The sequence below is a fragment of the Serratia sp. 14-2641 genome, assembly GCF_001692375.1.
GTDB lineage: Bacteria > Pseudomonadota > Gammaproteobacteria > Enterobacterales > Enterobacteriaceae > Chania > Chania fonticola_C.
Map to the genome: position 1 here is coordinate 1 of NZ_LXKR01000055.1, position 115343 is coordinate 115343.

Consider the following 115343-nt stretch of genomic DNA (forward strand, 5'->3'; position numbering starts at 1 on the left):
GATCGACCTGAGAAATAGGTCGATCATCATGGGTAAAGGATGTTAAAAAGTGTTCACCATGTCCTTGAACACCTGTCTACCATGTCCCCGGTCTGTACAGAGAGAGGGTGAGGGAGTATGCTTCGTCGCCAGAGATTAAGCCAGGTAGCCCAAGTGCTCCAGCAGGATATTAAAGCCAATTCCGATCAGCACCACGCCGCCAAGAATTTCTGCGCGCTTGCCCAGCAGCGGGCCGATAAACCGGCCAACCATCATCCCCAGCGTAGCCATGATCATGGTTGCCATACCTATCGCCATCGCGGTATGCAGGATATTAACCTGCAGGAATGCCAGACCTACGCCGATTGCCATCGCATCCAGACTGGTGGCAATGGCCGTAGCAACCAGCACCCAGAAGCCATGACGATTGACTTTCTCTTCTTCCGGCTTGTTTTTCACCCCTTCAACGATCATGCGCGCGCCAAGGATAAACAGCAGGCTAAAGGCCACCCAGTGGTCCCATTCCATGATGTATTGGCTGGCAAACAGACCGATGCCCCAGCCGATCAGCGGGGTAATGGCTTCAATGATGCCAAAGATCAGACCGGTACGGATAGCTTCGCGAAAACGCGGTTGATGCAGAGTGGCACCTTTGCCGATCGACGCGGCAAACGCGTCCATAGACATGCCAAAAGCCAGGATAAGAGTTGCGGAAAGGTTCATTGAAATAGTCTCGGCCGGGTGGCTCCATATACACGTAACCCACCCCCAACCATACGACGGAGTTACGTGCCTATGGTCTCGCCAACCTACCTGGCTGCCCGCACCACGTTTCGCTGACGAAACGAGTATGTTGATACGGGCGTTTCTGGTTATGACTCCCCAGAAACCGGCTACTCCCCAATGACGGCGCAACCATACCATAATATTTTTGCTGCGGACAACGTTTAATTTCACCGGGGCATTGGGTGAAATTGAGAATTATTTTCATTCACGGGTTTGTTGAGAGTAATAATGGTGATAGTTGCATCAATGGTGTGGAAATAATAAGCAGAAAAAACACCAGCCATGCTGATTAATTACCCGAAAAAAGCACTGTTAATTAATCAGGATGGGGTGGGGATTTTTTTAACTCATTTATTTTCAAGGAAAAAATGGTAAATTTTCTCCAGGTCATCCAGGTGTGTAACCCGGATTAATAACCGGCGCTGTTCTAAGTCGATAACCAGAATGCCGTCTTCGGATAAATTCATGGCTTTGATACGTCGATAGTCAATAAACGCATTTGCATAGAAGAAGCCCGTGGTTTTAAACAACATCTTGGGCCAGCGGATATAGGATATATATATCGCAATCAAGGCCAGGGAAATTAGCAGGTAGGTGGTTATCGGCGCTCCCTGCTCGACCAGATTGCGATAGATCAGAATAGCGATCAGACCGACGAAAATCAGGCAGTCCAGACGGTTACCCCGCTTGAGCTGCACCTTTAACAGCGTTTTTCCTTTCAGCAGGTTCATGCCGAACTCGTCATACAGCGCATACGCCAGCATCAGCACAATAAAAATCAGTATTACGCCATCGGTCAGCGACATCTCACCACTCCATAAATAAAAAAACCGGGGGTTGCCCCCCGGCTATCAATTGCTCTTACAGACCTAACAGACCAATCCAATAACCAAAGATACCGATAGCGAAGAAGCCGATGATGATCCACAGCGCGTTGACCTTCCTGCGCAGCAGCCACATACAACCGAAGGTCAGTAGCAGCGGTACCAAGCCAGGCATCAGTTGGTCGAGGATGGTTTGTACCGTGGTCACGTGGGTTTGCCCGGTCTGGTCGGTAATTTTTGACACCACCAGCGGGATATTGACGTGCGTCCACTTGTTAACCAGGGCCCCCATGACAAACAGGCCGAGGATGGACGCCCCTTCCGTCAGTTTTTGCAGGAAACCACCGCCCATATCGCTGACGATATCGACCCCTTTGCGATAGCCGTAGGCGACACCGTAGTAACGAACCAACAGGCGCACCAGGTTAAACATCACGAAGAACAATAGTGGGCCGAGCAGGCTGCCACTCATGGCAATACCCGCACCCAATGCGGCAAATACCGGGCGAACGGTACCCCAGAATATCGGGTCACCTACGCCGGCCAGTGGCCCCATCAGACCTACTTTGATGCCGTTGATGGCCGCATCGTCGATCGGTGCGCCGTTGGCACGCTGTTCTTCCATCGCCATGGTAACGCCAAGGATTGGCGCTGCGACGAACGGTTGCGTATTGAAGAACTCAAGATGGCGTTTGATTGCCTGCTTGCGTTCGTCGTTGTTGTCCGGGTACAGGCGACGGATCACCGGCACCATGGAGAAGCAAAAACCTAGCGCCTGCATACGTTCGAAGTTCCATGAACCCTGGAACAGGTTGGAGCGTACGAATACGCCTCGAATATCGGCAGGTGTCAGTTTCTTTTGAGTCGTTGTATCAACCATTTCTTTCACCTATTCCTAGTCCAATTCGTTATCGAGGTCGTTGGCACCGGCAGGGTTGGCCTGAACCACCTGAGACTTGTTGTATTTAGGGCTGAGCTGGATGTAGAGCACCGCCATCACCACGCCGATCACACCAAGTGCGACCAGGTTAAAGTTGGTGAAGGCTGCGGTAACAAAGCCCAGGTAGAAGAATGGCATCAGATAACCGGCACGCATCATGTTGATGACCATCGCGTAACCGACTACCACGATCATGCCACCGGCGATGTTCAGACCGCCTGTGACCACTTCCGGAATCGAGTTAAGCAGGGCGTGGACGCCCGCTGTGCCGACAGAGACCGCAACGATCACCGCAGGAATAGCGACACGCATTGCCTGTACCAACAGGGCCGCGATGTGGATCACGGTAATGCCGTTCAGGTTACCCCGTTCTGCCGCTTTGTCCGCCGCATGCTGGAAGGCCACGGTGATGGTACGCACGATAATGGTCAGTACCTGGCCTGCTGCTGCCAGTGGGATCGCCAGGGCAATACCGGCACCGATGTTTTGTCCACCGGCGATAACCAGAATGGTGGAAATAATCGACGCTAACGCCGCATCGGGTGCAACCGCAGCCCCGATGTTCATCCAACCCAGTGCGATCATCTCCAGCGTACCGCCGATGATGATACCGGTTTTGATGTCACCGAGAACGAAGCCAATCAGCGTACAGGCCACTAACGGGCGGTGGAATTGAAACTCATCCAGGACGGAACCCATCCCGGCGATACAGGCAACGATAAATATCAGTACAATCTGAAGAGTGGTGATCTCCATTGCACTTCTCCTATATGACCAAACAGCTCTGAGTAAAAAATTAACGACGTTGCCGTTAATTGAGTTTGTTAATCAGGTCCATCATTTTTAGCTGACTGTCGGAAGAGACCTTACGGACTTCAAGTTCAATCCCGCGTTCGTTTAACTTCTTAAACGCCTCGATGTCTTTCTCATCGACGGACACTGCGTTATTCACCTGAGTTTTACCCTGGCGGAACGCCATACCACCGATATTCACCGATGTGATATTCACCCCTTCCTCAACCAGACGCCAAACGTCGGTTGGGTTGGTGAACAGCAGCATCACGCGCTCACCCGCATATTTCGGGTTGTTCCAGACGCGGATCGCCTTCGCCACGTCAACAACGTGAGCGGTAACGCCTGGAGGAGCAACCTGAGTCAGCAAGGTTTTACGGACGTGGTCGGCGGCCACTTCATCGCTGACTACGATGATGCGGCTGACGTTGGTCTCTTTGGTCCAGCGGGTAGCAACCTGGCCGTGGATCAATCTATCGTCGATACGCGCCAGGCAGATTTTCATATGGTCATTGGGGCCGAGAGGCGCTTGGGGCGCAGCGGCTTTTGGGGCAGGGGCACTTTGTGGCGCGACGGGCTTAACACTCTCTTCCACCGGTTTCTTCAGCGCTTTCACGCCTTCACGGCCGGTTTCCAACGCCAGAGCGACCAGTTCGTCAAAGCTCGGGTTGTCATCACGGGCCATGAATGTTTCCACCAGCATGGGAATGTTAACCCCGGTGATAACCTCATAGTGTGGTTTGTCTACTGCGATGCGGCTGGCCGCGTTAAACGGGCTGCCGCCCCAGGTATCAACCAGAAACAGGACGCCATCGCTGGTATCGAGCTCACTGATTTTCCCATTGTATTTCTCAATTAACGTTTCAGCATTTTCACCGGGAACGAAATCTATGTAGGCGACGTTGGCTTGCTCACCCAATAGCATTTCTGCTGTTTTCAGCAGTTGTTCCGCTGCAGTCCCGTGTGTGCCGATGATAATAGCTATTGCCACTCGCTACCTCCTCGTTGAACTTAAGGCACGGATCGTGTCTTGACTCATCACCATCCTGGCAGTCACTTCCGCGGTTCAGATACGTTGGTGCAAATACATTATGGTAGAAAAAAAGAAACTCACACTTAACATTTATCACGCAGTTTCAAAAACCTGTGGCCGTTAATTCCCGTTAACGCCATTTATTTTAGTGCGTGAAAAAATAAATTTTGTGACATTGCTCTGCTATTAGTGGATCGATTAAGCTGAATAGTTAGTTTGCGGAATTAAACAGCAAAGCTGTTACAAAATGAGACGTAAACTGAACAAAGCCACTTTTCTGGCGAAAAATTTCCTGTTAGAGTGCATTCTTCTTTCATAACCAAGGAGTGAAGGGCCTCAGCCCTCCCTATGGACTGTCACCGAAGTTACTGTTTTACAAGGTTTCATCCGCCACCTGTTGGCGCAACAACGTTCGCTCGGCCTTATGGCTGCTTCCTGTTAGTGTCATCCTGTTTTCTCTCTGTCATCGCCAACGCCACGTCTGCGTTTGCCTCCCTACGTCTGAGCGCCACTCTGCCAACCTGTCTTTCTTCTGGAGTCTGATATGGAAATATTAATGGACCCCTCGATTTGGGCCGGGTTATTGACCCTGGTGGTCTTGGAAATCGTGCTGGGTATCGACAACCTGGTATTCATCGCCATTCTGGCCGACAAACTACCGCCCAAGCAGCGTGATAAAGCGCGCATTATCGGTCTTTCATTAGCCTTGGTGATGCGTCTTGGGTTGCTGTCGGTGATTTCATGGATGGTGACGCTGACCAAACCGCTGTTCAGCGTGGGGGAATTTGCTTTCTCTGGCCGCGATCTGATCCTGCTGTTTGGTGGGGTATTCCTGTTGTTCAAAGCCACGATGGAGTTGCATGAACGGCTGGAGGGCAGTACCCATCAGGAAGGTGCTAACCGAGGCTACGCCAAATTCTGGGCGGTGGTAGTGCAGATTGTCATCCTTGATGCGGTGTTCTCGCTCGACGCGGTGATCACGGCTGTGGGGATGGTCAACGACCTGCCGGTCATGATGGCAGCGGTAGTGATTGCGATGGCGGTGATGTTGCTGGCTTCGAAACCTTTGACCAACTTCGTGAACGCCCATCCGACCATCGTGGTGCTCTGTTTGAGCTTCCTGCTGATGATCGGCCTGAGCCTGATTGCCGAAGGCCTTGGCGTGCACATTCCGAAAGGCTATCTGTATGCGGCGATTGGCTTCTCGATCCTGATCGAGATGTTTAACCAGATTGCACGGCGCAACTTCATCAAGCACGAGTCCCGTCGCCCGATGCGCGAACGCACGGCTGAAGCGATTATGCGCCTGATGGGGCAACAGCGTACCCAGCAGCAGGTGGATGAAGACAGTCTGAGTAAGATGAAAGAAACCTTTGCGCAGGAGGAACGCTACATGATCAGCGGTGTGCTGACGTTGGCTTCCCGTACCTTGCGCAGCGTAATGACGCCTCGCACTGAGATTTCGTGGGTAGATTGCGAACGTTCCCGCGACGAGGTGCGCGAACAGTTGCTGGATACCCCGCATAGCCTGTTCCCGGTTTGCCGCTATGAGTTGGACGAGTTTATCGGCGTGGTGCGTGCCAAGGATTTGCTGGTCGCGTTGGATCAGGGCGTGGATATCGCCGAGTTTGCCGCACGTACTCCACCGATCGTAGTGCCGGAAACCATGGACGTGATCAAGCTGCTGGCGGTATTGCGCCGGGCCAAGGGCCGCCTGGTGATGGTGACCAATGAGTTTGGCGTGGTGCAGGGGCTGGTCACGCCGTTGGACGTGCTGGAAGCAATTGCCGGTGAGTTCCCGGACGAAGATGAAACGCCGGATATTATCGAGGATGGCGACCGCTGGCTGGTGAAAGGCGGTGCGGACCTCCACTCGTTGGAGCAGGCGTTGGACTGTGACGATCTGGTTAGCCCCACCGAGGATTACGCCTCGCTGGCGGGCTTCCTGCTCTCATATTCTGGCCAGATGCCAACGGTGGGAGACGTGGTCGAACTTCACGACCTGCGTTTTGAAATCCTTGAGATCTCGGATTATCGCATCGAGCTGGTCAGTATCACCAAGGTGAAACCGCTGCACGAGCAAGACGAGTAAGTGGTCTTCCCCTCACCCCAACCCTCTCCCACAGGGAGAGGGAGCTGATAGCCCCAGCTCTGTTGGGAGAGAGGAGATAATCTCAGCAACCTCGGCCATTCCTTCATCCAAAGTGAGTCAGCCAAAGCTCATGTTGAATACTGTACTTTCAGGCTAACTCGATCTGTTTCCTCTCTCTGTGGGAGAGGGAGCTGATAGCCCCAGCTCTGTTGGGAGAGAGGAGATAATCTCAGCAACCTCGGCCATTCCTTCATCCAAAGTGAGTCAGCCAAAGCTCATGCTGAATACTGTATTTTCAGGCTAACTCGATCTGTTCCCTCTCTCTGTGGGAGAGGGAGCTGATAGCACCAGCTCTGTTGGGAGAGAGGAGATAATCTCAGCAACCTCGGCCATTCCTTCATCCAAAGTGAGTCAGCCAAAGCTCATGTTGAATACTGTACTTTCAGGCTAACTCGATCTGTTTCCTCTCTCTGTGGGAGAGGGAGCTGATAGCCCCAGCTCTGTTGGGAGAGAGGAGATAATCTCAGCAACCTCGGCCATTCCTTCATCCAAAGTGAGTCAGCCAAAGCTCATGCTGAATACTGTATTTTCAGGCTAACTCGATCTGTTCCCTCTCCCTGTGGGAGAGGGTTGGGTGAGGGGGACTAATTCTCTCGCTTTTCTTTTTTTTGCGGCTGTTGATGCAGCACGCGTTGGCGGGTTTCATACTGTTGCAGCCACAGTGGAAACACGTTGATCGGCATCGGCTTGGCAAAATAATACCCCTGCAAGGCATTTACCCCCTGCGAACGTAGATATTCAGCCTGTTCCTCTGTCTCAACTCCTTCGGCCACCAGTTTTAATTTCAGGCGCTGTGCCAACGTAATAATGGTATCGGTCACGGTGGCATTGACCGCGTCGGTGCCAATGGCGGCGGTAAAGCCACGATCGATTTTCAACACGTCCGGGCTGAGTTTTTTCAAGTAACTGAGCGAGCTGTGGCCGGTACCGAAGTCGTCTATTGCCAGCATGATGCCCATCTCTTTGAGCGTTTTAATCTGCTCATACTGAATTTCTGACAGTGCGGTTCGCTCCGTCAGTTCCAGCATTAATGAAGGCATCGGATGGGCGGGCAGCCAGATCCTGCGGATGTCATCGATAATGCTGACGGTATTGAAATGCTCTGCTGCGACGTTGATGCTGATATAGAAAGAGGGGCGAGGGGGGAACAGGTTGAGGTTTTCTACCACCGTGGTCATCAGATAACGCGTTAGCGGAATGATCAGGGCGTGCTGTTCGGCCAGCGGGATAAACACGTCAGGCGAAATCCAGCCTTGCCGCTTGTTTTTCCAGCGCATCAGGGTTTCAACGCCGACACAGCGCCCATTATCGCTGTTGATAATCGGCTGGCAATAAACGCGAAATTCGCGATGCGCAATGGCGTGGCCAATATGGTAAGACAGGCTCATGCGGTTGGCGGTGATCAGATAGACCACGTAGGCCGCCAGCAGGCTCAACATCAACGCCAGAGGAATATGGCGCGGTAGTGCGGCCAACGCCAGAGTACGGGCATCGGGGCCAAACAGGGAGATGGAAAAAGGATACTTGGCGGACTTGGCGGTGTATTGCAGGCCTTCTGTTTTGCCATCGCTCAGGGTAATTTCCTGTTGACCATATTCCAGTCTATAGGCATCCACGTTCAGGGCTACCCGGTGAGCATAAGGCTCTTGCGGTTCCAGCAGGAAATTGGACAACAGATCGATATTGAAAACGTGCAACACTCCGCTGGTACTTTGATCGGGCAGCGGAGTCCATAGCACCAGCGTTGGCGTTCCTTTTGCTACCGTGATGGAAGGGCGTAGTGCCAGCTGCATGCCGCCTTTGGTCATGGTTGGGAAAAGGGTGGTAAACACATAGTGGCGTTGGCCAAACAGGCTGGAGCAATAAATCGTGCCGTCCTTGACCAGCAGCAACGAGCGCAGCGCCTGATTCTGTGCTGCACGAAAGCGTAACGTCGAAATCACTGAATCGCAGGGTTGTCCGACCAACGACATGGTGCTGAGCGCCTGTTGCTCTGCGGGCAGCAGCAACGCATTGAGTTTGCTGATCACCCGGCTGGCCAGGACGCGCTGGTTCTGCTCGGTATTACGGACTTCCTGATAGTAGCGGGTATACAGCGAAATCAACAAAATAGCCAACCCAACCGCGCCGGCGAGAAGCCAACGGTAATAGCGGTATTTCGATGCGGCAAGTTGGGTCATCAACATCCGGTAAGTCCTTGTTCAGTCAAGCTGCCTGACGCCACTTCCAGGCGTAATTTCAGTAATACTATGCTTGGCTAATTCTAGCCTGTTCGCATGGAAAATTGATGGTAACTCAACAAATTATTTCGGTTCGTGCGATCAAAGGGGAAATTTGGGGGTTAACCGGCGGATGGATGATGTGGTCAGATTAGAATTATTGCTGAGTTTTTACGGGGCAACGAAGTTTTTCCCTAGCTAATCTATTGATTATCTAAGTGGGTGCAGCATGCTGCACCCCTACGTGTTGCGTGGCCAGTTCAGGTTTTTTCAGCCGTTCCCCCTCGCCGGTGATGACGAGGGGGGACAGACCTAATTAGTCACATTGAACCTTGATCGCCAGACCGCCACGGGAGGTCTCGCGATACTTGGCGTTCATGTCTTTACCGGTTTCGTACATGGTTTCGATCACCTTATCCAGCGACACACGTGGCTCGCTGGTGCGGCGCAATGCCATACGCGCCGAGTTGATCGCCTTCACCGAGGCAATGGCGTTGCGCTCGATGCAAGGGACCTGAACCTGGCCAGCAACGGGATCGCAGGTCAAGCCCAGGTTATGCTCCATGCCGATTTCGGCGGCGATGCAAACCTGCTCAGGGCTGCCGCCAAGCAACTCGGCCAGGCCCGCAGCGGCCATCGAACAGGCCACACCAACTTCGCCCTGGCAGCCCACTTCGGCACCGGAAATCGAGGCGTTCATTTTATACAGCGTGCCAATCGCACCGGACGCCATAAAGTAGCGGACATAGGTTTCCGGGCTGACGGACTCGATGAAATGATCGTAGTAAGCCAGCACGGCAGGGACGATCCCGCATGCTCCGTTGGTTGGGGCAGTCACCACGCGGCCACCGGCGGCGTTCTCTTCGTTCACCGCCAGCGCAAACATGTTGACCCAGTCGATCACGTTCATTGGGTCACTGGACAGTTTGTCTGAGGAAACCAGCAAGCGGCGCAGGGCGGAGGCTCGGCGCGGAACCCGCAGCGGGCCAGGCAGTACGCCTTCGGTATTCAGACCGCGATCGATACAGGCGCGCATGGTTTGCCAAACGTTGCCGAAATAGGCCTCGATCTCCTGCTTGCTATGCAATGCCAGTTCGTTTTGCATGACCATCCCTGAGAGGGACAGGCCAGTGGCATGGCAGTGAGCCAACATTTCGCTTGCCGAGTGGAACGGATAGGGAACCGAGATTTCGTTACTTTCGGCTTTGCCAAAATGTTCTTCGTCAACGATAAACCCGCCACCGATGGAGTAATAGGTTTTACTGTAAATCTGCTTGTCGCCAGCGAAGGCATGGATCTGCATGGCGTTTTCGTGCAGCGGCATATTGTCGCTACGGAATACCATGCCGCCGTCGCGGGGGAAATCGACTTCGTGCAGGCCGCTGGCCAGCATCAGGCGTTGACGTTGTTCAACATCGCGAATAAAGCCCGGGATGCCATCGATATCGACGGTATCAGGCATATTGCCCGCCAGGCCGAGAATGATGGCGATATCGGTATGGTGACCTTTACCGGTCAATGAGAGTGAGCCGTAAACATCGACGGCAACACGCGTGACGGAAGGCATCAAGCCTTCGTTTACCAGATCGTCGACAAACTGTTTGCCGGCTTTCATCGGTCCAACCGTATGAGAGCTGGACGGGCCGATGCCGATCTTAAACATGTCGAAAACGCTAATCACGCTAAAACTCCTTAAAGAGGCATATTGTTATGGCTGCTGCGGTTAAAAACCGTGCAGGGAACGGCGATAGTGTAAAAGGGCCGTACGGGTTTTGCGGCCCTTTTCGCATGAAATAAAGTAATCCTTGGTATTGCTGTTAACGCCTTAAAACGCGACCGGGGTAATCCTTATAATATTAGTGGTTTATTCCGGTTGTGGCTATTTTACAGGTATTTCGTAAGGTTGAAGAGAGAGTTTACAGTTTTTTTAAAACATCGATAGCGGTAACGGTAGTTGATAAAACAGACTGCTGGAGTGATAGCGATCGCTTTATACTCAAAACGACAGGTAATCCCGGCTTTAACGTGACGTCTGTCGCAAAAAATGCCAATTCAAATGCTGACTTGCTGCGCCAGGCGGCGAATAATCGCGGCCGTCAGGCCCCAAACGAACTGGCTCTGATACCAGGAAAGATAGACTCGATGTGCGTGACCACCACGATGGATGTCCAGCGGATAATAGCGTGAGAGCCGCAGTGCTTCGTGCAGCGGGATTTCGAACACCTCGGCGACCTCATCTTCGTTGGCATGAAACGCCACATCTGCCGGGATCAGGCCCACCACCGGCGTCACCTGAAAACCGGTGCTGCTGTCGAGCGGGGCCAACTGACCGAGGATATGCACCCGCTGCGGTGGGATCGCTACTTCTTCCTGCGCTTCACGCAGTGCGGTAATGATGGGAGAACCGTCTTCAGCATCGGTTTTACCGCCGGGGAAGGCCACTTGACCCGCATGTTTACGCAATGAATCGGCGCGGCGAGTGAGCAGCAGGGTCGGTTCTGGCCGACAAACGATCGGGATCAGCACGGCGGCTGGGCGCGAATTGTGAGAGATCTGCATCGCCTGCGGCTGTTGCAGCTGAAAGCGGCTGATAAAATCGGCCAATGAGGCCGGATAGTCCTGATGGCTCACGAAACGGTAAACTCCCCCAGCTGTGGCAAGATACGGCCTACTTTATCAAAGGTTTCCTGATACTCCGCCTGTTCCTGACTATCGGCAACGATACCACCACCGGCAGAACAGTTGATGCGCCCGTTTTCGGCAATCAGGGTGCGGATGGTGATATTGGTGTCCATGGTACCGCAAACGCTGAGATAGCCAATGCTACCGCAATAGGCATTACGGCGCTGCGGCTCCAGTTCCTCGATGATTTCCATTGCCCGCACTTTGGGCGCGCCGGTAATCGAACCGCCGGGAAAACAGGCGCGCAACAGCTCGCTAGCCGAGCGGTTAGCGGGCAGGGTGGCAGTAATGGTACTGACCAGATGATGTACCGCCGGGAACGGCTCAACCACGAACAGTTCCGGCACCTTGACGCTGCCAGGCTCTGCCACACGGCCAATGTCATTACGCAGCAGATCGACAATCATCAGATTTTCGGCCCGGTCCTTGGGTGAATTGGCCAACTTTTGCGCCTGTTCTGCATCCAGCGCGGCATCAACAAGGCGGGGTAGCGTACCTTTGATGGGCCTGGTCTGGATCTGCCGATCGGCCAACCACAGGAAACGTTCTGGTGAAACACTCAACACCGCGTTGGCGGGCAGGCGCAGGAACGCAGAGAACGGCGCACGGTTGCTGGCGCTTAACTGCTGGAATGCCTGCCATTCGTCCCCTTGATAAGGGGCGGAAAAACGCTGAGCCAAATTGATCTGATAGCAATCGCCACTGCGCAGATAGCTCTGGATACGCCGGAATTTCTCGCCATATTGCTGGCGCGTCATGTTGGCCTGCCAGTTGCCGGTCAGGGCGAAGGGGGGCTGTGGCACAACCCGCTGTTGGTTAAGCCATTGCCAGCGCTGTTCTACATCCCCATAGCTGAGCAGGGTCAGTTTTTGCTGATGATGATCGGCGATCAGTGCCCAGTCATAAATGCCCACCGCCATATCCGGCAGCTTGATATCGGCCTGTGCCAACTGCGGCAACGCTTCGATACGTCGTCCCAAATCATAGCCAAAAAGCCCTAGCGCTCCCCCTTGAAAGGGAAGTTCGCCGTTCAGTGGCGGATGCAGGTTGAGAGCGTCTAGCTGTTGCTGTAACAGCACAAAGGGATCTTCAGGCGAGTTACTGTGAGTCTCTCCCTGCTGGATCTCGGTGCTGGCACCGCAAGTAGTCAGCGTGGTGCGCGGTTCTGCCACCAGAATGTCAAACCGGTTATGCGGGTGCTCGGCAAAGCCTGAATGCAGCAGCATAGCCCAAGGCCGTTGTGCCAATGGAGCGAACAGCGTTAATACGGCTTCGCGCGTATAGGGTAACGATTTGAGGTTTGGGGCAGTGACATTCATAGGGTTCAATCAACCTGATTCACGTAAACAGCGGTGTTGGCAGCCATTCTGCCACATTACGCCATAGGGTGCTGCTTACAGATTAGCCGGATGAAAAGTAAACCAAGCGTAAATGGAGCATTTTTTGCCACGTCTGCCATAATATAAAATGTAAAATGCCATTATATATTCGCTGAAAGAAATTTCCTCGGTGAATATTTTAATAAGTAAAATAATAATAAAGGTATCTTCTTTTACCCGATAATTATTCTAATTACCCCGCAGGTGAGGGCAGCAATGTCATTAAAATTAAGCGTTATTGTTCCTTTGCATAATGTTGGGGAGCTATTTATTCCTTTCTTGAATTCATTGCTGGCGCAACATGAGCAGCAGTTGGAGGTGATCATCGTTAACGATGGCTCCACCGACGGCTCAGGAGCGATCGCGCACCGCTACGCCGCTCAGCATCCACATATCAAGGTCATCGATCAGCCCAATTCAGGGGTCTCCAATGCTCGCAATGCCGGGCTCGCCGTGGCCCGTGGCAAATATGTCGCCTTCCCCGATGCCGATGATTTATTGGATCCGAAAATGTATTCAACGCTGCTTACATTAGCCGAAGAACATCAATTAGACGTGATGCAATGTAACGGCGAACGCTATTTTGCAAGCAATGGTGATTTGCAACCCATTATTCCTGCTACGCGCCTGAAAGATACGGCGGTTATTTCTGGTGCACAGTGGTTGGAAAATGCGTTGAAATCAAGACGCTTTATTCATGTGGTGTGGTTAGCCGTGTATCGCCTGGATTTTATCAAGCAGCACCAACTCTATTTCGAACCTGGTTTACACCACCAGGATATCCCATGGACCACCGAGGTGATGTTCAATGCTCAACGAGTTAAATACCTGAGCAAACCGCTATATCGCCAACGGGTACACGACCGCTCGATCAGCAACCGTCGCCGTACCGGGAAGGCGAACGTCGAGTATCAACGCCACTATATGAAAATCGTCGAGATGCTGGTGGCACTGAATCAGCGTTACAGCAGCAAGATCTCGATTTGTGCGGCCTTCCATTGGCAGATCGCGCGTGAGGCACTGGGGATTTGCCATAGTATTCGCCGTGAGCCCGAACTGCAGGCGCAACAACAGATCGCTGAAGATTTCTACCGGCGCGGCATTCAGCGGATGATGATCGACAATATGCGGGGGATCAAGCAGATATGGCATGTGATGTTGTGGCTGCATCGCTTAAAACAGTGGCGCATTGATAACGTGACTCCCTTGCGGGCCAGCGAATAACAGGTGTAGGGATCTGCGCCGTTAGCGCGTATAATTCACGCCTATTTTACCGGGGAGAAATACATGCTTGCAGGTATGCCGTCACTGAGTCACCAAGAACAGCAGGAAGCTGCTGAACGTATCCATTTGCTGATGGGGCAGGGCATGAGCAGCGGAGAGGCCATCGCGACGGTGGCACAGGAAATCCGTGAAAAACATCAGGGCGATCAGGTTAGCGTGATGTTCGACGATGAAGAAGAACAAGAACATCAGCAGGAAGAACCGATCGAATATCTGGACGAAGATAGCGAAGACGACGAAAACTACTGACGTTAGCGGGGGTCGGTATCCCGAACCCCCAACCGCTTTACCCTTGCACCGTCACCGCCGCAGCGGCCTGCTTAGCCAGCTCTACCGCTTGCTCTACTTCTGGTGCAACGGCCAGTGCAACGCCCATCCGGCGTTTGCCCTCAATGTTCGGTTTACCGAATAGCCGCACCTGATTATATCCACTTAGTGCCGTCTCCAACCCACTGAAACGCACATTGTCGCTGCTTAGTTCTGGCAGGATCACCGCAGAAGCGGCCGGCCCGAACTGGCGTATCGCGTTAATCGGCAACCCAAGGAAAGCGCGTACGTGCAGCGCAAACTCGGACAGATCCTGCGAAATCAGCGTGACCATGCCAGTGTCGTGCGGGCGTGGGGAGACCTCGCTGAAAATCACCTCATCACCGCAGACGAACAGCTCAACGCCGAACAGGCCAAATCCACCCAGTGCGTTAACCACCTTTGCGGCGATCGCCTGAGCACGGCTTAATGCCAGCTCTGACATCCGCTGCGGTTGCCAGGACTCGCGATAATCCCCATCTTCCTGACGGTGGCCGATCGGCTCACAGAAATGTACGCCATCGACGGCGTTGATGGTCAGCAGGGTGATCTCGAAATCAAACTTGACCAGTCCTTCAACAATGACCCGGCCTCCGCCAGCGCGGCCACCAAGCTGTGCGTAATCCCAGGCGGCACCCAGTTGCTGCTCTTCACGGATCAGGCTTTGCCCTTTGCCGGATGAGCTCATCACTGGCTTGACGATGCACGGGTAACCGATTTCGGCCACCGCTTGGCGGAAGTTTTGCTCGTTATCGGCAAAGCGGTAGCTGGAGGTGGGCAGTTCCAGCGTTTCAGCGGCCAGACGGCGAATACCTTCACGGTTCATGGTCAGACGTGTGGCTTCGGCACAGGGGACGACGTGATGGCCCTGTTGCTCCAACTCAACCAGCATGCTGGTGGCGATAGCCTCTATTTCCGGCACGATAAAATCGGGGCGTTCCTGTTCGATCAACGCTTTGAGCGCCGAACCATCCAGCATATTGATGACGTGGCTACGGTGTGCCACATGCATGGCTGGGGCATCGGCGTAACGGTCGACGGCAATCACTTCCAAGCCTAAACGCTGGCATTCGATGGCCACTTCTTTGCCCAGCTCGCCTGAGCCGAGTAGCATAACGCGGGTGGCGGCAGGACGCAGGGCGGTTCCAATAGTTAACATAGTCTGATACCTGGATCTGAATGAATTCACGAGTCTGACACTGAGCGCGCAGTATATACGAAAACGATTGCGTACGACCAGCGGTGCATATTAACCGCTTTTTTTAACGCTGAAATCCGGAAACCCCACCAACTCTGTTATCATCTGCGCCTGATCCGGTGCCAGCCAAGCGCAGCGCCGCCTTTCCACTTGCTATATAAGAGTTATTGCCGTGAGCACAGTTTCTTTTTCTTCCCTGCCGCTGCCAGCTGAACAGTTGGCCAACCTCAACGAACTGGGGTATGCCGAAATGACGCCGGTACAGGCCGCAGCACTGCCTGCCATCCTGAACGGGCAGGACGTACGTGCCAAAGCGAAAACCGGTAGCGGTAAGACGGCGGCATTTGGTATCGGCCTGCTGGATAAAATCAACGTTGCCAAAGTGGCAACCCAGGCGCTTATTCTGTGCCCGACGCGTGAGCTGGCCGACCAGGTGAGCAAAGAGCTGCGTCGCCTGGCCCGCTTTACCCAGAACATCAAGATACTGACCCTGTGTGGTGGCCAGCCGGTGGGGCCACAACTCGACTCCCTGGTGCATGCGCCGCACATTGTGGTGGGTACACCGGGCCGTGTGCAGGAGCATCTGCGCAAGAAAACCCTGGTGCTGGACGAGATGACCGTGCTGGTGCTGGATGAGGCCGACCGCATGTTGGATATGGGCTTTGCCGATGATATCGATGATGTGATCAGCTACACGCCGCCACAGCGCCAGACCCTGCTGTTTTCTGCCACCTATCCGGCGGGCATTGAGCGTATTAGCGCCCGTGTGCAACGCCAGCCACTGAATGTGGAGGTCGAAGATGGCGATGAGCAAGCCTCTATCGAACAACGTTTCTATGAAACCACTCGCGATCAACGTCCTGCGGTGCTGGTGAGCGCCATCCGCCATTATCAGCCAGCGTCCTGCGTGGTGTTCTGCAACACCAAGCGTGATTGCCAGAGCGTGTATGAAGCGCTGGAAGCCCGTGGTATCAGTTGCATGGCGCTGCATGGCGATCTTGAACAACGCGATCGTGACCAGGTGCTGGTTCGCTTTGCCAACCGCAGCTGCCGTGTACTGGTAGCGACCGACGTGGCCGCGCGTGGTCTGGATATCAAAGAATTGGAGTTGGTGGTCAACTACGAACTGTCGTTTGACCCTGAGGTTCACGTCCACCGCATTGGCCGTACTGGTCGCGCCGGCCTGAGTGGGTTGGCGATCAGCCTGTGTACGCCGCAGGAAATGGTGCGTGTTCATGCTCTCGAAGAGTATCTGTCCATGCGCGCAAAATGGTCACCCGTGTCTGAGCTGAGCGGGGCGCCTAACACGCCGCTGGAAGCGGAAATGGTCACCCTGTGCATTGACGGCGGCCGCAAGGCTAAAATTCGCCCTGGCGATATTCTGGGGGCGTTGACCGGTGACGCCGGGCTAACGGCGGCAGAAGTCGGCAAGATCGACATGTTCCCGGTGCATGCCTATGTGGCTATCCGTAAGGCCAGCGCCCGTAAGGCACTGCAACAGCTTCAGCAAGGTAAGATCAAAGGCAAGAGCTGCAAAGTGCGGCTGTTGAAATAATAAACGGCAGGGCGCTTGCAGCCCTGCCCGAAATCACTCTATACTGTATAAAAATACAGCATCATAACCTTTGAGGAAGATGCTCATGGCTGTTGAAGTGAAATATGTAGTAGTGAGAAACGGTGAGGAAAAAATGACTTTCGCAAATAAGAAAGAAGCCGATGCCTACGACAAAATGTTGGATCTGGCCGATAGTCTCGGTGAATGGTTGCAGCAAGCGCCAGTCACGCTGGAAGAAGAACAGCGTGAAGGGTTGAGCTTCTTCCTGGCGGAACACAAAGATGTGCTGGCGCAGATCCTGCGTGGTGGTGCCCCGCAAGAAGCCGCCAAAAAGCCCGCTAAAACCAAAGGTGAGAAACCTGCCGCCGCCCCGGAAGAAGGCGCTGCGTCAGAAGAGCAGCAGGCCGCCTAAGCAGTGTTACAGCAACATGACCATAACCAAGGATCCAGCATGTCCCGTGAGATAACCTTCTTCAGCCGTTTTGAGCAAGATATTCTGGCCGGGCGCAAAACCATCACCATTCGGGATGCCAGCGAAGCTCACTTCCAGCCGAATGAGGTGCTGCGTGTCAGCCGCAACGAAGACGGCGTATTTTTCTGTTATATCGAGGTAAAGTCGGTAACGCCGGTGCGCCTGGATGAGCTAACGCATGAACATGCGCAGCAGGAGAATATGACGCTCAGCGAACTCAAGCAGGTGATCCAGGATATCTACCCAGGGCTGGATGAGCTGTTTGTCATCGCGTTTACCAAACGTTAGCCTCGGTTCGCCACTTAATCCTCCGCATCGCCCCAGCCACTTTTGTGGGAACTGGCGCGATGTTGTGGAGGAAATCCTCCATCTTGTCTGTTCTGACACCTCCATTGAAAAAATAGCTACGTGGCTTGTTAAGCTGGTGAAATTCGTGTCACTCTTGCCTTAATCAAAGTAAGCGGATGATTTAGCAATGATGACACCTCCCAAGGCAGAAAAACGGCCTTACCCAATTACCATCCATGGTGACACGCGTGTGGATGACTACTACTGGCTGCGCGATGACGAACGTACCGATCCCCAGGTATTAGACTATTTGCGGGCTGAAAATGCCTACACCGACGCGCAGCTAAAGCCACAACAGGCCCTGCGTGAAACTCTGTATCAGGAGATGGTTGCGCGTATTCCACAGCAGGAACATTCCGTGCCTTACGTCAGGCGTGGTTTCCGCTATCAGACCCGGTATGAGCCGGGTAATGAATATGCGCTGTATGTGCGGCAACCCGCAGCGGCTACCGAGCTTTGGGACACCTTGCTCGATGGCAATCAGCGTGCGGAAGGGCACGAGTTCTATACGCTGGGCGGGTTGGACGTCAGCCCGGACAACCAGCGCTTGGCCGTGGCGGAGGACTTCCTGTCACGCCGCCAATACGATATCCGTTTCAAGAACCTAGGCGACGATAGCTGGGCCGACGAGGTGCTGGAAAACACTTCTGGCAACTTCGAGTGGGCGAATGATTCCGCCACCGTCTACTACGTGCGTAAACATGCCAAGACATTGCTGCCGTATCAGGTCTATCGCCACGTGGTGGGCAGCGATCCGCAGCAGGACGTGCTGATCTACGAGGAACAGGATGACACTTTCTACGTCAGCCTGGAAAAAACCACCTCCGAGCGCTTTATCCTGATCCACCTCAGCAGTACCACCACCTCAGAGATCCTGTTGCTGGATGCGAACAGTGCAGACAGTAAACCGCAGATGTTTGCGCCGCGACGCAAAGATCACGAATATGCCATCGATCACTACCGTGAGCATTTCTACATTCGTTCTAACAGAAACGGCAAGAACTTTGGCCTGTACCAGAGCGAGCAGGCTGACGAAAGCCAATGGCAGGAACTGATTGCCCCGCGCACCGATGTCATGCTCGAAGGGTTCAGCCTGTTCCGTGACTGGCTGGTGGTGGAGGAACGCATCGCCGGGCTGACCCAACTGCGCCAAATCCACTGGCAGAACGGTGAAGACAAGAGCATTGCTTTTGACGATCCGACCTATGTCACCTGGCTGGCCTACAACCCAGACCCGGAAACCGAGTTGCTGCGTTACGGCTATTCTTCCATGACCACCCCAACTACGCTGTATGAGTTGAATCTGGACAGTGGCGAGCGGGAGTTGCTCAAGCAGCAGGAAGTGAAAAACTTCACGGCGGAAGATTATCGTAGCGAGCGCGTGTGGGTGAAAGCCCGTGACGGCGTCGAGGTGCCGGTATCTTTGGTTTACCGTGCTGACCGCTTTGCACATGGGGCGAACCCGCTGATGGTGTATGCCTACGGCTCCTATGGCAGCAGCATGGATCCGGCATTCAGTGCCAGCCGCCTAAGCTTACTGGATCGCGGCTTTGTCTTCGCGCTGGCGCATATTCGCGGCGGTGCCGAGCTGGGGCAGCTCTGGTATGAAGACGGTAAGCTGTTCAACAAACAAAACACCTTTAACGACTTTATCGACGTCACTAAGGCATTGGTAGAGCAGGGCTATGGCGATGCTGACCGAGTGTTTGCCATGGGCGGCAGTGCCGGTGGTTTGCTGATGGGCGCGGTAGTCAACCAGGCTCCTGAGCTGTTCAATGGCGTAGTGGCTCAGGTGCCGTTTGTGGACGTGGTAACCACCATGCTGGATGAGTCCATCCCGCTAACTACCGGTGAATATGACGAGTGGGGCAACCCAAACGACAAGGCGTATTACGATTACATCTTGCAGTACAGCCCTTACGACCAGGTGAAAGCGCAGGATTATCCGCATATGCTGGTCACCACCGGGCTGCATGATTCGCAGGTGCAATACTGGGAGCCTGCCAAGTGGGTGGCGAAACTGCGTGAGTTGAAAACCGACGATCGCCAACTGCTGCTATATACCGATATGGATGCTGGCCACGGCGGCAAATCTGGGCGCTTTAAGGCTTACGAGGATATTGCACTGGAATATGCGTTTATTCTGGCGCTGGCGGAATAAATCATCGCGGGCAGGAGACTGCCCGCTTGATTAACCCAACAGGTAGTATTTCAACGTGTGTTTCATATCCGGGCTGAGATCGTCGATTGATTTCAGCATCCAACGCAGATAGCCAGGATCTTCCAGCGCCACCTGCTCAATAGATTGCCCACGATATTTGCCGAACTTGAATTTTTTCAATAATACCGGCTGCTCGGTGATTTCCAGCATCTGTTCTGGCGTCCAACCGGAGTCCTGCACAATGCGTTGTAGCAGTGCGGCGGTGACATAGCAGTCGTACAGTGCGCGGTGTGGATAGAGCGCGGTGTCCTGTGGCAGTTGCACATCCAGATTCAGCGCATAGCGCAGGTATTGATTACCATATTTAATGTCTGGGTACAGCGTACGTGCCAGCTTGAGGGTACAAATCCAGGCACCGTTCATTTCTGGCAGCATGGCCCGATCAAAGGCAGCGTTATGCGCAACATAATATTGGCTGCCCTGGTAACGCCCAATAGCGACGGCGATACGCGGCTTGCCCTCAACCATCTGCTCGGTGATGTGGTGAATGGCCATGGCGTCCAGGCCGATAGGCCGATCTGGGCTGATCAGGTCGCTCATCGGATTAGTGATTTGCCCGTCGATCACGTCAACGGAAGCGACTTCCACTACGCCGCCGTCTAGCCCACAGGTTTCAGTATCGATTACACGTAACATCATGATGTTCCCGGCTAAAGTCTATTCCCTAGCTTAACGATATGGGGTTGCGATGCCAACCTGTCTTTTCGCAGGCAACAAAAAACCCGCCTCGGCGGGTTTAACTACGGTCAGAAACTGATTTACTCACCAGATGTAGACGACTGTCCTTTTTTGGAACGTTTCTCCGCTTTTTTCTCGGCTGGGGTTTTCAACGGCTTCTTCTTCGCATTTTTCTTGCTGTCCATTCCCTTACTCATGATGGCCTCTTGGTTAACCTATGGTTGGGTGGCTTGCCGAACCATTAACCCCCTAGCGGCCACCATATGCAAGCAGCAAAGGGTATGGAAACGTCAACGCCTTGTTTATCCAATGATTATTTATTATTAACCTTTATGTGTTAAAAATGTTATAATGTAACAAACCTATGTACACGGAGTGTGCCATGACAGTCATGACATTATTAAGCGAGCAACAACTGCTGGCGATGCCAGAATCTGATTACATGAATACGGAGCAGCGGGCGTTTTTCCGCCAACGCCTATTGGACGAGCAACAAAAACTCTGGCAGCACATCGACGTGTTGAAACGTGATATCGACAGCGGCGATATTAGCGGTGACGAAGCGGATAAAGCCGCGCGCGAAGAAGATCTGCGCCTGCTGTTCCGCCAATTGGATCGGGAAACCCGCCTGCTGCCCAAGATGGCCGCCGCCCTGCAGCGCCTGGAAACCGGTGATTTCGGTTATTGTCTTGAAACGGGTGAGCCTATCGGCCTGCCACGCCTGTTATTACGCCCCACGGCAGAGCTGAGTATTGAAGCCAAAACCGCACAAGAAATGCGCGAACCTCATATGCGTAAAAGCAAGTCGACTTCATTTTGAGCAAACGCACACTAACATGTTGGTATAGGTGGAGGTTTTAGCGTTTTACCGTTGACCTGATGAGCGGCTTCGGCTTTGATGAGGGTATCACTCACAGAGAGACGTACGCGCCATGGAACAATTACGGGGTTTGTACCCGCCATTATCCGCCTATGACAGCGGTTGGCTGGATACTGGAGATGGGCACCGGATCTACTGGGAGCTGAGCGGCAATCCAAACGGTAAGCCTGCGGTATTTATCCACGGCGGGCCTGGCGGTGGTAGCGCACCTTATCATCGCCAGCTGTTCGACCCGCAGCGCTATAAGGTTTTGCTGTTCGATCAACGTGGCTGTGGCCGTTCCAAACCGCATGCCAGTCTGGACAATAACACTACCTGGCACCTGGTTGATGATCTCGAAAGACTGCGTGTCATGGCCGGAGTGGACCAGTGGCTGGTCTTTGGTGGCTCCTGGGGTTCCACGCTGGCGCTAGCCTATGCACAGACGCATCCGCAACGCGTCAGCGAGATGGTGCTGCGGGGGATCTTCACGCTGCGTAAGCAGGAACTGAGTTGGTATTACCAAGATGGTGCTTCCCGCTTCTTCCCGGATAAATGGGAGCGGGTGCTGTCTATCCTTTCGGAGGAAGAACGCAAGGACGTGATTGCTGCCTACCGTCAACGCCTGACGTCACCGGATCTGCAAGTGCAGCTTGAGGCTGCCAAATTGTGGAGCGTGTGGGAAGGGGAAACGGTAACGCTGTTGCCAAGCGGTGCCTCTGCCTCTTTTGGCGAAGATGATTTCGCGCTGGCCTTTGCCCGTATTGAGAACCACTACTTTAGCCATCAGGGCTTTCTCGACAGCGATGACCAACTGCTGAGCAACGTTCCGTTGATCCGTCATATTCCGGCGGTGATCGTTCATGGCCGTTACGATATGGCCTGTCAGGTACAAAACGCCTGGGATCTGGCCAAAGCCTGGCCAGAGGCTGAACTTCATATTGTCGAAGGGGCAGGGCACTCCACGGATGAACCGGGTATTTTGCACCAGCTGATGCTGGCAACCGACCGTTTTGCCGCCCCTCACGCCAACCCTCTCCCATAGGGAAAGGGAGCTGTTAGCCCCTGCTCATTTGGAGGTAAATCGTTAACTTTAGCAAAATCGATCACCTCCTCATCCAAGGTGAGTCCCGATAAATTTCAAACACACTCGATCGGTTCCCTCTCCCTGTGGGAGAGGGTTAGGGTGAAGGGCCATTACTTCATTTTAGGTTCGTAAGGCAGGCGAGAGAATTTGTGTGATTCGACGCGATAGTGCATCACACGCTCGCGGAAGTAGTCCTGCAGATGCTTTGGCTGCTCACGTTCCACCATCTCAGGGATCACCGGCATATTGTAGCGTTCCTTGAATGCCACTCCAGACGCGGCCAGATCAACGTTCACCTTGTCCATCTCGTCTTTGGAAAGCTCTGCCAGATTGTAACCCATGGGATCCTCCTTCTAGTGTGTAACGGCAACTCAGCGCAGAAGGTAATCTACCGTGCCGCGCTTGGCAAGCTTCTCAAGCCAACATATCCCTATCATCTTCAGACTCTGGACGTAGAGTCATTACAAAAAACAGGGTGATATAATGTTTAAGCCTAATGTCGTTGGTTTATTTTGTTAAATAAGAATGATTCGTCTTACTGTAAATATAAAGATGAAAATGATTATCATAATAATTTAATGTTAAAATAAGTTATTTATAATACTTTGAATTTATAGGTAAATTTCACCTTAAATTAATGAATGTAAATCAAGTGTTTTTATTTTGTGTTAATCAAGGCATAATGTGGTCAATTAAGTTTATGACCTGAGAAAATAATAGGGATCCTCATGCTAACGCAAGCAATGACCACGAAACTGAATGAGCAACTGAATCTGGAATTCTATTCCGCCAATTTGTATTTGCAAATGAGCGCCTGGTGCAGCGATAAAGGCTTCGAAGGGGCTGCCGCATTCCTTAAAGAACATTCACGCGAAGAGATGCAGCACATGCAGCGTTTGTTCGACTACCTCAGTGATACCGGAGCGTTGCCACTGATCGGCAGCATTTCTGCACCGCCGGTAGAGTTTGAATCACTGGCGGACGTTTTCCAGCAGACTTACGAGCATGAGCAACTGATCACTCGTCAAATCAATGAATTGGCGCACGTGGCTATGACCACACAAGACTACTCAACCTTCAACTTCCTGCAATGGTACGTTGCCGAGCAGCACGAAGAAGAGAAGCTGTTCAAATCCGTACTGGACAAGCTGGCGCTGGTAGGCAACAGCGGCAAGGCACTGTTCTTCATTGATAAAGATCTGAAGAGAATGGGTGCCGAGGCAGTAAGCGGTAACGGCCAGGCCTGATAACCCGCTTTTGTCATCAATCTGAAAACCGCGTACTTTTCACCGTACGCGGTTTTTTTTGCCCTGTATTTATCGTGCAGCTATAGCGATACGTGCTGCCAGATCGCAAAATATCAGTGATGTGCTCGACTTGCCGATTCACCGTCGTTATGATTTAACGCGATACGCTACCGGGAGGTAGAGAGTTATAACAGTGAGTTACCCACTCCTTCTGCTGTTTACCCGTGGCGCAATCACAGTGGTGGGTTGAGGCTGCGGAAACATCGCTCCGCGTAACCGGTCTTGGCCCTTATCACCTACATAATTGATAAAGGACTCCTCCGTGATCGCTAAAATTCGTTCATCCTATCGCCTGCTTTCCACCATTTTTGTACTGTTTGTCGGCTTGTCTTCTCAGCAGGCGTTGGCGCATGCCCACCTGAAAGTACAGACTCCGGCGGCAGACGCCACCGTAAGCTCTGCGCCAAAAGTGTTGACGCTGAATTTCTCCGAAGGCATCGAGCCTAACTTCAGCGGTGTCAAAGTGACCGGCCCAGATAACGCCGTGGTTAAAACTGGCAAGCTGGATCTGGATCCAAGCAACAATACCCAGATTAACGTACCGATTGAAGGTGATCTGGCTGCGGGGAAATACCAGGTCAGCTGGCACGTGGTTTCCGTTGACGGTCATAAAACCAAAGGTCAGTACAGCTTTACCGTTAACTAAGCTATGACTCTGGCGACCCTGTTTGTGCTGTGTCGCTTTGTGCACTTTACGGCGGTGATGCTGATGTTTGGCGTCAGCCTGTTCACCGCCGTCCTGTCGCCACAGCGCCTTTCCCCGATAATCACCCGCGATTTGCGCCCGCTGCTGCTCGCCTCGACCTGGATCTCCGCACTAACCGCCTTGCTGATGCTGGCCATTCAGGCCGGATTGATGGGTGATGGCTGGGCGGATACCTGGCAATTGAGCATTTGGTGGGCGGTGTTGGGCACCACCTTTGGTGAGGCCTGGCGCTGGCATCTGGGTTTTTCCCTGCTGGCCTTGTTAGCCTTGCTGCTGCCTGCGGCAAAGCGGGGACAAGCGCTGGCGCTGTGCTCGGCACTGCTACTGATCAACATGGCGTTTATCGGCCATGCGGCGATGCATGCGGGCATATTGGGCATAGCACACCGAGTTAACCACGCCTTGCACCTGTTAGCGGCAGGCTACTGGTTCGGCAGCCTATTACCGTTGTTGCTTTGCCTGCGCTACTTGCCACAGCCGCAGTGGCGTAGCGATGCCATCGCCACCCTGATCCGTTTCTCCCGCTGGGGCCATGTTGCCGTAGTGCTGGTGATCGTCACGGGCATAATCAACAGCCTGATTATCCTTGGCCGCTGGCTAGTCGATCTCGATTCCGCCTATCAACGCTTGTTGTTAGTTAAAGCCGGGCTGGTGGCACTGATGGTAATGGTGGCATTGGCCAACCGTTACGTTATCGTCCCCGCGATGCGCACCACCCCCAATCTGGCACAGCGCGGAGTGGTGATCGCCTGCTGGCTTGAGGTGGCGTTGGGTGCTGCGGTGCTGCTGTTGGTGAGTTTATTTGCAACCTATGCACCGGTATGACATTGCGCCTTGCCGGATGCCCCCAAACTGCGGGAAAATCGATTTAAATCGCAACTTAAGGCCAAAAACATGAAATCTGTAATTCTTGGTATTGCGCTGCTGGCAACGGCGTCGAGCGCGCTGGCGGCAGATAAGCTGGTTAACGTCACTAAGCTGGAGTACGGCAAACAGTGGGCGTTCACCAAAGAGGAAGTCACGCTGCAATGCCGCAAAGGGGCCGCCTTGTTCGTGCTCAACAACAGCACCCTGATGCAGTATCCGCTCAATGAAGCAGCTGAAGCACAGGTGAAAGCGGGGCAGCAGCGTGCCCAATCGCTGGATGTGATCCTGCTGGATGATGCCAACCATCCCGGCCAGAAAATGAGCGTGCAACCTTTCCGCGAAAGAGCAGAAAAATTGTGTGCTGACTAATCAGCTAACCACCCGATACTTATGCAAAAGTTTACGGGTGGTGACGAGATGTACGTAATTAATTTCTGTTTGTAACTATCACTTGTGTGCGCTGGGCTGGCAAAACTTGCACCTTGGACTATTCTTAGAATGCACGGTTGAACAAACCTTGCATAAATGCCAACTTTTAGCGCACGGCTCTCTCCCAAGAGCCCTTTCCCTAGACCGAGTATAGGAATCGTACTCGGTCTTTTTTTATCCCGTTGATTTTAAATACTTATTTAACCCTCTTTGGGAGAAAGCTCCTCTTCTCCCCGAACAAATCGTAGGTATCATGAGTGCCTCTACAGGGATAGGGTGAGAGGAATAGCTTGACCACAAACTCCTTCAAACCCCCACCCAACCCCGCTATACTGTATAAAAAATCAGTATGGAGAGTACGATTGGCCAGACGTTCTACCGCACCAAGGCTTGAGTTTGAAGCAGAAGCCATTTACCAATACCCGGAACACCTACGCCAATGGCTGGAAGGCTTGCCCGCTTTACCTGGGGTATACCTGTTCCACGGTGAGTGCGAAACCATGCCGCTCTACATCGGTAAAAGCGTGAACCTCCGCAGCCGGGTACTTTCACATTTGCGCACTCCAGATGAAGCGGCCATGCTGCGCCAGGCCAGGCGTATCACCTTTATCAGAACGGCGGGGGAAATAGGGGCGTTGTTGCTGGAAGCGCAACTGATTAAACAGCAGCAACCGCTGTTCAATAAACGCCTGCGCCGCAACAGACAGCTCTGCGCATTGCAACTCAATGATGACAAACCCACGGTGGTGTATGCCAAAGAGGTCGATTTTGCCCGGCACGCTGGGTTGTTTGGCCTTTTTGCCAACCGGCGTGCGGCACTACAAGCACTGCAGTCTATCGCCGATCAGCATCAGCTGTGTTATGGGCTGTTGGGGCTTGAGCCATTAAGCAAAGGCCGCCCTTGTTTTCGTTCTGCACTGAAGCGTTGTGCCGGAGCCTGTTGTGGTAAAGAAAGCCTGGCCGATCATCGGCAGCGCTTGGTCTCTGCTCTCGAGCAAAGCCGAGTGGTGTGCTGGCCGTGGCGTGGCCCGATAGCCTTGCGAGAGCAGGGGGCTGATATGGCGCAGTACCATATTATTCACCACTGGTTATGGCTGGGTGCAGTAGATAGTCTGGATGAAGCGAGGGAGTTAATGATTGCTGCGCCGGGCTTTGATAGCGATGGCTATAAAATTTTATGCAACCCCGTGATCGGTGGAGAGTACGAGATTATCGATCTCTACGAAGAAACCTGAGTTAACGGTTTCGTACCAGACAGCGGGCCTGCGCGGGTGTTTGAATCAAAGACGGACGCCAGAACCGATACCAATAGTGGCCGTCGAACGCCCCGAACTACCGCCAGAGCCAGAAACACTGACCGAAGTACACCCGGTCAGCAGGATGACTAAAAGGGTACCTGCAATAATTTTCATAAAGCCCACCTGATTAGCCCTGCAACGCATGAATCAACTTAGCACAAACCAACTATAAGATGAATCCATATTGCCCGCTAGTCAGGGGAGGGCTAGATTGATCGGGTATCCCCTCATTGAGGTTATTTAAAATGCTCAAGCATCGCTGGTCGGCCCTCGCACTTGCGTTGGTCGTGTTCACTTCCTCTGCCTCTGTTATGGCCAATCCAGGGAATGGTAATGGTAACGGAGGTGGGCATGGTAATTCCGCTAACCATGGAGACAATCACGGGAAGGGTAATTCAGATAAAGGCCATTCAGACCAAGGCAAAAAAGCTAAAGCCGGTCATGACGATCTGGTTGCCGTGAATATCACTTATGACCGTGTGCGGCCCCTGGCGGTAAACTATGGATTAACCGGGTATCAATCTTTACCCCCAGGCATCGCCAAGAACCTGGCACGGGGCAAGCCATTACCCCCAGGGATCGCCAAGAAAATGGTGCCTGCTTCAATGCTGGGACAACTGCCATCTTATCCTGGCTATGAATGGCGTATCGCCGGGAATGATTTAGTTCTGGTGGCCTTAAGCACGGCTATTGTTGCCTCTGTCATCAATGGGGTATTTGACTAGCTACTGGCCTGCCCTGGGTAATTATTCAACGATAGTTACCCAATAAATCAATTGGTTACACATCAATGGCCCCTATCCTAGCCGAGGATGGGTACTGGAAAGAGAGGCCAACTTTCTTTCCTTACCGATCATGACCATATCATTCACGGTGAAAATCTCTCTTCCTCCCACCATTCGGTATATCTATACTGTATAAAAACACAGTATAGAGACATACCCCTATGAAACACTTTGTTCCAACACCAACCCCAGAGAAATTGTACTTGCCGCTGTTTTCCGATCGGGTGCCTGCTGGCTTCCCTAGCCCGGCGCAGGACTACGTCCATGCCAGGATCGATCTCAACGAATATTGCATCAGCCACCCGAATGCCACTTACTTTCTCTATGCCTCCGGTGAAAGCATGCTGGAGGCGGGCATTACCGATGGTTCGATGCTGGTTGTCGATCGCAGCATTGGGGCCGAACACGGTGACATCGTGATCGCCAGCGTTGGTGGTGAGTTCACGGTAAAGCGGCTATGTCTGCGGCCAGTCGCGCAACTCGAGCCGATGAACCCCAAATATCAACCCATTCCGCTACGCGATGGCGCTGACGATTTAGACATTGTCGGCGTGGTGGTATCGACCATCACGAGGCTCAAGTAATGTACGCGCTGGCCGATGTGAACAGCTTTTATGCCAGCTGTGAAATCCTCTGGCGACCAGACCTGCGAGGTCGTCCGGTGGTGGTGTTATCAAATAACGATGGCTGCGTAGTGGCCCGTAACCAAGAGGCCAAAAAATTGGGGATGACGATGACCGGGCCGTATTTCAAGGTCAAGCACCAGTTGGAACGGGCGGGGGGCGTCGCTTTTAGTAGCAACTACGAGCTGTATGCCGATATGTCCTCCAGGGTGATGACGATATTGGAAGCGTTGGTGCCGCGCGTTGAGATCTACTCCATCGATGAAAGCTTTCTCGATCTGTCTTCGCTGCCAAACTGCCACAATCTGGAGCAGTTTGGGCAGCAGCTCAGAAAGAAGGTGCTGCGTGAGACAGGGCTGACGGTAGGCGTCGGCATTGCGCAAACCAAAACGCTGACCAAGCTGGCAAACTTTGCCGCCAAAAAGTGGGTAGAACAAACCGACGGCGTGGTCGATCTTTCCAGCCTGGAACGGCAGCGTAAGCTGATGAACAAGGTGCCGGTAGAGGAGGTCTGGGGCATTGGGCGGCGGCTAGCAAAAAAGCTGAACGCGATGGGGATAGAAAGTGCGCTGCAACTGGCTGATGCCAGCACCACCATGATACGTAAACGCTTCAGCGTAGTGATAGAACGGACGGTGCGGGAACTGTGTGGTGAACCTTGCCTGGAACTGGAAGAATTCGCGCCAACCAAGCAGCAGATTATCAGCAGCCGCAGCTTTGGCGAACGCATCACCGAGTATGAACATATGCATCAGGCGATTTGTTTATATGCCACGCGGGCGGCAGAAAAGTTGAGGGTAGAACGGCAGTATTGTCGGCACGTTAGCGCCTGGATCAAAACCAGCCCGTTCGCCACTCACGAGGCCTATTACGGCAATTCGGCCAGCGTCAAATTGAATACACCAACGCAAGATACTCGCGATATTATTGCTGCCGCGATGCGCTGCCTGGATGCCATTTGGCAACCCGGTCATCGTTTTGATAAGGGCGGCGTGATGCTGCAGGATTTTTTCAGCCAGGGCGTTGCACAGCTCGACATGTTCGATGAGTATCAGCCCCGGCATGGCAGTGAAGAGTTAATGAAGGTGATGGACTCCATCAATAACTCGGGCCGGGCCAAGCTATGGTTTGCTGGCCAGGGAACGCAGCAGGTGTGGTCAATGAAGCGTGAACTGCTGTCACCGGCTTATACCACCAGGCTGAGTGATTTGCCCCGTGCTCGGGTATACTGAGCGGCGCTTTTCCCTGACCACAACGCCATAATAATCCACTGGATGGAGATCCACTCACCGTTGGTGGTGGCCGAACGGGCAAATCACAGTTTTGATCCTTTCCCAGACGAAGGGCGGATCTTGCCTTTTGGCTCGGGAGCCGCCATTTTTTACAACTATATCGATCTGGTGCTGCATAACCCGGCTCAGGGTAGTGTTCAGCTCGTGTTCAACGTTGCGGAGCGCCAGTTTCCACCAAAGGGCAGGACTCGGTGGTGTTACATTCTGAACGGCTATACCAGAACGATGTGGTGGTAAAATATGATGTTGAAGAACAACAGGTTGAGTGAATATCGTCAATTACGCTGAGCATCAGCGTCCTGTCATTGACAGCACAACGGTAACAGAAGGAACCCTTATCATTAAGTGGGTAATATTTAGTTAAGCAGAACAAACACTGCGAATTAAATCGGGTGGAACATTAGAACCACTCTGCTCTCTTATTAGAATAAGGATATTTACCATGAATAATACCGTCAATGGAACCATCAATTTTGCTGGACAAATCGTTGCCCAAACCATGGGGATTGAAGAGGGGGGCATTATTGTACAGCGGCCACGCAGTGCTGGCCTCACCGTCAGCGTTAACGGCAGCGAAACCCAAAATGGCTATGTGCAGCTTGGGGCAGTAAGCGAAGTACAGCTGGCAAACTCAGGTGCCCAGGCACAGGCAACCCGCTTCGACATCCGCGTTGCAGGTATCCCGGAGCAATATACTCACGCCTTGGTGTTTTTTGAGGGGGGCGCTACGGTTGATGCTGTCACCGGCGGCCTGATTAATATGGCGGAGGCAGGTAACGTACAAATTCAGTTGCGTGACCAGCAAAACAATATTGTGCAGGCAGGTAGTAATGCTCAGATGGTGAGTTCGGCGTTTTTCCCGGTGATGAATGGTGAGGTTTATGCCTCCTTTGCCGCAAACTTCTGCAGTACCGGCCGCGCAACGCCGGGTAATGTGGCGAGCAAGGTTGATTACACGCTCTATTTGTTTGAGCTGGCGGCCTGATTGATCAATAGCGCTATTTAACCCACCGCTCGGTGGGTTTTAGACTGCTTCCTCCTCACTCCAACCCTCTCTCAAAGGGCGAGGGAGCCACTCGGGCCTAGATTTATTGCCCAACCAAACCATCGGCCTTCACCCAGCCCGTGGTTTTATCGCCGGTTTTGGGGTGAATATAGCTCACAAACAAAAATTCCTTATAAGGCTGCCCGTGCGTGGCGGTAACGCTATCGCCATTGACGACAAACTTCCCGCCTTCATCTTGGCAGAGCTCATCCGGCGAGTCGTAAAAATAGAGTTTTTTGCTCTTCACCAGATACTTCGCCGTAGGCGAGGCCACTTTGCTTATTGCAGCTTCGGCGTCGGCCTGCGCATCGTGGCAAATCTCGTCAAGCGGGGCCAGACGATCAACGTTTATCCAGCCGGAGGCATTGCCATAACCGACTAACAGATAGCCATTTTTCTCACCTTCGACGGGCTCAAGCGCGGCATAACCCACCACTTGCACCTTGTCATCCGGGATCACAAATTGAGATTCATTGACGCACAGCTCGGTGGGGGCGGTGTGAAAATAAGCCCGGCCTTTACCACGCACCACATATTTAGGGGAATCGGCAATGATTGAGCCTAATTTCATCTGGTCCAAAATGGCCGCGCAGCGCTGCTCCTTCTGTAGGCATTGCTGGTATTGTTTGCCGTACTGTGGATTAAAGGTGAGTTGCAGCGGATGCTGTTCGTCGGCACTGTTATCCAGTAGCTGTCCGGTTTGCGGATCGTACATGACCCAACCAAGATGCCCGGCCCCTGGTGAATCAGGTGTGGGGGGCTTTCGGCGATCGAACAGTTGAATGGCCTGTATGCCGTTGGCCCGCGGTTCAATATTAATTTCCAGCTTGTCCGCTGGCACTTTCTCCGCCCGGATCAGAGCCTGATTGCTGCTGGCTAATAGCTTGATCAACGGAGCCTGACAGTCAAACAGCGAAGCAGGCCGGTTGGGGGTAAAACCTGGGCCTACTGGCGTCACGGCCTGTAGCGCTGTCCAGGGCGCAAGCAGCACTATTCCAACTACGGCTAACGTGGCGAGCTTCTCCATTTCTATCCCATCTCCGGTGAGGCAGCATACCTGCCGGCCGCTATCATACCCGGCCAGCGGTGAGTTATGCCACACCGGCTACCCGCAACAGCGCCGTCACTGCCGCTGCAGCAAGCAGCACCACGATTAATGGCGTTTTCCTCCAGGCTAATAATGCTCCCACGGCCACGCCACCCAAGCGAGCATAACCGGCAAAGTGTTGCCCTTCGAACAGCGTCGCGATCACCGCTACGGCCAGTAGCAACGTGGTGGCGGAGTCGGCGAGCAAGGCCTGAACCCGGTCAGAAAAGCTCAGGCTGCGGCCCAGCAGGAAACCGGCAAAGCGAAACGCAAAGGTACCGCTGGCCAGGATCAGAATGCCAATGATGAGTGTTTGGTTATCCATTATTTTTCTCGCTTTCTGATCAGTAAACCCAACAGTGAAAACAGCACCGGCATGCCAATCGGTACCAAGGGTACGCTAGCCAGGGCAATCAGGGTGCCGGAGCAGGCGGAAATACTGGTGCGCAGTTTTTTCAACGAACCAACAATCAAGGCCAGCAAAATGGTGGGGAACACGGCGTCCAGCCCGATGGCATTGATATCGGGAATAAAGCTGCCAATGGTGCCGCCAATCAACACGCCCAACGGCCAGCAGGCGGCGATCCCCAGCCCACAGAGCCAGTAGGCCGCCCGTTTTTTGGTCAACGTTGGTTGCGAAATGCCGAACACCACGCTTTCATCGTTCATAATATGGCAACCCAATAACTTAAAGCGGCTGCGCTCGATCACCTCTTTCACTGCCATACCGAACGGCAGATGGCGTGCATTCACCAGTAGCCCGGCTGCCGCTGCAGCGAAGGGGCTACCACCGCTGGCTACGATGCCGATAAACAGAAATTCAGAGGCACCCGCCAACACCAGCAACGACAGCATCAGCGGGACCCAGAGCTCGAAACCCAGGCCTGTCGCCAGCGAACCATAGGAGATCCCCACGATGCCGTCTGCCAGGCAGACCAGCGCGATCCCTTTGATCACACCCTTATCGAGCGAGGGGAAAAAGTTTTTAGCCATACTATTTTTCTCACTGCCTTTCTCAAAACGAACGGTTGTTCTATTATAATGAACACTTCAATCTCGTTTTACAAGTCGAACGATCGTTCGTTATAAGGTGAGTTACGCAGCCTATGAAACAACCCATCAATATCATTGCGGAAGCCTTGGTGCGCGAACGCCAGCGCACGGGCCTCTCGCTGGCAGAAATTGCCCGCCGGGCAGGAATTGCTAAATCCACGCTGTCACAACTCGAAGCGGGGAATGGCAATCCGAGCCTGGAAACGCTGTGGGCACTCTGCGTCGCGCTGGATATCCCCTTTGCGCGTTTGATGGAGCCGCAGCAGAGTAAAACGCAGGTGATCCGGCGTGGGGAAGGGGCTGCGGTGGTGTCGGAAGTGGCTAACTATACGGCGGTGCTGTTGGCAACCTGCCCGCCTGGCGCACGGCGGGATATCTATCTGCTGACGACACAGCCGGGAGCCGACCGCCTTTCTCATCCGCATCCGTTAGGCTCGGTGGAACACATCGTCATCACCCAAGGGCGCGCCTTGGTCGGGCTGGTGGAAGAGCCTGCCGAACTGAATGCCGGGGATTATATTTGCTACCCAGCCGACCGGCCGCATATCTTCCGCGCCCTGGAGCCGGATACGCTGGCCGTGCTGGTCTCAGAACAAAACTAGCTCCGGCAAAAACTTCCACCGATTCGCTAATTCCTCATGTAGGGCGCCACATGCTGCGCCCGCCCCGCTAACCCCAGCCGTAATCCCTTCGAGCAAACGCTGCCAAACCAGACGGACCGACGGTCACTTTGCGTCCATTTGTTAGATCCCTGTCATGTTTTTGTTATTTGCTCATTCCAAAACGCACGTTTCGCTTGTTTGGGTTAAAAAATTTCATTAGTCTAATTTTTGAAACAAACGTTTGACAAGTGAATGAGGTGTTTAACAATCACATCATGAGTTAATTTTAAGATATTGTTTTAAATGTTATTTTTAATTATTGCCGAGCATCTCATAACCAGTATTAACTGATGTGATACCGCGCGGAACAGGGTTTTAAGGCGATAATAACGAGCGGATTGTTGTTTGAATGTAAAAAATATTTTTCATTAGCCGTCAAATCAACAGGCCTCTTCACTCTAACGATTAAAGGGTACAGAACATGAAGCTGAAGAAATTGATCGTCACCTCGCTACTGATGTGCATGCTGCCAGCCTCGGTGTTAGCCAAAGATATCAAGATCGGCGTGTCGATGGCCTACTTTGATGACAACTTCCTGACCATCCTGCGCCAGTCCATGCAGAACAAAATGAAGCAGGAAGGTAACGTCAGCGGCCAGTTTGAAGATGCCAAAGGCGATATCGCACAGCAGATCCAGCAGATAGAGAACTTCGTCAGCCAAGGGGTCGATGCCATCATCCTTAACCCGGTGGATACCCAGGGCGTCAAGCCAATGATCAAGCTGGCGGAGAACGCCCATATTCCACTGGTGTTCGTCAACCGTCGGCCAGAAGCCACGCTGCCAGCCGGTATGGCCTACGTAGGTTCAGATTCCAAACTGGCGGGCAAGCTGCAGATGGAGGAACTGGCCAAGCTGATGAACGGCAAGGGTAACGTGATGATCCTGCTCGGTGAGCTTTCCAGTGAAGCCACCCGTGACCGGACCCGCGGCGTTGAGGAAGTGGTGGCCCAATATCCGAATATTCATATCATCGATAAGCAAACCGCCAAGTTTTTCCGCAAAGAGGCGGTTGACGTGACGACTGACTGGATCCTCTCCGGTCAGCAGATTGATGCTATCGCTTCCAACAACGATGAGATGGCGATCGGTGCCATTCTGGCGCTGAAACAGGCGAAGAAAACCGGTGTGCTGGTAGCGGGTGTCGACGGTACGCCAGATGCCCTGGAGTTTATCAAGAAGGGGGATTTGAGCCTCAGTATCTTCCAGGATGCCAAAGGCCAGGGGGAAGGCGCAGTACAAACCGCCATTCAACTGGTTAAGGGTGAGAAGGTTGAAAGCAGCGTCATGATCCCTTACCAACTGATCACCAAAGCCAATTACCAAGACTTTGCCGACAAGAATAAAAAGTAATGACCAACCGGCCCCTTGCCTAACGGTGAGGGGCATCGTTCACAGCGTTCGGCAGGATAACGGCGGAGGTTATCAGTATGTATCCTTATGTACTGGAGGCGGAAGGCATCAGCAAGCAGTTCCCGGGCGTTAAGGCGTTGGATAACGTGTCGCTCAAGATCAAACCGGGCAGTGTGCATGCGTTAATGGGGGAAAACGGTGCCGGTAAATCAACGCTGATGAAGTGCTTAATCGGTATTTATCGTCCCGATGCAGGCACTATCAAGGTCAAAGGGCAGCCGGTGACGTTTAACGATACGCTGGCGGCCTTGCACTCGGGCATCTCCATGATCCACCAGGAACTGAACCTGGTGCCGCATATGACGGTGGCAGAAAATATCTGGCTGGGGCGTGAACCCGCCAAGCTGGGTTTTGTAAATCACGAGGAATTAAACCGTAAAACCCGTGAACTGTTGGCGCATCTCAAGATTAAATTAGACCCGGAAACCCAACTAGGCATGCTGAGCATCGCCAACCAACAGATGGTCGAGATCGCCAAGGCGGTGTCTTATAACGCCGACGTATTGATCATGGATGAGCCGACCTCGGCATTAACGGAAGGGGAAGTGGTGCATCTGTTTGCGATCATTCGTGAACTGAAGCAGCAGGGCAAAGGCATTATCTATATCAGCCACAAAATGGATGAGATCTTTGCCATCACCGACGAGGTCAGCATTTTCCGCGATGGCGCCTCGATCGCCAGTGATAAAACCGAGAACCTGACCAAACAGTCGCTGATCACCATGATGGTGGGCCGCGAGCTGACCCAGATGTTCCCCAAGTTCAATAACAACATCGGTGAAGAGGTGTTGCGTGTGGCAGGGTTGCGGCGCAGCGGCTGGTTTCACGATATCTCCTTTGCGGTTAAGCGCGGGGAAATCCTCGGAGTTGCCGGGCTGGTGGGCGCAGGGCGCAGCGAAGTGATGGAGAGCCTGTTTGGTATGCACCCGGCCGAGGGGGGCGAGATTTATATTGAAGGCTTGCCGGTAAAAATAGACTCCCCCTCCAAAGCCATCGAACAGGGGCTGGCATTCCTGACAGAAGACCGTAAAAAGTCTGGACTGTTTCTGGTGCTGTCGGTGGTGGAGAACATGAGTATCGTCAACCTTTCCGCCTATACCAGCAAAAACGGGTTTGTCAGCCAGACGCAAATGGCGAAAGACTGCATGGAGCAAATTAGCAAGCTCAATATTAAAACCCCGACGATGGATCAGATTATCAATAACCTCAGCGGCGGCAATCAGCAGAAGGTCTTGATTGCCCGCTGGCTATTGGCGCAGCCGAAGATCCTGATCCTGGATGAACCCACGCGTGGTATCGACGTGGGTGCCAAGGCGGAAATTTATCGCCTGATCAGCGAATTGGCGCACCGTGGCGTCGCCATTATTTTGGTTTCGTCTGAACTGCCGGAAATACTTGGCATGAGCGATCGCGTCATGGTGATGCACGCCGGACGCATTACGGGGATCCTGGATAAAGATGAAGCAGACCAGGAAAAAATCATGGCGTTGGCCTCGGAATAACGCAAAGGTAAAACACAATGAATAACGTCAAAGTGGAAACTCAGCCGGTCAAAGCCTCGCTGTTTGCCGGTTTCAGCGGCAAGCTGCCGAAAGATACCGGCATCTTTATCGTCATGATCGGTATTGCGCTGATTTTTGAAATGCTGGGCTGGTACGTGCGCGATCAGTCATTCCTGCTTAACCCGAACCGCCTGCTGCTGATCGTCTTGCAGGTGGCAATCATCGGCATCATCGCCGTTGGCGTCACCCAGGTCATCATTACCACCGGTATCGATCTCTCTTCTGGCTCGTTGATTGCCCTGACGGCAGTGGTAGCGGCCAGCCTGGCGCAAACCTCCGAAAGCATTTCGCCCATGTATCCGGGCCTGCTGGATCTGCCCGCCGCGATCCCCATCGGTGCCGGGATTGGGGTGGGTATTATTTGCGGGTTTATCAACGGGTTTTTGATCACCCGCACAGGCATTCCACCGTTTATCGCCACCTTGGGGATGATGGTTTCTGCCCGTGGTTTGGCACAGTATTACACCAAAGGTAACCCGGTCAGTTTCCTGTCGGATGGCTTCACCTCGATTGGCCAAGGTGCCATGCCGGTGATTATCTTCCTGGTGGTGGCGGTGATTTTCCATATCGCCCTGAAACACACCCGTTATGGCAAATACGTGTATGCCATCGGCGGCAACATGACCTCGGCCAGGGTCTCTGGGATCAACGTCAATAAATACCTGGTGATGGTCTACACCATTGCGGGTGGGTTGGCAGGATTAGCGGGCGTGGTGCTGGCGGCACGAGTCAGTAGCGGGCAGTCGAGCATGGGGGTGTCTTATGAGTTGGACGCCATTGCCGCAGCGGTCATCGGTGGCAGTAGCCTGATGGGCGGCGTGGGGCGCATTACCGGCACGCTGATCGGCGCGGTGATCCTCGGCCTGATCAAAAGTGGCTTTACCTTTATTGGTGTGGATTCCTACATTCAGGACATTATCAAAGGCATGATCATCGTGGCCGCCGTGGCTATCGATATGCGCCGTAACCGCAAGAAGCTGTGATCCTCGCCTTGGCCGCCGGTGTGATGACCGGCGGTTTGGCCAGGTGGGCAGGTTTATGCATCGCTACCATTGATACGCCGGGCCAGTTCGTAACGCTCGCCCCAGTACTGGTTATCCAGGCTGGAAACGGTGACGCCCATACTGGTAGAGGCGTGAATAAACTCACCTTCTCCGATATAAACGCCGACGTGGCGCTGACGGGGTGAGGTTTTGAAGAACACCAGATCGCCAGTGTTTAATTCACTTTTAGCTACTCGCGAGCCCAGTTTCATTTGTTCACCGGTGCTGCGTGGCAAACTGACGGCAAACTCATCTTGAAACACGCGCTGCATATAGGCTGAACAGTCGATGCCTTTGCGCGAGTTACCCCCGAATTTGTATCGAACTCCTTCCCATCGGTCATAATGCGACAGGATTTTTTTTAGCTCCTGAGTATTATTGTGGCCGGAACTGGCTGAAGCGGAAAAGCTCATGCAAAAAGCTGAGCAAGTGAGAAATACGGCAAAAAATTTAAGCATAAAAGATTTCTGAAAGAGCAACTGAACGTCTATCCCTGTAATGGAGTGGCCGGATCGCCTGACTCATTCCTTGTGAGTGATGGTAATATACACAGTTGTTGCTCAAAAATAAACCAAAAGAAGGTTAGTTATTAACCGTTACTATGCGGTTATCGGCTTGTTACTTTTGATGGCGTGTCTCTGGTTGGCTGTGGAAACCCAGGAAGGACGGGCAATCAAGGGATTAGCTACCGGTGGCAGATTTTGCCAACCAAAATTACAACATGTTGCTGCTGTCGGTTTATCAGCTGGGGATGGTAGTGGGATCTCAAATTGAGACGAATCATATTGGTAATTTTATCAATTGCGCCATTTTCGCCGGCGGTGAATGTTATTTTTTATCTAATTTAATGTTAATTAAATCGAAATAAATTAAGCCTCATCTGTGATGGTTTTCGCATTTAAAACTATCCCCTGCACAATACCACCCGCGAACGGCCCACTCTGCACACAATATGCATGCCCCGACCTCGTGCCGTACATCCATTATCAGGGGGGTTATCAGGCTGTGCCCTCGAATCGTAGCCATCAGGAGTGACAACCTGATCAAGGCCGTACAGGAGTGAGGTTCCATGACCAATTTGAATACTATTTTGCCCGGCGAAAAGGCGCAGACGACTGAAAAGCCAATTGATAAAGTTGAAGAGATATTACCCATTGCCCATCTTTTTACCCTGGGGCTTCAGCATGTCCTGGTGATGTATGCGGGGGCGGTTGCCGTCCCATTGATGATCGGTGGCAGCCTGGGGCTGGATAAGTTGCAGATTGCCTATCTGATCAGCTCCGATCTGTTTTGCTGTGGCGTGGTGACGCTATTGCAATGCATCGGGATTGGCCGCTTTGCGGGTATTCGGTTGCCTGTCATCATGTCCGTCACCTTTGCAGCCGTCACGCCGATGTTGGCCATCGGAGCCAACCCCGAAATCGGTCTGACCGGCATCTTTGGTGCCACTATTGCGGCTGGAATTATCACCACGTTGCTGGTGCCGTTGGTAGGCCGCTTGATGCCGCTGTTTCCAACCTTGGTGACGGGGATTGTGATCACCTCTATCGGCCTAAGCATTGTGCGGGTCGGGATAGATTGGGCCGCCGGGGGCAGGGGTAATGCCAACTACGGTAACCCGGCCTATATTGGCGTCTCGCTGCTGGTGCTGATTTTTATTTTGCTAATCACCCGGTTTAGCAAAGGCTTTATCTCAAATATTTCCGTGTTGTTGGGGATTGGCTTCGGTTTTGTGGTGGCGCTGCTGATGGGAGAGGTCAGCTTTTCTGGCCTGGATGATGCCGCCTGGTTTGCCATCGTGCGCCCCTTTGCTTTCGGTTGGCCCACCTTTGATCCGGCTTCGATTATCACCCTGACGATCGTCATGCTGATCGTATTTATTGAATCGATGGGCATGTTTATGGCGCTGGGGGAGATTGTCGGCCGCCCAACCACCAAGCAGGATGTGGTACGCGGGCTGCGGGTTGACGGCCTGGGAACCATTATCGGCGGTGTTTTCAATACGTTCCCGCATACCTCGTTCTCCCAGAATATTGGCTTGGTCAGCGTTACTCAGGTGTCCAGCCGCTGGGTGTGCGTGATGGCAGGTTTGATTCTGGTGCTGTTCGGCCTGATCCCCAAAATGTCTATTCTGGTGGCCTCGATCCCGCAGTTTGTCTTGGGGGGCGCAGGTATCGTGATGTTTGGCATGGTGCTGTCTACCGGCATCAAGATCCTGACCAGGGTCAACTTCAATACCAACCGCTATAACGCCTATATTGTCGCCATCAGCCTGGGGCTTGGCATGATCCCGATCGTAGCGGCTGATTTCTTTACTCAAATGCCAGCGAGCCTGCAACCGTTGCTGCACAGTGGCATTTTGCTCTCTTCAGTGGCGGCGGTGCTGCTGAATCTCTACTTCAATGGCTATCATCCGGAGGAGTAATAGTAATGTTGCCGTTTATTGATGATCTCCGTTAACAGTGGCTTGCCAGCCAGTGGCGATAACAGGTAAAAACACTGTTCGACATAAAAGGAGTAATCAATGCGGATAACCTTGGCCCAATTTACCTGCCGTGAAGGGGACATTGCCCATAACCTGGCCGCCGTGCTGGCGCAGATTGAACGTTGCAGCGGCCAAACCGACCTGTTGGTGTTGCCAGAAACGCAGCTTACCGGTTTTACCCATCCTGACGGCAAGACGGACTACGCGCTGCAACTGCAAGGCCCGGAGCTAGCGCAAGTGGTGGCGGTAAGCCAGCGTGCGGGGATTGCTGTTGCCGTGGGTTTTCTTGAGCAGGATGGCGCGCAGTTGTTCAACAGTTCGGTGTTGATCACGCCGGAGCAGGGCATCTATCTGCATTATCGCAAAAGCCATTTATGGACCAACGAACGCGTTGAAGCGCAACCAGGCGATCGCCTGGTCTGCGGGCTGTGGCGTGGGCGGCGTATTGGCTTACTGATCTGCTATGACATCGAATTCCCAGAGGCATCAAGAGCGTTGGCCCTTATGGGGTGTGATTTGTTGCTGGTTACCGATGGCAATATGGATCCCTATGGTCACGTGCATCGTAACGCTTTGCTGGCTCGCGCTCAGGATAATCAGATGTTTGTGGCGATGGCCAACCGCGCCGGGCATGGGTGTGGGATGCAGTTTGCTGGTGAAAGCCTGGTTGTTGACCCCCTGGGGCGTGAGGTGGCCAGCCTGGGACGTGAGCCGGGAATAGTGCAGGCAGAGCTGGATTTTAGCCTGCTGGAAGCGGCCCGCCGTGAGTACCGTTACCTGGAAGATCGGCGTTTGGCACTCAGTGGGGAGACGCAGTGGCAGCAGCGGGATGATGAACAACGCTGGTGGCCGCTAATTCCGCGTTAACACCGCTTGCTGAAAGGCCAATGGCTTAGGTAAAGTCATAGCCAGATTGGTCACTGTAATTGATAGACTTGCAGCACTCTAAGGAGCCGTACCATGCAATTCCCCGCCCTGAGTAAAAGAATCGTGCCATTGGCTGCGCTGCTGGTGCTGTCGTTGCCCACAGCTTGGGCAGCACAAAACGCCCCAGCCCCGATCCCATCGGCGTTAATCGGCAACTGGAGCGTGACCAAGATCATTCCCACCCAGACCGTGGGCTGCTGGGATGAAAAGCAGGCACAGCAGTTGGTCGGTAATAGTATCAACTATAAAGCAGACGGTTTTACCTGGCATGATCAGCAACTGAGCAATCAGGGAGCGACCACCACCACGGTAGAGGCGCAGGAGTTTGTGGAAGACAACTCGGGCGATAATTGGTACGTCGATTTCCCGATTTTGGGCATCAGTACGCCTTCGGTGCAGCGAGTCATCATTCAGCATCAGGATGTCACCGTACCGGGGATCACCGATCAGGGGACTGAAGGCGTTCCCGGTGATAACGTGTTGGTGAAAGATCGTAATACGCTGCTCTTCTCCCAATGCGGCGTGTGGTTTGAGGCGCAACGGCAGAAAAAATAGCTAGATGTCTGACGGTGGGGGCGCCGCTGCGCCCCATGTTGTGAAACTGCTGGGTATCAGTTCGTCGGTTGGCAATCGGCTATTTCGAGTTTGCGTAACAGCGCGGGAATATCGACGGTGTCTATTTTATCGGCTTGCAGATAGCTCAGCGCATAGTCATGCCAAATACCAGACTCCAGGAACAGGATCATCAATTCACGGTCCAGATGATTATCATTCGTCATGCTGACCAGGATATTGAGTGCTTCAGATAACAGCTTGCCCGGTTTATAAGGCCGATCGGCCGCCGTCAGGGCTTCAAACACGTCGGCGATCGCCATCATACGCACCGGAATGCTCATCTGCTGGCGGGTTAACTGGTAAGGATAGCCTTTGCCATCCATGCGTTCATGATGGCCACCGGCAATCACCGCCACGTTGGCCATGGTGCGTGGGAACGGCAGTTTTTCCAGCATGATGATCGTCTGCATAATGTGCTCGTTGATTTTATAGCGCTCCTCCTCACTCAGGGTGCCTCTGCGGATGCCCAGGTTGTAAATCTCCCCGTGGTTATAGAGTAAGGTCGGCTCTCTGAGTTTGAAGTGATAGCTTTCGGGCAGATGGCTTTTCTCGTCGCGGTAGATGATATGTTCTTCTTTATCCGCCAGCAGTGGCTCCTGGGTAGGTAAGGAGGCGGCAGGGCGGCGGTTTTTTCGCGCCAATTCTTCCCGTGCCACGCCTGCGGTGTCATCCAGAGTGCGGGTCCATTGATATTGTGCGATCTGTTGAATGCGTGCGAGCGCGCTGTCAGACAGAAATTCGCCACCGATATTGCACTGGGCAATAAAATAGAAATCCTCATCGAACTGCTGCAACTCATCGCGTAACTGTTGTTCTTCCTGCTCGGTAGCGGGGAGCGTAGCGTGCTTGCGCAGGAAGCTAACCTCTTTTTCCCGTTTCAGCACCTCAAAGCGCATCCGCACCTCGTGAATGCGGTCGTAAATCATCTCCAGCTTGGTGGCCTTATCCACTATGGCTTCCGGCGTGGTGATTTTCCCGCAGTCATGCAGCCAGCAGGCGGTGTGTAGTTCCTCCCACTCATTGGCGGAAAGGGTAAAATCGGCGAACGGCCCTTGTTTGGCCTCAACCGCTGCATTGGCCAACATCTTGGTAATGACAGGTACGCGCTGGCAGTGGCCGCCGGTATAGGCGCTCTTGGCGTCGATCGCTCCGGCGATCAACTGAATAAAGGCTCCCATCAGATGCTTTTGTTCTTGCAGCAGATATTGCGTCTCTATCGCTACCGATAAGCTGCCCACCAGAGCATTAATCAGCTGTATTTTGGCTTGCCCATGTTCTGGGCCAGCTTCGGCAGGATTAAACAGCAGCAAGAACCCCATGAGTTGCTTATCATGAGTTTGCATCGGGACAGCCACGTAGCGCAGCGGCAGATGGGGGCCAAAGACCGTAAGCAGTTGGTCGGGGATATTCTCGTCAGTAAAGACTCCGGCAACGGTTTTACCTGCAAGAATTTGCCAAAATGCGCTGGGTTGCTGTGGATCAAACTGCAACGATGCTACCTCCGAGCTGGCCACCTCTTTTCCAGCCCAGTTGCAGGCTATGGGTGAAAAGCAGCCGGGCGTTTTGTCTGACAGGAAAATAATGCCGCCGCTCATGGTCGCGATTTTGCTGGTTTCATTGAGCAAACCCTGCATCTGCTGCGGGAAATTATCCTTGGCGGATAGCAGGCTGCCCATCGAGATAAACTGCTTGAGCGTCAGCTTCATTTTGGACATGGCTTTGTGCAGGTCGTCCACTTCTTCAATCACCGAACGTTCTTCCGCCCGCTCATCAAAATGCAGATTGCTTATGGCATCGGCATCCTGGCGCAGGCGGATCAGCGGCCGGGAAATACGTAGGGAGAAATACCAGACCAGCGGCAGGCTGAGCAGTAGCAACGCAAAGGCGATCAGGGTCGAGCGGTTGCGGATGGCGTTGGCATCGGCGGTAAGATAGGCCGAGGGTGTGGCAATCACCAACTGGTAGCCTTGGCTTTGCCCCTTAAGATCCACTACGGCCCCAAACCAGCTCTGCCCTTGTGCCGTAAATAGGCTGCTTGCGCCGTAATGGGGATCTAGCAACGTTTGCAGCACCGGGATGTGCGCAATGCTGTTCAGCCCATCCAGGCTTTTGGGGTTTTGCGCAGGCAGGCTGGCGATAGCTTCATTGGCAGAGTTAATGATCGCCGCCTGGCTATCCGGCGGCAGGTTTTGTTGAAGAAACAATGAAAGTGAAGCCAGCGAAACGTCCAAACCGATCACAGCATGGCCATCTGGAGCCTGAATGCTATAGGTGAAACCGGTCTCGCCGGTACCTTTGAAGGTATAGAGCGGGGAGGTAATCAGTTGCTGAGTTTTTACCGCCAACTGATACCAGGTACGCTCCCGGGGATCATAATTGTTATACGGCACGATTTTTATCGCCACAACCTGCTGTTTGCCGTCCAAAAAGATACTCTGAACCTGGGGCGAGCTCTCTAAAAAGCGGTAGCTTTGCGCTAGCCACTCGGCATCTTCCGGCGCATTAAATAAAACTCGGTTGGCAGGGGAGAGGCGGCGCAGTATAAAGAAATCGCCGTTGGGATAAGCGCTGTATACCGCGTTGGCATAATCATTTTGCTTGAGTATTTCGACCAGCGGGCCGATAAACGCCATGCGTTGTTCGAGCGTGGTGGCTTCTATTATTGGCATGCGTGCCAGCATATTCACCGACATTTTCATGCTGCGGGTAACGGAGTCCAGCTCCGCAGCAATGGCTTCGCCAGTTTTTTGATACTGCCGGTTGGTGCTGGCCTCGGTCAGTTTGGTGAGTTGGCTGTGGCTGAAAAACACGATCACGCTGCCGATGGAGACAATCAGCAAGGTAAACAGCGCGGCAATCTGGATATGCAGCGGATAGCGGCTTCTCAAACCTGTTATCTTTCCTGCCATGGTGCCCACCTTGGATGCCAATTTTTAGCTTTTTTAAATTATAGACGAAGCAGGAGGTTATCTGATTGTGTGCACCATAATTTATTGGTTTGATTTTAAAGTGAAATTTTTTGTTTCGTAGCTAAATAAACCAATGCGTTATTAAAAAATAAAGCTTTATGAAACAACGGCGACAAAGATAGCACTTTTGTCGCGCGCACGTTGTTCCTGGAACCGTTGAGGCTGTTACTTAACACCAAGCTTCTCCCTCAGTAGTGGCATGTAGCTATCGATGTTATAAGTTTTATCCCCGGTGATGCTGGCGCAGGCGTTATGGGCGTAAATAAAATAGCTTACGCCAACGCTTAGGCCTAAATCATTAAGATCGGGCGTTTTGGGGGCTGAAAGGCTATAGCTTTCTGGAATCAAGTGAGTAAAAACATCTTCTGAACCGATATTTAAGACTTCTCTAAAAATAATAGACTTGCCCATGGCAAGGTTTAAAGGCGCTCTAGATTTAACAGTGTCATATTGCTCACTCACGCATAGACGGTATTTATCGCACCCAGATAATTTGTTACTCTCACAATAAGATTTTGACATTTCGGCTAGATTGTCAATAGATAAATAAGAGATGTAGTTACTTTTGCACCCAGAGGTGAAAAGTAATAAAAAACATGTGGTTATATTTTTTCAACTTTATTTGACTCCAGCTTAAACATTTCTTCGGCGTTAGCATGTCCGGTATAGGACATGCCCGTCATGCAGTGCGGCGCAATCATCGGAAAATACCAACGTATGTTTGCCATTTTGGTGCTCAAAGAAATAGTAAATCCCTTTTTCTGCCGCCAGGCGATGAATAAAATCGAGATCGCTTTCAGCTTGCCAACACTTAACGTAAACCGCAGTCCACTGGCTTTCTTGCTCATCCCTAGCACGCGCTTTCCTCATTTATTACATGAATATATTCCGTTCAAACACAACAAAAAATCCGTAGATACATAAATAATATTAATGTATATGTGGCGAAATAACAACCAAAGGTGCTGCGTAAATGTGATCCAATACGACAGTGGGTGATTAAAGCGAAGAGTTGTCCTGCCTGGCTTTAGAGCGGATTGGTGCATTACGCCATTTTCATGCGAAATGTCATGGAAACCGATCAAATATAACCACTATATTTACATGGTTATAACCTTACTGACATCTGCCTACGCCAGCCAAGATAAGGAGATAACGTCAACGAAAGCGTGTTTTTTCAGTCAGCCTGTTCGGAAAGGATACCTATGAATCAATTTATCGTTGCGGAATCAGAAGCCTGCATTGGCTGCCGGAGTTGCGAGGTCGCCTGTGTGACTGCGCATCATCAAGGGGCATACCCAAGCAAGCGCGAATATTTTACCCCAAGAGTCAAGGTCATTCAGGGCACCCACGGTAATACTGCCGTGTTCTGCCACCATTGTGAAGATGCACCCTGTGCCAATGTTTGCCCTACCGGGGCCATTGAACAGAGTGATACCAGCATCCAGGTCAGCCAGGAGAAATGCATCGGCTGCAAAGCCTGCGCGGTCGCTTGTCCGTTTGGCATGATGACGGTAGTGACAGAAACGGTGCAGCCCGCCAATCATCGCCTGGCAGACAGCTACCAGAAGGTTGAGGCACAGAAATGCGACCTGTGCAGCGAGCTAAACCATGAACCTGCCTGTGTACGCGCTTGCCCAACCCATGCACTCAGCCTGGTAGACAACCAAACGTTGCTGGAGCAACAGCGAGAAAAGCGGCTACGTGCTGCGGCGCGCGATCACCATAGCCAACTGTTTGGCAGTGCGGCTAATCAGAGTCCGGAAGCGAAAGCCCCGAAGAAATCAACGCCGATCCGTAATCTGCTGCAACAGCCTCGGGCACCTCGTCTGGAGGCCAGCAAAATCCCTCTAGAGCTGCGCAAAACCAGCTTTGCCGAAATCTACCAACCCTTTAATGAGCAGCAGATCCAGCAGCAGGCCGAACGCTGCCTGAGCTGCGGCAAGCAGAGTATCTGCTCCTGGACCTGCCCGCTGCATAACCAGATCCCGCAGTGGATCAAGCTGGCCAGCCAGGGGCGCATCTGGGAAGCGGCGGAGCTATCACACCAAACCAGCAGCCTGCCGGAGGTGTGCGGCCGGGTATGCCCACAGGACCGACTGTGCGAGCAATCCTGTACGCTCAACGAGCACGGGGGAGCGGTCACTATCGGCAACATTGAGCGTTACATCACTGAAACGGCCTTTGAGATGGGCTGGCGGCCCGATATGTCGGCGGTGAAAGACAGCGGCAAGCGCGTTGCCATTATTGGCGCGGGTCCGGCTGGGCTGGGCTGTGCCGATATCCTGGTGCGCCATGGCATCAAACCGGTCGTATTTGATCGCTATCCCGAAATTGGCGGGTTGCTGACCTTCGGCATTCCGGCGTTCAAACTGAAAAAGGACGTGATGGCCAGAAGGCGTGAGATCTTCAGCGATATGGGGGTGGAATTCCGCTTGAATACCGAGATTGGCAAAGATATCTCGATGGAAACCCTGCTCAATGATTACGACGCGCTGTTCCTTGGCGTGGGGACCTATAAATCGATGCGTTCCGGCCTGGAAAATGAAGGTGCGCCGGGAGTGTATGACGCCTTGCCATTCTTGATTGCCAACACCCAACAGCTGATGGGTTATGCCGACAATCCGAAAAGCCCTTACGTCAATATGGCGGGCAAGCGGGTGATCGTACTGGGGGGCGGTGATACCGCTATGGACTGCGTCCGAACCTCATTACGTCACGGTGCTGAGCAGGTGATTTGTGCCTATCGGCGTGATGAAAAGAGTATGCCGGGTTCGAAAAAGGAAGTGAAAAATGCGCGGGAAGAGGGCGCAGAATTCATGTTCAACCTGCAACCGCTAAGCATAGTGATCGATGAGGAGGGTAAGGTCAGCGGCATTCAAATGCGGCGAACCGAAATGGGGGCTCCAGACAGCCAGGGGCGGCGGCAGGCGGTACCCGTTGAGGGTTCGGAACATATCGTACCGGCGGATGCGGTGATCATGGCCTTTGGCTTTAGCCCGCATCGTATGGGCTGGTTGGCAGAACATAACGTCATGCTGGACAGGCAAGGGCGAGTGGTGGCGCCAACGGTGGCGGGTTATCCGTACCAAACCAGTAACCGCAAGATTTTCGCCGGTGGTGACATCGTGCGCGGCGCCGATCTGATCGTGACCGCCATTGCCGAAGGGCGCAAGGCGGCGGAAAGCATCGGCTATTACCTCAATGTGCTATAGCGCAGCTCAAGGAGAGACGGTATGAATCAGTTTGTCATTGCCGATATGAAACAGTGCATTGGCTGCCGCACCTGCGAGATTGCCTGCGTGATGGCGCATCTGGGGGATAATCCGTTACCGATGACAGCGGAAAACTTCAATCCTCGCTTACGGGTGATGAAAACGCTTAGCGTCAGCGTACCGATGCTGTGCCGCCAGTGTGAAAATGCCCCTTGTCTGAACGCCTGCCCAAACGAGGCCATCTATAACCAGGATGGCAGCGTGCAGGTGCTCCAGTCGCGCTGCATTGGCTGCAAGACCTGCATGGTGGCTTGCCCTTATGGCGCGATGGAGGTGGTGGTCAATCAGGGTTATGGCAGCAATGGTGTCGCGTACCAACGGGCCCAGGCGAATAAATGCGATCTGTGTCAGGGGCGCGAAGCGGGGCCAGCCTGTGTTGAGGTGTGCCCAACGGCGGCGTTAACCCTTATCCGGCCAGCAGACCTGCAAGCCATGCAGTTGGAAAAGCAACAGCGCGCGGCCCGTGGTTCTGCGCCGAGCCTGCGGTAAATTATCCATTACCTCACTACAACCCATTCTGCGTGATAATCGCGTGGAATGGGTTTTCTTTAATGATCCCCGCGACGTGGCTAAATGAAACGAATATCGCGGCTTTACCTTTAAACGTGATGATCTTTCAGAAATATTACCACCATGCTGCATGCTATAATTCGTCGATATTCTGCACGGAACCTCTTTGTTAAGGATAAATGACGATGACCCTTTTCCCAGGATTTAAAACCACGCTGTTAGCGGCATCGGTACTGTTAGCCTATTCCGGTGTGGCGCAGGCGCAAGACGTCACGCTCAACGATGTGACGGTCTTTATTCGTGGTGCCGAGCTATTCAACAGCAGCAAAGTGACGCTACCAGCGGGGGAAAGCGAAGTCGTCTTTACCAATATTGCCAGCGGGCTGAACGAACAAAGCCTGATGCTTGATGCCGATAACGGCGTGGTCGTGCAATCTTTCAGCATAAAACGTGATTTTCTTACCGAGCATGTGTCGCCTGAAGTGGAGCAATTAACCAAGCAGATTGATGATGAGGTACGCGAGCAAAGCAAATTGAACGTGCAGCGGGAAGTGATCCAGGCGCAGTTGGCGGTGCTGGAAAGTAACCGGGCTCTGGGTTCGGAGAAAGAGGGCGCTTCCGTTGAGCAGGTTAATCAAATGCTTGAACTGGTCAGCCGTCGCATGAGTGAAGTGCTGCTGGCGGATATCGAGCTTAAAGAGAAGATCGCCGCGATTGACAAGAATATCGAAAAGCTGAAGAGCCAGTTGGACGAGGCTCAGCAGAAGACAGGCCAAACGGTGAATCAGGTGGTGGTGAAGTTTTACACTGGGAAAGCGGTGACCAGTAACGTTAAGCTGTCTTATGTGATCCCGGATGCAGGCTGGGTGCCGACTTACGATGTGCGGGTCAACAGCATTACCCAGCCGGTCAAGCTGAGCTACAAGGCCAATGTGTTTCAGAACAGCGGCATCAATTGGGATAAGGTCAACCTGACGCTTTCTAGCGGCAACCCAAGCGAAGGGGCGCAGGCGCCGAAGTTGCAACCTTGGTATCTCGATTTTTATCAGGACTACTCAAGTTCCAAGATGGCAATGTCGATACCCAGACCGGCACCGGCTCCCGTTGCGGAGATGGCCGCTGGCGCGAATGCTCAAGAGCTTGATGGCGCAATGGCCTCCAGAGCTAAACGCTCCCTCTCTGACTATGTGGTCACCGACGCTGGCGGTGTGAATACCCGCTTTAGCATTTCCCTGCCTTATAACATTGCCTCCGATGGCAAAGGGCATTCGGTCACCATCAAGGATGTGGACGTTCAGGGCGACTACCGCTACGTGGTGGTGCCGAAAATCGAACCTGATGCCTTCTTGCAGGTACAGTTAAAAGACTGGGAGCAGCTTAATTTGTTGCCGGGCAAGTCCAGTATTTTCTTCGAGGGGTCATTTGTCGGCCAGGGGGATATCAATATCGCCGAGGCTAAAGAGACGCTGGATCTTTCATTAGGCCGGGACAAAAAGATTATCGTTAACCGCGAAAACGGCAAGCAGCTGACCTCGAAGGCGGAGTTTTTTGGCAATTCGGTAAGCCAACAGTACTCCTTTGTCACCAGCGTGAAAAATACCCGTAAAGAGCCGATTAAGCTGGTGGTGATGGAACAGATGCCGCTGAGTCGTGATTCGGCAATTACTATCGACGGGCTGAAGTACGACGGTGCCAGCTACGATAAAGACACCGGTAACGTGCAGTGGGCACTGGATTTACCTGCGAATCAGTCCGAGAAGTTCACCCTGTCTTATACGGTGAAATATCCAAAGGATAAGCGCGTTAGCAATTTATAAACATTGCCCTCACCCTCGCCCTTTGGGAGAGGGTTGGAGTGAGGGGAAAATTAGCCACCTAATGCCCTTGGACATCAACTTGCGTTGGGAATTACGCCGGTTTAAGACCCGGTTCAACCAAGCTGTAAACCTGCTGGTTGAGCGTTGCGCTATTCGCCAACTGATAGACGTGTGTAGCAACGTCCGCACGCATCACAAAACCATGAACTTCTCGCCCCTGAAAGCGTTGTGCCTTACCGGTAGCGTTGCCGTTCAGCAGCCCGCCGGGGCGCAAGATGGCGTGATCCAGCGTGCTGGTCTGTAACCAACTTTCTGCCAGCGATTTTTCACGTACCGCCTGGCCAAAGCCCGCTTTGGCACGTGGTGACAGAAACGGCCAGCCGTCACCACAGCCCAGAGAGGTGACGAGGATCATGCGCGATATCCCGCACTTTTCCGCCGTATCTATCACTGTCCGGTGGGCCAGATAATCCTGTGCACCTCCCATTGAGGAGATGATCGTTGCGCTGGTACCAGCAGCTTCGCAAGCGCGAGTGACCGCGATGGCATCACAAGCGTCACCGAGATAAACCTGTACGCCTTTCTCCCGCAGGCGAGCAGCGGCATCAGGATTACGTACCACCGCAACCACCGGATGCTGTTCCGCCAGCGCAAGTTCCAGGGTTAGCGCGCCAACCCCCTTGCCACCAGCGCCAAAAATCAACCATGGTTTCATCGTTCACTCCTGTTAGAGGGTAGCTACCGCAATACGCGGCAGATCCAGTTGTTGGAGCAGCTCATCAAGAGACTGCAGAATATTGCTTGCCCAGAAGCGCCCTTCGTTGGTCAGGCGCAGGCAGGTTGAGGCGTCGCGGGTTAATCCTGCCCGATGCCACTGTGCGAGCAGCGGCTTCAGCTTTTCCGCATGAGGCGTCAGTTCATCAAGCGGAATGCGCGCGTTTTCCACGCCAGCCTGTAACGGTTGACGCCACTGGCTTCGGTTACCTGAGGTACGCATCATCATCATCAGTGGTTTGCGACCCGCGGCGATAGCGTCGTGCCAGCTAGTGAGGTTGCGCTCAATCATCCAGGAATAGCCGTTGACCGAGCCCCCCGCGCCGGAGCCAAAGGCCAGACAGTCTGCACCTTGCTTAATTAGCAGGTTGTACAAATTGCGCTCTCGCGTGGTGCGTGCCCAGTGGCTATTGCTGATACAGCGCCAGCCTGCCTGATCCATGAAATCGCAGCCCTGCAAATAGAGATCGCGCCGCTCGGCAGCTGAGGGAACGGAGGTGCGGCCAGTTTCCACTGCCTTACCCAGAGGCGTATTGGGCAGCAGATTAAGGGCGTAGAGATCGACACCGTCCAGGCCGATATCGCGGGCAATCGCCAGGTCTTCGCCCCAAAGTTTCGCATCCTGACCGGGTAAGCCAAATAGCAAATCGCACACTACGGCAGCGCGGTCGCGACGAACTAGCCCTTCCATAAACGCAATGGCGCTTGCACCGTCGGAGGTTCGGGCCATTTTTTTGCGGATTTTGCTATTAAACGACTGAATACCAATCGAAAAGCGATTGGCTCCGGCATCCAGACAGGCGTCAATCCGTTCATCGTCAAAGTTTAGCACCCGGCCCTCGATGGTGATTTCGCAGTCTGGGGCCAGCGGCAGGCGTTCGCGTAGTGTGGTGATGATGCTAGCCAGATCCTGTGCGGCAAGTGCCGAAGGCGTTCCACCGCCAAAATAGACAGCATGGATTGGCGCAGACTGATGAAGTGGGCTGTCCGCTTCCATCTCGATCTCGCGTAGCAGCGCATTGGTGTAGCGGGTGCACCTGTCCTCCTCGAAACGGTTTTGGTAAAAGCCGCAGAAGGTGCAGTGGGTGGCACAAAACGGAATGTGTAGATACACCAGCCGTTTGCGGCTAGGCGCGGACTGGCTGATGACGTTTTGCCAGGTGGGAGCCAGCAGCGATTTTTCCACGGGGATCGCGCCGCGCAGCGGCATCATGGCACGACGATCTTTAAACGGCTGATTGCCTGCCAGTGCAAAATGCGGGGTTAAATCCAGCTCAGTGTCATGTTTCAACTCAAGGTCCTTCAATAGGGCAGAACTGATGGAGACAGGGCTGCAAGGAAGCGCAGCCACTCAGACCTGCCATAGTTTAACTGAAAATGATTACCATTTGCATTTATATACTGGCAATCGTCAGTAGAGTCTATCCGGCCAGCAGCCAATTAAATGCAACGTTGATTTGGGTCAAACTTTTCGGCCCCCCGAATTAAATTTTTGTGGCCGCTGCGAACAACCATTGCTAACGCTGGAGTTTATATGTACTATCGCCGCGTTTTCCCATTCATTCACTTTGCAAAGGAGGTACATCATGAATTATCAAGCACTGTTTACCCTTTGCGGGTCGTATCCTCAGGCATAATTACCTGCTCTCCAGGTATTGCTAGGGCTACCGCCCGCCAAATCCAAAAAATTAGATAAAATATTAATCAGGATTGGTTATGAGCAATACTATTGGCTCCGTTACGCCGCGAGTTTCATTGATCGCGTCGGAACACACCTGGATTGAAGGAAATGCAATCCAACAATTAGAAATTACCGCCAAGCTGCCGGATATGGTGCGCGTGGTCGGGATGCCAGATTTGCATCCTGGCCGTGGTTACCCGGTCGGTGCCGCTTTCTTTTCACAACATCGCTTCTACCCGGCGTTAATCGGTAATGACATCGGTTGCGGTATGTCGCTATGGCAAACAGATTTGCTGGCGATGAAACAATCGCTGGATAAGCTGGAAAAAAACCTTGGCAATATTGACGGTCCGCTAGAGGAAGAAGCGTTGGGGGATATTCCGCCAGCGCTTCGCGATTATTCTCGTGCATTAGGCACCATTGGCGGCGGTAATCATTTTGCTGAACTATTACGCATCGACGAAATATATCAGCCGCAGGCCGGTCTCGATAAAAAACGTCTGATGCTGTTGGTGCACAGCGGTTCGCGTGGTTTGGGCCAGCTCATACTGGAACAGCATGTGCGCGCTCATGGGCATCATGGCTTGCTGGAAAATACCGAGGCGGCCAACGATTATTTGCAACAGCATCAACAGGCGCTGGATTTTGCGGGCTTAAACCGGCAACTGATAGCCCAGCGGATATTGCAGCGGTTACGCACTGCTGGCGATTGCCTGCTGGATATCCATCATAACCTGCTGGCGGCGGCCACCATCGAGGGCGTGAGTGGTTGGTTGCACCGTAAAGGGGCTACCCCGTCGGATGAAGGTCTGGTGGTGATCCCCGGTTCGCGCGGTGATTACAGCTATATCGTTCAACCGCTGCCTGCCGCCAGCAGTTTGTATTCGCTGGCGCATGGTGCGGGGCGCAAATGGATGCGCTCGGAGTGTAAAGATCGCTTATCAGCGCGTTTCAGCACCGAGCAGTTGGCCAGAACCCGCTTCGGCAGCCGAGTGATTTGCCGCGATCGCCAACTGATTTATCAGGAAGCGCCAGAAGCTTACAAGCCGATTGATAGCGTAGTGGGGGCCTTGCAGCAGGCCGGGTTGGTCACGTTGGTGGCGCGTATGCAGCCGGTGTTGACCTACAAAACCAGCGGGGGGCAGTGATGATCTTATTACAGATCTCTGCCGCCCAGGGGCCGGATGAATGTTGCCTGGCGGTGAGTTTGGCACTGCGTCAGTTCCACAAAGAGGCTCAGGCCATGCAGGTGGAACTGCATGAGGTTGAGCGGGAAGAGGGGCGCCTGCCCGGCACGTTGCGTTCGGTGCTATTGACGCTTAACGGCGAAGCGGCGGAGCTATTGGCCGCCAACTGGTGCGGGACGTTGCAGTGGATTTGCGAAAGCCCGTGGCGCACTGGGCGCTCCAGAAAGAACTGGTTTATTGGTGCTGCGCGTTTTTCTCCGGCAGCGGTGCCAAAAGAGAGCGAGATCCGTTTTGAGACATTGAAGTCCTCCGGGCCAGGTGGGCAGCACGTGAATAAAACGGAATCGGCTATTCGCGCCACCCATATCGCTAGCGGCATTAGCGTCAAAGTGCAGACCGAGCGCAGCCAACATGCCAATAAACGTTTGGCGTATTTGCTGATCGCTCACCGTTTGGAACAGCTTGAGCAACAGCACCTGGACGAACAGCGTGCTGAACGACGGATGTTTCACCATCAAATAGTGCGTGGTTCACCGGTTCGGGTGTTTAAAGGCGAAAGCTTTACGCCGCTCGCTTAATCAATATCGGCCTGATGGGGCAGGCCGGTAACCCTATAAGAAGAAAAGAAATGGAAACACATAAATATGGTCGGACGTACCATTATCCATTCTCACCGGGCACCACCAGTGACGATCGGATCAATAAACATTATTGGCAAGACATACGGTTAATCCCCTCACTGATCCATACGGAAAAGCTCGATGGTGAGAATAACTGCCTGAATCGGTATGGCGTATTTGCACGCTCCCATGCGGCACCGACGGTTTCTGCCTGGACGCGCCAGATCCGCCAGCGTTGGCAACTGATTAAAAATGACCTGGGCGATATCGAGCTGTTTGGGGAGAACCTGTATGCCACGCATTCGATCGAATATCGTGGCCTGCAACAGGACTTTTATCTGTTCGCCGTACGCTGTAAAGACATGTGGCTGAGTTGGCAAGAAGTGCAGTTCTACGCGGGATTATTTGATTTTGCCTGTGTGCCTGAAGTGGTACAGGATATGCCGCGCCAGACGGAACAAGAATACCGTTCGGCAATACTGGAGCAGGTGGGGGGAGTGGGGAGTTTTGCGCCGCACGACGTACATACCGGCTTGCCCTGTACCATGGAAGGGATTGTCACCCGCAATGCGGCTGAATTCCCGGTGGCTCAGTTTTCCCATAACGTATTTAAGTACGTGCGTAAAAACCATGTGAAAACCGATCGCCACTGGAGAGTGAATTGGCAACGAGCGCGTATGGCGTACGAGTATCAGCAGGAGGATAAACCATGTGGTGCTTAAGTGAAGACAAGCAGTGGGGCAGGCTGGCGGAAAAATTCCGTTGGGTGGCCGACATGCATCAAGTGCCGCAGGATCCCCGCCATCATGCAGAAGGGGATGTGGCAATCCATACCCAGTGTGTGCTGGCGGCACTGACCGAGTCGGCGCAGTTTTTGGCCTTGCCAGAACAACAGCAGGAGCTGGTTTGGGCCGCCGCGCTGCTGCACGATGTTGAAAAGCGCAGTACCACGCGGGTTGCCGACGATGGTTCAGTGACATCACCCAACCACGCTAAACGCGGTGAGCTGACCACACGCTCGATCCTGTATCGGGATATCGTTACGCCTTTTCAACTGCGTGAACAGGTAGCAGCCTTGGTCCGTTTTCATGGTTTACCGTTGTGGATCATGGGGCGGCCATCGCCAGAGCGGGCGCTGTTATTAGCGGCCTTAAGGTTGGATACACGGTTGCTGGCGATGTTGGCACGGGCGGACGTGCTGGGCCGCGAGTGTGACGACCAAAACGGCCTGCTGGATAACATCGAGCTGTTCGAACTGTTTTGTCAGGAGCAGCAATGCTGGGGTCAAGCGCGTCCTTTTGCTAGCGATAACCAGCGTTACCACTATTTGACGCATCCGCTGGCTAGCGTGGATTTTGTTCCTTATGAGCAATTTCAGAGCGAAGTGACGTTGCTCTGTGCGCTGCCGGGAATGGGTAAAGATCGCTATATCGCGCAGCATGCGGCTGGGCTTGAGGTTATCAGCCTGGACAACATCCGCCGGCAACACCGGTTGTCTCCTACCGACAAGAACGCGACCGGCTGGGTCGTGCAGCAGGCCAAGTCGCAGGCAAAAACGCTGCTACGGCGGGGCGAGCCTTTTGTCTGGAATGCTACCAATATTACCCGGCAGTTGCGTAGCCAGTTGGTTGAGTTGTTTATCGCCTATGGCGCAAGGGTGAAGATTGTTTACCTGGAAGTACCGTATGCCCAGTGGCAGCGGCAGAATGCCGAGCGGGAATACAGCGTACCTGCTGAGGCGATGGCGCGTATGCTGAGTAAATTGGAGATCCCGCAAGCGGACGAGGCGCACGAGGTGGAGTTGCGGGTGCAGGACGCAAGCTAACCAGGTTTGTGCACCCTCAAAGGGTGAGGGTGCCAGCGCGGCATACAGTCCCCTATCCATGTGGATAGGGGACGTCACCGTAGATTAATTCGCGATCACCGTGACCAACAGCGGTGATTCAAACATCGCCTTCGGCGAAATAACCGATTCGTCCCACGGGATTTGCGTTCCGTAGCGCTCCTTCAGTTTCTTCTGCACGGCAGGAGCACCAAAGTTGAATTCACGCACTTTTTGCAGCTTGCCGATTTGAATCCCTAGTGCGCGATCGTAAATTTTCCACACCAACTCTGAGCAATATAACCTCTCATCTGACCAGGAAAACTGCATGTCGTAGGGCTTCCCGGCAAAGCTTTTGGCCTGCTGGCGTATTTTTAGCTGCGCGGACGGCGTCATCATTTGCTTGGCGTTCTTGAGGCGTTTGACGACAAAATGCTTTTTCTCTCCCCGTTCGATCCAGGTGGCCAGCGGCGTGTATTTCACCGTCGATACCGCTTCAAATACGTAAGGCTTGCCATCACGCAGCAGAATGATACCCATGTGGCTGTAACGCGAGCCGGTGGCCTGCTGTATCGCCAGGCTCTGTGCCGAGCGGGAAGTGTGGAAAATGATGTCACCATCCTGCACCGCAGGTAGCTCGCGAGCTTGGCTGACCAGCACGGTCATCAGGCCGATGGTGAGAAACAGAATTGCCCACAGGCGTTTGGTAAAAATCACGTTCAATCCCTCGAAGTTAGAATTTAGCGACTTTATCGGGGCTGTGTGAAGTGAGGATGAAGTGGTAGAGCAAAGATGGGAAGTCGCATTAGTAGTCCTCATGCTTTAATAAAAATAATGATATTTATCAATGTGGTAATAACAATTCTATCATTGTGGTTAAAGGGTGCTTAAAGCAGGCCGATAGCTGTTCTATTGATGTTGTCACCTAAATAGGACGAAACCGGATGTTAGGGATCTACCGTATATCGATGAGAATGAAGCTTTTCATTGCTCTGTTTCCACTGCTACTGGCTTTATGCTGGTTTGCCGGCTCGGGTATGAAAACCCGTATCCATACCGAACGTCAGATGGATGTCATCGTTCAGTTAACGGCAATTGCGCGTGGTGCAGGGGATGTGGTGCATGAGCTGCAAAAAGAGCGTGGTATGAGCGCAGGTTACCTGGGCTCTGGCGGTGGGCAGTTTCGCACTGAACTAGCAGATCAACGTAAACTGACAGATGCGGCTATGGCGAAATTTAGCCAACTGTTATCCACAACGGATAGCAGTGCATTGGAAGGGATTGATACATCGGCGATTCAGTTATTTAACGACCCAACCCAGTTACTGAGCGAGGTGCGTAATAACGTCAGCAATTTAAAGAGTGCGGCGCCACAAGCTATTGGTTTCTATACCAAGACTATCGCCCAGGTGCTGGATTTTGTTGGCGGTATTGGGCATTTGACGACATCGGGCAAAATTGGCCAGGAATTGTCAGCGTATTACAGCCTGCTTAACCTGAAAGAACAGTCGGGAATAGAGCGAGCATTACTCTCGGGTGTTTTCTCTAGCGATCGTTTTGGTGATGGGCAATTCCGCCAGTTGAGCGATGTGGTGGGAAAACAAGAGGCCTGGCTTTCTGCGACTCGTCGTTTCAGCACCGCGGAGCAGGCGGCGGCGCTTGATGGCGCATTGCGCTCTACATCGGCAACTGATGCCCTAAAGTATCGTGAGATAGCGCTCGATAAAGTGGCAACGGGTGGATTCAAGGTCAATCCTACCGATTGGTTTAAGGCTCAGACTGTGCGCATTGAAGTGCTGCGTCAACAAGAGAATCAAACCGCTGACACGTTACAAAAGCATGCGGCAGAGTTGTCACGTACGTCACGTAGCGAATGGATGACTTTTCTGTGCATCAGCCTTCTTTCTCTGGCCGTGGCCTTGGCGATAGCCATTGTCGTTGCGCGGAGTATCCATCTGCAACTGCAAGGAACGTTGAAAACGATTGGTGAAATGGAGGGTGATTTGACCCAACGCCTCAGCGTGCCGGGTAGTGATGAGTTGTCAGCACTGAATCATGCCTATAATCAATCCATTGAAAATATTCAGCATATTGTTAAAGAGATTAAATCCGGCTCAGTGATCCTTCACCATGCTAGCAGTGATATCGCCGCTGGCAATCAGGATTTGGCGCAACGTACTGATGAACAGGCGGCATCTATCGTTGAAACTGCGGCAAGTATGGAACAAATGTCCACGGCGATCTCCCAGACTGCAGATAACGCCCGCGAAGCGGAACAACTCACGCTGGCAATGGAGCGCGATGTCATGCAGGCGAATCGCGTGGCGAATGAAGCCAGCCAGAGCATGACGGAGATCCGTAATTCTAGCGAGCAGATTGCACGTATCGTGGCCTCTATTGACGACATTTCTTTTCAGACTAATTTATTGGCGCTCAATGCTGCGGTAGAAGCCGCTCGAGCTGGCGAGTCTGGAAGGGGATTTGCGGTGGTAGCGAGTGAGGTGCGTAACTTATCTCAACGTTGTGCTAAAGAGGCGAGCCAGATCCGGGAGCTGATTAATCAAAATATGGAAAAAATTGCGGAAGGCGTCGCCCGGGTTTCGGCTTCTGGGGTGGCACTAAAGGCGGCAGCAGATAACTCAGGACTGATGAAACAATATGTTAGCGATATCGCTCAGGCCGCAAACGAACAATCATTGGGGGTGGGGCAGGTTCATCTGGCTTTGAATCAACTTGAACAAGTCACACAGCAAAATGCGGCTTTGGTTTCCCAAGCGGCCAGTGCCAGTCAGGTACTGGATAACCAAGCGGCAGCGATGACCAAATTAGTGAATCGGTTCATCGTATAATATTCTCGTTGCAAGGGCGATGGGAGTAATCCCGCCTCTTGCTCGATCATTCGTTTCGTAGCGTATTTTTATTATTCTTGATACGTCTCCGCTTTCCTGCATGCCGCTTACCGTATATTCCCAGATGTTTTTTCGTGTAAGCGGTATGTCGTTTTGTGCTGCGAGGGTGCATACTATCGCCCCTCCCAAAGGCGGTGGGCAAGGCTTTGGCGTTATCTGACAATAAAAAGGAACGGTGATGGAAAGGCGTAATTTTCTCAAGGGTGCTGCTGCGTTATCTTCTTTTGGGCTGATAAGCCCGGTCTGGTCTGAGTCGCGTAAAACGGACATCCCGGCGTCGACCTGCGTGGACAACAGAAGACGTTTTGTGATGACACAAACGTATAAACTGAAAGCGCCAGCAGGCTCAGAAGGTAAGGCCAATCTGTGGATCCCGGTCCCCGTGGACACCGCCTTTCAGCAACTGAAGCACATTTCTTTTTCTGGCAACTATCAGCAGGCCTACCTCACGGCAAATAATATCTACGCAGCCAAAACGTTGTTTGCTTCCTGGCCGGACTCCAAAGGCCCGATGGAACTCAAGGTGGAAATGCTGATTGAAACCTTGGACTGGGAACCGCTGAAGAGCAACCAACTGGCCGAATGGCACCTCCCGAAAACCGATCTGGTGTTCCCCGCAGAGATACAACCCTATCTGAATGCCACCCCGCATATCCCGGTAGACGGTGTGGTGAAAGAAACGGCGTTGAAGATCGTCGGCGACGAGAAATCACCTTTACAGCAGGCGCGGCTCATTCATGAATGGGTAAGAACCCATATGCATCGAGACGATGCGGTGATTGGCTGCGGGACCGGTGATGTGGGGCAAATCCTTAAGGCCGGTAAGCTGGGCGGCAAATGTACCGATATCAACTCCGTGTTCGTCGCGTTGTGCCGTGCCAGCGGGATCCCCGCGCGTGAGATGTTTGGTATTCGCCTCGGCGCATCCCGCAAGCTGGGGAACTATTCGAAGAAGGCATTTGGCAGCGCTGATGAACAAGGCGTGGCAAAAGTCAGCGGTGGGCAGCATTGCCGGGCGATGTTCTGGCTGGCAGGTTTCGGCTGGTTGCCAGCCGATCCGGCCGACGTCACTAAAATGCGTCTGGCAGAGAAAAAAGAAAACGGCGATGCCGCCGTTGAAGCCGTCAACGATTACCTGTTCGGCAACTGGGAAATGAACTGGGTTGGTTTTAACTACGCCCGTGATTTCGCACTTTCGCCAGAGGCAGAGCAGGGTGACCTCAATAACTTTGGTTACCCCTATGCTGAAGTGGATGGTGACCCGTTAAACTTCTACGATCCGGCCGAATTTAGCTATGACTATGTCTCTGTCGAACAGCGTTAAGGGCAGCGTAGTGACGCTGCTGGCGGCTTTGCTTGCCGCCGCAGCATCGACACTCTGTTGTCTCGGGCCGTTGTTGTATCTGGTGTTTGGTATCTCGGCTGCCGGGCTGACGGGGATCCCTGCGTTATCCTGGTTACAGTGGCCCATGATTATTGTGGCTATCGGGTTGATGCTGCGAGGATTTTGGCGGCTTTATCTGTCGCCGCGCCCGGTCTGCGTGAACGTCGTCAGCCGTCGGGCACTGATTTGGCTTTACTGGCTGTCGGTGCCGTTGCTGTTGGCGTTGATGACCTACCCCTATGTATTACCTTGGATTTGGGAAATGATGGAATGAAGAAGCGCATTTTTCTGCTGTTGGCTCTGGTGTTGATTGCGCCGCGGTTATGGGCAGAGAACCAGAAAGTCACAATTGATATCAAAGCAATGACCTGCTCACTGTGCGTCATCTCCATCAATAAAGCGTTGCGCTCTACTGAGGGTGTGATTAAGGCCAAAGCCTCACTGAAAACGCACCAGGCGGAAGTGATTGTGCCCGAGGGTTTCGACAATCAGGCATTGTTGACGGCAATTTCCCGTACCGGCTATAGCGGCGAAATCCAGGGCGTGGTGCCAGCTCCGTAGTTTTTACCCCGCATTTAACCATTGTGAAAGCAATGCATGAAGCTGTGAGGGTTCCAGTGGTTTATACAGCACCATATAACCCTCACTTTCCGCCTGCTGCAATATCGCCGAATTAAACTCACCGCTTACCATCGCTCCACTGGCCTGCGGGAGCCGGTGGAATAACTCCTGCAAAATGTCGAAGCCACTCTCACCCGAACGCAGGCGCTGATCGCACAAAATGGCCTGGGGGGAGAATCCGCTCTCAAGCTCGGCAAACGCCTCTTGTGCCGAGGCAACGCAGCGAACCGTTACGCCCCAGGCCTGCATCAAGCTTATCCAGGCAGAGGTGACCAGGGGGTCGTCATCGACCACCAGACAGGTACCGGAAAGTGCCCGATGCGCAACCAGGAAGGGCTTCTTATCCATGACTAACGGAGCCTTGACGGGAACAGTATCGCTGGCTGGCAGGCGTAGCCAAAAACGCGAGCCTTTGCCCTCAATCGAACTCATCGCACACTCGACTTTCATCAGCTTCGCACATCTTGCCACCACGGCCAGGCCCAATCCATGCCCGGCGCTATCTATTCGCCAGGCAAGCTCAGGGCGATAGAAGGGGGAGAATATCTGGGATTTTTCGGCATCGGCTACGCCAATCCCCGTATCCCATACTTCCAACAACCAATCCTTACCGCGTAGACGAACTGCGATCAACACCCCACCTTGTTGGGTATAGCGTAATGCGTTGTGTGTCAGGTTGATTAACGACTGCTTGATCAAAGAGAGATCGCCCAATGCCACGCAGCGTTGCCGAGGAAGCCTTGAGCGCAGGGACAAACCTCGGCTATTTGCCTCCTCACGAAACAGCGTGACGATCGACTCGACTAACGGTGCTAAATCCACTTCGGTCTTGGGAACATTGACGGCTTTATTTTCAATGATGGTCAGGTCCAGCAGTGAGTTGAACATTAAATGCAAAGAACGCACGCTTTGTTGCAAATCATGGAGTTGTGGGTTTAACAGGGTATCGCGATTCTTATGGATGATCGCTTCTATCAAGAATCCCATCGCGTGGATAGGTTGACGAAGGTCGTGGCTGGCGGTCGTCAGGAACAGGTTTTTATCCTGCAATGCCCGTTCCGCTTCCTCTTTGGCTACGCGGAATTGCTCAGCCAGCAGGATGCTGTCCTCTTCCAATCGCACCTGCTGAAGGAAGAACGCATGAGAGGTCAAGGCATGGCGATAAATAGCAAAGCCATATAAGAGGTTAAGCAACACAATGATGGGCCAGGTATCACCGTATCGCCAGGGGATTAATAGCAACAAGATCCCCCAACAACTGATGAAAAACCGCTGGAATGCGCCCAGCAGCGGGGTCAGGTGAGTGGCGTTGGCTGCAACGATAGCGGCGATGCTGATATTGAGCAGCAGAATAAAATCAAAGGAGGGGTTTATGGCCGTCACGGCAATCAGTGAAGACAAGCCGATGCCATGCAGCAATGCCAGCCGATTGACCCAAGGTAGCCACTGGGCCAGCATGGCGGTTTCCGTTGTCGTACTCAGCTTGTGGCGATAGTGGCGATGGCATAACCAGACAATCAGGGAGGCTAGAAAGTACAGCGCAATCCAGCAGACGATCGGGGTTAACGGTAAGTGCAACTGATAGAGCCAGATGGCAAATACGATCCCGACGAAAGGGACCGCATAGATGCTGAATACCAACCGCGCCAACACATGGTTCAGCATTCGAAGCTGCGAGTGCGGGTTGATATCTTGCGTGGTTTTATCACTGATTGGGTTAATCATGGCGTGAAACGGCGCCCCTGTAGCAGCGTAATGGCTTCGATTCGGTTGGTGACGCCCAGCTTGCTGAGGATACTGGTAATATGCTCTTTGATAGTCGGCTCAGACACGGCCAGCGTAAGGGCGATACGTTTATTTGAGAACCCGCGCAGCATCATCGCCAGCACTTCTGTCTGGCGTTGGGTGAGCCCGAATTCCTGCTCATGAGTGGTTGATGGGGGACAACAGGCCAATTCCGAGCTATCTGGAAACCAGAGTTGCCCATTCTGGAGCGCGGTAACGGCAAGATGGAAGGTTTGTGGTGAGTCGTGCTTGTGAACGAAACCGTGCGCCCCAGCCTCCCGAGCTTTATGTTGTACTTGGTTATTTTCATCCCCACTGATGGCCAGCAGGCGAATATTGGCGTCCTGCTGTAGCAACTCTTTAATGAGGTGGAGTGCTGTACCATCAGACAGCCAGAAGTCCAGTACCAACAGGTGAGGGTAGCCGTTCTCTGCGATGCGACTATTGCACTCTTTGCGGCTGGCAGCAACATACACCTGCCTGTAACCACAGTGCGTATTTAAAAAAACGGCAATGCCATTCGCTACCATTGGGTGATCGTCAACGACCAAAGCATAGGGCTTACTCACGTCACTTTCCTTTTGTCGCCAATGTAACGCCTGCATTGATCACGGCATGCCAGATCAGTTGCCTACCCAAACTAGCAATATGGCCACCTTATGTAAACCCTACTTTGGTAGGGTTGTAGTTATATCATGATAAAAATATTCTGATGAAAAGTTAATAAGTGGTTATGGTGATAGGCGGATTCTTAGTTATTATGGCATTGTTAAGAATCATTATCAAATATCATTAATGAAACAGACATGGCGCGCAAGTTTTTCCTGGTTTAGCGCTATTAACAAAGCACTGTTGTTAATAATTGGTGTTGGCGGCACTAATAAATTTCCGAACATCAGGACGAGACACGCGTATATCTATATGGAAGTCGATGGTCATTTTCTGCTTGTCGGATGCAGTAGCATGGGGGGAAGACAAATTCAGTGCATCGTATATGAAGGCCCATATTATACCTAACAAGACCACCAAGGCCGAGGTGCAGGCAATTTATGGTGTGCCGGATGATCAGGACGTGAGTTCAGACGGGAGCGTAGTCTGGAAGTATGAAGCGAGAGGCAACTTGAGCACGGCTTCCTCCATTGTTGGCTACATCCCCGGAGCGGGGGCCGTTTCCAGTGCTCTTGGCATGGCTAACACGGCATCGAATGCTTCAGACAGTGCAGCCAAGGCATCGGCTAAAATGTCAGGCGATACTGAACACCATGGGAAGCGTATTTATATCGATTTCGACAGTAAAGGGATAGTTGACTATTGGTATATGTAACTTGAACTGCGTTAGCTGCGGTTCGGTTTAATAATACTTGGATTGATTTTACCCCGGATAAACCCCCGGGCATTCCTGCTTATCAGCGATGAAGAATAAAAACACCAGGGAACTCTCATCGTAATGATTTTTTAGAATAACTAACAAGATGGTTTTTCTGTTTCCTCTTAAACCTGTCTTACATCATAACCTCAAGACTAATTAAACTCATTGGAGGAGTTTTTTCATATGAATAAAATTTATCGTTTGGTACGCCAACGGCATACCGGTGATCTGATCCCCGTAGCTGAATTTTCCCGCGCTGGCGGCAAATCCGCCCAAAATCGTAAAGTCGGAGTGACTCCCTGCCTACTTCTGGCGATGGCGGGTATGGTTGGCTCCGTCGCAAATGTAGGCGCGGCTGAAATCGTGATTGATGGCGGCACAGAAGAAACCGTACCGGGCACCAAGCCGGATGGCTGGAAAACAGGTAACCGCGTCGATCTGGTGATTGGTGACACCGGTTCAGGCAAGTTAACCGTCAGCGACGGCGCCAAGGCAACTACCGTTGGGGCTAGTTATCTGGGCAGGGAAGCAGGAGCTGTCGGCAGTGCTTTAATAACAGGTATCGACTCGCGCTGGAAGCTCTACAACTACGATCCCCTCTACGGCCAGGATCTGAAAGTGGGGGTGGGTGGCGAGGGTAACGTTTCCGTACTTGACGGTGGAACGCTGGAAGTTTCATTTATTGAACTGGGCGTGAAGGAAGGTGCGAAAGGGGCGTTGGCGATCACGGGAGCGGGCTCGCAATTATTAGGCCATCAGGTGATTGTTGGTAAGGGAGGCGTGGGTGAGCTAACCCTTTCCGACGGCGGAAAATTCCGCCTGGATACCTTCGATAAAGTGATCGTGGGCCATGATGCCACTGGTGAAGGGACCATCAACGTCGACGGGGCCGGGAGCGAACTGTATTACGATATGTACGGTTCTTCAAACATTTACGTGGGCTACGCCGGTAAAGGCGTGATGAACGTGACCAATGGTGCCAAGGCCGGAGCACAGCAACTCAGCATTGGCACAACGGCCGGTGCCTATGGCGAGCTTAATCTTTCAGGAGTCGGTTCGATAGTGACCTCCGGCGGTGTCATTGTGAGAGTTGGTGAAAAAGGCGAAGGAAAGGTCAATATCACCGACGGTGCACGACTCGATGGCCGCGGGTCTGGCAGTTATCTTGGCGATAGTTTCGGCGGGAAAGGGAGCGCGCTGATTTCGGGGAGTGGATCAACCTGGAAGGCTGCAACGCTGTTTATAGGCTACAACGGCGAAGGGCAGATGGACATCATCGATGGCGGCAGCGTAGAGGCTGGCACGATGCGTATCGGTACGCGTGTTAAAAGTCAGGGCAACGTGCTCATCAGCGGGGCGGGTTCCTCTATCAAAGTGACCGGGCTTGATGTGGGTGTGGACGGCGTTGGCAGCCTGACCATCGCCAACGGTGCGCAGGTGACCAGCACGGGTGGCAAATTCGACGGCCTGGCTATCGGTGAACGTGAGCTTTATAGCGGTACCGCACCTGCAAGCGGCACGGTTCTGGTCAAGGATGCAGGCACGCTACTATCGGCCGGGTATATCAACATCAGTGGCGATAACGGCGATGGCACCCTGACGGTCACTGATGGTGCAGTGGTCAAAGTGGGCAGCGAAGGTGCGGTGCGGGTCGGTAACAGTACCTTTTCCGGTAGTAGTTCGGTGAAGCAGGCGGTGCTCAATATCGGTACCGGCGGTAAAGCAGGTATTCTGGATACGCCTGAAGTCTTTGTGCATAGCCGCGGCGTTGTAAACCTCAATTACACTGATAATCAGGATCTCTCTGCCAAGCTGAGTGGTGCCGGGACCATCAATCATCTGGGGACAGGGATTACCCGCCTGATGTCTAAAGATAATATCTTCGGCGGTACGGTAAACGTTGTCGCCGGTACGCTGCAGGCAGGGGTAGCCAATGGATTTGGGGCTAACTTTTTAAGCCCTGCCGTGTTTAACGTGGGTAACGCAGGAACGCTGGATCTGGCGGGTTTCAGTTCTATCTTTAGTGGGTTAAGTAACGCGGGCACAGTAAGTCTAGGCAGCAATGGCCAGGCAGGAACGACATTGTCACTGGCTAACACCAGCTTCTTTGGCGGCGGCGACGGCAGCTATAAAGGCGAAGGTGGCACCCTGCGGCTGAATACGGTACTTGGGGGGGATGACTCGGTGACCGATCGTCTGGTGATCACCGGCAGCAGCAGTGGCCAGTCGTGGTTACAGGTCAACAACGTTGGTGGTCAGGGTGCCGCAACGATCGAGGGTATTGAGGTGATCAGCGTTGCCAACGCATCTGACGGCGTGTTTAACCTGCAAAAACCGGTTGTCGCGGGTGCATACGAATATCTGCTGCATAAGGGGGGTAAACAGGAGCCTGCCGACGGCAACTGGTACTTACGTTCGGAGGCGGTTAGCGTGCCCGAAATCCCTGTGCCAGAAACACCTGAGCCTGAAAAACCGACTCCAGAGACGCCGAAGCCAGAGACACCTGAACCTGAAACACCGACTCCAGAAACCCCTAAGCCAGAGATCCCTGAGCCTGAAAAACCAGGGCCGGTCACACCGCCGATCAGCGGTAAACCTTCTCTGCTACGTGTTGATGCTGCCGCCTATCTGAATAATCAGAATGCCGCCGTGCATATGTTCGACCATAGCCGCACCGATCGTCTTGGGGAGCCTGGGTTTGGCGCCAGAGGCAAGGAGGGCCAGGGCGCGGTCTGGATACGTGCCCAGCGAAATAATCTTGATGCTGGCGTGGTTGGCGAGCAGTTATCGGTCAAGACGGATCTAGACGTCATGCAGATTGGTGGGGAATTACAACATGCCGTTGGTGAAGGCCGATTGCATACCGGCTTGATGTTGGGCTATGGCAGCGCTGACACCAGAGCGATGTCCGATCTCAGCGGGCGTGATGCCAAAGGCAAAGTCACAGGAACCAGCGTTGGCGTTTACGGTACCTGGTATCAGAATGCTGTAGCACCAAGCGGGTTCTATCTGGACAGCTGGCTACAATATGGCCGCTACGATAACGAGGTCAACGGCAGTGGATTGGCACAGGAAAAGTACAAGTCTAATACCTGGAGTGGATCGCTGGAGCTGGGTTATGCGTTAGCGCTGTATGAAGGGACAAGCCGTGGCCTGTATCTGGAGCCTCAGGGGCAGGTGATCTTTACCCGTTATAGTGGCGATGCCCACACTGAAGATAACGGTACCCAAATTGCGGCGCAGCGTAAAAATCAGACCACGACCCGTCTCGGAGCCCGGCTGTTTAGCAATTCCCTGGACCCTGCGGCCAATCAGATCCAGCCGTTCCTGCAACTGAACTGGTGGTCTGGTGGTAATGATGCGGCGATCGAGATGAACGGAACCAGGGTGAACCATAAACTGGCCGATAACGTGTATGAGGCTAAAGCGGGCGTTCAGGTTGAACTGGGCAAGGGGTGGAGTACTTCTGGTAACATTGGGGTGCAGGGGGGGAAAGATGATTTCCGCGACGTTAATGGCCAATTGGGGTTGAGGTACAACTTCTGATCCGATAACTCTGTAAATTGAAACCCACGCAGCCGCGTGGGTTTTAACGTTTTCAGCGCGGGTATTACACTCCGCAATCCAATGGCTACCTTCAGGTATTAAAATCAATCTCTTCAAGCCATTCGGCTATAAACAACGACAGGGTGTCACACATGTGAGTTCTCATATCCGCAGAGTCATTGCGTAGGCGTTTGAATTATTTCAACTTGATGCTTGGTAATTTCAGCTCAAATATTCGAAAACCGTCTACACTTGGCAGAGCAACGCTGATCGCTATTCATTTTCTCGTCTCTGAGTTAACCATTCAGACGCCGACTTTCATAGGGATTAACATGAAGACCATACAAAAGCGTGTTGAAATGCCTGGAGTTGAAGAGATAAAAAACAGCTTAATCAATAAGCTGAGATACGATTTATGTTTGGAGCTCAAGGATGCTACCCCTGTGGACATCTTTAATGCGTTGGCTCTGGCCCTGCGGGATTATCAGCTGGATAGTTTCTTCAATACCAAACGTTGTCAGCAACAGGCAAAGCCTAAGCGACTTTACTATTTGTCGATGGAATTTTTACTTGGTCAGTCGCTGCGTAATAACTTGATGAATCTGGGATTGTTGCCCTGTGCTAAACAGGCAGTGAATGAATTAGGCTTTGATTTTGAAGATATTACCAGCCAGGAACCCGATGCCGCACTGGGTAATGGAGGACTAGGTCGACTAGCCGCCTGTTTTATCGATTCGATGGCCACGTTGGATATTGCCGCTTCAGGTCACGGTATCAAATATGAGTATGGTTTGTTTAAACAATCCATACAGAATGGCAAGCAGGTTGAACAGCCTGATGACTGGCACAGCACCCACTCTCCCTGGTTGATCGATCACCCTTCACAGCTGATGCTGATCCCTATCGGTGGTCACATCGAAGAGAGTGAAGATATTGATGGTAACTACAATCCTATGTGGATGGACTGGAAGGTCATTGTTGGCGTGCCGCACGACTACTTCGTCACCGGCTACGGCGGCAATACGGTAAATAAACTGCGCTTATACAGCGCGAGCGCTTCAGATTCATTTGACGTTCATATATTTAACCGCGGTGACTATCTGCGTGCAGTTAGCCAGAAAATAGCGTCAGAGAATATATCGAAAATACTTTACCCGGCCGATGAAATCCAGTCAGGTAAGGAATTGCGTCTGACGCAAGAGTACTTTCTGGTTGCCTGTACCTTACGCGATATTTTGCACGACTATGCTCAGCGCTCGGAAGACATCACCGCATTGCCCGATGCGGTTGCCATCCAGTTAAATGATACCCATCCGGCTCTGACCATCGTCGAGATGATGCGTACGCTGGTGGATGAATACCGTCTGGATTGGGAAATTGCCTGGGGCATCACGCAAAAAACCTGTGCGTTTACCAACCATACGTTGATGCCAGAAGCGTTAGAAACCTGGCCTGTGGCATTATTTGAGAAATTGTTACCTCGGCACCTGCAGATTATCTACGAAATTAACCATCGGTTCCTTACTGAGATAGCTCATAAATGGCCAGACAAACCGGAGTTACTGGCTTCACTCTCGTTGTTTGAAGAGGGGCCTGAGAAAAAGATCCGCATGGCCAACTTGGCCATTGTGGGTAGCCATAAGGTGAATGGGGTGGCTAAATTGCACTCCGAACTGATTAAACAGCAATTGGTTCCCCACTTTTATTTTATCACTCCGGAAAAATTCACTAACCAAACCAACGGCGTCACGCCAAGGCGCTGGATCCAGCAAGCCAACCCGAAATTGGCCGAATTCTTGTCCCGTCAGTTAACTCCAGGTTGGGTTACCGATCTTGATAAATTGCAGCAATTGAAAAAATTAGCCAAGGACAGCGGAGCTTTGGAAGAGATTCAGGGCATTAAGCGGTATAACAAAGAGGCGCTTTGCCGGCTTATCACTGCTCAGCAGGGGATAAAAGTCGATCCGCTATCCCTGTTTGACAGCCAGGTGAAGCGTATCCATGAATATAAAAGGCAATTGCTGAATATTCTGCACGTTATACACCTTTATTTGGGAATTGTTGAGTCTGGCAATGTTCTGATACAGCCAAAGGTTCACCTGTTCTCTGGCAAAGCCGCGCCAGGCTACGCCATGGCCAAACTGATTATTCAGTTGATTAATGAAGTGGCAAGGACGGTTAATAACGATCCGCGTGCCAAAGGGCAGCTTAATGTGCTGTTCCTGGAGGATTATAAGGTCTCACTGGCCGAACATATCATTCCCGCCACCGATCTTTCAGAACAGATCTCAACGGCGGGCACCGAAGCTTCGGGCACCAGTAATATGAAGTTTGCCATGAACGGGGCCTTGACCATCGGCACGATGGACGGTGCCAATATTGAAATTCGTGACGCGGTGGGAGCCGATAATTTTTATCTGTTTGGTGCCGACGCAGCTGAAATCAACAGCTGTCGGCAGGCAGGTTCCCATAACCAGATCTACCCCAATAATCCGACAATCAAAGAGGCGGTAGACGCTTTGGTGTCAGGCCGCTTCAGCCTGGATAAATCACTTTTTCAACCGATCTATCACTTGCTGAAGGAAAGCGATCACTATTGCCATTTGCTGGACTTTGACAGTTATCGTCTTGCCCAGCAACAGGCACTGCATGATTTCTCCCAACCCCAGTTATGGCACCAACGGGCGCTGTTGAACATTGCCGGTATGGGGGAGTTCTCAAGCGACCGAACTATCAAGGGGTATGCTAACGAAATCTGGGGGATCCCTTGTTAACGTGAAGCATGGTGAATCCGACCTCCCTGGCGGGTTTCCGTCAGGGGCACTTCAACCTAAGTGGGACATGGCCTGTAAAGGTAGAGGATCATGACGTATGGAACCCCTTAACCATAGTCACCCTGCTATGGCACCGCAGGTGGGCGTGTTGATTGTAGACGATTCCAAAAGTTATCGGCATCTGATGGCGGCAGCCTTGACGAAATGGGGATTTAGCGTCTGTGAGGCTGAAGATGGCCAGCAGGCGTTGCAAAAGTTGGCCCAACGGTCGATTCATATCGTCATCAGCGACTGGGAAATGCCCGTCATGGACGGAGTCGCCCTGTGCCAGGCTATTCGCAGTGGCGACTTCGGCCACTACATTTATACCATTCTAGTGACGGCCCGGCAGTCTCTTGAGGATCTGCTGACGGGAATGGAATCGGGTGCCGATGATTTTTTATCGAAACCGGTGAATCAAAGCCAACTGCGTGCCAGGTTGCATGCGGCGGAGCGCGTGTTGTCGCTTGAAAGCACGCTGGCTGCACGTAATGAAAAGCTCTCTTATGCTTATCAGCAAATAGAGTCCGACCTGCAGGTCGCTGCCAAGCTGCAGCGCAGTTTCTTACCCGCCCACAACCTGTTGTTGGCAGGGTTCGAATCTGACTGGATGTTTTTACCCTCGGCTTATGTGTCGGGGGATTTATTAAACTACTTCCCGTTGGGGGAGCGCCATATCGCTTTTTTTAGCGTAGACGTTGCCGGACATGGCGTAAGTGCCGCCATGCTGTCACTGGCAGTTTCACGTGAGTTTATGGCGGGCCGGATCAGCAGTCATTTGTTATTGGAGCACTCGGCAGAAGGGGAGAGGGTTCCTGTGTCACCCCACCGTGTAGTCGGGGAACTGAATCAGCGCTTTTGCCTGGATAATGAGCAGGTCAGCAGTTACTACACGTTGATTTATGGCGTCATCGATATCAGTAATGGCAAGGGTACTCTTTGCCAGGCCGGGCATCCGACGCCGTTTATCATCCGCGCAGACGGCGAGTTATCTTGCGTTGGTGATGGGGGGATGCCTGTGGGGTTGTTTGAGGAAGCAGAATACGAAGATAGCGATTTCATGCTGGAGATCGGGGATCGGCTCTATCTTTACAGCGACGGGATCGTTGAATGTGAAGGTCAGCGTCAGGAACTCTACGGCGATCGGCGTTTACAGACATTACTGAGTGAAAGCCGACATTTGGCGAAGGATCAAGTGTTTGCCAGGGTGGAGAATGCGTTGAATGTCTGGCGCTGTGATGAAGATGAGCCGGTGCAAAAAACATCAGTAAGGCCGTCTCAGCCCTTTGCGGATGATATTTCGCTGATGGCAATAGATCGTATCGCGTAGTAACTTTCGCTAGACCAGAATAACTAAGACATTGTGAAAAAGGAGTCGTTATGAACTTTGAGATCCAGTCTGAGAGTGGCGTAGAAATTATTGCTCCCCTGGTCCGTCGCCTTGATGCGTCAGTCGCGGTGGTATTCAAACAGGAAATATTGTCTTTTATTCAACAGGGTAAAAACAACATCCTACTGGATTTCAGCCATGTCGAGTTTATCGACAGCAGTTGCCTGGGGGCGCTGGTATCCATCCTCAAGACATTAAGTGGCCGCGGGGATCTGGCACTCTGCGCCTTGAACAGCAACATTCAGAATATGTTCAAGCTGACGCGTATGGATCGAATTTTCATTATCGGCAGCGATCGTGCTGCGGCATTGAAGCTCATGCTGCGCTGAGTCTGGTTTGCGCCGAGGGAATGTCATATGACAAGTGCCAACGCCACGCTGTGTTTACCGGCATCATTGAACAGCCTCGCGCAGCTGAGCAACGAGCTGTATGGCTTTGTTGAACCGTTTTCGCTGGATCCCGCCCTGGTTTATCAGCTCGATTTGGCCTTGAGTGAGGCATTTACCAATATTGTCAGGCATGCGGTGAATTATGACGATACGCAGAATATCATGATTGACTTGGCGAATGAGGGCCATCATCTGACTCTGACGCTGTCGGATCCGGGTTCACCCATCCCGGATAACATTTTGCATCAATGGGCGCAGCCGCCAGATCTTGCTCCAGACCCTCTAGATCAAACCAGTTGGCCGGAAGGTGGGATGGGGCTGATATTGATTCAGTCCGTGATGGACAAAGTGCAGTATGAATCGGTCAATGGTCGCAATCGGTTGACGCTGAGTAAGAGCCTGTTGTAGGGCAGCTTGGCAGCAGTCATGAGACCTCCCTTGCAGCAGCGAGGGAAGCCTGCAGATGCTGGCATAATTCATCCACACCGCGATATTGAGCAGTGATCTCGGCCAAATCAGCTAATGCCGCAGCCTGTTCGATATTCCCAAGCCTGCTTTCCAGGGGCTGGCAAACAAAGTGGAGGCACTCTCCTTTTAGCCGATGGGCGCTTCGCCGGATGGCTTCAACATCTTGTGCCTCTATGGCGGTATGCAGCGCATTTGTCAAAGAGGGAAGTTCCTCTAAAAAGATCGTCACCAACTCGTTAAATAAGGCCTTGTCATCACCTAGCTGTGCCAGGGACTGAACGTAGTCGAAGATCTCTTCCTCTGGGCATACCTGAGCCGCATTAAGTGCCCGCAGGATTTCGCTGGCAAGATTATCCAACAGAATGGGTTTGCTGATATAGCCGTCGAATCCCTGAGCCAGGCATCTTTCACGATCGCCTTTCATCGCATGCGCGGTCATGGCAATAATGGGCAAATGCAGGCCTGATTGTTGCTCACCCGCACGAAGGAGTTTTACCGCTTCGATTCCATCCATTTCCGGCATTTGCAGGTCCATCAACACCAGGTCGTAGTCGTCTTGCTGCAACTTTTGCAACGCCAGTTTGCCATTGCCCACCACATCGCAGGTATGACCCAACTTACGGATAAAGTTGATCGCCAACTGTTGATTGATCAGATTATCTTCCGCCACCAGAATGCGTATCCCATTACCTGTAACCGGTGGCGGTGTTTCAACCGTGGACTCCGGAGCGACCATTTCTTGCGGAATAAAGGTGGCAGTGATGGTTTCTAGTAACTCGTTGGCATCAATGGGCTTGGTTAAAAAGCCCGAAACGCCTACCTTGCGCAATACGCCGGTGTCTATCCGGTTACCCATTGAACTGAGCATGATCAATTTACTTTGACGCAGCTCCGGCGTTGACATGATCTCTAGGGCCAGTGCCATGCCATCCATCTCTGGCATTTGCGAATCCAGCAGGATCAGCGGAAAACGCTGGCCCGTAGCCATCAACTCCAGTGCTGCCTGGCCAGAGTTGACCGTTTGTGGCTTGAGCCCGACATTGCGCAGCATGTCAAACAGTAACCTTAGGTTGGTTTCGTTATCATCCACTACCAATACGTTCATCCCTTTTAGCCTGGCTGGCAACGTTATTGCCGTACGGCCTGATGAAGGGGTAACAGGCAAAGAAAAATAGAAGCGGCTACCGTGACCAGGCTGGCTGGAAACCTGTAACTTGCCGCCCATCATGGCCACCAGACGGGCCGAAATTGTTAACCCTAATCCGGTACCTCCGTATTTGCGGGTGGTTGAACTGTCTGCCTGGCTGAATGATTCGAAGATAACCGTCTGTTTATCTTCGGCAATACCGATCCCGGTGTCGATAATGCTGAATGTCAGCATATTCGGGGGAGAGTGTGAGGGGGCGATCTGCAGTAGCACTTCACCGGTATGGGTAAATTTGAGGGCATTGCCAATCAGATTGGTTACGATCTGTCGTAAACGCAGAGCATCGCTGTGTAGCATGGTTGGTACGTCAGGATGAATGTCTACCAGTAACTCAATCCTCTTTTCGGAAAACTTAGGCATCAAGGGGCGGGTAATTTCATGGATGAGCTGGCGCAGGGAAAAGTCCTCAAACTCCAGGCTGATTTTGCCCGCCTCTATTTTCGAAAAGTCGAGAATATCATCAATGATCTTTAACAAGGCGCGAGCCGATGAATACACCATGTTGATGTAATCACGTTGTTCTTTATTAAGATTGGTTTCCAGGCACAGTTGAGACATGCCCAGGATCCCATTCATTGGCGTGCGGATTTCATGGCTCATATTGGCCAGGAATTCACTCTTGGCTTGGTTGGCGGCGTGGGCTAATGCAACGGCCTGCTGGGACGAGGCTTCCGCGTCCTTACGCTCGGTGATGTCCTGCAAAGTCCCAATGACTCGCTGTACTTCCCCTTTGATACTGACGCTGATGATTTGCCCTTGGATCAGTACCCAGCGCTCGTCGCCATTGCTGTGCCTGACGCGCACTTCACAGTCAAAAACAGGCAATGCCGCTTTATTGGCCTGATGGAGACAGCGCAAAATCAGCGGTAAGTCATTGGGATGAATGACCTGCTGCCAAAGCGATGAGGAAAACGCATCGCTTTCACGGCTAACCCCTAACAGTAATAACAAGGCATCGTTAACCTGCCACAGATCCTGGGTGCACTCCCAATCCCAGATCCCGATGCGCGAATTTTCTGCCGCCAGAATAAAATTACTATTCGGCACAGAGTTGCTGTTAGCGTTCATTTTTACTGCCTTGATCGGCGTCATGGTGCAACTCAGCCTGTCGCCTCATGAACTCCAAGCCCGGCGCCATAAAAATTGCCCAGGCGGTAAGCACTTCTTCATCACATTCCGGGTCGAGATCCCGCACCGTTTGCAAGACAGCCCGCCGCCAGTAGGCAAAAACAGAGGCGGGAAGATTCAAACCTTGTGAACTCTGTTCCCGCGCCACATGTTCCAGATAGTCGGCCACGATGTGGGTGGTGGCAACCGAAAGCATATAAAAAAAGGATTTGTAGATGATTTTTTTGTGCGCTTGCTGATGTTCGGGCGTGGGCTGAATGTTCAGCTCTTGCGTACTTTCAATGAACAATCGGTAGAAATGAGAGAAAAACAGGTCGCCCTGATCTTTGGCGGTGATCCGATCGTAACTGCTATTGAACAACACTTCATAGTTGGTACTCACGGCATGCTCTCTTTTGATTCTTACCCAATGTCTGGTGTGGCACCTCTTCTCCCGATGAGAAGGGCCAGGGAAGGTGGTGACTTCGCCCTAAGAGAGCAAGTCGTTTTCCTTAAAGTAGTCTAGTTAACGCCCGTCGAAGCGCAAGGATAGGGGGGTTATGGCGCCGGGCTTTTTTACCCGAAGCGGGGGAGGAGATCGAGCGGCAGAGAGAATGGAGCTCACAAAACAAAAATCCACGCGGGCGCGTGGATTTTAACTGTTTTACCTTGTCTTCATAAATCCTACCGAGATGCTATGAGACAACGTAAAGCATTTAGACGTTGAACAAGAAGTTCATCACATCGCCATCTTTAACGACGTAGTCTTTCCCTTCTGAACGCATCTTGCCGGCTTCTTTGGCACCTTGCTCACCCTTGTAGGTGATAAAGTCTTCAAAGGCGATGGTCTGGGCGCGGATAAAGCCTTTTTCAAAGTCGGTGTGGATTTTACCGGCCGCTTGCGGGGCAGTAGCACCAACCGGGATGGTCCAGGCACGCACTTCCTTCACGCCAGCGGTGAAGTAGGTTTGCAGATTGAGCAATTCGTAACCTGCGCGGATCACGCGGTTCAGACCGGGTTCTTCCAGACCCAACTCTGCCATAAATTCAGCGCGGTCTTCATCTTCCAGCTCTGCGATGTCGGATTCAACAGCGGCGCAAACCGCAACCACCACGGAACCTTCTTCGGCAGCAATCTTGCGTACAACATCCAGATACGGGTTGTTCTCAAAACCGTCTTCGTTGACGTTGGCAATGTACATGGTCGGCTTCAGGGTCAGGAAGCTCAGGTAGCGGATCGCGGCTTTATCTTCAGCAGTCAGATCCAGCGCACGCAACATACCGGCGTTTTCCAACTGTGGCAGGCATTTTTCCAGTGCGGCCAATTCGGCTTTTGCGTCTTTATCGCCGCCTTTGGCTTTCTTCTGCACACGGTGAATGGCGCGTTCGCAGGTATCAAGATCGGACAGCGCCAACTCGGTGTTGATGACGTCGATATCGTCTGCCGGATCCACTTTGTTATTCACGTGGATGATGTTGTCGTTCTCAAAGCAACGTACCACGTGGCCGATGGCTTCGGTTTCACGGATGTTGGTCAGGAACTGGTTACCCAGGCCTTCGCCTTTGGAAGCCCCTTTTACCAGGCCTGCGATATCAACGAATTCCATGGTGGTGGGCAGAATGCGTTGTGGTTTGACGATCTCGGCCAGTTGATCCAGACGTGCATCGGGCATCGGTACCACGCCGGTATTGGGTTCAATGGTGCAGAACGGGAAGTTGGCCGCTTCAATACCCGCTTTGGTCAACGCATTGAACAGGGTGGATTTGCCAACGTTAGGCAGACCGACGATACCGCATTTGAATCCCATGTTTATATCACCTTAAATATCTTGACTATCAACAGGTTAACATTAGCCTGCTGCATAAAGGACGAAATTATCCCGCCATTATACACGTAATGGGCAGTTATCTCGATCTGCCCGTTGCTGGCGCTATCACCCGAAAGGTTCCTTACGGTTGCTAACACCCGGGGCGGCTCAATTCAACGTCGGTAGAGGTGTCCTGCAGGCAAGGTGCAGATCCAGGTTGAACACATCGGGCAATAGGACATAGAACCTTAATATCGAAGATTATTCCGGCTATTTTTTATCAGATATTTAGTAATATAAGTGGGTTAATGTTTTATTTTAAATGCATGTTTGACTATAAAGGCACTTTTTGTATAGGGCTATTCTTGGACTTTCCTTCTCATTATCCAATGAAACAATATGGCAACATATCATAATAAAAGCTGGTGGATTACAGCAGACAAAGAGTGACAGAACGTTAAACAGTAAGATGTTACTTATCTTATGGTGGGCTATCTAGGTAGGCTAGAAAAAATCATTAATTTTAAGCTAACTTTTGTTTTAAATATGATGATTATTTAATCACGCTTTCGTTTTTCAGTCATGCGTTTCAATGAGGTATTAATCTATTCCGTTGTTTTTATTGAAATTTATTATTTAATGGGATTTTTCTTTGTATTGAACCTAAATAGTTAATTTATTTAATGTGTGATTGAAGTTGCTTTGGGTTTTATAAGAATTACCTGTGGTTGTTTAATGGAAATATCCTGTAAATCTCATAGGATGTTTCTAGTTAAATATAAGCAAATTCTTAATTATATTGAGGTAACTTTCGGATGGTACCGATAAATTTAACTACAAGTATTGTTGGGCGTATTTTTTTAAGATATTATCCGCGTCTTATTAGTTGTACCATTTGAATTCAAGGAGGAATTTATTCCATGAATGGGATTGATGTGCTTTCTGCACCGATTTTATTATTACTTTCGGTTATTTCTTTTATTATTCATTTCCGGAACGAGCGGAGGAAGAGCCTGATTGAGCGGCCTTTTTTTGCTGGAAGTGCGGATTTGAAAAAGAAAACCACGACGGATGCCGTTGATACTGCTATGCAAAATAGCGTGCAGCCATGCTGTACTCGTAAGCTGTGCCGCTATTGCCCGATAAGTAGCAGGCCAAGCAAGTGAAAATCACATCACTTGGCCTAACGGCTTAGCTAGTCGCTTTAAACGCATGCAAACGATTCATGGCTTTAGTCATGCCTTCCTTCAGCAAGATCTCTGTGCAACGTAGCGACTCATCGATGGCATCATCAATCAGCGTTTGCTCTGCTGCTGGCGGTTTACCTAGCACAAAGCCTACCACCTTGTTTTTATCCCCTGGGTGGCCGATGCCAATACGCAAGCGATAAAAGTTCGGGTTATTGCCCAGCTTGCTCTGGATATCCTTCAGGCCATTGTGGCCACCGTTGCTGCCACCTAATTTGAGTTTCGCCACCCCCGGTGGCAGATCCAACTCGTCGTGGGCTACCAGGATCTCTTCCGGCAGAATGCGGTAGAAGGTAGCCAAGGCGCCAACGGCTTTACCACTCAGATTCATAAAGGTGGTAGGAACCAGCAGCCGAACGTCGTTACCGGCCAAATTCAGGCGTGCGGTGTAACCGAAAAACTTACTCTCTTCTTTCAACGGTTGGTTGTGGCGTTGCGCCAGTAGGTCAACATACCATGCGCCGGCATTGTGCCGTGTCTGGGCATACTCTGCGCCCGGGTTGGCCAAGCCAACAATCAGTTTGATACTGCTCACAAGAGATTCACTATGCTAGAAAAATGGAAAGGGCGTGCCCGTTGCCTTCCAGGTTGCGATCGCCTGAGGTTTCACAGCGGCACAGCTCGAAATTTATAGGCCATTAGTGTACCTGCCTGCGTGCAGAATGACAAAAATCTGGCGAACCACCTGTGAATAGCTGAAAAGTGAATAATACATTAGTAAAATAATTCAGTTATCTCGCTAACTTTTAACATAAAGTAAAGAATTGTCAGCCTTTAGTTGCCATTTGTGATCGGTCACGCAATACCCATGCTGAAATAATGACTATACTTAACTAATCAAAGCGGGATAACGAGTTAGGATTTTCTCGCTATTGGCACATGGCACTCTGGAGGTGGCATATGAAACGTAAAAACGCTGAGGTCATTGGCAACGTTTTAATGGGAATGGGTATGGTGGTAATGGTTGGCGGGGTGGGATACTCCATCCTGGCTGAAGTATCACAGTTCAATTTGCCGCAGTTCTTTGCCCACGGCGCCATCATGAGTATCTTTATCGGCGCCTTGTTGTGGCTGGCCGGTGCACGTATTGGTGGACGCGAGCGGGTAGCAGATCGTTATTGGTGGGTAAAACACTTTGATAAACGCTGCCAAAACAACCCGCGCCGCCCGTCACATTGATTAACCACAACCAAGGATCTGGTGAACAAAGGCAAGGGAGCCTGGCCGTATAAGGTTTAAGGTTATGTCCCACATCCCGTAAAAAACCCGTTGTTGCTCACGCTTCAACGGGTTTTTTGTTTTCTGAGATGTTCACCCGAACAACCTGGCGCAGTGGAGGTAAACTGCGCCAGAGAAGGGATTAATGTTCGAACATCGCGGAAATTGACTCTTCATTGCTGATACGGCGGATAGCTTCAGCCAACATACCGGACAAGGTCAGAGTGCGCACGTTTTTCAACGCCTTGATTTCTGCTGACAGCGGAATAGTGTCACAGACGATCACTTCATCAATCACCGAGTTCCTGATGTTATCCACGGCGTTACCGGAGAAGATCGGATGCGTGGCGTAGGCAAATACGCGCTTGGCACCGCGTTCTTTCAACGCTTCGGCTGCTTTACACAAGGTACCACCGGTATCGATCATGTCATCGACCAGTACGCAGTCACGGCCTGCCACGTCCCCGATAATATGCATCACCTGAGAAACGTTTGCGCGAGGGCGACGTTTATCAATGATGGCCATGTCGGTATCGTTAAGCAGTTTGGCGATCGCGCGGGCGCGCACGACACCACCGATATCTGGGGAAACCACGATCGGGTTTTCCAGGTTCTGTTGCAACATGTCTTCCAACAGGATCGGGCTACCGAATACGTTATCTACCGGGACATCGAAGAAACCTTGGATCTGCTCGGCATGCAGATCGACTGTCAATACGCGGTCAACCCCTACGCTGGAGAGGAAGTCGGCAACAACTTTGGCAGTGATTGGCACACGCGCAGAACGCACGCGGCGATCCTGGCGGGCATAGCCGAAGTAAGGAATTACAGCAGTAATACGACCTGCGGAGGCGCGACGCAGGGCATCAACCATAACAACCAGTTCCATCAGGTTGTCGTTGGTGGGTGCACAGGTGGACTGGATGATGAAAATATCACCGCCGCGTACATTTTCGTTGATTTGCACGCTCACTTCGCCGTCGCTAAAACGACCTACAGCGGCGTCACCAAGGCTGGTGTACAAACGGTTGGCAATACGTTGTGCTAGTTCCGGGGTGGCGTTACCAGCAAAAAGCTTCATATCAGGCACGAGAAGAACCTCAGCATGCGTCCAGAGAAGATATTGTCATACGGTCTTCGCCAAGGGGCAGTTGGCGACGCCGACGCAATATACATACGGGTGTGTAAAACTAACTTGAACTGCAGAGCAGCGCAGAGATGACAGGGCCAGGTAGACGACCCTGCGCAACGACACGTTGAGCTACGGCTCAAACTGCCCAGAACGGATGCGATGTAGTGGTGAGACGTTAACGCCACGCGCTACAAATCCACGCAACCAGGCCGGGGCTTGATTTAACACCTGAAGAGCGGCGGGCTCGGAGTCGAATTCTGCAAACACACAAGCACCTGTGCCAGTCAGGCGTGACGGCGCGTATTGTAACAGCCATGAAAGAAGCTGTTCAACCTCGCGAAAACGTTTTCTTGCGATCGGTTCGCAATCATTTGCGTAAGGTGCCTGTAATAGGGCGTTCAGCGGGCGAACCGGGGTGTCTCTTTTTAATTCGGCATCGGCAAAAATCACCGGTGTGGGGATGCTGACACCAGGATGAGCGACCAAATACCACTTTTCTGCCGGATTTGCCGGCTGTAGCTGCTCCCCGATCCCTTCGGCAAATGCCGCATGACCGCGCACAAATACCGGGACATCGGCACCGAGGGTTAGCCCCATATCTGCCAACTGGTCGTCGCTCAGGCCACATTGCCAAAGTTCATTCAGTGCGACCAGTACCGTTGCCGCGTTGGAAGATCCTCCGCCAAGGCCGCCACCCATCGGCAAACGCTTGTCGATGCTGATGTCTGCCCCACGGGGAAGGGTGGCAATGGAATGGGTAGTGCAATGTTGCTGTAACAGACGAGCGGCCCGGACAATCAGGTTCTGCTCATCTGGCACCCCTTCTACGGGCGTTAGCAGCTGGATCTGGTCATCCTGGCGGGGAACGATGGTGAGCGTATCGCCGTAATCCAGGAACTGGAACAGCGTTTGCAACTGATGGTAGCCGTCTGCACGACGGCCGGTGATATAGAGAAACAGGTTCAGCTTTGCCGGGGAGGGCCATTGGTGGATCATCACTTGAGCGTCCAGTTATCCATTTTCAGCTTGATGCGTTGATCGCCCTGTTGCAGTTCAAGGCGGCTCGGTAACGGGATTTTTAGATCGGTGTTGTAGTCCTGATAGGTGACGACCCAGGTCAGATCGCCCTGCTTGTAGGTCAGCTTGTTCAGGCGGTACTGGGAGTCTAGGCTGAAGTCGGTGGCTTGCCCAGGCAGGCCGAGCATCCACTGGCGCAGGTTATCCAGCGGGATCTGCATGCCGGTCAGCTTGCGGATCATCTCTTCCGGGTTGTCGCTGACATAGCGTTTGCCCTGGTTATCCGTGAGCTGCACCACGCTTTTTTGCACGTTCAGCTCCAGCTCGGTGCTGCCAAGCGGGTTGGTCAGCAGCAGGCGGTAGCGGTCGGGTGTGTATTGTTGCCAGAAGAAGCGAGCGTAGACTTTCTTCTGATCGGTCAGATAAGCAAAAGCGCCCCGGGTCTGATACTGCTCAAGCTGTTGCACCGCTTGCTCATGAGCGAGCCACTGCGGAGACGTCGGGCTGGTAGCAGGGCCAGGTTTGGTGAGGGTACAGGCCGTCAGCACCAGGCTGGCTAATGGGATCAGGCGAAGCAAACTAACTTTGCGGATAGGCATAACGTTTTGTTGTCCTTTTGTCCTTGCGGGGCAGTGCGGGTTAGCATTTCTGCCACCACGCTAACGGGCGAGTGGCGTAACGTCAATAATACAATGGCGCAAAAGCCTTGCAGCAAGGGTGGCGTCTGGCGTGGGGAGGATTGTAAACGATGGCGGAGCTTTTGGGGTCGGAAATCTGTGGGCACAGCCTTCAGAACGAGTCTGCCGTCTGAGCGCGCCGTATAAGGGCGCGCTTTGGTGGATCAGAAATCGTAACGCAAACGAACAACCGTCATATCGCCCAGATTATCGGTGCTGGACGTCAGCACGTGCTCAACGTCGGCGCGGAAACCGTAGTCGAACTGGAAGGAGACGCCCAAGCCATTATCAATACGCTGATAGTCGCGGCCTGTGGTGTACTGCAGGCGGTCGCCCATAAAGTAAGGCATGATGGATTTCACCGCGTATTCGCCTATCGGGAAGCTATAACCAGCGAAATATTCAATCCCCCAGGCATCCCCAGCAAAGTAGTCATTAACCTGCTTTTTCTTGGTAGTCAGGAAGTTCTCATACCAGCCGCCGCCAAAGCTGAGTGTCCAGTTGTCCGGTTTCCAGCTCAGTGCGGTACCTAAAATGTTCTGATTGTAGTCTTTGCTGTCGTCGCTATTGGGGTTACGCATCTCGGCGCTGGTGTAGTTCCAGGCGGTGCCCCAGGTCAGATCTTTGTTCAGGTGATAATCCACACCGAGTGAACCGCCGCCTTTACGTTTGTAGCGCAGGCCGTTACCAGGCAGGTATTCGTCATCGTTGAACAGGTAAGCGGCATAGATATCGGCGTCGCCCACGGTTGTTTTATATTTCAGCATGCTGCGTGAACGGTAGGAGCCGTCATAGTCGCCGTTAATGCCGTTGCCTGGTGCCTGGGCCAGCATGTCGTAATCCCAGATGTCGGTTTTGGCCCCGACCACGTCGTAGTAAACGCTGTTTTGCTTACCGAAGGTCAGTTGACCCCAGGTTTTGCTTTTCAGGCCGGTATACAGCATACGGCGTGAGGTGTTGTTGGCCCCCTCGGCGTAGTGGTTATCCCAACTGAACAGCGCCGGGATGTTGACGCCTAACTCGTAATAGTTGATCCAGCTGATGTCATCGAACAGGTAGTAATCGGTGGCGAAGCGAAAACGCGTACCGCCGTCAAAACCGTTGCGTTTATAAGAACCTTTATCGCCATCGCCAGTCATCATGTTGAACTGCGGGCGAATACTGCCACCAACGGTAAAAGTGAGGCGGCTAAGGGGATCGCCCGCTTGCGGATCCTGCTTTAATAAGGTGATTTCACCGTGTGCGGCAAATGCGCTACAACCCGCTATCAGCCCTGCGGTAACCGCCTGGCTTAATCTACGTAATTTCATGGAACGTCCCTTTTTACGTGCTGCTCTATATACGAAAACCCATCCATCGGCCAACCACGCCTGGGGCTTTCTGGTTTGCTCACTTTCCGGTGACAGAAAGTGAAATTCTGTAACGGTTTTTATGTAAATAATTCGCCAGCTAACTATTTGGCCAAATTATGGGAACATGCCGAAAAAATTGCAATTAAAACAATGGAAACCGTAACTCATCGCGATTATCAGTCATGTGTAATGTTAAGCCGTGGGAATACGAAGGATGCCGCCAAACAGGCTGAAAGGGGGAGTTTGCAAGGGGTGACATTACATTTCAGCGTTTTTCCCTTGAGGTTTCTGATGAGTTTGAAACATACCTGGTTTTGTCGTGTTGACTGATTTGTCCGACCAATACCAGCGATTGGCCGGAAGATGCGGTTGTCACTTTAATTGATGTCGCGCATCAAGTAGAATGCCGGACAACGAGAACCCGTACCAAGAGAAGTATTACTCGAAGCAATGACCCTTCTGGCGTTAGGTATTAATCACAAAACCGCTCCGGTTTCTCTGCGAGAACGGGTGACCTTCTCCCCAGAGTCGATCGACAAGGCGCTGAATAGCTTGCTGCAACAGCCATTGGTGCAGGGCGGCGTTGTGCTGTCTACCTGTAACCGTACCGAGCTGTACCTCAGCGTGGAGCAGCAGGATCATCTGCATGAACAGCTGGTAGCCTGGTTATGTGATTATCACCATCTGCGCCCGGAAGACGTGCGCAAGAGCCTGTATTGGCACCACGGCGACGAGGCCGTCAGCCACCTGATGCGCGTTGCCAGCGGGCTAGACTCTTTGGTACTGGGTGAACCCCAGATCCTCGGGCAGGTAAAGAAAGCCTTTGCCGAATCCCAGCGTGGCCAGTCACTTTCCGGTGAGCTGGAGCGCCTGTTCCAGAAATCCTTCTCCGTTGCCAAACGTGTACGCACTGAAACCGAAATCGGTGCCAGCGCGGTATCCGTTGCCTTCGCCGCCTGTGCGTTGGCGCGTCAAATCTTCGAATCCCTAGCCGAACTGAATGTGCTGTTGGTTGGTGCTGGGGAAACAATCGAGCTGGTTGCCCGCCATCTGCGTGAGCATAAAGTGCAGCATATGATCATCGCTAACCGCACCCGTGAACGCGCTCAGGTATTGGCGCAAGAGGTCGGGGCCGAGGTGATCTCATTGCCGGAGATTGACGCACGCCTGGCCGATGCCGATATCATTATCAGCTCCACCGCCAGCCCGTTGCCCATCATCGGCAAGGGCATGGTTGAGCGGGCACTGAAAGCGCGCCGCAACCAGCCGATGTTGCTGGTGGATATTGCCGTTCCGCGCGATATCGAGCCGGAAGTGGGCAAACTGGCGAACGCCTATCTCTACACCGTGGACGACCTGCAGGCCATTATTCAGAGCAATATGGCGCAACGGCAGGCGGCGGCCGTACAGGCCGAGACCATTGTGCAGCAGGAAAGCAGCAATTTCATGACCTGGCTGCGCTCACAGGGCGCGACAGATACCATCAGAGACTACCGTTCGCAGGCCGATCAAATCCGTGCGGAAATGGAGTCAAAAGCGCTGGCAGCGATTGCTCAAGGCGCTAACGTGGAGCAGGTGATCCATGAGCTGGCCCACAGATTAACCAATCGTCTTATTCATGCCCCTACCAAATCCCTCCAGCAGGCCGCCGGTGACGGCGACATGGAGCGGTTGCACATTTTACGCGACAGCCTCGGGCTGGATCAGCATTAGTTCTCTTTTATTAACAGGGTTTAAAACCACGCATGAAGCCTTCTATTGTTGCCAAACTGGAAGCGTTACAAGAGCGCCATGAAGAAGTTCAGGCGCTGCTCGGCGATGCCGGTGTCATTGCCGATCAAGATCGGTTCCGTGGCCTGTCGCGCGAATATGCGCAGTTGACCGACGTCAGCCGTTGTTTTCTGGAATGGCGTCAGGTGCAGGACGACCTCGCCACGGCAGAAATGATGCTGGACGATCCGGAAATGCGTGAAATGGCGCAGGAAGAGCTGAAACAGGCCAAAGCGGCGACGGAAGAGCTGGAACAGCAGTTGCAGGTGTTACTGCTGCCGAAGGATCCGGACGATGAGCGCGACTGCTTCCTGGAAGTGCGCGCCGGAACCGGCGGCGACGAAGCGGCTATCTTTGCTGGCGATCTGTTCCGTATGTATAGCCGTTACGCTGAAACTCGCCGCTGGCGGGTTGAGATCATGAGCGAAAACGTGGGCGAGCACGGCGGTTACAAAGAGGTGATTGCCAAAGTGTCTGGCGACGGCGTTTACGGTCAACTGAAGTTTGAATCCGGCGGTCATCGCGTTCAGCGCGTGCCGGAAACCGAATCCCAGGGTCGTATCCATACCTCTGCCTGCACGGTGGCGGTGATGCCAGCGGTGCCAGAGGCGGAACTGCCAGAAATCAACGCAGGCGATCTGAAAATCGATACCTTCCGCTCTTCCGGGGCCGGTGGTCAGCACGTTAACACCACCGATTCGGCGATCCGTATTACCCACTTGCCGACCGGCATTGTGGTTGAATGCCAGGACGAACGTTCACAGCACAAGAACAAAGCCAAGGCGATGTCGGTGCTTGGGGCACGTATCCGCGCGGCAGAGATGGCGAAACGCCAGTTGGCAGAGGCTTCTACCCGCCGCAACCTGTTGGGCACCGGCGATCGTTCCGATCGTAACCGCACCTATAACTTCCCGCAGGGGCGCGTGACCGACCACCGCATCAACCTGACACTGTATCGTCTGGACGAGGTGATGGAAGGCAAGCTGGATATGCTAATCCAGCCGATCGTGCAGGAATACCAGGCCGATCAGTTGGCCGCACTCTCTGCTGAGCCTGAGTAATGGATTATCAAACCTGGCTGAAAACCGCGACTTTACGTCTGACGCACAGTGACAGCGCCAAACGTGATGCGGAGATCCTGTTGGGTTTCGTGACCGGTCGGGCCAGAACCTACCTGTTGGCATTTGGCGAAACTCCGCTGACGGCAGAGCAGACTGAGCAGTTAACGGTGCTGCTGGCTCGCCGTGAACGTGGGGAACCGGTCGCGTATCTGGTTGGCGAGCGTGAGTTCTGGTCGCTTTCGCTGTCGGTTTCGCCCGTTACGCTAATCCCACGCCCGGATACCGAATGTTTGGTGGAGTTGGCCCTGGAGCGTCTGCCCGCAGCGCCGTGTGCCATTCTGGATCTTGGCACCGGCACCGGCGCGATTGCCCTGGCGTTAGCCAGCGAACGGCCAGACTGCCAGCTCACCGGCATCGATCTGCAACCGGAAGCCGTGGCGCTGGCGCAACATAACGCGCAAAAACTGGCGATTAACAATGCGCGCTTTTTGCAAGGGAGCTGGTTTACGCCGGTCGCCGGGCAAAAGTTTGCGCTGATCGCCAGTAATCCTCCCTATATTGATGAAACCGATCCTCACCTTGGGCAGGGCGATGTCCGTTTTGAACCCTGTAGTGCGCTGGTGGCCGCTGAACAGGGTCTGGCCGATCTGGCGGCGATCGTGCAGCAGACCGCAGATTATTTAGAGCCGCAGGGTTGGCTGTTGCTTGAGCACGGTTGGCAACAGGGTGAAAATGTACGTGCGCTGTTGAATGCGGCGGGATTTATCGCGGTGGCAACGCATCGCGACTATGGCGGCAACGATCGCGTGACTCTGGGCCAAAAACCACTATAAGAAACCAAGGAAACCTCTATGGCCGCTTACATGGCGCTAAAACATCTGCATTTATTAACGGTAGCCATCAGCATTACGTTGTTTGTACTGTGTTTCTTCTGGAAGTGGCGTGCATCGCCGATGATCAACAAGCGCTGGGTAAAGATCACGCCACATATCAATGATACGGTGCTGTTTGCCACCGGTATTGCCTTGGTGGTGATGTTCAAACTTTACCCACTGCTTGGCATGGACTCGTGGCTGACCGAGAAGTTGTTTGGCGTTATTATCTATATCCTGTTGGGTTATGTCGCATTAGGCAAGAAGACGCAAAGCTGGAATATCCGTACCTTGGCATTCGTTCTGGCACTGGGCTGTCTGTATCTGATCGTTAAACTTGCCACGACCAAAATACCGTTCTTGATGGGATACCTATGAGCAGCATTGCCGATTTCGAATTTAACACTTCCTCATTGAGTGAGGGAGTGATCCTGGTGTCGAAGATTATCCGGCGGGACTTCCCGGTGGCGGAGGTAGAGCGCAAGTTACAGCAGTTGACTGAAGAAGCGCGCGCAATCATCCCGGACGATCTCAACCAGGATCAGCAGTTGGAAGCGCTCATCGAATTATTCTTTAAAACCTGGGGATTCGGCGGTGCCAGCGGTGTTTATCGGCTCTCTGACGCCATCTGGCTGGATAAGGTGTTGGAAGCCCGCCAAGGTACGCCAGTCTCTCTGGGCACCATTTTCCTGCATATTGCCCACCAGTTGGATCTGCCGCTGATGCCGGTGATTTTCCCCACTCAGTTGATCATGCGTGCTGACTGGCTGGATGAGGAGATGTGGCTGGTTAACCCGTTGAACGGAGAAACGCTTAACGAACATCAGTTGCAGGTTTGGCTCAAGGGTAATCTGGGGCTGGGGGCTGAACTGGAAGATGACGATCTGGACGAATCGGAAAACATTCTGGTGGTGCGTAAGATGCTCGATACGCTGAAAGCCGCGCTGATGGAAGAAAAACAGATGGAAATTGCGTTGCGAGCCAGCGAGGTGGTACTGAGTTTTGACCCGGACGATCCCTACGAGATCCGCGACCGTGGTTTGATTTATGCCCAGCTGGAATGCAACCATATCGCCATTTCCGATCTCAACTATTTTGTCGAGCAGTGCCCTGAAGATCCGGTGAGTGAAGTGATAAAAATTCAAATCCACTCTATCGAGCTCAAGCAGGTCACGCTGCATTAATTCACTGATTCCGATTTATTAATCAATAAGGTGCAAGCATGGAACAGAAAGTAGTCAGCATTGGCGACATCAAGGTAGCGAACGATCTACCGTTTGTACTGTTCGGCGGTATGAACGTACTGGAATCTCGCGATTTGGCGATGCGCATCTGCGAACACTACGTCACCGTGACGCAAAAACTGGGCATCCCTTACGTTTTCAAAGCCTCTTTTGATAAAGCCAACCGTTCATCTATCCATTCTTACCGTGGCCCAGGCCTGGAAGAAGGGATGAAGATTTTCCAGGAAATCAAAAGCACCTTCGGCGTGAAAATTATCACCGATGTGCATGAAGCCGCACAGGCGCAGCCAGTTTCCGAAGTGGTTGATGTGATCCAGCTGCCAGCCTTCCTGGCACGCCAGACCGACCTGGTTGAAGCCATGGCGAAAACCGGCGCGGTGATCAACGTCAAGAAACCGCAGTTCGTCAGCCCGGGCCAAATGGGCAATATCGTCGATAAGTTCAAAGAAGGTGGCAACGATCAGGTTATTCTGTGCGATCGCGGCAGCAACTTTGGCTATGACAACCTGGTGGTCGACATGTTGGGTATCAACGTGATGAAGAATGTGACCGGTGGCCATCCGGTGATCTTTGACGTGACCCACGCCCTGCAAACTCGCGATCCGTTTGGTGCGGCTTCTGGTGGCCGTCGCGCGCAGGTTGCAGAGCTGGCTCGTGCCGGTATGGCTGTAGGTTTGGCTGGCCTATTTATCGAGGCGCACCCAGATCCAAGCAATGCCAAATGCGATGGTCCTTCGGCGTTGCCGTTGGATAAGCTGGAACCGTTCCTGGTACAGATGAAAGCCATCGACGATCTGGTGAAAAGCTTCGCTGAGCTGGATACCAGCAACTAACGGCTGCTGACAAATAGCTCTGTGGGGGCGCCGCATGCTGCGCTCGCCAATCTAAAGGCCCGACGTTAATCTGTCGGGCCTTTTGTTTTATTGAGCGTTTAGCGCGGTCAGCGCTTCTGGCAGGGTGGGGTAGAAATGCAGCTTGCCATCGATTGGCTTCATGCGCGCACGAGCCAGGGTTTTTAGCGGCTGGAACGGAATATCGGTGATCACCAGCTGTTTTTCGGCGGGCAGGGCGTCGATGTAACGTTGCAACGCGTTGAGTCCCCCGGCATCCAGCACCGGCACGGCATCCCATTGCAGAACGATGGTGTGGTAGTTTTCACCGCGTACCAGCAGATCGTTGAACACGCGCTCGGCAGCGGCGAAGAACAGCGGCCCGTTGACGCGCAGCACCAGTCGGCCATCCTCGGCGCTCAATTCGCTCAGGCGGGTCATGCGTGCGATTCGGCGCATAAACAGCAGTGAGGCCAGCACGATGCCAACGGTAATGGCAATCACCATATCAAACAGTACCGTCAGCGACATACACAGCAGCATCACCAAAATGTCGTCTTTCGGCGCCCGGCGCAGCAGATAAACCACTTTATGCGCCTCGCTCATGTTCCAGGCGACCAAGAGCAACAGCGAAGCCATCGCCGCCAGCGGTAAGTAGGACAGCCACGGTGCCAGCATTAGTAAGGACAGCAGCACCATTAACGAGTGGATGATTGCCGAAACCGGTGAGGTTGCCCCTGCCCGCACGTTGGCTGCCGAGCGGGCAATGGCGGCCGTCGCGGTGATGCCACCGAAGAACGGAGCGATGATATTACCCGCGCCTTGGCCAATCAGTTCGGCGTTGGAATGGTGCTTTTTGCCCGTCATGCCGTCCAACACTACCGCGCACAGCAGCGATTCGATCGCCCCAAGCATCGCCATGGAAAAGGCTGCCGGCAATAGGGCGGAAAGCAGCTGCCAGCTCAGCTCCGTTGGTTTACCGTCGCCAGCAGGCAGATGCCAGGGCAACAGCCACTGCGGCAGGATCGGCGGGATACCTTGGCCCTGGCTGCCGTCGGCCAGTTCGAAACTGAAGCGGGAACCAATGGTCGCAACCTGATGATCGAACTGAGCCAGGATAGCCATCACCGCGGTGCCAGCCAACAGGGCGGGCAGGTGGCCGGGAATACGCAGCCCCAGCTTCGGCCACAGCAGCAGGACCACCAAAGTGACCGCGCCAATCAGCGTATCGCCATAGTCCAGGGTGGGTAAAGCATGCAACAGCGCATTGACCTTGCCGATGTAGTTTTCCGGCACTTCCGCCAGCTGTAAGCCAAAGAAATCCTTCACCTGCATGGTGGCGATGGTGATGGCAATCCCGGAGGTAAACCCAAGCGTGACCGAAAGCGGAATGTACTCTATCAGGCGGCCGAGCCGCGCTAACCCCATAATCAGCAGGAACACGCCGGACAGCATGGTGGCAATCAATAAGCCAGAGAGCCCAAACTGCTGTGAAACGGGGAACAGGATCACCACAAACGCCGCGGTGGGGCCGGAAACGCTGTAGCGCGAACCGCCGCTGACGGCGATCACGATGCCAGCAATGGCGGCGGTATACAGCCCATACTGTGGTGGAACGCCGCTGGCAATGGCCAGCGCCATCGCCAGAGGTATGGCAATGATGCCGACGGTAACTCCGGCAATGGCATCTTTCAGCAGACGTTGAAGAGAATAGGGTTCACGCCAGCAGGCATCTATCAGGGCGCTAAAAGGGCGGATACCGTTGATTTCGTGCGTTTTCATCTAAGTTGCAAACCAAGTCTATAAAAGAGAACGGAATGGCGGGCCATGGAGGTCCGTCTCGGAATAGCTGGTAGATACCATACCCCTTTCTGCCCGCCGATACCTAGATTTGTATCAAAGCATCAGGATTGTGATTAATTTATATTTGTTCAGCGGATCATTTGCGCCAAGCGCCAGCCTGTGCAGATCGTCCGCTGTTGATTGGGGGAAAAGCGCAGCTTTTATCGCTTAGTGTACTGCGGGCAAGGATAAGCCTAGAAACTGAGCAAGAGTGCTGACCAGCAGATGATGGTCTTCGAGCTGCGGGGATCCAGAAAGAGAGATGGAACCGACGCAACCCACATTGAGCAGGTTGATGGGGAATGCGCCGCCGTGGGCGGCATAGTCACGTACGCTGAGGCCATATCTCTCCTCCAGCGTGACTTGCCGTTGTTGCAGGCGTAACCCCACGGCATAAGAGCTTTTATGGAAATGGTTGACCACGTTACGCTTGCGCCGTACCCAGTCGGCAATGTCTGGCGTTGCTCCTGGCATGGCGTAGTAAAACAGCGTTTGTCCGCTTAGCTGAATTTCTATAGCGATGGGTAATTGGCGATGTTCTGCGGCATTTTTTAGCGCTACGCCCAGTTCCCATGCGGTGGCATGGTCGAAATGGTGGAAGGTAAGGTCCGTTTCTTGTGTCGCCAGCGCTTGCAATTCATCATCGATATTCATCAGATTTTCCCCGTGGTGTGATGGATAACAGACTATCCTGAACTGAGGATAGGACATAGATTGCCTGGCAATAACATATACCCGCCTAGTCATTGTCATTTTAAGTATGATGAGTGCTGTCGGAAGCGGTATTACAGGGGGCCGTTGCCAAAAATAACCCGAAAAACAACATTGCCGCATCCTGGAGTATGCCGAATAGTTATGACATATATTGCGTCGATCTCGTCTTTTTACAGTGACGCGTGCATCACCTATGCCACGCTGTCGGTAGCTTACTTTGCACTTAGCAGAAACGCCCCTTTTTCCTACCAGTCCGCCGTGTGGAAACGGGTGTTATTTGGTGTGCTGGCGGGGCTGGCGGTGCTGTATCTGAATCAGTCTCGGCTGTTGCTCACCGGTAATATTTATTACAGCTTTGCCATGATCCCGATGATCCTGGTGCTGTTTTTCGGTGGTGCGGTCAGTGGGATAGTGTGCTATCTGGTGAACTTTGGCTTTAACGGCGGCTTTACGCTGGATAATCTGTTTATCGGTTCGATCATCTTGCCGCTGCTGTTATCGGGGGTCTGGCGGAAAAAATCGAACCGGGTGTTTTATCTTACCATTGGTATCATTGCACTCTACCGCATTGCCGTGGTCTGCTCGTTGGTCAACTTCCGTGAATTGTGGCTGGATATTCTGTTGTATCAGGCTGCATCGGCGCTGTGCCTGGCGATTTGCTACCACGCCCTGAGTTTTAAAGAGCGCCATATTAACGCCTTTTTCTCCATGCGCAGCAAGGCGACGACCGACAGCCTGACCCATATCAACAACCGCGCCAGCGTGGATTACAAAATGATGCTGCAACACGCCCAACGGGAGTCTTGTGGCCTGATGCTGCTGGATTTAGACAATTTCAAACAGGTTAATGACACCTATGGTCATTTGGCTGGTGACGGCGTGTTGGCCAGCGTGGGGGCCATTTTGAAAGATTGTGTACGTGATGAGGACTTTGTTGGACGTTACGGTGGTGAGGAATTTATGGTCATCACGTCCAGTTATGAACCGCAGCATATTGCGGCCGTGGCGGAACGCATCCGCAGCCGGGTGGAAGGATTTGATTTTATTACCGAGAGTGGGGAGGCGATCCGGTTGACCATCTCCATTGGGACCTCGCTCTATCTGGCCGGTATGTCGGTGGAGAAAGCGATAGAGATGACGGATGAAGCGCTGTATGACGCTAAGCACGAGGGTAAAAACCGCGTGGTCAGCAGCCGTTTGATGTTGCTATCACAGTTGGGGAAGAGGTTTAGCCCTATGGCGGCTAAGAAGTCTTAGCCTGACCCGGGAGCAAACAATACTTTCTTTGGCACCTTTACTTTTTCCCCTCCAGCGTTGTTGCATCGGTTTTACCGACGACAGCAACATTGCTTTCAGCATAATCCAACTCTTTAGATAAAAAGTAATTGAGGAATGTTCGTATCACGGCAATGATTGCCAGTTTAATCAACTCTTCCATGCTAGGGTTGATCGTCGTTGCCAAGATATCAGCCGCTAATTGAAACTCTAACGCCAAAGCGAGCCAGGTTCCAAAGCGCGCCCTGATCAAATAGAGTATGGACTGACTTTTAACTTTGGTTATTGTGGTATAAAGTGCTTTTACCAACCCGACAAAAACGCAAATAACGGAGAGAAGCTCTAAAAAAACCTGTAGCATTAGAGAGAAATAGATAATTATTTCTTTGATACTGTCCAATTAGATGGCTCCGTTTTCCATGTTTATTAGCCTATCACCAACAAACCGTGCTTAGTGAATGGCTTGGAATAGGGCGTTTGAACTCAGGCCCGTAAAGGATTTTACTTTTCGCTACGCTTGTTGTTTAAGTGGAGTGAAAAGCACTTATTGAAATAAGCTTTGACGTGCTCTTCCATCGCGTGAACTTTTTCGTCAATGCGTTGGCAAAGGAATTCATCGCTATTCATTGCCTGGACTCGTTGTAACGCTATTAAGTCAATTTCTTTTTTTTGTTCTTCAGTCAATTCGCCGCTAGTGTGCTGATTAGTCATGATGATACCTGTATCCTGAGTAAAGTAACTAAATTATAGCGCTATCAGTATAGTAGCAAATACTTTCTAACTTTTGTTTAAACAGAGTGTGACGATAAATTGTCCGATTGTATCGTCGAGAGGCTTACAGCTACCTTGACGCCGCACCCCTCACCCAAGCCCTCTCCTATAAGGAGAGGGGACCGAACGTGCCACAACTTGTCTACTGCATCTGACCGTAGCTCTGGACCCGCTCCCTCTCCCTAATGCAGTGTTAATGTGGCACTCGATCTATATTGTTGGAGAGGGTTGGGGTGAGGGGAAATGAGTAGTCTTAACTGACAGCCAATAGCTCAGTCTTTCTTGTTATATAGCGGTGAGAGAGGGCTTGATTCGCAAGCTCACCCTGCTGGCGGCCCGTCTGCCGTCCAAAATATCTCTGCGCTGCTAGCCATTTTGTCGAACCCTGTCGAGGTTTCTCACCCCTCCCAGACTGGGGAACATGCAAAAAAAAAGTCTGAACGTTAGTTCAGACTTCTTCTTAAAATATGGCGGTGAGAGAGGGGTTCGAACCCTCGATACACTTACGCGTATACACACTTTCCAGGCGTGCTCCTTCAGCCACTCAGACACCTCACCGTACGTTGCGCGTTACTCAGTGCAACGGGGCGCTACTATAGGGAGAGTCGGTTAACCGGTCAAGAATATTTTTACGGTTTTAGCTCAGGTGGTTAAGCCGTCGCCGCTTTGCCGTAAATCAAGGCCAGAATGCCACGTTTGTTTAGCCCAGCACCATCGGCATCCACACCAACCCGGTAACAATTAACATCCCCAGGAAGATCAAACCAAAGATGGCACCAAGCCGCCAGTAGTCGTTGGTGGGGAGATAGCCACTGCCATAGTAAATGGGACTAGGGCCGGTGGCATAAGGGGTAACAATACTCCCTAGGCCAATGGCTGCACCAATCATCAGGCTGAAGGTCGGCAACGGGATCGCGGGCAACATTAGTGCGGCGGCAATCATCATTGGCGCTAACGCAGAGGTGTATGCTGTCGCGCTGGCAAAAAAGTAGCGCAGCAGATAGAACACTACGACCAACAGTACCATCACCACCGTGGTCGAGAATCCCTGCAAGCCTTGGGCTATCAGCTTACCGAACCAGGTAATAAAACCGACGTTGTTCAATCCGGTCGCCAATGCAATCAGTGAAGCCAGCCAGAAAAACACGCTCCATGCCGCTTTATTACCGATGATGTCATCCCAGGTGATAATTTTGCCCAGCAACATCAAGGCTACTACCGAATAACCGACCAGCGCCGCGTCAATATACTGCGCCGCAAAGATCCACAGCAGTAGGGCGACAATCATCAGCCCCAGCATTTTCTTCTCACGCAGGCTGAGTGGCCCCATTGCTGCAAGCTCGGCAGAGGCCCACTTGGGTACCTGCTCACCGGCCTTGATGGTTGGTGGATAAAGTACGTAGCTTAACCAGGGAACCAGCGCGATCAACAGCAGACTGAGCGGTAGCATGCCAAGGAACCAATCGCCCCAGGATAACGACAAATGGGACGATGTTTTTAGTAATCCAACCAACAGCAGGTTGGGGGCCATGGCGGTAAGGAAAATGGCACTGGTCACACAGTTGGCGCTGATACCCATCCACATAATATATGAGCCAATGCTGCGTGCGCTCGGCGTATTGGGCTGGGAGTCGTACAGCGGGGGCAGGTTACGAACGATGGGATAGATAATTCCCGCGCCGCGTGCCGAGTTAGAAGGCGTGACCGGGGCTAATAACAGTTCGGAAAACATAATGGCGTAACCGAGCAACAGGGTTTTATGCCCCATCTTTTTCACCAGGATCAGCGCAATACGCCGCCCTAGGCCGGTTTTTTCATAGCCGGTCCCAAACATAAAGGCGGCAAAAATCAGCCAGATCACCGAGTTGGAAAAGCCGGAGACCATCCAGGACAGCGAACTGGAAGTATATTTAAAGCCGGGAACGGCAAGCTGTTCCGGGCTGTACAGCAACCAGGGCGAGAAAATGGCAATAATGGCCAGGCCGGTCATGGCGACTACGGCACCGGGGGCTGGTTCCAGAATCAAGCCGACGATAACACCAAGGAATACAGCGAAATAGAGCCAGGCATGGGGTTGTAACCCGGCAGGAGCCGGGCACAAGGCGAGGGCTAGCGCCACAATAACCGGGGCAAACCATCTCCATGACAAATTAAGTTTTGCCATAGCAGGAACCTCTTGTTGATTATCGGGTAGAGGGGCTTTTGCCCCTCTTGTGGGTTCACTTGATGTAATGGACGTGCTGACAGATCTCTTCCACGATCGGCTCGCAGCGCTGGGCAAATACCTTTTTGTTTTCATCGATCAGGTTATTGCCGTGGGTGTCGATAGAGACAATCAATGGGCCGAACTCTTTAACCCGGCACACCCATAACGACTCAGGCATGCCTAATTCGGTCCAGTGTACCTCTTCAATTTCCTCTACCTGCGTTGCCGCCACTACGGCACAACCAGCCGGGAAAATCACATGCAGCGCCTTGAATTCCTTGCAGCCCGCCTCGGTATTAGGCCCCATACCGCCTTTGCCGACGATCAGCCGTACGCCGGTTTGTTCGATGAACTCTTTCTCGAAGCTTTCCATCCTCATGCTGGTGGTTGGGCCGATCGACACCATCTCCCATTTCTCGCCGTTCTTGCGTACGATTGGCCCCGCATGGAAAATCGCTTTGCCGCGCAGGTCGTAAGGGATCTCACGTTTGAGTTCGATCAGCCGCCGATGGCAAACGTCACGGCAGGTAACCAGAGTGCCATTGAGATAGATAACGTCACCCACGCGGATATCGGCCAAGTCTTCCGCTTTAATGGGGGTGGTAAGGATCTTTTTCATAATGCCTCCCGGGTGTGGGAAATACTTTCAAACGACAGATCTTGATGTACCAGCAACGTGCCACGGCGGTGTGCCCAACAGCCGGTCGAGACGGCGACGCCGATGGTGGAAGGGTGACGAGCCGCGGATTCGATGTGTACGCCCATCACGGAGCTTTTCCCCATCAATCCCTGCGGGCCAATGCCTAGCTGGTTAAGGCCAGCCTCCAGGCGCAGTTCCAGATCGGCTGCGATAGGATTGGGATGGCGGGTGCCGATAGGGCGTAAGATGGCTTTACGAGAGAGCACGGCGGCCGTTTCTACCGAGGTCGCAATACCCACGCCGACCAGCACCGGCGGACAGGCGTTGACCGCCAGCGTGGAGATGTTTTCAAATACGAACTTCACTACGCCTTCATAACCTTCGGAAGGCATCAGCACTTTGGCGCGGCCGGGTAAAGTACAGCCACCGCCAGCCATATACACTTCAATTTCTGCATCGCTGCCGTTGGGCACTAGCTCCCAGGTTATCCACGGCACGCCAGAACCGGTATTTTTACCGGTGTTGAACTCATCAAAGATCTCCACCGCGTTATGGCGCAGCGGTGCTGCCACGGTGGCATCCTCTACCGCTTGTTTGAGAGCAGCCTGGAGTTCAGCCAGCAGGGGAAAGCAGGTACCCACTTTGACAAAAAACATGATCTCGCCGGTATCCTGGCAGGCAGGGCGGTTCAGGGCGATGGCCTTCTCCATATTGTCAAACATCGTATGGTAGATAATCTTGCCCATGCCTTCGGTTTCTAACTCTCGTAGCTGTTTTAATTTATCGACGACATCATCCGGCATGCGCGTTGAGATCATGGCTGTGAAATTAGCGACAATGCGGGTGAGTTGCTCAACATTAGCGTTTTTTTCAATTACGTTCATAAGTGTGACTCCCGTCAGGCTGAAATGAACATGCTCACTGTTAATAGTTATAAAATAAGTTTTCTTGGCCTGAATAAACGCTACCATAGCGGAGAGCCACGATCCGCAACAGGTTCGTGAAGCGTTGATTCACAGAATGTTAATCATCATTATTCTTTTGAATTCAACGTGATGGTTTTGAAATGAAAATTATGCTGGAAATATATTTAACACCCACGCAGCAAAATAAAACAGTTAAAGAACGATAGTGTCATTCATTGGTAACTATTTGGTGAGCATGACAGTGAGGCCAGAAAATTATGTCGTTAATTCATTATCCTCAACCTAAAGATTTACAGGTGCTTATTGCGGTGGTTAATACCGGAAGCTTCAGTGCTGCCGCCGAAATATTGGGGCAGACACCGGCATTTGTCACTAAACGTATCCAACAGATGGAGGCGTTACTGGGCGTTAAGTTACTGAACCGTTCCTCTCGTGGCATGGCACTCACGGAAAGCGGGCAGACGGCTTACGCCCATTCGCTAGAGATTATGGATCGCCTGCAAAAGCTTATGGATGAGGTGACGCATATCAAGGATCAACCGGTGGGGATGATCCGCATTGGCTCCAGCTTCGGTTTTGGCCGGGCTTATATTGCGCCAGCCATCATGGAGATCATGGAGATCTATCCGCAATTGCAGATCAACTTTGAGCTGTTTGATCGGCAAATTGACCTCAACCGGGATAATGTCGATCTGGATATCCGGATCAACGATGACATTCCGGATAATTACATTGCCAAGCTGTTGGCCAAGAACCAGCGCATCCTTTGTGCGTCTCCCGCGTACCTAAAACAGCGGGGGATGCCCGAGACGCTGGCAGATTTGCAGCATCATGATTGCCTGGTGACCAAGGAACGTGATCAAACTATCGGCGTATGGGAGTTGGAAAACCAGCAGGGTAAAAAGTCGGTAAAAATATCCGGGCATCTGTCGTCCAACAGCGGGGAGATCGTCTTGCATTGGGCTCTGAATGGCAAAGGGATCATGCTGCGTTCCGAATGGGATGTCTCGCCGTTTCTGCGCGATGGCGTGCTGGTGCGGGTTTTGCCAGACTACGCGCAGAGCGCCAACATTTGGGCGGTTTACCAGATGCCGCTTTACTCATCGACCAAGCTGAAGGTCTGCGTCGAGTTTTTGAGTCAGTACTGCCGCAATATGGGCAATTAGGTCTCATCAATCCGCTAAATCACTGGCGGCATCAGGCTGTAATGCAAAAAAAAGGAACATCGTTATCATAAAAATAAAACATAGTTTTAAAAAATAGAAGTTGATCGGCTATTTCTTCTTTTGTTTGCCATAGACTCGCCATCACTGGCAAAAACACAAAGGTTTTCCCATAGCCATAACCGTATGTTACGAAAATTCCCTGCATATCGCCGGGAAGATAACACGTGATGTGGCTACGGAGATGGCAACAATGAAGACACGTAAAATCGGTCTGTTTAACTATCTTGCTTACGGCTCTGGAGATTTTCTCGGTGCGGGAACCACGGCACTTACCGCCGCCTGGTTACTCTATTTTTATACAACGTTCTGCGGGCTTAGCCCGATTGAAGCCACCTTTATCTTTGCGATGGCAAGGGTACTGGATGCGGTTGTCAGCCCATTAATGGGCTATCTGACCGACAATTTTGGTTCCACCTGGCTGGGTAAACGCTTTGGCCGTCGCAAGTTCTTTATCCTGCTCGGTATTCCATTGGTCTTTAGCTACAGCCTGATGTGGGTTGGCCATATGGACTATTGGTACTATTTGCTGACCTATCTGTTCTTTGACGTGGTCTATACCATGATCCTGGTACCGTATGAAACGCTGGTGCCGGAGATGACGGATGATTTCAAACAAAAAACCAAGTTCTCTGGTGCCCGCATTGGGCTAGCGCAGCTGTCTGCCATTCTGGCGGCATTTCTGCCAGGTATTCTGCTCAACTATCTGGGTAAAGACAGTGCCGTTTCCTTCTTCTATTCCAGCCTGGTGTTCTCGATCATCTGCGCCTGCGTATTGACGCTGGTCTATTTCTTCACCTGGGAGAGGCCAGCAGAACAAAAATCTGCAGCCGCGCTGGAAGCTGAAAAACAAAAACTTACGCTGTTCCAGAGCTTGAAGCGTTTGAACGTCGAGCTGTCTTCCACGCTGCGCATCCGTATTTTCCGCCAGCACTTGGGGATGTATCTCGGGGGCTATATTGCCCAGGACGTCTTCAATGCGGTGTTCACCTATTACGTGGTATTTGTACTAATGCAGAGCGCAGCCACGGCCTCCAACCTGATGGGCACCATGGCCATCATGCAGTTTGTCGCGGTTATCGCCATGATCCCGCTGTGTATTCGGTTCGGGCCAGCACCCTCCTACCGTATGGTGGTCGTGCTGTTCGGTATGGGGGCCATCTCCTACGCCGTACTGTATTACGCCAACCTCAGTGACGTGTTCTCATTACTGCTGTTGGTTTCCGCCCTCGCCGGTTTAGGGCGGGGTGGGATCAACTACGTGCCATGGAATATCTACACCTATATTGCCGATGTGGACGAGGTGATCACCGGGCAACGCCGTGAAGGCATCTTTGCCGGCATCATGACCTTGACCCGTAAGGCCTCTCAGGCCGGTGCGGTGATGCTGGTCGGTATCATTCTGCAACTGTCAGGCTTTGTTTCAGGCCAAAATCATCAATTACCCGAAGTGAGTCACGCCATTCTGATGATCCTGAGCGTCGGTACTTTGGTGGTGCTGGCGATTGGTTTCACCGTCTCGCTGCGCTTCAAACTCAACTTGACCACGCACGGTGTACTACGCCAGGAAACAGAGAAGATGCGCATCGCGGGTCGAGTGGTGCCAGAGAACATCACGCCAGAAGCGCGCGCTACCGTCGAAATGCTGGCAGGTATGCCTTATGAATCCCTGTGGGGTAACAACAATATTGGCTACCTCAACCGCAAAAAACCTGCTGCACCGCCATTGCCCAAGGCCACTCAAGGCCAGAAAGCGGCAGGCAGCGTGACACCTTGATCTAAAGGCATAAAAGGACATGACTATGTTGGTATACCCCGTAAAACACAGCCCGTTACTGCGCCAACCGGAACGTTTCATCAGCCGCCAGGAACTGCAGCAGTTGATTGATAGCCTGGTGGACAACCTGGTCAATATCACCGATGAAACCGGTGAGTTCCTGCTGCGTCTCGACGATGGCCGAGTCATCGATACCAAAGGCTGGGCTGGCTGGGAATGGACCCACGGCATCGGCCTGTACGGTATCAACCAGTATTATCGCCAAACCGGCGACAACAAGATGTGCGCTATCGTTGACGACTGGTTCAGCGCGCGCTTTGCCGAAGGCACGCCCACCAAGAATGTGAATACTGCCTGCCCGTTTCTCACCCTGGCTTATCGCTACGAGGAAACCGGTGATACGCGCTGGCTGCCGTATCTGGAGCGATGGGCTGAATGGTTGATGCATGAAATGCCACGCACCGAGCGTGGGGGGATGCAGCACGTCACGCTGGCGGAAGAAAACCATCAGCAACTGTGGGACGATACTCTGATGATGAGCGTGTTGCCGCTGGCCAAAATTGGCAAGCTGCTGGGGTGCCCGCAGTACGTGGAAGAGGCCAAATATCAGTTTCTGGTTCACATCCAGCACCTGATGGAGCGCGAAAGCGGTCTGTGGTTCCACGGCTGGACCTTCGAGGGCAAGCACAACTTTGCCAAAGCCCGTTGGGCGAGGGGTAACAGTTGGCTGACCATCGTGATCCCGGAATTCCTCGAACTGCTGGATCTGCCGCATTACGATGCCACCCACCGTTTTCTGGTTCAGGTATTGGAGTGCCAGGTGGCGGCACTGGCGGCGTGCCAGCATGAAAGCGGTTTGTGGCATACGCTATTGGATGATCCGGATTCTTATCTGGAATCATCCGCTACCGCCGGTTTCGCGTTCGGGATCCTCAAGTCGGTGCGCAAACGCTATATCGACGCTAAGTATCTGCCGATCGCTGAAAAAGCATTGCAAGGGGTGGTGAAACAGATCAATAACGATGGCGAACTGATGCAGGTCTCGTTCGGTACCGCGATGGGTAACAACCTGGACTACTATCGCCAGGTCCCGCTAACTTCGATGCCTTATGGTCAGGCGATGGCTATTCTGTGCCTGGTGGAGTACCTGAACGTTTACCTGTAACTGATTTGCTTGCCCCACTGGAGAGGTGGGGCAAGCCTTCAGGGCATCAAACCAATAAAGACCGTCTTTTTACGTGGGCCGGTCATCAGTGACTCCAACTCTTCGACGCAGGCTTGGTAGTGCGGGGTCGTTTTATGGAAAGCCACTGCCTGCTCATCGGCGTAGGCCTCATAGATATAAAAGCGAGTGGGGATGTCTGGATCCTGTAACACATCGAAGCGCAGGTTGCCCTTTTCCTGGATAGCCCCCAGATGGTTTTGACGAAACACCTCGATAAACCGTTCAACCTTGTCGTCATGAACGTTAATTTCGACCAGGGTAACGTGCATAATCAGCCTCCTTGATTGGGGCGGGCCTGGAAAACCGGCCCGCATTTCAGCCGTATCAGCCTTTTTCGCTGAGGAAGAGTTCGTAGGCGTGTTCTACCGTTTCATTCTGATGAACGATGGCGTGTACCGCCTTGATCATGGCTACCGGGCTCTCCGATTGGAAAATATTCCGCCCCATATCAACCCCGGAGGCCCCTTGATCAATGGCCTGGAAGCACATCTCCAGCGCCTCGCGCTCTGGCAGCTTCTTACCACCGGCGATGACGATAGGGACCGGGCAGCCAGCCACAATGCGTTCAAACCCTTTGTCCACGTAGTAAGTCTTGATGATTTGCGCTCCCATCTCGGCGGCGATACGCGTGGCCAGTGAGAAATAGCGCTGATCGCGTGCCATATCTTTCCCTACGCCGGTCACCGCCATGGTGGGCATACCAACTTTCAGGCCCGCATCGATCAGTTGGATGATGTTTTTAATCGACTGGTGCTCATGTTCCGTGCCGATATAAACCTGCGCGGCGACGGCACAGCTATTCAGACGCACCGCGTCGTCCATGGCGACAGCTACCGCCTCATTGCTCAACTCGGTCAGAATGGAGTTTGCCCCTGAAGCGCGCAGGACGATGGGTTTGTTGGTGGCGGGTGGGATCACGCTACGCAGAATACCCCGGGTACACATCAACACGTCTGCATGCGCAAACAGCGGCGCAATATTGATATCAATACGCTCCAGCCCGGTCGTTGGCCCCTGAAAATAGCCGTGATCAAAGGCCAGCATCACGGTTCTATTGGTGCGGGGATTGAAAATACGTGCCAGGCGGGACTGCATGCCCCAATCCAGCGCACCGCAGCCTTTTAAACTAAACAGGGCATTTTGCTGCGGTTGGTCAACATGGAAGTCTTTGCCATCTTTGATGTCATCTAAATCAGCCATTGTATTACTCCCTCCACATAATCGGTGCGATAGGTTAGAAGTTGTATTTGTCGATATTGTCTTTGTTGAACACCACGCGCTCAGGCAGCAGCACGATGCCATTGCCTTTCGCCTGGTAGTTGTAGCCTTGTACGCTGTTTGGTGAGACCTCTACCTGACCCAGGCCAGGGATATCGAGCTTGTCGCCCACCTTCAATTCGCCGTTTTTCATCAGGGCGTTGGCCACGTAAACCGAGATTTTCCCCTGTTCGACCACATCCCACAGGCCGAACTCTTTAACCGTGCCGCGCTGAATATAGGGGCGCATGACGTTTGGAGTGCTGAACCCCACAATCGCCACGTTGTCACGCTTGAGATTCTCTGCTGCCTGAGCGGATGCGGGCAGGGCATTGGCATCCGGGGCTATGATGGCGTCCAGATCGCCATAGGCTTTCAGGATCCCTTCGGCGGTTTGCAGTGACTTGGTGGCATCGTTGTAACCAAACTGTGTGGTGACCACTTCCCAGCCGGGATGGTCTTTCTCGATTTTACGCTTGGCTTCATTCACCCATTGGTTTTGATCCGTGACCGTCGGGCTGGAGTAGAAGAAGGCAACCTTGGCCTTATCTTTCTTCACCTGATTGGCAGCCATATCGACCAGCATGCCCCCGAGTTGGGCTGGTGTACCCTGATTGATGTAGTAAGAGCGACATTCCGGCTTGGTGTCTGAGTCCCAGGTTAATACCTTCACGCCACGCTGCATGGCACGTTTTAACGCCGGGCACAGCCCTTCCGGGGAGACGGCAGAGACGATAATGGCGTTATAGCCCTGGTTAACGAAGTTGTTGATCAACTGCACCTGACCGGAAACGCTGGGCTCTGTTGGCCCATCGTAGGTTACGTCAACGCCCAGCTCTTTCCCCGCCACTAATGCTCCATTACCTCCGCTGGTGAAAAAGCCGACGCCCACCAGTTTGGGAATAAAGGCAATGCGCTCTGCCGCCTGTACGCCAATGCTTAGCGAAGCCATGCCGAGTACGCTTAAAAGCGCGATTTTTTTGATACGTTGTAGGGCCATGTTTTTTCTCCGTATATCGCGTTGTCAGAAGATGTGTCCTGGCTCAAACCTGATGAGTGCTGCGTCGTCGTTGGAGCCACTCTCTGATTTGATGCCGATGCAGGCTGATGGAGCGGCCCACGACGACAATAATCAGTAGCGCCCCGGAAAGTGCGCTGGAGATCTGGTTGGGTACGCCGGCCATTTGTAATCCCTGTTGCAGATAGCCGACCAGCAAGACGGCTACGGCGGTACCAATAATGGAACCAGAGCCGCCGTAAATATTCGCCCCGCCAAGCACTACCGCCGTGATGGCTGGCATCAGGAAGGAGGCGCCAAGATCGGAACGTGCCGAACCAAAGTAGGAAACCAGCAGCACCGCAGCGATAGCTGAAGCCAATCCGCTCATCGCATAGAGTGCGCACAGCGTTCGGTTAACCGGGATCGCGCTGTATTGCGCCACGCGCTGGCTTTGGCCAATCAGGAAGATGTTGCGCCCAGCATGCGTCCGGTGCATCAGTAGCCAGCACAGCAGGACACAGACGATAAATAAGGTCAGGGGGACAGGCAGGCCAAACACCGTCAGGTTGGCGAAATCGGTAAAGGCCATCGGAAAGCCGCCGATGCCTTCATAGCCGGTGGCACCAGAGATGCCTGAAAGCAGCAGGGCGCTACCGCCAAACAGATAAAGGGTGCCGAGGGTGATCACCAGAGGATTGATACCGGTATAGATGATCAATCCGGCGTTGATCAAACCGCATAGCGCTCCCAAGGCCAGGGTTATCGCTATGGCGAGCGGCAAAGGCATCCCCGCTTGGAACATCACCCCTAAAGCAATGGCGCACAGGCCAATGGTGGAACCAAATGAAATATCAATGCCACCACTGACGATCACCATGGTTAACGGCAGTGCCACAATGCCAATACAGATAAAATCACTGGTGCTGAACAACAGGACATTCATATCCAGCATGCGCGGATTAACCACCCCGAACGCCAGGATCTCAATCAACAACAGGGCGGCCAGCGTCATTTCCCAGCCGAAACGTCGCCATTGTGCCATCATGCGATCTCCCGTTTTTTTCCCGGTGCAGGGAGTTGGGTGGAGTGAGGGGATGGTGGCGATGAGGCCGGGGGATCGATAAACCGGGCATATTTTTGGCAGCGAATATTCTTTTGCAGAGCGCAGCGTAAGCGGCCATCAAACACCAGAACCCCCAACAAAACCAGACCAGCGATAAAGTCGTTCCACCAGGCAGGAATGCGCAACAAAACCAGCACGCTGTCGATCTGCGTCAGGAAATAGGCACCCAGAATGGCACCCACCACCGTGCCAGACCCGCCAAGCAGGCTGATACCCCCCAGCACGCAGGCAGCAATGGCCTTCATTTCCAGACCGGTGCCGGTCTGGTTGGGAATAAAGCCTATCTGTGCAGCAAACACGATCCCGGCGAGCGCCGCCATCAGCCCATTCAGTGAGAAAGCGATGATACGAATGGCTTCGGTGCGGATCCCGAGTTGACGAGCGCCCTGCAGGTTGTCGCCGGTGGCATAGAAACTGCGGCCGAAAGAGGTTTTCAACAGCAACCATGCCATTGATGCCAGCAGCAGTAAGGTTAACCAGCCAATCGGCGAGATCCCCAACAGTACCGGCGAAGAAAGCTGCTTGAGCGAGCTTGGCAACCCCTCGATCCATTTACCGCCGGTCCACAGCAGCATGATGCCGCGATACAGACCCAGGGTCCCCAGGGTGGCGACAATGGCAGGAATTTTAAACCAGGCGACCAGCACTCCATTAAAAAAACCTGCCAGCAAACCGAGCAATAGCGTGGCGGTAAAAGCGACGGGCAAGCTGTACCCGGCATTGAGCGTTATCCCGAGCAACACAGCACACATCCCGGTGATTGAACCGACGGAGACATCAATGTTACGGGTCAGCATGACCAGTGCCGCGCCGATGGCCAGCAGCATCAGGATTTGTGAACTGCTGAAGATCATGGTCAGCGTCTGGAAACTGAAATAGCTGCTATCAATGCAACCCAGTAGCGCAAACAGGCCGATAATGGCCAGCAGCGCCGTCAGCTCTCTGTTGTTTTGTATCATCTTCTGCATGGTGTCTCCCCGTTGGCACGAGGTTGATGGGAGGGAGATACGGCGTGTTGTTCGCCAAAGGCCATATGCATGATGGTATCCACAGAAATCTCGTCGCCGCACAGTGCGTTGCTTGCCACCTCGCCCTGGTGCATGATGCAGACCCGATCGGCCATCATGGCTATCTCTTCGAGATCGGATGAAATAAACAGGATGGCGACATGCTGCTGGGCAATACTGCGAATGAGCTGATAGATATCGTTGCGTGCGCCGACGTCGACACCGCGGGTTGGTTCATCGACAATCAGCAGCTGTGGCGCTGCCTCCAGGCATTTGGCGATCAGTATTTTTTGTTGATTACCGCCAGAAAGGGTGCGGGCCGGCTGTTCCGGGTGGCTGAATTTGATATCCAGCGCCCGGCGATAACGTTCAAGCGTGGCGTTGTCACGCAGTGGATGGGCCCAGAACCCTCCGTGATTGTGGGTCAGAGCACAGACGTTCCAGGATAACGAGGAGTCCAGATATAGCCCGGAGGACTGCCGGTCTTCAGGCAAATAGACCAGCCCATGCTGCAAGCGCTGGCGGGTGTTTAGTTTTGCGATGTCTTCATCATTGAGCATGATGCTGCCCGCACTGGCTGGGCGCAATCCATACAGCGTTTCAGCCAGCTCCGTGCGCCCTGAACCTACCAAGCCAGCCAAGCCAAGTATTTCCCCTGCGTGGACGTTGAAAGTAACCTGCCGGAAGCCTTCACCAGTAAGCTCCTTCAGCTGCAACACGGCTTTGCCCTGAGGATTGGCGGGCCGATTGCCAGGCAGTTCAAGCCAGAGTTTCTGGCTGGCGGAGAGATCCACATTACGGGCCGCTGGGGTGATTGCCTGAATTATCTCATCCGTGGTCAGTGAGGTGGTTTTCCCCGTCAGGGCGATTTTGCCGTCACGCATTACGCTGACGCGATCGGCAATCTGGCGTATTTCCGGCAGCTTATGGGAAATAAAGACAATACCGACACCTTTGCCAAGCAGTTCATGCAGGCGGGCAAATAACCGGTCCGTTTCGGCAGGCGTCAGTGACGCCGTGGGTTCATCCAGGATCAGGATCTGAGAATCACGCATTAAGCCCCGCATGATCTCAACGATTTGGCGGTCTGCCACATCCAGCGAGCCTGCCATACTGCTGGGCTCAAGCTTGCATCCCAACAGTTCAAGTAACTGCTGCATTTTTGCCACAGTAGCCCGCTTGGCAGGAAGGCCAAACAGAATGTTCTCTTTAACCGACAGGCTGGGAAACAACAGCGGTTCCTGCGGCACCAGATATATCCCCAACTGATGCGCTTTTACCGGGGTCAGGTTGGCACAACGCTGGCCATTGATCTCGATAAAACCGCCGTCCGGTTGTACCACGCCAGCAATGATCTTCATCAGCGTTGATTTTCCTGCGCCATTACCTCCGAGCAGGGCATGTACCTCCCCGGCATGCAGAGTAAAGTCGATGCCTTTCAGTACCTCGACACCGGAATAGTGCTTATTGATATTTTGTACGCAGAGCAGAGGTGGAGCTGGGTATTCACCGGTTTGCATCTTGCCTCCGTTCACTCGAAGATGAGGGACTGAGTTGAACAATTATTTTTTAGAAAACTAAATGTTCATAACCTTAGTCAGGGTTTGGCGATAAAACCATCATGGGGATCACGTTTTTTGAATAATTGTTTACTATGAAAACCGATGTTCAAATTTGGTGTATATTTGTGGCATGACTCACAGCTATTGTTGAGCGATGGCGGAACAATTGTGTTCAAGATTTAAAAATGTTCAAAGAGAAGCGGATTTATGACGATAAATGACAGCGCATTGGTCACCGAACATGGCATGTGTGAGGAGGAGCAGGTCGCCCGTATCGCCTGGTTCTACTACCACGATGGTTTGACGCAGAGCGAGATCAGCACCCGGCTTGGTCTGACGCGCCTTAAGGTTTCACGTTTGCTGGAAAAAGGGCATCAGTCCGGGATCATTCGGGTGCAGATTAACTCCCGCTTTGAAGGGTGCCTACAATATGAAGATGCATTGAAAAAGCATTTTGACCTGAAGAACATTCGCGTATTGCCCGCCTTGGCCGAAGCCGATGACAGCGCGAGGCTGGGGATCGGTGCGGCACACATGCTGATGGAGTCTCTGGAGCCGCAGCAACTGTTGGCGGCAGGGTTTGGCGAGGCGACCATGAGCACGTTGAAAAGGCTCAGCGGCTTTATTTCTTCGCAGCAAATTCGCCTGGTCACGCTTTCCGGTGGTGTAGGGCCTTATATGACCGGGATTGGTCAGTTGGATGCCGCCTGCAGCGTCAGCATGATCCCAGCCCCGTTGCGCGCTTCCTCTGCCGATATTGCTCGCACTCTGCGGGATGAAAATAGCGTCAGGGACGTGCTGCTGGCGGCCCAAGCTGCCGATGTCGCCGTAGTAGGGATCGGGGCGGTGAGTCAAAAAGATGCCGCCACCATTTTACGCGCTGGCTATATCACCGAAGGCGAGCAACTGATGATTGGCCGCAAAGGCGCCGTTGGCGATATTCTCGGCTACTTTTTTGATGCCAGCGGCGAAATTATTCCCGACATGCAAATTCATCAAGAACTGATAGGGCTGAGCTTGAGCGCGCTTGCCACCATACCTACCGTTGTCGGGGTTGCGGGGGGAGTACCAAAAGCCGAAGCGATCGTGGCGGCATTGAAGGGCGGCTATATCAACGCGTTAGTCACCGATCAGGACACGGCGGCAGAAATGCTTAAACTTATTGGAAAGTAAAGGTCATTAGCGATGTAACAGACTGTCTCACTGCCACACCTTGAAGCAACATCAGCCGAGGACAAACACATGGCTCGACTCTGTACTCCTGTCACATCAGGCCAATACCTGATGGCTCTGGATGCCGGCACCGGCAGCATTAGAGCGGTAATTTTTGATTTGGAAGGCAATCAAGTCTCAGTAGGGCAAGCCGAATGGTTACATTTGGCGGTCCCTGATGTACCGGGCTCCATGGAATTCGATCTTGCCAAAAACTGGCACCTCACCTGCCAATGCATCCATCAGGCGTTAAAGATGGCGGCCATTGCGCCGGAGGCGATTGTGTCCGTGGCTGCGTGTTCAATGCGTGAAGGGATTGTGATCTATGATGCAGAAGGTCAGCCGATCTGGGCATGCGCCAACGTAGATGCACGGGCAACACGTGAGGTCAGCGAGTTAAAAGAGATCCACAACCACACTTTTGAAGATGAGGTTTATCGTTGTTCAGGGCAGACGCTGGCACTCAGCGCAATGCCCCGGCTGTTGTGGTTGGCGCACTACCGCCCTGATATCTATCGCCAGGCAGCCGCGGTCACCATGATCAGTGACTGGCTGGCTTATATGCTCAGCGGTGAACTTGCGGTCGATCCGTCAAATGCCGGGACTACCGGGTTGCTTGATCTGGTCACGCGAGACTGGAGAAAAGGCCTGTTGGAAATGGCGGGCCTGCGTTCGGACATTCTTTCACCGGTCAAAGAGACGGGAACGCCGTTGGGGGTGGTGACGGACACCGCTGCCGCACTGTCAGGCCTGAGGGCTGGCACTCCGGTGATTGTCGGGGGCGGCGATGTCCAACTGGGGTGCGTGGGTCTTGGCATCGTCAGACCGGCGCAGACTGCCGTATTAGGGGGAACGTTCTGGCAGCAGGTGGTGAACCTTCCTGCACCGGTGACCGATCCCAATATGAATGTGCGCATTAACCCCCATGTGATCCCGGGCATGGTCCAGGCTGAATCCATCAGCTTTTTTACCGGGCTGACCATGCGCTGGTTCCGTGATGCCTTCTGCGCCGAGGAGAAGCTGGTTGGTGAACGTCTGGGTGTGGATACCTATGCCTTGCTGGAGGATATGGCCAGGCGAGTACCATCAGGTGCTCATGGCGTTATGCCCATCTTCTCCGATGTCATGCGCTTTAAGAACTGGTATCACGCCGCTCCCTCATTTATCAACCTGTCGATCGATCCGGAAAAGTGCAACAAAGCTACGTTGTTCCGCGCCCTTGAAGAGAACGCGGCCATCGTGTCGGCCTGTAACCTACAACAAATCGCCGAATTCTCAGGTGTCAAAGCCGATTCACTGGTGTTTGCAGGTGGCGGTTCAAAAGGCACGCTTTGGAGCCAGATCCTGGCCGATGTCACCGGACTGACCGTACGAGTCCCGGTGGTTAAGGAAGCGACTGCGCTGGGATGTGCTATTGCGGCTGGTGTGGGGGTAGGGGTCTATTCGTCGTTGGCGGATGCGGGGGAGAGCCTGGTGCGTTGGGATAGGGAACATACCCCGAATCCAGAAAACAGTGAGGTTTATCAACAGGCACGTCAAAAATGGCTGGAGGTGTATCTGGATCAACTTGGTTTGGTCGATCACGGGTTGACGACGTCAATGTGGAAGGCTCCCGGTCTTTGAAGGAGGATAATCATCATCAAGACCAATGAGATATCTCACGACTATCGCTTTGCAGACCATGGCCCTAAATACCTGATCCGTGGCCCGCAGTGCGATATGGGCGTCGTGGTGTTGCAGCCATTCTTGAAGTTAGGTGATTTTAGGTTGTCGCGATCTGTTTGGCATGATAAATAAAACCTAATACTAAAACAGGTACTTAAAAACCCAATCCTCTCAAGGGCAAGCGAGTAACAATGCAGATAATGAATGTCAAACAGGCCAGGATAATCAGTTTCATCTTTGTGATGGGGGGGATCCTGCTGCTGTTACCGTTGCATCTTCTTACCTGCTTTATGGCGGGTTTTCTGGTTTACGAGATCGTGAATATCCTTACGCCACATTTTCAGAAGGTGATTGGCGGACATCGGGCCAGATGGCTGGTTGTGGCGGTGATCAGTACTTTGGTGGTCGGCCTGTTGATCACCATTGTGGGGAGTATCGTTGGCTATCTGATGCAGGATATGAAGAATATCTCTGGCATCAACACCCGTATTGCTTTCATCCTGCAGGATGTCCAGCAAGAGGTGGCAAAATATATGCCGGGCTATCTGCCGTTGAGTGTAGAAGAGCTGAAGAACGAGATCCTGAGCCGACTGCAACAGCACATAGCTCTGTTACAGACGATGGGCAAGAGCGTACTGCATGGCCTGGTGACCATGCTGATCGGGATGGTGCTCGGTGCCATAGTCTCACTGTATAACATTGATAGCAGCGAGGATCGGCCATTACTGAAAAGTGAGCTGATGAAAAGGATTTCGCTGCTGTCTCAGGCGTTCCGCAATATTGTGTTTGCTCAGGTTAAAATATCGGCAATCAATACCTTCTTCTCGGCTATCTTTATCCTTGGTGTGCTACCGCTGTGTGGGATCCATATCCCGTTGGCGAAAACGCTGGTGGTGTTTACCTTTATCTTTGGCTTGCTGCCGGTGATCGGTAATCTAATCTCCAATACCATTGTTTTCATCTCTGGCCTGTCGGTTTCACTCGGAGTGGCACTGATTGCGCTGCTCTACCTGATCGTAATCCACAAGTTTGAGTATTTCCTCAATGCCCGTATTGTCGGCACTAAAATCAGGGCTAACTCTTGGGAGATCTTGCTGGCGATGTTGGTCTTTGAGGCAGCATTCGGTCTGGCTGGCGTGGTTGCCGCTCCTATCTATTACGCCTATCTGAAAAGTGAACTCAGGGAAGCTAAGCTGATTTGAGGGCGAGTCTTTTTTTTCGAACCATGTCGAGGATTCTCACCCTTCCCAGTGCGGGGAATATGCAAAAAAAAGTCTGAACGTGAGTTCAGACTTTTTCTTCGAATATGGCGGAGAGGTCGGGCTTGATTCGCAAGCTCACCCTACGGGCGGCCAGTCGGCCGTCCAAAATGTCTCTGCGCTGCGAGCCATTTTGTCGAACCCTGTCGAGGATTCTCACCCCTCCCAGTGCGGGGAATATGCAAAAAAAGTCTGAACGTGAGTTCAGACTTCTTCTTCGAATATGGCGGAGAGGTCGGGCTTGATTCGCAAGCTCACCCTGCGGGCGGCCAGTCGGCCGTCCAAAATGTCTCTGCGTTGCGAGCCATTTTGTCGAATCCTGTCGAGGATTCTCACCCCTCCCAGTGCGGGGAATATGCAAAAAGAAGTCTGAACATGAGTTCAGACTTCTTCTTTAAATATGGCGGTGAGGGAGGGGTTCGAACCCTCGATACACTTACGCGTATACACACTTTCCAGGCGTGCTCCTTCAGCCACTCAGACACCTCACCGTTTTGTCATCGGCAACGGTTTACGCTGTCGACGGGCGCTAATGTAGGAGAATCTGATCCCAGCGTCAATAGCCTTGTGCCATAACCGCGTGCGTTTAGCCAAACTTCCAGCAATTTGCTGATTTGTCGCACGATAATTCCGCCTTCTCCCTGCCAGTTTATTCTTGCATCGTGCGGCAAAGCGCGAAAGGATAGCTAAAAATCCACCCAAGAAGGGAACCGGCAGTGAATATTATTTTCTATCACCCGTTTTTTGATGCGCAAGATTGGCTGGCAGGAATGGCGAAGCGCTTACCACATGCGAATATCCGGGCATGGCAGCCAGGGGATGATCGTCCGGCGGACTACGCGCTAGTATGGCGGCCACCTTATGAGATGCTGGCCAACCGCCGAGATCTGAAAGGGATCTTTGCTCTGGGGGCAGGCGTAGACGCCATCCTTGAACAGGAGCGCCAGCATCCCGGCAGCCTACCGGCGGGAGTGCCGGTAATCCGGCTTGAGGATACCGGCATGGCGCAGCAGATGGATGAATACGCGCTGGCTGGCGTGTTGCGCTATTTTCGTCGTTTTGATGAGTATCAGTTGCAGCAACAACAGCAGAACTGGTTGCCGCTTGAGCCTCATCAGCAGAGTGATTTTACCATCGGCATTCTGGGCGCAGGGGTGTTGGGGAAAAGCGTAGCGCAAAAGCTGGTGGCGTTCGGATTTAACGTCCGTTGCTGGAGCCGCAGCCCCAAGCAGATTGAGCACGTACAGAGTTTTGCCGGGCAACCTCAGCTAGCGGCGTTTCTTGATGGCACGCGCTTGCTGATCAACCTGCTGCCCAATACGCCTGAAACGGCGGGTATCCTTAACCGCCAGCTGTTCAGCCGTTTGGTGCCAGGCGCCTACTTGATCAACATTGCTCGCGGTGCCCATCTGGTGGAAGACGATCTGCTGGCGATGTTGGCACAAGGGCAACTGACGGCCGCCATGCTTGACGTCTTCGTCAACGAACCTTTGCCGTCCGCTCATGCCTTCTGGCGTCATCCTCGTGTCACTATTACCCCGCATATTGCTGCTGTGACCCTGCCGGAACAGGCGATGGATCAGGTTAGCGCCAATCTCCAGCGGCTTGAGGCGGGTGAACAGCCTTCAGGCCTGGTTGATATTCAGCGTGGCTATTGATGCTTTCACAACCCGCTAACATGTCGATAGCCGCGTTAACTGCTATCATGAACAAGGATTGGCCGCCATCCGCTGACTCTGGCGAGCGCCTAAGAAGGAGAAAGAATGTACCCCGTTGATTTACATATGCATACCGTAGCCAGTACCCATGCCTATAGCACCCTGCACGACTATATCGCCGAAGCGAAACACAAAGGTATCAAACTGTTCGCCATCACCGACCACGGGCCGGATATGGCCGATGCGCCACACTATTGGCACTTTATGAACATGCGTGTGTGGCCACGCCTGGTGGATGGCATTGGCATTCTGCGCGGCATTGAAGCCAATATCAAAAACCTGGCCGGTGATATCGACTGCACCGGACCCATGCTTAACGAAATCGATCTGATTATTGCCGGGTTCCATGAGCCGGTATTTGCACCTCAGGATCGGGCCGCCAACACCGAGGCGATGATTGCCGCCATGGCGCAGGGGGATGTCCATATCATCAGCCATCCAGGCAACCCCAAATATCCGGTCGATATCCCGGCGATAGCGGCAGCGGCAGCCAAATATCAGGTAGCGCTGGAGCTGAATAACTCTTCGTTTATTCATTCCCGTAAGGGCAGTGAATCAAATTGCCGTGCGATAGCTGCCGCAGTGCGTGACGCTGGCGGCTGGCTGGCATTAGGCTCTGACTCGCACGTGGCTTTTGCTCTCGGTGGTTTTGAACACTGCGAGCGTATCCTTGAAGAGGTGAGTTTCCCGCAGGAGCGCATTTTAAATGTGTCACCGCGCCGGATCCTGAACTTTCTTGAGCAGCGTGGCAGACCGGCAATTGCGGAATTAGCCGATCTGTGACATCGTCACGGCAAATTTTAGTTTTATAGGGTGTTATCATGAATGAGTTTTCCGTTGTCTGCCGGGTGTTAGGCACGCTGTTTTACCGCCAGCCGCAGGATCCGTTGTTGGAGCCGCTGTTTACCTTGATCAAGGAGGGCAAACTGCAACAGCACTGGCCGCTCGAGCAGGACGAACTGCTGACTCGTTTGCAACAGCATTGTACCGATCCGCAGCTAGCCGCCGATTTTAACGCTCTGTTTGTCGGCAGCGAGTGCAGCGTCTCACCACTGCGTTCGTCCTACGTTGAAGGTGCC

Annotated in this window: 105 protein-coding genes, 2 tRNA genes, 3 pseudogenes and 1 riboswitch (1 of these 111 running past the window's edge); of the genes and pseudogenes, 62 read left to right on the forward strand and 48 right to left on the reverse strand. The window is 52.8% G+C overall.

Going from position 1 to position 115343, the window contains the following annotated elements; translation table 11 throughout:
- Nucleotides 1–135: 135 nt before the first annotated feature.
- The 5 genes from mntP to manX all read right to left on the reverse strand — a co-directional run bounded on the left by mntP (nt 136) and on the right by manX (nt 4312).
- Complete coding sequence (mntP, locus tag A6U95_RS18660; protein WP_024487163.1) at nt 136–702, reverse strand: manganese efflux pump MntP; 567 nt, start codon at nt 700–702, stop codon at nt 136–138.
- Between the two features lie 12 nt (nt 703–714).
- A riboswitch (yybP-ykoY riboswitch) is annotated at nt 715–893 on the reverse strand.
- A gap of 219 nt (nt 894–1112) precedes the next feature.
- Nucleotides 1113–1571, reverse strand: coding sequence for a DUF986 family protein (locus A6U95_RS18665; RefSeq protein ID WP_065685549.1), 459 nt, complete (start codon nt 1569–1571; stop codon nt 1113–1115).
- A 55-nt stretch (nt 1572–1626) separates the two neighbouring features.
- The gene (locus tag A6U95_RS18670) at nt 1627–2469 is read right to left on the reverse strand and encodes a PTS mannose transporter subunit IID (RefSeq protein ID WP_024531227.1); all 843 of its coding nucleotides are present in this window, start codon (nt 2467–2469) and stop codon (nt 1627–1629) included.
- A gap of 15 nt (nt 2470–2484) precedes the next feature.
- The gene (locus tag A6U95_RS18675) at nt 2485–3285 is read right to left on the reverse strand and encodes a PTS mannose/fructose/sorbose transporter subunit IIC (protein WP_021181036.1); all 801 of its coding nucleotides are present in this window, start codon (nt 3283–3285) and stop codon (nt 2485–2487) included.
- 55 nt (nt 3286–3340) lie between these two features.
- On the reverse strand, nt 3341–4312 hold the full coding sequence (manX, locus tag A6U95_RS18680) for a PTS mannose transporter subunit IIAB (protein WP_024486722.1): 972 nt from the start codon (nt 4310–4312) through the stop codon (nt 3341–3343).
- 586 nt (nt 4313–4898) lie between these two features.
- Between manX and A6U95_RS18685 the strand changes: the two genes are divergently transcribed.
- Complete coding sequence (locus A6U95_RS18685) at nt 4899–6446, forward strand: TerC family protein (protein ID WP_065685550.1); 1548 nt, start codon at nt 4899–4901, stop codon at nt 6444–6446.
- 644 nt (nt 6447–7090) lie between these two features.
- On the opposite strand, the gene A6U95_RS18690 is transcribed toward A6U95_RS18685, so the two are convergent.
- The 4 genes from A6U95_RS18690 to pabB all read right to left on the reverse strand — a co-directional run bounded on the left by A6U95_RS18690 (nt 7091) and on the right by pabB (nt 12726).
- Nucleotides 7091–8692 carry an EAL domain-containing protein gene (locus tag A6U95_RS18690; protein WP_065685551.1) on the reverse strand — a complete coding sequence of 534 codons (1602 nt, stop codon included), beginning with the start codon at nt 8690–8692 and terminating at the stop codon, nt 7091–7093.
- Nucleotides 8693–9041: 349 nt separating this feature from the next.
- Nucleotides 9042–10406: an L-serine ammonia-lyase gene (gene sdaA, locus A6U95_RS18695; protein WP_024486973.1), complete on the reverse strand. Its 1365-nt coding sequence runs from the start codon at nt 10404–10406 to the stop codon at nt 9042–9044.
- A 371-nt stretch (nt 10407–10777) separates the two neighbouring features.
- Nucleotides 10778–11356: a CoA pyrophosphatase gene (locus tag A6U95_RS18700; RefSeq protein WP_024530210.1), complete on the reverse strand. Its 579-nt coding sequence runs from the start codon at nt 11354–11356 to the stop codon at nt 10778–10780.
- Nucleotides 11353–12726, reverse strand: coding sequence for an aminodeoxychorismate synthase component 1 (gene pabB / locus A6U95_RS18705; RefSeq protein WP_065685552.1), 1374 nt, complete (start codon nt 12724–12726; stop codon nt 11353–11355). Before pabB ends, A6U95_RS18700 begins: the two co-directional genes overlap by 4 nt.
- Nucleotides 12727–13002: 276 nt before the next feature.
- Here pabB and A6U95_RS18710 point away from each other — a divergent pair, with 276 nt between their 5' ends.
- Both A6U95_RS18710 and A6U95_RS18715 read left to right on the forward strand, forming a co-directional pair.
- A complete protein-coding gene (locus tag A6U95_RS18710; RefSeq protein ID WP_065685553.1) occupies nt 13003–14010 on the forward strand; it encodes a glycosyltransferase in 1008 nt (335 codons plus the stop codon).
- 63 nt (nt 14011–14073) lie between these two features.
- Nucleotides 14074–14319, forward strand: a complete 246-nt coding sequence (locus A6U95_RS18715) for a YoaH family protein (RefSeq protein ID WP_065685554.1) — start codon at nt 14074–14076, stop codon at nt 14317–14319.
- A 37-nt stretch (nt 14320–14356) separates the two neighbouring features.
- On the opposite strand, the gene purT is transcribed toward A6U95_RS18715, so the two are convergent.
- Complete coding sequence (gene purT, locus A6U95_RS18720; RefSeq protein ID WP_065685555.1) at nt 14357–15535, reverse strand: formate-dependent phosphoribosylglycinamide formyltransferase; 1179 nt, start codon at nt 15533–15535, stop codon at nt 14357–14359.
- Nucleotides 15536–15746: 211 nt separating this feature from the next.
- Between purT and dbpA the strand changes: the two genes are divergently transcribed.
- From dbpA to A6U95_RS18740, 4 genes are all read left to right on the forward strand, one after another.
- Nucleotides 15747–17129, forward strand: coding sequence for an ATP-dependent RNA helicase DbpA (gene dbpA, locus A6U95_RS18725; RefSeq protein ID WP_024530215.1), 1383 nt, complete (start codon nt 15747–15749; stop codon nt 17127–17129).
- Nucleotides 17130–17214: 85 nt separating this feature from the next.
- Nucleotides 17215–17541 carry a YebG family protein gene (locus A6U95_RS18730; protein WP_065685556.1) on the forward strand — a complete coding sequence of 109 codons (327 nt, stop codon included), beginning with the start codon at nt 17215–17217 and terminating at the stop codon, nt 17539–17541.
- A 39-nt stretch (nt 17542–17580) separates the two neighbouring features.
- The gene (yqfB, locus tag A6U95_RS18735) at nt 17581–17889 is read left to right on the forward strand and encodes a N(4)-acetylcytidine aminohydrolase (RefSeq protein WP_024530217.1); all 309 of its coding nucleotides are present in this window, start codon (nt 17581–17583) and stop codon (nt 17887–17889) included.
- 187 nt (nt 17890–18076) lie between these two features.
- A complete protein-coding gene (locus tag A6U95_RS18740; protein ID WP_065685557.1) occupies nt 18077–20110 on the forward strand; it encodes a prolyl oligopeptidase family serine peptidase in 2034 nt (677 codons plus the stop codon).
- A gap of 30 nt (nt 20111–20140) precedes the next feature.
- Here A6U95_RS18740 and exoX read toward each other — a convergent pair whose 3' ends face one another.
- Nucleotides 20141–20809, reverse strand: a complete 669-nt coding sequence (gene exoX, locus A6U95_RS18745) for an exodeoxyribonuclease X (protein ID WP_065685558.1) — start codon at nt 20807–20809, stop codon at nt 20141–20143.
- 421 nt (nt 20810–21230) lie between these two features.
- Between exoX and A6U95_RS18750 the strand changes: the two genes are divergently transcribed.
- Both A6U95_RS18750 and pip read left to right on the forward strand, forming a co-directional pair.
- Nucleotides 21231–21668, forward strand: coding sequence for a TraR/DksA C4-type zinc finger protein (locus tag A6U95_RS18750; RefSeq protein ID WP_021806760.1), 438 nt, complete (start codon nt 21231–21233; stop codon nt 21666–21668).
- Between the two features lie 112 nt (nt 21669–21780).
- Nucleotides 21781–22752, forward strand: a complete 972-nt coding sequence (gene pip, locus A6U95_RS18755) for a prolyl aminopeptidase (RefSeq protein ID WP_065685559.1) — start codon at nt 21781–21783, stop codon at nt 22750–22752.
- Between the two features lie 152 nt (nt 22753–22904).
- Here pip and A6U95_RS18760 read toward each other — a convergent pair whose 3' ends face one another.
- Nucleotides 22905–23135: a DNA polymerase III subunit theta gene (locus A6U95_RS18760; protein WP_021181054.1), complete on the reverse strand. Its 231-nt coding sequence runs from the start codon at nt 23133–23135 to the stop codon at nt 22905–22907.
- A 387-nt stretch (nt 23136–23522) separates the two neighbouring features.
- Here A6U95_RS18760 and ftnA point away from each other — a divergent pair, with 387 nt between their 5' ends.
- From ftnA to cho, 5 genes are all read left to right on the forward strand, one after another.
- Nucleotides 23523–24041, forward strand: coding sequence for a non-heme ferritin (gene ftnA / locus A6U95_RS18765; RefSeq protein ID WP_021806759.1), 519 nt, complete (start codon nt 23523–23525; stop codon nt 24039–24041).
- A gap of 322 nt (nt 24042–24363) precedes the next feature.
- Nucleotides 24364–24747 (forward strand): CopC domain-containing protein YobA, encoded by a 384-nt coding sequence (gene yobA, locus A6U95_RS18770; RefSeq protein WP_065685560.1) that lies wholly within the window; start codon nt 24364–24366, stop codon nt 24745–24747.
- A 3-nt stretch (nt 24748–24750) separates the two neighbouring features.
- On the forward strand, nt 24751–25632 hold the full coding sequence (gene copD / locus A6U95_RS18775) for a copper homeostasis membrane protein CopD (protein WP_065685561.1): 882 nt from the start codon (nt 24751–24753) through the stop codon (nt 25630–25632).
- Nucleotides 25633–25701: 69 nt separating this feature from the next.
- Entirely contained in the window at nt 25702–26043 is a 342-nt protein-coding gene (locus A6U95_RS18780; protein ID WP_021806756.1) for a YebY family protein, read from the forward strand.
- 422 nt (nt 26044–26465) lie between these two features.
- Nucleotides 26466–27338, forward strand: a complete 873-nt coding sequence (gene cho, locus A6U95_RS18785) for an excinuclease Cho (protein ID WP_065685562.1) — start codon at nt 26466–26468, stop codon at nt 27336–27338.
- 45 nt (nt 27339–27383) lie between these two features.
- Here cho and A6U95_RS31730 read toward each other — a convergent pair whose 3' ends face one another.
- A complete protein-coding gene (locus A6U95_RS31730; RefSeq protein ID WP_256388592.1) occupies nt 27384–27515 on the reverse strand; it encodes a hypothetical protein in 132 nt (43 codons plus the stop codon).
- Between the two features lie 131 nt (nt 27516–27646).
- Here A6U95_RS31730 and A6U95_RS18790 point away from each other — a divergent pair, with 131 nt between their 5' ends.
- The 5 genes from A6U95_RS18790 (at nt 27647) to A6U95_RS18810 (ending at nt 31086) form a co-directional block, all read left to right on the forward strand.
- Entirely contained in the window at nt 27647–28126 is a 480-nt protein-coding gene (locus A6U95_RS18790; protein ID WP_065685563.1) for an anti-virulence regulator CigR family protein, read from the forward strand.
- A gap of 221 nt (nt 28127–28347) precedes the next feature.
- Complete coding sequence (gene umuD, locus A6U95_RS18795; RefSeq protein WP_065685564.1) at nt 28348–28770, forward strand: translesion error-prone DNA polymerase V autoproteolytic subunit; 423 nt, start codon at nt 28348–28350, stop codon at nt 28768–28770.
- Nucleotides 28770–30041: a translesion error-prone DNA polymerase V subunit UmuC gene (gene umuC, locus A6U95_RS18800; RefSeq protein WP_065685565.1), complete on the forward strand. Its 1272-nt coding sequence runs from the start codon at nt 28770–28772 to the stop codon at nt 30039–30041. Before umuD ends, umuC begins: the two co-directional genes overlap by 1 nt.
- A gap of 42 nt (nt 30042–30083) precedes the next feature.
- Nucleotides 30084–30338, forward strand: a complete 255-nt coding sequence (locus A6U95_RS18805) for a VanW family protein (protein ID WP_074423376.1) — start codon at nt 30084–30086, stop codon at nt 30336–30338.
- Between the two features lie 205 nt (nt 30339–30543).
- Nucleotides 30544–31086, forward strand: coding sequence for a hypothetical protein (locus A6U95_RS18810; protein WP_065685567.1), 543 nt, complete (start codon nt 30544–30546; stop codon nt 31084–31086).
- 103 nt (nt 31087–31189) lie between these two features.
- Here the strand turns inward: A6U95_RS18810 and A6U95_RS18815 are convergent, their stop codons facing one another.
- From A6U95_RS18815 to A6U95_RS18825, 3 genes are all read right to left on the reverse strand, one after another.
- The gene (locus tag A6U95_RS18815; RefSeq protein WP_139102411.1) at nt 31190–32173 is read right to left on the reverse strand and encodes a hypothetical protein; all 984 of its coding nucleotides are present in this window, start codon (nt 32171–32173) and stop codon (nt 31190–31192) included.
- A 64-nt stretch (nt 32174–32237) separates the two neighbouring features.
- Nucleotides 32238–32558, reverse strand: a complete 321-nt coding sequence (locus A6U95_RS18820) for an AzlD domain-containing protein (protein WP_024528813.1) — start codon at nt 32556–32558, stop codon at nt 32238–32240.
- Nucleotides 32558–33226, reverse strand: coding sequence for an AzlC family ABC transporter permease (locus tag A6U95_RS18825; RefSeq protein ID WP_065685569.1), 669 nt, complete (start codon nt 33224–33226; stop codon nt 32558–32560). The genes A6U95_RS18820 and A6U95_RS18825 overlap by 1 nt, the downstream gene beginning before the upstream one ends.
- Nucleotides 33227–33339: 113 nt before the next feature.
- Here A6U95_RS18825 and A6U95_RS18830 point away from each other — a divergent pair, with 113 nt between their 5' ends.
- The 4 genes from A6U95_RS18830 to A6U95_RS18845 all read left to right on the forward strand — a co-directional run bounded on the left by A6U95_RS18830 (nt 33340) and on the right by A6U95_RS18845 (nt 37904).
- Nucleotides 33340–33888 carry an XRE family transcriptional regulator gene (locus A6U95_RS18830; RefSeq protein ID WP_021181074.1) on the forward strand — a complete coding sequence of 183 codons (549 nt, stop codon included), beginning with the start codon at nt 33340–33342 and terminating at the stop codon, nt 33886–33888.
- 481 nt (nt 33889–34369) lie between these two features.
- A complete protein-coding gene (locus A6U95_RS18835; protein WP_021181075.1) occupies nt 34370–35299 on the forward strand; it encodes a sugar ABC transporter substrate-binding protein in 930 nt (309 codons plus the stop codon).
- A gap of 77 nt (nt 35300–35376) precedes the next feature.
- A complete protein-coding gene (locus A6U95_RS18840) occupies nt 35377–36861 on the forward strand; it encodes a sugar ABC transporter ATP-binding protein (RefSeq protein WP_065685570.1) in 1485 nt (494 codons plus the stop codon).
- A 17-nt stretch (nt 36862–36878) separates the two neighbouring features.
- Complete coding sequence (locus tag A6U95_RS18845; RefSeq protein WP_065685571.1) at nt 36879–37904, forward strand: ABC transporter permease; 1026 nt, start codon at nt 36879–36881, stop codon at nt 37902–37904.
- Nucleotides 37905–37957: 53 nt separating this feature from the next.
- On the opposite strand, the gene A6U95_RS18850 is transcribed toward A6U95_RS18845, so the two are convergent.
- The gene (locus tag A6U95_RS18850; protein WP_241810691.1) at nt 37958–38377 is read right to left on the reverse strand and encodes an NlpC/P60 family protein; all 420 of its coding nucleotides are present in this window, start codon (nt 38375–38377) and stop codon (nt 37958–37960) included.
- 656 nt (nt 38378–39033) lie between these two features.
- On the opposite strand from A6U95_RS18850, the pseudogene A6U95_RS18855 reads away from it, so the two are divergent.
- The 3 genes and pseudogenes from A6U95_RS18855 to A6U95_RS18865 form a co-directional block, all read left to right on the forward strand.
- Nucleotides 39034–40374: pseudogene (locus tag A6U95_RS18855) on the forward strand (nucleobase:cation symporter-2 family protein); the annotation flags it as partial.
- 114 nt (nt 40375–40488) lie between these two features.
- The gene (locus tag A6U95_RS18860) at nt 40489–41316 is read left to right on the forward strand and encodes a carbon-nitrogen hydrolase family protein (RefSeq protein WP_065685574.1); all 828 of its coding nucleotides are present in this window, start codon (nt 40489–40491) and stop codon (nt 41314–41316) included.
- Between the two features lie 93 nt (nt 41317–41409).
- Entirely contained in the window at nt 41410–41931 is a 522-nt protein-coding gene (locus A6U95_RS18865; protein ID WP_065685575.1) for a hypothetical protein, read from the forward strand.
- A 56-nt stretch (nt 41932–41987) separates the two neighbouring features.
- Here A6U95_RS18865 and A6U95_RS18870 read toward each other — a convergent pair whose 3' ends face one another.
- The 3 genes and pseudogenes from A6U95_RS18870 to A6U95_RS30765 form a co-directional block, all read right to left on the reverse strand.
- The gene (locus tag A6U95_RS18870; RefSeq protein ID WP_065685576.1) at nt 41988–44900 is read right to left on the reverse strand and encodes an HD domain-containing phosphohydrolase; all 2913 of its coding nucleotides are present in this window, start codon (nt 44898–44900) and stop codon (nt 41988–41990) included.
- A gap of 225 nt (nt 44901–45125) precedes the next feature.
- On the reverse strand, nt 45126–45422 hold the full coding sequence (locus A6U95_RS18875) for a hypothetical protein (protein WP_139102412.1): 297 nt from the start codon (nt 45420–45422) through the stop codon (nt 45126–45128).
- A 222-nt stretch (nt 45423–45644) separates the two neighbouring features.
- Nucleotides 45645–45758: pseudogene (locus A6U95_RS30765) on the reverse strand (contractile injection system protein, VgrG/Pvc8 family); the annotation flags it as partial.
- A 407-nt stretch (nt 45759–46165) separates the two neighbouring features.
- On the opposite strand from A6U95_RS30765, the gene aegA reads away from it, so the two are divergent.
- The 3 genes from aegA to A6U95_RS18895 all read left to right on the forward strand — a co-directional run bounded on the left by aegA (nt 46166) and on the right by A6U95_RS18895 (nt 50562).
- Nucleotides 46166–48175, forward strand: a complete 2010-nt coding sequence (gene aegA, locus A6U95_RS18885) for a formate-dependent uric acid utilization protein AegA (protein WP_065685579.1) — start codon at nt 46166–46168, stop codon at nt 48173–48175.
- Nucleotides 48176–48196: 21 nt separating this feature from the next.
- Nucleotides 48197–48724, forward strand: a complete 528-nt coding sequence (locus A6U95_RS18890; protein WP_065685580.1) for a 4Fe-4S dicluster domain-containing protein — start codon at nt 48197–48199, stop codon at nt 48722–48724.
- A 206-nt stretch (nt 48725–48930) separates the two neighbouring features.
- Nucleotides 48931–50562, forward strand: a complete 1632-nt coding sequence (locus A6U95_RS18895) for a DUF4139 domain-containing protein (protein WP_065685581.1) — start codon at nt 48931–48933, stop codon at nt 50560–50562.
- Nucleotides 50563–50653: 91 nt separating this feature from the next.
- Here the strand turns inward: A6U95_RS18895 and chuY are convergent, their stop codons facing one another.
- Both chuY and hutW read right to left on the reverse strand, forming a co-directional pair.
- Nucleotides 50654–51277, reverse strand: a complete 624-nt coding sequence (gene chuY / locus A6U95_RS18900) for an anaerobilin reductase (protein WP_065685582.1) — start codon at nt 51275–51277, stop codon at nt 50654–50656.
- 12 nt (nt 51278–51289) lie between these two features.
- The gene (hutW, locus tag A6U95_RS18905) at nt 51290–52627 is read right to left on the reverse strand and encodes a heme anaerobic degradation radical SAM methyltransferase ChuW/HutW (protein WP_065685583.1); all 1338 of its coding nucleotides are present in this window, start codon (nt 52625–52627) and stop codon (nt 51290–51292) included.
- 425 nt (nt 52628–53052) lie between these two features.
- On the opposite strand from hutW, the gene A6U95_RS18910 reads away from it, so the two are divergent.
- The 4 genes from A6U95_RS18910 to A6U95_RS18925 are packed head-to-tail and all read left to right on the forward strand — an operon-like array spanning nt 53053 to nt 56649.
- Nucleotides 53053–54165: an RNA ligase RtcB family protein gene (locus tag A6U95_RS18910; RefSeq protein WP_065685584.1), complete on the forward strand. Its 1113-nt coding sequence runs from the start codon at nt 53053–53055 to the stop codon at nt 54163–54165.
- Nucleotides 54165–54782 carry a peptide chain release factor H gene (gene prfH, locus A6U95_RS18915; protein ID WP_065685585.1) on the forward strand — a complete coding sequence of 206 codons (618 nt, stop codon included), beginning with the start codon at nt 54165–54167 and terminating at the stop codon, nt 54780–54782. The genes A6U95_RS18910 and prfH overlap by 1 nt, the downstream gene beginning before the upstream one ends.
- Before the next feature lie 50 nt (nt 54783–54832).
- The gene (locus A6U95_RS18920; protein WP_065685586.1) at nt 54833–55546 is read left to right on the forward strand and encodes an RNA ligase family protein; all 714 of its coding nucleotides are present in this window, start codon (nt 54833–54835) and stop codon (nt 55544–55546) included.
- Complete coding sequence (locus A6U95_RS18925) at nt 55534–56649, forward strand: AAA family ATPase (protein WP_065685587.1); 1116 nt, start codon at nt 55534–55536, stop codon at nt 56647–56649. Before A6U95_RS18920 ends, A6U95_RS18925 begins: the two co-directional genes overlap by 13 nt.
- 84 nt (nt 56650–56733) lie before the next feature.
- On the opposite strand, the gene A6U95_RS18930 is transcribed toward A6U95_RS18925, so the two are convergent.
- Nucleotides 56734–57363 carry a YiiX family permuted papain-like enzyme gene (locus A6U95_RS18930; protein ID WP_241810692.1) on the reverse strand — a complete coding sequence of 210 codons (630 nt, stop codon included), beginning with the start codon at nt 57361–57363 and terminating at the stop codon, nt 56734–56736.
- A 227-nt stretch (nt 57364–57590) separates the two neighbouring features.
- On the opposite strand from A6U95_RS18930, the gene A6U95_RS18935 reads away from it, so the two are divergent.
- The 4 genes from A6U95_RS18935 (at nt 57591) to A6U95_RS18950 (ending at nt 61500) form a co-directional block, all read left to right on the forward strand.
- Entirely contained in the window at nt 57591–59495 is a 1905-nt protein-coding gene (locus A6U95_RS18935; protein ID WP_065685588.1) for a methyl-accepting chemotaxis protein, read from the forward strand.
- A gap of 238 nt (nt 59496–59733) precedes the next feature.
- A complete protein-coding gene (locus A6U95_RS18940; RefSeq protein ID WP_065685589.1) occupies nt 59734–60879 on the forward strand; it encodes a transglutaminase family protein in 1146 nt (381 codons plus the stop codon).
- Complete coding sequence (locus tag A6U95_RS18945; protein ID WP_098930826.1) at nt 60851–61213, forward strand: mercuric transporter MerT family protein; 363 nt, start codon at nt 60851–60853, stop codon at nt 61211–61213. The genes A6U95_RS18940 and A6U95_RS18945 overlap by 29 nt, the downstream gene beginning before the upstream one ends.
- Nucleotides 61210–61500 (forward strand): heavy metal-associated domain-containing protein, encoded by a 291-nt coding sequence (locus A6U95_RS18950; protein ID WP_065685590.1) that lies wholly within the window; start codon nt 61210–61212, stop codon nt 61498–61500. The genes A6U95_RS18945 and A6U95_RS18950 overlap by 4 nt, the downstream gene beginning before the upstream one ends.
- Nucleotides 61501–61503: 3 nt before the next feature.
- Here A6U95_RS18950 and A6U95_RS18955 read toward each other — a convergent pair whose 3' ends face one another.
- Entirely contained in the window at nt 61504–63285 is a 1782-nt protein-coding gene (locus A6U95_RS18955; protein WP_065685591.1) for a hybrid sensor histidine kinase/response regulator, read from the reverse strand.
- Complete coding sequence (locus A6U95_RS18960) at nt 63282–63914, reverse strand: response regulator transcription factor (RefSeq protein WP_065685592.1); 633 nt, start codon at nt 63912–63914, stop codon at nt 63282–63284. Before A6U95_RS18960 ends, A6U95_RS18955 begins: the two co-directional genes overlap by 4 nt.
- A 362-nt stretch (nt 63915–64276) precedes the next feature.
- Between A6U95_RS18960 and A6U95_RS18965 the strand changes: the two genes are divergently transcribed.
- The 6 genes from A6U95_RS18965 to A6U95_RS18990 all read left to right on the forward strand — a co-directional run bounded on the left by A6U95_RS18965 (nt 64277) and on the right by A6U95_RS18990 (nt 73260).
- Nucleotides 64277–64669, forward strand: coding sequence for a hypothetical protein (locus A6U95_RS18965; protein ID WP_065685593.1), 393 nt, complete (start codon nt 64277–64279; stop codon nt 64667–64669).
- Nucleotides 64670–64897: 228 nt separating this feature from the next.
- Nucleotides 64898–68260 (forward strand): autotransporter outer membrane beta-barrel domain-containing protein, encoded by a 3363-nt coding sequence (locus A6U95_RS18970; protein ID WP_065685594.1) that lies wholly within the window; start codon nt 64898–64900, stop codon nt 68258–68260.
- 359 nt (nt 68261–68619) lie between these two features.
- Complete coding sequence (locus A6U95_RS18975; RefSeq protein WP_065685838.1) at nt 68620–71034, forward strand: glycogen/starch/alpha-glucan phosphorylase; 2415 nt, start codon at nt 68620–68622, stop codon at nt 71032–71034.
- 97 nt (nt 71035–71131) lie between these two features.
- Nucleotides 71132–72403 carry a SpoIIE family protein phosphatase gene (locus A6U95_RS18980; RefSeq protein ID WP_241810693.1) on the forward strand — a complete coding sequence of 424 codons (1272 nt, stop codon included), beginning with the start codon at nt 71132–71134 and terminating at the stop codon, nt 72401–72403.
- Between the two features lie 50 nt (nt 72404–72453).
- Nucleotides 72454–72792 (forward strand): STAS domain-containing protein, encoded by a 339-nt coding sequence (locus tag A6U95_RS18985; protein ID WP_065685596.1) that lies wholly within the window; start codon nt 72454–72456, stop codon nt 72790–72792.
- Nucleotides 72793–72819: 27 nt separating this feature from the next.
- Nucleotides 72820–73260, forward strand: coding sequence for an ATP-binding protein (locus tag A6U95_RS18990; protein WP_065685597.1), 441 nt, complete (start codon nt 72820–72822; stop codon nt 73258–73260).
- Between the two features lie 16 nt (nt 73261–73276).
- Here the strand turns inward: A6U95_RS18990 and A6U95_RS18995 are convergent, their stop codons facing one another.
- The 3 genes from A6U95_RS18995 to ychF all read right to left on the reverse strand — a co-directional run bounded on the left by A6U95_RS18995 (nt 73277) and on the right by ychF (nt 77442).
- The gene (locus A6U95_RS18995; protein ID WP_065685598.1) at nt 73277–75595 is read right to left on the reverse strand and encodes a PAS domain-containing hybrid sensor histidine kinase/response regulator; all 2319 of its coding nucleotides are present in this window, start codon (nt 75593–75595) and stop codon (nt 73277–73279) included.
- Nucleotides 75585–76037 carry a Globin gene (locus A6U95_RS19000; RefSeq protein ID WP_083196422.1) on the reverse strand — a complete coding sequence of 151 codons (453 nt, stop codon included), beginning with the start codon at nt 76035–76037 and terminating at the stop codon, nt 75585–75587. Before A6U95_RS19000 ends, A6U95_RS18995 begins: the two co-directional genes overlap by 11 nt.
- Nucleotides 76038–76350: 313 nt before the next feature.
- A complete protein-coding gene (gene ychF, locus A6U95_RS19005; protein WP_021181096.1) occupies nt 76351–77442 on the reverse strand; it encodes a redox-regulated ATPase YchF in 1092 nt (363 codons plus the stop codon).
- A 920-nt stretch (nt 77443–78362) separates the two neighbouring features.
- On the opposite strand from ychF, the gene A6U95_RS30770 reads away from it, so the two are divergent.
- Nucleotides 78363–78608 carry a hypothetical protein gene (locus A6U95_RS30770; RefSeq protein ID WP_138106327.1) on the forward strand — a complete coding sequence of 82 codons (246 nt, stop codon included), beginning with the start codon at nt 78363–78365 and terminating at the stop codon, nt 78606–78608.
- Nucleotides 78609–78633: 25 nt separating this feature from the next.
- Here the strand turns inward: A6U95_RS30770 and pth are convergent, their stop codons facing one another.
- Nucleotides 78634–79224, reverse strand: coding sequence for an aminoacyl-tRNA hydrolase (gene pth, locus A6U95_RS19010; RefSeq protein ID WP_065685599.1), 591 nt, complete (start codon nt 79222–79224; stop codon nt 78634–78636).
- Between the two features lie 365 nt (nt 79225–79589).
- On the opposite strand from pth, the gene ychH reads away from it, so the two are divergent.
- On the forward strand, nt 79590–79868 hold the full coding sequence (gene ychH / locus A6U95_RS19015) for a stress-induced protein YchH (RefSeq protein WP_065685600.1): 279 nt from the start codon (nt 79590–79592) through the stop codon (nt 79866–79868).
- Nucleotides 79869–80049: 181 nt separating this feature from the next.
- Here the strand turns inward: ychH and prs are convergent, their stop codons facing one another.
- The 4 genes from prs to A6U95_RS19035 all read right to left on the reverse strand — a co-directional run bounded on the left by prs (nt 80050) and on the right by A6U95_RS19035 (nt 84043).
- The gene (gene prs / locus A6U95_RS19020; protein ID WP_002211240.1) at nt 80050–80997 is read right to left on the reverse strand and encodes a ribose-phosphate diphosphokinase; all 948 of its coding nucleotides are present in this window, start codon (nt 80995–80997) and stop codon (nt 80050–80052) included.
- A 171-nt stretch (nt 80998–81168) separates the two neighbouring features.
- On the reverse strand, nt 81169–82035 hold the full coding sequence (ispE, locus tag A6U95_RS19025; RefSeq protein ID WP_065685601.1) for a 4-(cytidine 5'-diphospho)-2-C-methyl-D-erythritol kinase: 867 nt from the start codon (nt 82033–82035) through the stop codon (nt 81169–81171).
- Complete coding sequence (gene lolB, locus A6U95_RS19030; RefSeq protein ID WP_021181100.1) at nt 82035–82655, reverse strand: lipoprotein insertase outer membrane protein LolB; 621 nt, start codon at nt 82653–82655, stop codon at nt 82035–82037. Before lolB ends, ispE begins: the two co-directional genes overlap by 1 nt.
- Before the next feature lie 242 nt (nt 82656–82897).
- Nucleotides 82898–84043: an autotransporter domain-containing protein gene (locus tag A6U95_RS19035; protein WP_065685602.1), complete on the reverse strand. Its 1146-nt coding sequence runs from the start codon at nt 84041–84043 to the stop codon at nt 82898–82900.
- A 492-nt stretch (nt 84044–84535) separates the two neighbouring features.
- Between A6U95_RS19035 and hemA the strand changes: the two genes are divergently transcribed.
- The 6 genes from hemA to kdsA are packed head-to-tail and all read left to right on the forward strand — an operon-like array spanning nt 84536 to nt 89865.
- A complete protein-coding gene (gene hemA / locus A6U95_RS19040; RefSeq protein ID WP_024528845.1) occupies nt 84536–85798 on the forward strand; it encodes a glutamyl-tRNA reductase in 1263 nt (420 codons plus the stop codon).
- A 32-nt stretch (nt 85799–85830) separates the two neighbouring features.
- Nucleotides 85831–86916: a peptide chain release factor 1 gene (prfA, locus tag A6U95_RS19045; protein ID WP_024528846.1), complete on the forward strand. Its 1086-nt coding sequence runs from the start codon at nt 85831–85833 to the stop codon at nt 86914–86916.
- Nucleotides 86916–87749, forward strand: coding sequence for a peptide chain release factor N(5)-glutamine methyltransferase (gene prmC, locus A6U95_RS19050; RefSeq protein ID WP_065685603.1), 834 nt, complete (start codon nt 86916–86918; stop codon nt 87747–87749). Before prfA ends, prmC begins: the two co-directional genes overlap by 1 nt.
- A gap of 18 nt (nt 87750–87767) precedes the next feature.
- Entirely contained in the window at nt 87768–88166 is a 399-nt protein-coding gene (locus A6U95_RS19055; RefSeq protein WP_065685604.1) for a SirB2 family protein, read from the forward strand.
- Nucleotides 88163–88972 carry an invasion regulator SirB1 gene (gene sirB1 / locus A6U95_RS19060; protein WP_065685605.1) on the forward strand — a complete coding sequence of 270 codons (810 nt, stop codon included), beginning with the start codon at nt 88163–88165 and terminating at the stop codon, nt 88970–88972. Before A6U95_RS19055 ends, sirB1 begins: the two co-directional genes overlap by 4 nt.
- A 38-nt stretch (nt 88973–89010) precedes the next feature.
- Nucleotides 89011–89865 (forward strand): 3-deoxy-8-phosphooctulonate synthase, encoded by an 855-nt coding sequence (kdsA, locus tag A6U95_RS19065; protein WP_021181107.1) that lies wholly within the window; start codon nt 89011–89013, stop codon nt 89863–89865.
- Nucleotides 89866–89952: 87 nt separating this feature from the next.
- Here the strand turns inward: kdsA and dauA are convergent, their stop codons facing one another.
- Complete coding sequence (dauA, locus tag A6U95_RS19070) at nt 89953–91644, reverse strand: C4-dicarboxylic acid transporter DauA (RefSeq protein WP_065685606.1); 1692 nt, start codon at nt 91642–91644, stop codon at nt 89953–89955.
- A 228-nt stretch (nt 91645–91872) separates the two neighbouring features.
- Nucleotides 91873–92358 carry a heme-degrading domain-containing protein gene (locus A6U95_RS19075; protein WP_065685607.1) on the reverse strand — a complete coding sequence of 162 codons (486 nt, stop codon included), beginning with the start codon at nt 92356–92358 and terminating at the stop codon, nt 91873–91875.
- A gap of 201 nt (nt 92359–92559) precedes the next feature.
- Between A6U95_RS19075 and A6U95_RS19080 the strand changes: the two genes are divergently transcribed.
- Nucleotides 92560–93675: a GGDEF domain-containing protein gene (locus A6U95_RS19080; protein WP_065685608.1), complete on the forward strand. Its 1116-nt coding sequence runs from the start codon at nt 92560–92562 to the stop codon at nt 93673–93675.
- A 37-nt stretch (nt 93676–93712) separates the two neighbouring features.
- Here A6U95_RS19080 and A6U95_RS19085 read toward each other — a convergent pair whose 3' ends face one another.
- The 6 genes from A6U95_RS19085 to ttdA all read right to left on the reverse strand — a co-directional run bounded on the left by A6U95_RS19085 (nt 93713) and on the right by ttdA (nt 98194).
- A complete protein-coding gene (locus tag A6U95_RS19085; RefSeq protein WP_065685609.1) occupies nt 93713–94093 on the reverse strand; it encodes a DUF1622 domain-containing protein in 381 nt (126 codons plus the stop codon).
- A gap of 101 nt (nt 94094–94194) precedes the next feature.
- Entirely contained in the window at nt 94195–94404 is a 210-nt protein-coding gene (locus tag A6U95_RS19090) for a hypothetical protein (protein WP_065685610.1), read from the reverse strand.
- Nucleotides 94405–94932: 528 nt separating this feature from the next.
- Nucleotides 94933–95022 (reverse strand) — tRNA-Ser (locus tag A6U95_RS19095).
- A gap of 142 nt (nt 95023–95164) precedes the next feature.
- Complete coding sequence (locus A6U95_RS19100; protein ID WP_065685611.1) at nt 95165–96628, reverse strand: anion permease; 1464 nt, start codon at nt 96626–96628, stop codon at nt 95165–95167.
- 55 nt (nt 96629–96683) lie between these two features.
- Nucleotides 96684–97289, reverse strand: coding sequence for a L(+)-tartrate dehydratase subunit beta (ttdB, locus tag A6U95_RS19105; RefSeq protein ID WP_065685612.1), 606 nt, complete (start codon nt 97287–97289; stop codon nt 96684–96686).
- Entirely contained in the window at nt 97286–98194 is a 909-nt protein-coding gene (gene ttdA, locus A6U95_RS19110) for a L(+)-tartrate dehydratase subunit alpha (RefSeq protein ID WP_065685613.1), read from the reverse strand. Before ttdA ends, ttdB begins: the two co-directional genes overlap by 4 nt.
- Before the next feature lie 299 nt (nt 98195–98493).
- Here ttdA and A6U95_RS19115 point away from each other — a divergent pair, with 299 nt between their 5' ends.
- The 3 genes from A6U95_RS19115 (at nt 98494) to A6U95_RS19125 (ending at nt 102401) form a co-directional block, all read left to right on the forward strand.
- Nucleotides 98494–99402: a LysR family transcriptional regulator gene (locus A6U95_RS19115; protein ID WP_065685614.1), complete on the forward strand. Its 909-nt coding sequence runs from the start codon at nt 98494–98496 to the stop codon at nt 99400–99402.
- Nucleotides 99403–99643: 241 nt separating this feature from the next.
- Nucleotides 99644–101236, forward strand: a complete 1593-nt coding sequence (locus A6U95_RS19120; protein ID WP_186530282.1) for an MFS transporter — start codon at nt 99644–99646, stop codon at nt 101234–101236.
- A 25-nt stretch (nt 101237–101261) separates the two neighbouring features.
- Nucleotides 101262–102401, forward strand: a complete 1140-nt coding sequence (locus tag A6U95_RS19125; RefSeq protein ID WP_065685616.1) for a glycoside hydrolase family 88 protein — start codon at nt 101262–101264, stop codon at nt 102399–102401.
- A 38-nt stretch (nt 102402–102439) separates the two neighbouring features.
- Here the strand turns inward: A6U95_RS19125 and lsrG are convergent, their stop codons facing one another.
- The 6 genes from lsrG to lsrA are packed head-to-tail and all read right to left on the reverse strand — an operon-like array spanning nt 102440 to nt 108368.
- A complete protein-coding gene (gene lsrG / locus A6U95_RS19130) occupies nt 102440–102730 on the reverse strand; it encodes a (4S)-4-hydroxy-5-phosphonooxypentane-2,3-dione isomerase (RefSeq protein ID WP_065685617.1) in 291 nt (96 codons plus the stop codon).
- Nucleotides 102731–102785: 55 nt separating this feature from the next.
- A complete protein-coding gene (lsrF, locus tag A6U95_RS19135) occupies nt 102786–103661 on the reverse strand; it encodes a 3-hydroxy-5-phosphonooxypentane-2,4-dione thiolase (protein WP_065685618.1) in 876 nt (291 codons plus the stop codon).
- A 34-nt stretch (nt 103662–103695) separates the two neighbouring features.
- On the reverse strand, nt 103696–104718 hold the full coding sequence (gene lsrB, locus A6U95_RS19140) for an autoinducer 2 ABC transporter substrate-binding protein LsrB (RefSeq protein ID WP_065685619.1): 1023 nt from the start codon (nt 104716–104718) through the stop codon (nt 103696–103698).
- A 43-nt stretch (nt 104719–104761) separates the two neighbouring features.
- Complete coding sequence (lsrD, locus tag A6U95_RS19145) at nt 104762–105763, reverse strand: autoinducer 2 ABC transporter permease LsrD (RefSeq protein WP_139102413.1); 1002 nt, start codon at nt 105761–105763, stop codon at nt 104762–104764.
- Nucleotides 105760–106809, reverse strand: a complete 1050-nt coding sequence (gene lsrC / locus A6U95_RS19150; protein WP_065685620.1) for an autoinducer 2 ABC transporter permease LsrC — start codon at nt 106807–106809, stop codon at nt 105760–105762. The genes lsrD and lsrC overlap by 4 nt, the downstream gene beginning before the upstream one ends.
- Nucleotides 106797–108368, reverse strand: coding sequence for an autoinducer 2 ABC transporter ATP-binding protein LsrA (gene lsrA, locus A6U95_RS19155; RefSeq protein WP_065685621.1), 1572 nt, complete (start codon nt 108366–108368; stop codon nt 106797–106799). Before lsrA ends, lsrC begins: the two co-directional genes overlap by 13 nt.
- A gap of 249 nt (nt 108369–108617) precedes the next feature.
- On the opposite strand from lsrA, the gene lsrR reads away from it, so the two are divergent.
- The 4 genes and pseudogenes from lsrR to A6U95_RS19170 all read left to right on the forward strand — a co-directional run bounded on the left by lsrR (nt 108618) and on the right by A6U95_RS19170 (nt 112489).
- A complete protein-coding gene (lsrR, locus tag A6U95_RS19160; RefSeq protein WP_161713778.1) occupies nt 108618–109583 on the forward strand; it encodes a transcriptional regulator LsrR in 966 nt (321 codons plus the stop codon).
- A 69-nt stretch (nt 109584–109652) separates the two neighbouring features.
- Complete coding sequence (gene lsrK / locus A6U95_RS19165; protein ID WP_065685622.1) at nt 109653–111245, forward strand: autoinducer-2 kinase; 1593 nt, start codon at nt 109653–109655, stop codon at nt 111243–111245.
- A 12-nt stretch (nt 111246–111257) separates the two neighbouring features.
- Nucleotides 111258–111365: pseudogene (locus A6U95_RS31575) on the forward strand (cupin domain-containing protein); the annotation flags it as partial.
- 113 nt (nt 111366–111478) lie between these two features.
- Nucleotides 111479–112489, forward strand: a complete 1011-nt coding sequence (locus tag A6U95_RS19170) for an AI-2E family transporter (RefSeq protein ID WP_065685623.1) — start codon at nt 111479–111481, stop codon at nt 112487–112489.
- 458 nt (nt 112490–112947) lie between these two features.
- On the opposite strand, the gene A6U95_RS19175 is transcribed toward A6U95_RS19170, so the two are convergent.
- A tRNA-Ser gene (locus A6U95_RS19175) sits at nt 112948–113037 on the reverse strand.
- A 225-nt stretch (nt 113038–113262) separates the two neighbouring features.
- Here A6U95_RS19175 and ghrA point away from each other — a divergent pair.
- The 3 genes from ghrA to A6U95_RS19190 all read left to right on the forward strand — a co-directional run.
- Nucleotides 113263–114204, forward strand: coding sequence for a glyoxylate/hydroxypyruvate reductase GhrA (gene ghrA, locus A6U95_RS19180; RefSeq protein ID WP_065685624.1), 942 nt, complete (start codon nt 113263–113265; stop codon nt 114202–114204).
- Between the two features lie 105 nt (nt 114205–114309).
- Nucleotides 114310–115047 carry a phosphatase gene (locus A6U95_RS19185; RefSeq protein WP_065685625.1) on the forward strand — a complete coding sequence of 246 codons (738 nt, stop codon included), beginning with the start codon at nt 114310–114312 and terminating at the stop codon, nt 115045–115047.
- Between the two features lie 38 nt (nt 115048–115085).
- On the forward strand, nt 115086–115343 hold the start of the coding sequence (locus A6U95_RS19190; protein ID WP_065685626.1) for a molecular chaperone. 321 nt of this gene lie beyond the right edge of the window; 258 of the gene's 579 nt are visible here — the first part of the coding sequence; its start codon is at nt 115086–115088; its stop codon lies off the right edge, out of view.

What these genes read in the sequence shown, in the direction of transcription:
- mntP (WP_024487163.1), bottom strand. Translation starts at nt 702, where the DNA reads ATGAACCTTTCCGCAACTCTTATCCTGGCTTTTGGCATGTCTATGGAC.
- A6U95_RS18665 (WP_065685549.1), bottom strand. Translation starts at nt 1,571, where the DNA reads ATGTCGCTGACCGATGGCGTAATACTGATTTTTATTGTGCTGATGCTG.
- A6U95_RS18670 (WP_024531227.1), bottom strand. Translation starts at nt 2,469, where the DNA reads ATGGTTGATACAACGACTCAAAAGAAACTGACACCTGCCGATATTCGA.
- A6U95_RS18675 (WP_021181036.1), bottom strand. Translation starts at nt 3,285, where the DNA reads ATGGAGATCACCACTCTTCAGATTGTACTGATATTTATCGTTGCCTGT.
- A6U95_RS18685 (WP_065685550.1), top strand. Translation starts at nt 4,899, where the DNA reads ATGGAAATATTAATGGACCCCTCGATTTGGGCCGGGTTATTGACCCTG.
- A6U95_RS18690 (WP_065685551.1), bottom strand. Translation starts at nt 8,692, where the DNA reads ATGTTGATGACCCAACTTGCCGCATCGAAATACCGCTATTACCGTTGG.
- pabB (WP_065685552.1), bottom strand. Translation starts at nt 12,726, where the DNA reads ATGAATGTCACTGCCCCAAACCTCAAATCGTTACCCTATACGCGCGAA.
- A6U95_RS18710 (WP_065685553.1), top strand. Translation starts at nt 13,003, where the DNA reads ATGTCATTAAAATTAAGCGTTATTGTTCCTTTGCATAATGTTGGGGAG.
- A6U95_RS18715 (WP_065685554.1), top strand. Translation starts at nt 14,074, where the DNA reads ATGCTTGCAGGTATGCCGTCACTGAGTCACCAAGAACAGCAGGAAGCT.
- purT (WP_065685555.1), bottom strand. Translation starts at nt 15,535, where the DNA reads ATGTTAACTATTGGAACCGCCCTGCGTCCTGCCGCCACCCGCGTTATG.
- A6U95_RS18730 (WP_065685556.1), top strand. Translation starts at nt 17,215, where the DNA reads ATGGCTGTTGAAGTGAAATATGTAGTAGTGAGAAACGGTGAGGAAAAA.
- yqfB (WP_024530217.1), top strand. Translation starts at nt 17,581, where the DNA reads ATGTCCCGTGAGATAACCTTCTTCAGCCGTTTTGAGCAAGATATTCTG.
- A6U95_RS18740 (WP_065685557.1), top strand. Translation starts at nt 18,077, where the DNA reads ATGATGACACCTCCCAAGGCAGAAAAACGGCCTTACCCAATTACCATC.
- exoX (WP_065685558.1), bottom strand. Translation starts at nt 20,809, where the DNA reads ATGATGTTACGTGTAATCGATACTGAAACCTGTGGGCTAGACGGCGGC.
- A6U95_RS18750 (WP_021806760.1), top strand. Translation starts at nt 21,231, where the DNA reads ATGACAGTCATGACATTATTAAGCGAGCAACAACTGCTGGCGATGCCA.
- pip (WP_065685559.1), top strand. Translation starts at nt 21,781, where the DNA reads ATGGAACAATTACGGGGTTTGTACCCGCCATTATCCGCCTATGACAGC.
- A6U95_RS18760 (WP_021181054.1), bottom strand. Translation starts at nt 23,135, where the DNA reads ATGGGTTACAATCTGGCAGAGCTTTCCAAAGACGAGATGGACAAGGTG.
- ftnA (WP_021806759.1), top strand. Translation starts at nt 23,523, where the DNA reads ATGCTAACGCAAGCAATGACCACGAAACTGAATGAGCAACTGAATCTG.
- copD (WP_065685561.1), top strand. Translation starts at nt 24,751, where the DNA reads ATGACTCTGGCGACCCTGTTTGTGCTGTGTCGCTTTGTGCACTTTACG.
- A6U95_RS18780 (WP_021806756.1), top strand. Translation starts at nt 25,702, where the DNA reads ATGAAATCTGTAATTCTTGGTATTGCGCTGCTGGCAACGGCGTCGAGC.
- A6U95_RS31730 (WP_256388592.1), bottom strand. Translation starts at nt 27,515, where the DNA reads ATGAAAATTATTGCAGGTACCCTTTTAGTCATCCTGCTGACCGGGTGT.
- A6U95_RS18790 (WP_065685563.1), top strand. Translation starts at nt 27,647, where the DNA reads ATGCTCAAGCATCGCTGGTCGGCCCTCGCACTTGCGTTGGTCGTGTTC.
- umuD (WP_065685564.1), top strand. Translation starts at nt 28,348, where the DNA reads ATGAAACACTTTGTTCCAACACCAACCCCAGAGAAATTGTACTTGCCG.
- umuC (WP_065685565.1), top strand. Translation starts at nt 28,770, where the DNA reads ATGTACGCGCTGGCCGATGTGAACAGCTTTTATGCCAGCTGTGAAATC.
- A6U95_RS18805 (WP_074423376.1), top strand. Translation starts at nt 30,084, where the DNA reads ATGGAGATCCACTCACCGTTGGTGGTGGCCGAACGGGCAAATCACAGT.
- A6U95_RS18810 (WP_065685567.1), top strand. Translation starts at nt 30,544, where the DNA reads ATGAATAATACCGTCAATGGAACCATCAATTTTGCTGGACAAATCGTT.
- A6U95_RS18815 (WP_139102411.1), bottom strand. Translation starts at nt 32,173, where the DNA reads ATGGAGAAGCTCGCCACGTTAGCCGTAGTTGGAATAGTGCTGCTTGCG.
- A6U95_RS18820 (WP_024528813.1), bottom strand. Translation starts at nt 32,558, where the DNA reads ATGGATAACCAAACACTCATCATTGGCATTCTGATCCTGGCCAGCGGT.
- A6U95_RS18825 (WP_065685569.1), bottom strand. Translation starts at nt 33,226, where the DNA reads ATGGCTAAAAACTTTTTCCCCTCGCTCGATAAGGGTGTGATCAAAGGG.
- A6U95_RS18830 (WP_021181074.1), top strand. Translation starts at nt 33,340, where the DNA reads ATGAAACAACCCATCAATATCATTGCGGAAGCCTTGGTGCGCGAACGC.
- A6U95_RS18835 (WP_021181075.1), top strand. Translation starts at nt 34,370, where the DNA reads ATGAAGCTGAAGAAATTGATCGTCACCTCGCTACTGATGTGCATGCTG.
- A6U95_RS18840 (WP_065685570.1), top strand. Translation starts at nt 35,377, where the DNA reads ATGTATCCTTATGTACTGGAGGCGGAAGGCATCAGCAAGCAGTTCCCG.
- A6U95_RS18845 (WP_065685571.1), top strand. Translation starts at nt 36,879, where the DNA reads ATGAATAACGTCAAAGTGGAAACTCAGCCGGTCAAAGCCTCGCTGTTT.
- A6U95_RS18850 (WP_241810691.1), bottom strand. Translation starts at nt 38,377, where the DNA reads ATGAGCTTTTCCGCTTCAGCCAGTTCCGGCCACAATAATACTCAGGAG.
- A6U95_RS18860 (WP_065685574.1), top strand. Translation starts at nt 40,489, where the DNA reads ATGCGGATAACCTTGGCCCAATTTACCTGCCGTGAAGGGGACATTGCC.
- A6U95_RS18865 (WP_065685575.1), top strand. Translation starts at nt 41,410, where the DNA reads ATGCAATTCCCCGCCCTGAGTAAAAGAATCGTGCCATTGGCTGCGCTG.
- A6U95_RS18870 (WP_065685576.1), bottom strand. Translation starts at nt 44,900, where the DNA reads ATGGCAGGAAAGATAACAGGTTTGAGAAGCCGCTATCCGCTGCATATC.
- aegA (WP_065685579.1), top strand. Translation starts at nt 46,166, where the DNA reads ATGAATCAATTTATCGTTGCGGAATCAGAAGCCTGCATTGGCTGCCGG.
- A6U95_RS18890 (WP_065685580.1), top strand. Translation starts at nt 48,197, where the DNA reads ATGAATCAGTTTGTCATTGCCGATATGAAACAGTGCATTGGCTGCCGC.
- A6U95_RS18895 (WP_065685581.1), top strand. Translation starts at nt 48,931, where the DNA reads ATGACCCTTTTCCCAGGATTTAAAACCACGCTGTTAGCGGCATCGGTA.
- chuY (WP_065685582.1), bottom strand. Translation starts at nt 51,277, where the DNA reads ATGAAACCATGGTTGATTTTTGGCGCTGGTGGCAAGGGGGTTGGCGCG.
- A6U95_RS18910 (WP_065685584.1), top strand. Translation starts at nt 53,053, where the DNA reads ATGAGCAATACTATTGGCTCCGTTACGCCGCGAGTTTCATTGATCGCG.
- prfH (WP_065685585.1), top strand. Translation starts at nt 54,165, where the DNA reads ATGATCTTATTACAGATCTCTGCCGCCCAGGGGCCGGATGAATGTTGC.
- A6U95_RS18920 (WP_065685586.1), top strand. Translation starts at nt 54,833, where the DNA reads ATGGAAACACATAAATATGGTCGGACGTACCATTATCCATTCTCACCG.
- A6U95_RS18925 (WP_065685587.1), top strand. Translation starts at nt 55,534, where the DNA reads ATGTGGTGCTTAAGTGAAGACAAGCAGTGGGGCAGGCTGGCGGAAAAA.
- A6U95_RS18935 (WP_065685588.1), top strand. Translation starts at nt 57,591, where the DNA reads ATGTTAGGGATCTACCGTATATCGATGAGAATGAAGCTTTTCATTGCT.
- A6U95_RS18940 (WP_065685589.1), top strand. Translation starts at nt 59,734, where the DNA reads ATGGAAAGGCGTAATTTTCTCAAGGGTGCTGCTGCGTTATCTTCTTTT.
- A6U95_RS18945 (WP_098930826.1), top strand. Translation starts at nt 60,851, where the DNA reads ATGACTATGTCTCTGTCGAACAGCGTTAAGGGCAGCGTAGTGACGCTG.
- A6U95_RS18950 (WP_065685590.1), top strand. Translation starts at nt 61,210, where the DNA reads ATGAAGAAGCGCATTTTTCTGCTGTTGGCTCTGGTGTTGATTGCGCCG.
- A6U95_RS18955 (WP_065685591.1), bottom strand. Translation starts at nt 63,285, where the DNA reads ATGATTAACCCAATCAGTGATAAAACCACGCAAGATATCAACCCGCAC.
- A6U95_RS18965 (WP_065685593.1), top strand. Translation starts at nt 64,277, where the DNA reads ATGGTCATTTTCTGCTTGTCGGATGCAGTAGCATGGGGGGAAGACAAA.
- A6U95_RS18970 (WP_065685594.1), top strand. Translation starts at nt 64,898, where the DNA reads ATGAATAAAATTTATCGTTTGGTACGCCAACGGCATACCGGTGATCTG.
- A6U95_RS18975 (WP_065685838.1), top strand. Translation starts at nt 68,620, where the DNA reads ATGCCTGGAGTTGAAGAGATAAAAAACAGCTTAATCAATAAGCTGAGA.
- A6U95_RS18980 (WP_241810693.1), top strand. Translation starts at nt 71,132, where the DNA reads ATGGAACCCCTTAACCATAGTCACCCTGCTATGGCACCGCAGGTGGGC.
- A6U95_RS18985 (WP_065685596.1), top strand. Translation starts at nt 72,454, where the DNA reads ATGAACTTTGAGATCCAGTCTGAGAGTGGCGTAGAAATTATTGCTCCC.
- A6U95_RS18990 (WP_065685597.1), top strand. Translation starts at nt 72,820, where the DNA reads ATGACAAGTGCCAACGCCACGCTGTGTTTACCGGCATCATTGAACAGC.
- A6U95_RS18995 (WP_065685598.1), bottom strand. Translation starts at nt 75,595, where the DNA reads ATGAACGCTAACAGCAACTCTGTGCCGAATAGTAATTTTATTCTGGCG.
- ychF (WP_021181096.1), bottom strand. Translation starts at nt 77,442, where the DNA reads ATGGGATTCAAATGCGGTATCGTCGGTCTGCCTAACGTTGGCAAATCC.
- A6U95_RS30770 (WP_138106327.1), top strand. Translation starts at nt 78,363, where the DNA reads ATGAATGGGATTGATGTGCTTTCTGCACCGATTTTATTATTACTTTCG.
- ychH (WP_065685600.1), top strand. Translation starts at nt 79,590, where the DNA reads ATGAAACGTAAAAACGCTGAGGTCATTGGCAACGTTTTAATGGGAATG.
- ispE (WP_065685601.1), bottom strand. Translation starts at nt 82,035, where the DNA reads ATGATCCACCAATGGCCCTCCCCGGCAAAGCTGAACCTGTTTCTCTAT.
- lolB (WP_021181100.1), bottom strand. Translation starts at nt 82,655, where the DNA reads ATGCCTATCCGCAAAGTTAGTTTGCTTCGCCTGATCCCATTAGCCAGC.
- A6U95_RS19035 (WP_065685602.1), bottom strand. Translation starts at nt 84,043, where the DNA reads ATGAAATTACGTAGATTAAGCCAGGCGGTTACCGCAGGGCTGATAGCG.
- hemA (WP_024528845.1), top strand. Translation starts at nt 84,536, where the DNA reads ATGACCCTTCTGGCGTTAGGTATTAATCACAAAACCGCTCCGGTTTCT.
- prfA (WP_024528846.1), top strand. Translation starts at nt 85,831, where the DNA reads ATGAAGCCTTCTATTGTTGCCAAACTGGAAGCGTTACAAGAGCGCCAT.
- prmC (WP_065685603.1), top strand. Translation starts at nt 86,916, where the DNA reads ATGGATTATCAAACCTGGCTGAAAACCGCGACTTTACGTCTGACGCAC.
- A6U95_RS19055 (WP_065685604.1), top strand. Translation starts at nt 87,768, where the DNA reads ATGGCCGCTTACATGGCGCTAAAACATCTGCATTTATTAACGGTAGCC.
- sirB1 (WP_065685605.1), top strand. Translation starts at nt 88,163, where the DNA reads ATGAGCAGCATTGCCGATTTCGAATTTAACACTTCCTCATTGAGTGAG.
- kdsA (WP_021181107.1), top strand. Translation starts at nt 89,011, where the DNA reads ATGGAACAGAAAGTAGTCAGCATTGGCGACATCAAGGTAGCGAACGAT.
- dauA (WP_065685606.1), bottom strand. Translation starts at nt 91,644, where the DNA reads ATGAAAACGCACGAAATCAACGGTATCCGCCCTTTTAGCGCCCTGATA.
- A6U95_RS19075 (WP_065685607.1), bottom strand. Translation starts at nt 92,358, where the DNA reads ATGAATATCGATGATGAATTGCAAGCGCTGGCGACACAAGAAACGGAC.
- A6U95_RS19080 (WP_065685608.1), top strand. Translation starts at nt 92,560, where the DNA reads ATGACATATATTGCGTCGATCTCGTCTTTTTACAGTGACGCGTGCATC.
- A6U95_RS19090 (WP_065685610.1), bottom strand. Translation starts at nt 94,404, where the DNA reads ATGACTAATCAGCACACTAGCGGCGAATTGACTGAAGAACAAAAAAAA.
- A6U95_RS19100 (WP_065685611.1), bottom strand. Translation starts at nt 96,628, where the DNA reads ATGGCAAAACTTAATTTGTCATGGAGATGGTTTGCCCCGGTTATTGTG.
- ttdB (WP_065685612.1), bottom strand. Translation starts at nt 97,289, where the DNA reads ATGAAAAAGATCCTTACCACCCCCATTAAAGCGGAAGACTTGGCCGAT.
- ttdA (WP_065685613.1), bottom strand. Translation starts at nt 98,194, where the DNA reads ATGAACGTAATTGAAAAAAACGCTAATGTTGAGCAACTCACCCGCATT.
- A6U95_RS19115 (WP_065685614.1), top strand. Translation starts at nt 98,494, where the DNA reads ATGTCGTTAATTCATTATCCTCAACCTAAAGATTTACAGGTGCTTATT.
- A6U95_RS19120 (WP_186530282.1), top strand. Translation starts at nt 99,644, where the DNA reads ATGGCAACAATGAAGACACGTAAAATCGGTCTGTTTAACTATCTTGCT.
- A6U95_RS19125 (WP_065685616.1), top strand. Translation starts at nt 101,262, where the DNA reads ATGTTGGTATACCCCGTAAAACACAGCCCGTTACTGCGCCAACCGGAA.
- lsrG (WP_065685617.1), bottom strand. Translation starts at nt 102,730, where the DNA reads ATGCACGTTACCCTGGTCGAAATTAACGTTCATGACGACAAGGTTGAA.
- lsrF (WP_065685618.1), bottom strand. Translation starts at nt 103,661, where the DNA reads ATGGCTGATTTAGATGACATCAAAGATGGCAAAGACTTCCATGTTGAC.
- lsrB (WP_065685619.1), bottom strand. Translation starts at nt 104,718, where the DNA reads ATGGCCCTACAACGTATCAAAAAAATCGCGCTTTTAAGCGTACTCGGC.
- lsrD (WP_139102413.1), bottom strand. Translation starts at nt 105,763, where the DNA reads ATGATGGCACAATGGCGACGTTTCGGCTGGGAAATGACGCTGGCCGCC.
- lsrC (WP_065685620.1), bottom strand. Translation starts at nt 106,809, where the DNA reads ATGCAGAAGATGATACAAAACAACAGAGAGCTGACGGCGCTGCTGGCC.
- lsrA (WP_065685621.1), bottom strand. Translation starts at nt 108,368, where the DNA reads ATGCAAACCGGTGAATACCCAGCTCCACCTCTGCTCTGCGTACAAAAT.
- lsrR (WP_161713778.1), top strand. Translation starts at nt 108,618, where the DNA reads ATGACGATAAATGACAGCGCATTGGTCACCGAACATGGCATGTGTGAG.
- lsrK (WP_065685622.1), top strand. Translation starts at nt 109,653, where the DNA reads ATGGCTCGACTCTGTACTCCTGTCACATCAGGCCAATACCTGATGGCT.
- A6U95_RS19170 (WP_065685623.1), top strand. Translation starts at nt 111,479, where the DNA reads ATGCAGATAATGAATGTCAAACAGGCCAGGATAATCAGTTTCATCTTT.
- A6U95_RS19185 (WP_065685625.1), top strand. Translation starts at nt 114,310, where the DNA reads ATGTACCCCGTTGATTTACATATGCATACCGTAGCCAGTACCCATGCC.